Raw genomic sequence first — 115,343 nt, forward strand, 5'->3', positions numbered from 1 at the left:
CGTGTATTCCATGAAGAAGTATCCTTTCCAGTGACCTGGACGGCGCGCCATTCGAGGCGCCCCGCCGTCCGAGCCGGGTGAACTTTGGCCCCGTTCGACTTCAAGGAGAAGACCCGAATGCTGCAAGCATCGTTAAGGCGTCCTTCAAGGCGAAACGAATTGAGCTTGCAGGAAATCTTTCGCGGCCGCAGAACGTACATACTGCGGGCGCACGTGCACCCCAGAGAGAAACCGTGAAGAAACTCGGAAGGACCTTCGGAGGCTGGCCATGACCGCGAGACAAAAGATCGAGGCGCTTACGAACAGCTGGTATGGCTTTACAGCGTTCTCGGCCTTGTTCGCCATTCTGGAAAAAGGGCTCGGGTTCTTCACCCTGGCGTGGGGGTTCATCTGCTTTCTCGCCTCCCTGACCTTCGTGTTCTTCATCGGCCGCCGCCTCCTGGCCAAGGGCGCCGTCACCCGCTTCATCCTCTTGATCTGGTCGGGCTGCGGCACCCTGTTCGGAACGATCGCAGCCGGAAAGCTCGTGCTCTCGTTCTTCGGCGAGCTCTCGTTCGCGGCGCTGCTCGCCGCCGGCATGGCCGTGGCCACCGCCTACATGCATGTGCGCTCCTTCCGCGTCCTCACCGACAGCTCGGTGCGCGCTTATTTCAATTCCTGATTCGCGCGCGGATTGGCTTCGAACGACGAAGCCGTGATTCGCTCGAGCTACTCGAAACGCTCGCGCTCCAAAATGCGGGACGCCGCCGGGTGTGATCCTTGACACCCCATCGGCTGTCCCGCATATCTATTTCCATTGACCGGGACAGTGTCCCGTTAATCGGGACAGCGCCCGTTCACCCAAAAACAAGCCGTCCGCCAAAAGCATCTCCTCGCGTGCGGGGTTCGGAGAAGGCCATGGATCTGAATTTCACAGCCGAAGAGCAGGCATTTCGCGACGAGGTGCGCGCGTTCGTGCGCGCGAATCTGCCGCCCGCGTTGTCGGAGAAGGTGCTTCACGCCAAGCACCTCACCAAGGACGACACCCTCGAATGGCACCGCATCCTCCACCGCAAAGGCTGGATTGGTTACAGCTGGCCGCGCGAGTTCGGCGGCACCGGGTGGAGCCCCGTGGAGCGCCATATCTTCGAGGAGGAGTGTGCCCTCGCGGGCGCGCCCACGCTCTTGCCCTTTGGCCTGCACATGGTCGGCCCGGTCATCATGGCCTTTGGCAGCCCCGCCCAACACCAGCGATTCTTACCGCGCATTCTGTCGGGTGACGATTGGTGGTGCCAGGGCTACTCGGAGCCCGGCTCCGGCTCGGATCTCGCGTCGCTCCAAACGCGCGCCGAGCGCAGAGGCGATCGCTACGTGGTCAACGGCGTCAAGACGTGGAACACCTTGGGCCAATATGCCAATTGGATCTTCTGCCTGGTGCGCACCGATCCTCAGGCGCGGCCGCAGGCGGGGATCTCGTTCTTGCTCATGGAGATGAGCTCACCCGGGATCGAAGTGCGCCCCATCCGCATGCTCGACGGCGCCCACGAGGTGAACGAGGTGTGGCTGGAGAACGTGGAGGTGCCGGTGGAGAACCTCGTCGGCGAGGAGAACAAAGGCTGGACGTACGCCAAATACCTCCTCGGCCACGAGCGCACCGGCATCGCCGCCGTGGGCCGCTCCAAGCGCGAGCTGCTCCGGCTCAAACGCATCGCCAACGAGCAGCGCCAAGGCGGCCGCCCGCTCCTCGAAGATCCGCGCTTCCGCGATCGCATCGCGCAGATCGAGATCGAGCTGATGGCGCTGGAGATCACCTGCCTCCGCGTGCTGGCCGCCGAATCGGAGCGGCGCCATCGGCCGGCGCCCGAGGCGTCGCTGCTCAAGATTCGGGGCTCGGAGATTCAGCAATCCATCTCGGAGCTGATGCTCCTGGCCGTGGGGCACCATGCGATGCCGTATTTGCCGGACGCCCTGGAGGCCGGGTGGGAGCCCGATCCCTTGTTGGACGACTCCCATGCATCCCTCGCCGGGCGCTATTTCAACGAGCGCAAGGTGACCATTTACGGCGGCTCCAATGAAATTCAACGAAACATCATCGCCCAGATGATCCTCGGGCTCTAGGCGCGGCGCCCAGGGAGATCCACCGACCATGGACTTTCAATTCACCGAAGAGCAAAAGCAGCTGCGCGATGTCCTCGATCGCTTCATCGCCAAAGAATACGGCTTCGAGACGCGCCGTCAGATCGTGAAAGAGCCGCTGGGGTTCCGGCGCGCGACCTGGGAGAAGTTCGCGGAGCTGGGCCTGCTCGGGCTCACCATCCCCGAGGCCCACGGAGGGTTCGGCGGCGGCGCGGTGGACACGCTCCTCGTCATGGAGGCCTTCGGCCGCGGGCTGGTGGTCGAGCCGTACCTGTCCTCCGTCGTCCTCTCGGGCGGGCTCTTGCGCGAATTGGGGAACGAGGCGCAAAAGAGCGAGCTCTTGCCGGCCATCGCCGCGGGGCAAAAGCTCTTTGCGTTTGCCCACTACGAGCAAGGCAGCCGCTACGAGCTGGAGCACGTGTCCGCGCGCGCCGCACGCAAAGGCCCCGCCCAGTACGCGCTCACCGGCAAGAAGACGGTGGTCCTGCACGGCGGGAGCGCCGATCGCTTCATCGTCTCCGCGCGCACCTCGGGCGAGGCGGGCGACGCGGAGGGGATATCGCTGTTCCTCGTCGATGCCCGCGCGCCCGGGGTGAGCCTTCGCGACTACCCCACGCAAGACGGACAGCGCGCGGCCGAGGTGGCGCTGGACGCGGTGACCGTCGCGGACGAGGCGCGCCTCGGCGAGGAGGGGCGGGCGCTCCCGGGCATCGAGCGGGTCGTCGATTTTGCCATCGCGGCGCTGTGCGCGGAGGCGGTGGGGTGTATGGGCGCGCTCAACGCGCAGACCCTCGAGTACGTAAAGACGCGCAAGCAGTTCGGCGTGCCGATCGGCAAGTTCCAGGTCCTGCAGCACCGCATGGCCGACATGTTCATCCACACCGAGCAAGCGCGCTCCATGTCGTATCTGGCCGCGGTCAAGGTCCACGCTTCGGATCCGGCGGAGCGGCGCCGCGCCCTCTCGGCGGCCAAAGCTCTGGTCGGACAATCGAGCCGCTTCGTGGGCCAACAGGCGATCCAATTGCACGGCGGCATGGGGGTCACCGACGAGCTGGAGGTCAGCCACCATTTCAAGCGGCTCACGGCCATCAATTTGACCTTCGGTGACGCCGAGCACCACCTGGCTCGCTTCAGCGACCAAATGGAACGCCGGGGGCGGGTCGATGGATAAGATCATCGACCGGCGCGATCTCGACTTCGTCCTCTACGATCTCTTGCAGGTCGAAGAGCTCACGCGCTACCCGCGCTTCGCCGAGCACTCGCGCCAGACCTTCGCCAGCGCCATCGGCACCGCCCTCGCGATCGCCGAGCAGAAGTTCGCCCCGTGCAACCGCAAATGCGACGCCAACGAGCCGCACTTCGACGGGGAGCGGGTCCACGTCATCCCCGAGGTGAAGGAGGCGATCGACGCCTTCGCCCAGGCTGGCTTCATCGCCGCCATGTACGATGAAGCGCAAGGCGGCATGCAGCTGCCGTATTGCGTCACCCTGGCGTGCTACGCCATCTTCCGCGGCGCCAATGTGGCGGTCGACGCGTACGCCACCCTCACCGCCGGCGCCGCCGATTTGATCCACGAGTTCGGCTCGCCCGAGCAGAAAGCGCGCTACCTCGCGCCCATGCTCACCGGCCGCTATTTCGGCACCATGGTGCTCACCGAGCCGCAGGCCGGATCGTCCTTGGCCGACGTGGAGACCTCCGCCACCCCGCGGCCCGACGGCACCTACGCCATCAAGGGGAACAAGATCTTCATCTCCGGCGGCGATCACGAGCTCTCGGACAACATCGTGCACATGGTGCTCGCCCGCATCCCGGGCGCGCCGCCCGGGGTCAAAGGCATCTCGTTGTTCATCGTCCCCAAGTATCGGGTCGACTCCGAAGGGCGCCTCGGCGCCAAGAACGACGTGGCGCTCGCGGGGCTCATTCACAAAATGGGCTACCGCGGCACCACCTCCACGATGCTCAACTTCGGTGAGAACGACGGGTGCGCGGGCGAGCTGGTGGGCGAGCCCCATCGCGGCCTCACGTACATGTTCCAGATGATGAACGCCGCGCGGGTCGGCGTGGGCCTCGGCGCCGCCATGCTCGGCTACACGGGCTACCTTCACGCGCTCGATTATGCGCGCGAGCGTCTCCAAGGAAGGTCCGGCAAGGATCCGCACGCGCCGCCGGTGCCCATCATCCGCCACGCCGACGTGCGGCGCATGCTGCTCGCGCAAAAGGCGTACGTGGAGGGCGCGCTCGCGTTGTGCCTCTACGCCGGGCTCCTGGTCGACCGGCAAAAGTACGCGGCCACCGACGAGGAGCGCCGCGAGGCGCGGCTCTTGCTCGATCTGCTGACGCCCATCGTGAAGACATGGCCCTCGCGCTACGGCGTGGAGGCCAACAGCCTGGCGATTCAGGTGCACGGCGGCTACGGGTACACGCGCGAGTACGCCGTCGAGCAGTTTTTCCGCGACAACCGCCTCAACGAGATCCACGAGGGCACCAGCGGAATCCAAGCGCTCGACCTCCTGGGCCGCAAAGTGATCGCCGAGAACGGCGCGCCCCTGCGGCTCTTCGGGCGCGCCCTCGCCGAGACGGTCCTCGCCGCGCGCGGCTGCGAGGACGCGGAGCTCGCGCAGCACGCCGCGCACCTGTCCGATGCGTGGGAGCGCCTCGTGGAGACCACGCGGGTCCTCGGCGGCGCCATGGCCAAGAACCCGGAGCTGGGGCTGGCCAATGCGAGCGTCTACCTCGATATGTTCGGTCATACGGTGATGGCTTGGATTTGGCTGAAGCAGGCCCTCGTGGCGTGGCCAAAGCGGTCGGCGGACGGGGCGGAGGGCGACTTTTACCGCGGTAAGCTCGGGGCAGCGCGGTACTTCTTCCATTGGGAGCTCCCCAAGACGGGACCCCAACACACGCTCTTGCGCAGCCTGGACACGAGCTGCCTCGAGATGCAGGAGGGTTGGTTCTGATGAATACGCACGACATGTCCCATATCGTCACCGAGGTCGCCGACGGGGTGCAGCGCATCGAGATTCGCCGCCCCGAGAAGAAGAACGCGCTCACCCAGGCCATGTACGCGGGCATGGCCAAGGCGCTGGCGGAGGCCGAGCGCGATCGCGCCGTGCGCGTCATCCTCATCCACGGCCAGCCGCAGATCTTCACCAGCGGCAACGACATCGCCGACTTCCTGCAGCACCCGGAGGCGGCCACCGAGGACGCGCCCGTCTTTCAGTTTTTGCGAAACTTGATGTACGCCAAGAAACCCGTTTTGGCGGCGGTGACCGGGGCGGCCATTGGGATCGGCACCACCCTGCTCCTTCATTGCGACTACGTCATCGCGGGCCAAGGCGCGGAGTTCGCGATGCCCTTCGTCAACTTGGCGCTGTGCCCGGAGGCCGGATCCAGCCTCCTGCTCCCGCTGTTGGTCGGGCAGAAGCGGGCCAGCGAGCTGCTCCTCTTCGGCGACAAATTTTCGGCCGAGGAGGCGCTCTCCATGGGCTTGATCAACAGCGTGGTGGCCGACGTGGACGTGGGCACGCACGCCATGGCCAAGGCCCGCACCCTGGCCCAAAAGCCGCGCGCCGCGCTGCTCGCCACCAAGTCGCTGCTCAAGGCCAAGCTCGTTCCGCAGATCGAAAAGGCGATGATCGAGGAGGCCCACGAGTTCGGCGACCGGCTGGCCTCGGCCGAATCCAAAGAGGCGCTCACCGCCTTCCTCGAGAAACGCCGCCCCGACTATTCGCGTTTTCAATGAAGGAGGCATTCCATGCTCGTTCAGCAATATCTCCCCAAGGATCTCTTCCGAGGTAAGACCGTCTTCGTGACCGGGGGTGGCAGCGGGATCAACCTCGGCGTCGCCCGCAACTTCGCGGCCCTGGGCGCGAGCTTGGCCATCTGCGGGCGCACCCAGGAGAAGCTCGATCGCGCGGCCGCCGAGCTCGCGGCGCTGAGCGCGCACCTCGGCGGCAAGGTGCTCCCGGTGGCCGCCGACGTGCGCGACTACGCGGCGCTGGAAAAGGCGCTGGGCCGCACGGAGGCGGAGGTGGGGCCGGTGGACGTCCTGGTGTGCGGCGCCGCCGGCAATTTCCTCTGCCCCGCGGAGGACTTGAGCCCCAACGGGTTCAAGGCGGTCATCGACATCGATTTGCTCGGCTCCTTCAACGCGTCGCGCGCCGCCTTCGAGCAATTGAAGAAGACGCGCGGCTCCATCCTGTTCATCTCGGCCGGCCAGTCGTTCATGCCGCACGCCTTCCAGGTGCACGTGGGGGCCGCCAAGGCGGGCATCGATAATTTGATGAAGAACCTGGCGCTCGAGTGGGGCCGCTACGGAATCCGTAGCAACACCATCGTGCCCGGGCCCATCGAGGACACAGAGGGCATGCGCCGTCTCTCGTCGCCCGAGCACGATACGCGCGCCAAGGGCGCGATCCCCCTCGGGCGGTATGGCACGGTGGACGAGATCGGTCACGCGGCGGTGTTCCTGGCGTCGCCGTTCGCCGCGTACATCACCGGCACGGTGCTCTCGGTCGACGGCGGCTCCAACTTGATCGGCTCCGCGCTGTGGAACCAAGCGGTGGAGTCCCTGGTACCGCGCAAAGGGTCGGGCAAGGCCCCGCCCGGATCCTGACGGCGTCATGGGCGACATTCTTCTGATCCGGCACGCGCAAGCGTCGTTCGGCAGCGCGAACTACGATTGCCTCTCCGAGCTGGGGCTCGAGCAATCGCGCCTGCTCGGGCGCTGGCTCGCGCGCCGCGGACGCACCATCGATAGGGTGGCGATGGGCCATATGCAGCGCCATCGCCAGACCGCCGAGGCGGCCCTGGCCGAGCTGCCCACGGAGCTTCGAGGGACGGAGGCGCCCATCGTCGACGCGGGCTTCGACGAGTTCGACGGCGACCATGTCCTCACACGCTACCGGCCCGAGCTCGCCGAGCGAAGCGCGCTCGCGCAGCACCTGGCCCAGAGCTCGCACCCGTACCGCGCCTTTCAGGAGCTGTTCGAGGGCGCGGTGGAGCGCTGGGTGGCCGGCCAGCACGACGGCGAGTACCGCGAATCGTGGAACGCCTTCCGCGCCCGCTGCGTGTTGGGGCTCGAGCGCCTGGTGCAGGGCGCGGGGCCCTCGCGCACCCTCGCCGTCTTTACGTCGGGCGGCCCGATCACGGCCATCTGCCAGCACTTGCTGGAGCTGCCCGATCGGCGCGCGTTCGATCTCAATTGGCCCATGGCCAACAGCGCGGTCACCGCCCTGCGCTATCGCCCCGATCGAATCAGCCTCAATTACCTCAACAACTTTTCGCACTTGGAACGCGCGGGGCAGCCGCCGATCGTCACCTACCGATAGTGGCATCGGGTGGACCCTTTGGCCCGCGCACCCATGGAGCGCCCGGGAAGGAAACCGATCGAATGAAAGATTTCCATGGAAGGATCGCCGTCGTGACCGGGGCCGCCAGCGGTATCGGGCGGGAGCTCGCGCTCTCGTGCGCGCGCGCCGGAATGTCGGTGGTGTTGGCCGACGTGGACGAAGAGGGGACCGCGGCCACCGGCGAGCTGCTCGCGCCTCTCCTCGCGCCCTCGGGTGCCGCAGCGCTCTCCGTGCGCTGCGACGTCTCCAAAGACGAGCAGGTTCGGGAGCTCTCGGAGCGCGCGTTCGAGCGGTTCGGCGCCGTGCATTTGCTCTTCAACAACGCCGGCGTGGGGGTGCTGGGCCCCGCGTGGACCACCACGGCGGAGGATTGGCAGTGGGTGCTCGGCATCAATGTGATGGGCGTGGTGCACGGCATCCGCCACTTCGTGCCGCGCATGATCGCGCAAAACGGGGAGGGGCACGTGGTGAACACCGCGTCGGTGGCCGGCCTGGTCTCGGTGCCCGGCAGCAGCGTCTATTGCGTGAGCAAGCACGCGGTCGTCACCCTCTCGGAGTGCCTCCACCACGATCTGCGCGTGGCCGGCTCCACCCTCGGCGTCTCCGTGCTCTGCCCGGCTTACGTCAACACGGGCATCGCCGACTCCGACCGCAATCGCCCCCAGGAGCTGCGCGCCACCAACCCGCACGCCTCCGAATACGACATCATCTTGCGCAGGGCCCTGCTCGCCGGGAAGCTCACCGCGGCCGACGTCGCCGCCGTCACCCTGGAGGCCATCGCCCAGGAGCGCTTCTACGTGCTGCCCCACGGCAAGATCAAGGCGGCCATCGAGACCCGCATGCGCGACATTTTGGATGACCGCAACCCCACGAACACCGTCCCCGTCGGCGCGAAAGGAGAGCCCCGGTGAACTTCGAATACTCGGCCAAGACCCAGGAGCTACGCGGCCGCCTCCACGCCTTCATGGAGCGCCATATCTACCCCAACGAGAGGCCCTTCTACGAAGAGGTGGCGCGCGGCGATCGATGGCAGCCCGTCTCGATCCTGGAGGCGCTCAAAGAAGAGGCGCGCGCGGAGGGCCTCTGGAACCTCTTCCTGCCCGACTCCAAGCGCGGCGCGGGGCTCACCAACCTGGAGTACGCGCCGCTGTGCGAGATCATGGGCCGCGTGATTTGGGCGCCCGAGGTCTTCAACTGTTCGGCGCCCGACACGGGCAACATGGAGACGATCGAGCGCTATGGCACCCCCGAGCAGAAGGAGCAATGGCTCGCGCCGCTGCTCGATGGAAAGATTCGTTCCGCCTTTGCGATGACCGAGCCCCTGGTGGCCTCCAGCGACGCCACCAACATCGAGAGCCGCATCGTGCCCGATGGTGACCACTACATCATCAACGGACGGAAATGGTGGTCTTCGGGGGCCAGCGATCCGCGGTGCAAGCTGTTCATCGTGATGGGGCAGACGGAGCCCGAGCACCCCAACCGGCACCTGCGTCAATCGATGATCCTCGTGCCGCGCGACGCGGCGGGTCTGACCGTCGTGCGCAACCTCACCGTGTTCGGCTACGACGACGCACCGCACGGACACGCCGAGGTCCTGTTCGAGAACGTGCGCGTTCCGGCCGAAAACCTGCTTTTGGGCGAGGGCCGCGGCTTCGAGATCGCGCAGGGGAGGCTGGGACCGGGACGAATCCACCATTGCATGCGGCTCATCGGTTTGGCCGAGCGGGCGCTCGAGGACATGTGCAAGCGCACTTTGTCGCGTGTTGCCTTTGGCAAGCCGATTGCCGAGCAGACCGTGACCCTAGAACGGATCGCCGAGTCGCGTATTCTTATCGACCAAGCGCGTCTTTTGGTGCTGAATGCCGCTTACATGATGGATACGGTGGGGAACAAAGTCGCGCGGAAGGAAATCGCGATGATCAAGGTGGCCGCCCCCAATATGGCGTGCCAGGTGATCGATTGGGCCATCCAGGCCCATGGTGCAGCAGGTCTATCCGGCGATTTTACACTCGCCTACAATTACGCGCAGGCGCGGACCCTTCGCTTTGCCGATGGGCCGGACGAGGTGCATCGCAACGCCATCGGTAAAATGGAGTTGGCCAAGTACCAAATGTAGCCGCTGCCACCAGGAAATCCCGAGAGCCGCCGAAACCCACCCGGAACCCGGAAGAGGAGGCGAACGATGTCCGAATTACCTTGGATCCCATCGTACCCGGCCGGATTGAGCCATGACCACGAGATTGTACGTACAACCGTTTGGCAGATCCTGGAGGACGCGGTGGCGCGCTGGCCCGACCACCCCGCCCTCGACTTCATGGGAAAGAAGCGCACGTACCGGGAGCTCTCGGCCATGGTGCGGCGCGCCGCCAACGGCTTTCGCGCGCTGGGCGTAAAGCCCGGGGTGAACGTGGGTCTGTATCTGCCAAATACGCCGCACTACGTGGTGGCATTCTTCGGCATCCTCCAGGCGGGCGGCACGGTGGTGAACTACTCGCCGCTCGACACCGAGAAGGTGCTCGCGCACAAAATCGAGGACAGCGAGACCGACATCATGGTCACGCTCGACGTGAAATCCCTGTATCCGCAGATGGTGCAGCTTCTGCAGAGCACGCGGCTGCGAAAGCTGGTCGTCGGCGCCCTCTCGGAGATGGCCGAAGCCCCCAATGCCGTGCGCGAAAAGCTGGAGGCCGCGGGGCACCTGGCCGAAATCGCATGGGATGATCGGCACATGACGTTCGAGGCTTTGTTGGCCAATGATGGCCATGGCGAGCCAACGCCGCTGGCTGATGCGGAGCTCTCGGAGCGGGTGGCCGTCATCCAGTACACGGGGGGAACGAGCGGGCAGCCCAAGGGCGCGATGCTCACCCACGCCAATTTGTCGGTGGCGTGCAATCAATATTGGACGACGGCGCGCGCGGAGCCGAGAATCCTCCAGGAGGGGCAGGAGCGGTTTCTGGCGGTGCTACCCTTGTTTCATATTTACGCGCTGACCGTCGATATGCTGTTTGGCATTCGCATGGGGGCCGAGATCGTCCTGCACGCGCGCTTCGAGGTGGAGGCGGCGGTGCGCGACATCGCCGCCAAGAAGATCACCGTCTTTCCCGGCGTGCCCACCATGTTCGCGGCCATTTTGCACCACCCCGGGATCGAGCACCACGATCTGAGCTCGCTGAAATTCTGCGGCTCGGGGGGAGCGCCCTTGCCGCGCGAGGTGCAGCAGCGCTTCCGTGGCTTGACGGGCTGTCTCTTGTGCGAGGGCTGGGGCATGACGGAGACCTCGCCCACGGGCACCTTCACCCCCATGGATCGCGAGCCGCGCCTGGGGTCGTGCGGGCTGCCGATGCCGGGCATTTCGTTCGAGTTCGCCAATGTGGAAAATCCGAACGAGACGGTGCCCTTGGGGCAGCGGGGCGAGATTTGCGTCAAAGGCCCCAACGTGATGTTGGGCTATTGGAAGAACCCCGCGGCCACCGCCACCTCCCGCACCAAAAACGGATTCTTTCGCACGGGGGATGTCGGCTACATGGACCGCGACGGCTTCGTGTACATCGTCGACCGCACCAAGGACATGCTCCTCTGCGGCGGCTTCAACGTGTACCCGCGCACCATCGAGGACGCCATCTACGAGCACCCCGCGGTGGCCGAGGTCACCGTCATCGGCGTTCACGACGATCGGCGCGGGCAAGTGCCCAAGGCGTTCATCAAGCTGAAGCCGGGGGCCAAGGAGCCGACCCTGGAGGAGCTCCAGGCCTTTCTCGAGGGCCGGGTGGGCAAGCACGAGATGGTCAAGGCGATGGCCATCCGCGCGGAGCTGCCGAAGACGTTGGTGGGCAAGCTCTCCAAAAAGGAACTCTACGAGGAAGAAGCGAAAGCGAGGCTTTGACGATGCCGGCTACACACTACGAGCGACGCGGCACGGTCGCCGTGATCACCCTGGATAACCCGCCCGTGAACGGCCTGGGTCACGCCGTTCGCCTGGGGATCTGCGAAGGCCTGGAGCGCGCGGAGGCCGATCCCGAGGTGTCGGCGGTGGTCCTCACGGGCGCGGGGAAGGCGTTCTCGGGCGGCGCCGACATCACCGAGTTCAAAAGCGGAAAGCAGCTCGCGGAGCCCATGTTGCGGTCCGTGATCCGGGCGCTGGAGGCGAGCACCAAGCCGGTGATCGCCGCCATTCACGCGGTGGCCATGGGCGGCGGGTTGGAGCTGGCGCTGGGTGCCCATTTTCGGGTGGCGGCCGCTGGGGCCAAAATTGCGCTGCCGGAGGTGAAGCTCGGCCTCCTCCCCGGCGCCGGCGGCACCCAGCGCTTGCCGCGCGCCATCGGGCTGGAGGCGGCGCTGAACATGATCGCCTCCGGGGAGCCGGTGCTCTCGGAGAAGCTCGCGGGCACCGCGCTGTTCGATCGGCTGATCGACGGCGACTTGGTGACCGGCGCCGTGGCGTTCGCCGAGGAAATCGTGCGCGAGAAGCGGCCCTTGAAGAAGCTGCGCGACGCGGCGGTGGAGCACCCCAACCCCGAAGGATTCGTGCAGTTTGCACGCAATACCGTCGCGGCCATGGCCAAGAACTTTCCGGCGCCGCTCGGGTGTGTGGACGCGGTGGCGGCGTCCACCGAGCCGTTCGAGGTGGGGCTGCGCAAAGAAGGGGAGCTCTTTCAGCGGCTGATGGCGACCCCCGAGTCGCGCGCCCTGCGGCACCTCTTCTTCGCGGAGCGGGCGGCGAGCAAGATCGCCGATGTTCCCCCGGAGACCAAGGGGCGGCCGATCCAGCGCGTGGCGATCGTGGGCGCGGGGACCATGGGCGGCGGCATCGCCATGTGCTTTGCCAATGCGGGCATCCCCGTCACCGTGCTGGAGGCCAAGGAAGAGGCGCTCGGAAAGGGCCTTGGCGTCATTCGCAAGAATTATGAGAGCACGGTGAAAAAGGGAAAGCTCCCGGCCGATAAGGCGGAGGAGCGGATCGCCCGAATCCAGGGTACGCTCGCGTACGAGGATCTGGCGAATGCCGACTTGGTGATCGAGGCCGTGTTCGAGGACTTGGCGGTCAAACAAGGCGTGTTTACCAAGCTGGATGCGGTGATGAAGCCGGGGGCCATCCTGGCGAGCAACACATCGACCCTCGATCTCGATAAGATTGCCGCCTTTACCAAGCGGCCGGCCGACATCGTTGGAATGCACTTCTTCAGCCCAGCCCATGTGATGAAGCTCTTGGAGGTGGTGCGCGGCAAGGCCACGGGCAAGGACGTGCTGGCCACGGTGATGGATGTGGCCAAGAAGATTGGAAAGACGGCGGTCGTGTCCGGGGTGTGCGATGGTTTCATCGGCAATCGCATGATCGAGCGCTATGGGCTGCAGGCCGCGCTTCTGCTGGAGGAAGGGGCGCTGCCCGCGCAGGTGGATCGGGCGCTGGAGCGATGGGGCATGGCGATGGGGCCATTCCGCATGAACGATCTCGCTGGAAATGACATCGGCTGGGCCATCCGCAAACGGCGCTACGTCGAATATCCGGAGATCGTGTACTCGAAAATTGGCGATCGGATTTGCGAGCTGGGTCGTTTCGGGCAGAAGACCGGAAAGGGGTGGTATCGGTACGAGCCCGGGCAGCGCGATGCGATCCCCGATCCGGCGGTGGACGAGTTGGTGATCGCGTATTCGAACGAGATCGGCGCCGCGCGTCGGGCCATATCGGACGAGGAGATCGTCGCGCGCTGCATCTTTGCGCTCGTGAACGAAGGGGCCCAGATCGTCGAGGAGGGCATTGCGCAGCGTGCGTCCGATATCGACGTCGTGTATGTCTCTGGTTACGGCTTTCCGCTGTACCGTGGCGGGCCGATGCTCTATGCGGATGAGCAAGGGCTACCGAATGTGCTCTCCGCCATGCGACGCTTCGGGCGCACGGCGCGGGGTGACCGGAGCTTCTGGGAACCGGCGCCGCTCTTGGCGCGTCTTGCGGCCGAGGGGAGGACTTTCCATGGTTGACGCCGTCATCGCATCCACCGCCCGCACGGGGCTCACCAAATCCTGGCGGGGTGCGTTCAACATGACCCATGGCGCTACCTTGGGGGCGCACGTGGTGAAGGCGGCCATCTCCCGCGCAGGGGTCGAGGGCCCCGAGATCGAAGATGTGGTTATGGGTTGCGCGAACCCCGAAGGCGCCACGGGGGTGAACATCGGGCGTCAGGTGGTGCTGCGCGCGGGCTTGCCGGTGACCGTGCCCGGCATGACCGTCAATCGCTTTTGCTCGTCGGGGTTGCAGAGCATCGCGCTGGCCGCGCAGCGGATTCAAAGCGGCGAGGGCGAGATCATCGTGGCGGGCGGCGTGGAGTCCATCTCCTGCGTCCAGAACGAGGCAAACCGGCACATGATCCACGAGCGCTGGCTTTTGGACAACAAGCCGGAAATCTACTGGCCCATGCTGCAGACGGCGGAGACGGTTTCCAAGCGATATGGCATTTCGCGCGAGCGGCAGGACGAATACGGCGTGCAGAGTCAAAGGCGCGCGGCCGCGGCCGCCGCCTCGGGCAAGTTCGATGACGAGATCGTGCCCATCACCACCTTGGCCGCCCTGGCCGACAAGGCCACCGGGCGCCTCTTCACGAAAGAGGTGACCACGGCGGCCGACGAGGGCATCCGGCCGGACACCACGTTCGAGGGCGTCTCCAAGATCCGGCCGGCCCTCCCCGGCGGGGTGATCGCGGCCGGCAACGCCAGCCAATTTTCCGACGGCGCCTCGGCGTGCGTGGTCATGAGCTCGGCCTTGGCCGAAAAGCGCGGGCTGCGGCCGCTCGGGATCTTCCGCGGCTTTGCCGTGAGCGGGTGCGAGCCCGACGAGATGGGCATCGGGCCTGTCTTTGCCGTGCCCAAGCTGCTCGCGCGCGCCGGCCTCTCGGCCTCGGATATCGGCCTTTGGGAGCTCAACGAAGCTTTCGCCGTACAAGTGATTTATTGCCGCGATCGACTGGGGATCCCCGACGATCGCCTCAACGTCAATGGTGGTGCGATTGCCGTGGGGCATCCCTACGGCGTCACCGGCTCGCGATTGGTTGGCCACGCGCTGATCGAGGGCCGGCGCAGGGGGGTGAAGTACGTCGTGGTAACCATGTGCATCGGCGGCGGACAAGGCGCGGCCGGTCTTTTCGAAGTGGCATGACAAGGAGCCCCCCATGATCGCAAAAGCTACTCGACTGGGGACGACGGCCGCCGACGCGCTGGCCGCCGATGACAGCCCCGATTTCATTACCGCGGTCGCGCGCGCGTTCGCCGTCCTCCGCAGCTTCAAGCCCCGTGAACGGTACCTCGGTGTTCGGGAGATCGCCCGCCGCACGGGGCTCCCCAAATCGACCATCGGGCGAATTTGCTATACGCTGACGCAACTGGGTTATCTGGAATTTCTGCCGGCCGAGGAGAAATACTCCTTGGGCATCGGCGTGCTTTCCCTGGCCCAGCATTTCCTCGCCGGCCTCGATGTTCGAGGCATAGCGCGGCCGTTGATGCAGGAGCTCGCCGAGCAGGTGCACTCCACCGTGGCGCTGGCGGCGCGCGACAGCGATCAAATGGTGTTCATCGAGATCTGCCATGGGCACCAGCTCTTTCGTCTCAGCCTGGAGGTGGGCGAGCGGGTGCCGCGGGGCACCACGGCGCTGGGGCGGGCCGGGCATGTGGCTCTGTCGGAGGAGGAGCGCGCGCGCGTCCTCGCCTCGTACCTGAAAAACGTGCCGCAGGAGGAGTGGCCGCCGATTCAGAAGGGCCTGCGGCGCGCGGTGGAGGACTACGACAAATACGGCTTCTGCTTCTCGGTCGGGGAGTGGAACAAAGGGGTCTCGGCGGTGGGGGTGCCGCTGGTGCTCCCGAGCGACGGCAAGCTGCTCGCCATCAGCTGCTTCGGGCCCGCCCAAGAGATGACGCGCGAGCGCATGATCCAGGAGATCGGGCCGAAGATCGTCGAGCTGCGCGATCGCATCAAGGCCAAAATGGGCGGCTGACGACTCGAGGAGTTGCAAACCTACCCACGATGTCGTGATCTGCAGGACGCGGAGGTGCGCGGCCTTGCCGCGCTCCGATGTTCATGCGGAGGTGCGGCGCCTTGCAACCGTTCATCATCTACAGCCAGGATTCCCCCGAGCACGTCGAGCAAGTCCGGCGTCTGGCCCACGATCTCGCGCAGGCGGGCATCCCGTGCGACATCGATCTGCTCGCAAAAACCCCCGCCGAAGGCTGGCGGCTTTGGGCGGAGGAGCGGGCGCGCACCGCAGAGATCACGCTCATCGTCGTCACGGCCCCCTTTGCGCGCCGCATCGAGGCGGCGGTGGTGGCCGACGGCACGCCACGCCACGATGCCAAGCTCGCCGCCGGATTGCTGGCGCCACGCCATCTTCCGGGCTCGGACGGAAAATCCGTCTTCGTGATTGTCCCGGACGATGTCTCCCCGGCGGTGGCGTTCACGGTGGCGCGTTGGGCACCGAGCTTTCGTTATCCCTCGGACATCGCACGGATCCGAGCGACCCTTGCCGTCAGGGCTGCGAGCCAATCCGGCGGCGGTGCACGGACCTTGTCCGCCACCATGCAAACCGCGCCACGGAAGACCCCGAGCAGCGGGCGGGGGACGAGCGCGTCATGGTACGGTCCCGAGGCGGCCGCGCGCCTGGCCAACGAGACCTTGGTGTCCGTGTACGAGAGGAGCGGCGCCTCCGATGTGTTCGTGCGCCCCTCGGGCGATACGGACACGGGCACGGTGGACGATCTGGTCGCCTATGCGAAGCAGGCGATCCTCCACGATCCTTCCGCGCTGGTGCTCTTGCTCGGCAACTACGGGAGCGGCAAAAGCTACGCGGCCCAGCGTCTGGCCTACGAGCTGGCCAAGGACTACCTGGCCGGGCACCCCGGGGTCCCCGCCACATTTTATTTGAACCTGTCGTTTGCGCGCGCGCAGATGACGGGGCCGGACGCCGCCTCCCCCGGCGCGGCCCTGGCGAAGGCCATTTCGCTCTTTGCGGCGCGCTACAACATGGCGCTCTCCGAGCGGGAGCTTTTGGAGATCCTGACCGCGGGGCCCGCCACGGCGCTGGTGCTCGATGGTCTCGACGAGATGGGCGAGCGCATCAAGCGCGAGGAGACGCCCAAGTTTGCTGCCGCCTTGGAGGAGCTCCGGAAGATTCCGGGCCTGCGCGTGTTCTTGACGTGCAGGACCACGTTCTACAAGGAGAGCGTCGACGACGACCAAATCCCCGCCACCCGCAAGATCACCCTGCTGCCCTTCGACGATCGGCAGATCGAAACGTACCTCGCGCGTGCGTCGTCGGCCGTTCGCGCGCGCCTCATCGGCATGCTGGATCGCGTGCCGCGGCTGCGGGATCTGTGCCGCACGCCCATCCATCTTTTCCTCTCGCAGGAGTACGTGGCCGAGCGCTCGGACGTCAGCGCCGACTTCCGCTTGATCGATTTGTACGACGCCTTCGTGCGAAAGAACCTGGCCGTTCACGCCACCACCAACCCCGGGTGGTCGCCCCGCGCGCGCCGCGCGTTCGTGCGCAGCCTCGCGTACCATATGTTCGACGAGGGGCTGATCGAGATGAGCACCGACGAGCTGGTCCGGGTGCTCTCGGAGGAGCTCCCCGATGCCACCCCGGCCGAGCGCGCGGAGACCGCCACGCAGATCAAGAACTGCAGCTTCTTCGTGCGCGCGGGCGCGACCTTTCGACCTTTGCACCTTTCGTTCCTCGAGTACTTCGTGGCGGAGGTGCTGGTGGAGGAGCTCTACGAAGGGAACATCGAAAAGTGGAACCGGCGGCCGCTCTACGCCGAGGTGTTCGACTTCATGATCCAGATGATCCAGCGGCGGGGCCGGGTCGATTTGCTCCCCGTGCAGGCCATCGTCAACTCGGAGACGCAGGAGGCGCCGAGCAATTTCATTGCCACCATGTACCGCTGGGCGGTACCCGAGGTTCGTCCTTCGTTCGAGAAGCTTTTGCTCGAGGGCAAATGGGGGCTGGTGCGCTGCACGGCCTCCTCCGGCATCGGCATGTACAATTCGCCCGACGTCGTTCCGTGCTTGCTGGCCTCGTTCGACACCGAGAAAAATACGATCCTGCGCGCGGTGGTGCAGCGCCTTCTGCAGCGCCTGCGCGATTTGCCCCAGTGCGAGGCCGAGCGCGAGGACATCGATGCGCGGCTGGCCATCGCGCTTCCGCTCGTCCACGAAGACGCCGAGGACGTGCTCCACACGAAAAAGTCGGTGTTTCCGCTGCAGGCGTACCGAAAAGCGCTGCTCTTCGGCGATGGGCGCCCAAGCTCCACGATTGCTGCCGTGTATCTCTTGGCAGGGGTGAACGACACGGAATCGTTTCCCGATATCGAACGCATTGGGCACGCGAGCCGGATCCCCGCCATCCGCAGCGCGTATGAGCACGCGCGCGCCCTCGCCCCGCTCTCCGAGCTGCCCGAGCTCCCTCCGGTTCCTCCTCCTCCTCCTCCTCAAAACGAATCAACCGCCAGGGTGCAAGGATCGCCAGGCGTTACGATATGAATTTTCTTTTTTGGATCTTCTCTCTCTTGGCGGTCCTTGCGCCCTGGCGGTTGATCCTCTGAATTTTCATGATCAACATGATGAGATGAATGCCGTACGTCCCGGTGTCTTCTTCAAAATTGCTCTCATCGACATCGATCCGCGGGTGCCGAACATCACCACGCCCTATGCCATGCCACGGCACGGGGTCTTGGAGGTGGGCACGGCCGCGAGCCTCGCAGGACACGATGTTTCGGTGTTCTGCGAGAGCGTTAATGGAATCCCCTGGGGCGATCTGGCGAGCTTCGATGTGGTGGGGGCGGCGGTCACCGGATCGAACTTGTCGCGGGTCGAGGAGCTGTTCGTCAGGCTGCGGCGGGTGGCTCCGCATGTGCGTTTGGTGGCCGGCGGCCCCCATGCCACCCTGAGCCCCACCGAGGTGGCAAGGTTTTGCGACGTGGTGGTCCGCGACGAGGGCGAGCTGGCCTTTCCGGAGGTGCTCCTTGCCTTTTCGAACGGCGCGGGGCTCCAGGGCATCGAGGGCATCTCGTATGCGAAGGACGGGTACGTGCATCACAACCCGCGGCGCGCGTTCAAATCGTCGTTTGGTCGGGTCGATGATTTGAGCTTGGTGAAAGGCTTCGCCAAGCGCCCGGTTTGGGCCGACGTGCTCCTTCGCAAAAAGTACCCCGTTGGCTATGCGACCACCTCGCGCGGCTGTCCATTCCCGTGCACGTTTTGTTACGAAAATATGATTGGCGGCACCGGCTTTCGAAGGCAGCCCGCCGATGTGTTCATCGAGAACGTGCGCCGCCGGCGCGACTTTTTTGGCATCACGCACTTCTGGCTCGCCGATAGCAACTTCACCACCAACCCCAAACACTGCGAGGAGATCGCCCAAGCGCTGGTGCGCGCGGATCTCGGGTGCACCTTCTCGGCCCTCTGCCGGGTCGACGCGGGAAAGCGCCCGCGGCTCCTGGAGCTGCTTCGCCGCGCGGGCTTCGTGAACGTGACCCTCGGCATGGAGGCGACCACCGACGATCGGCTCCTCGACTTGAAGAAGAAGCAAAGCGTGGACGAAATTGGGGCCGCGGTGCGGGCGATGCATAACGCGGGGCTCAGCGTCATGGGGCTCTTCATGGTCGGCTTCGACGAGGACGACGAGACCACGGCCGACCGCATCGTCGACTTCTGCGAGGCGCACGAGGTCGACAACATGAGCATCTATTGCCTCACCGAGTACCCGGAGCTCCCCGGCCGGACCTTGCCGCGGTACCGCGTGTGCGAGACCGATCTCGACTACTACACGGGCCATCACGTCACCACGTTTCCGCTGCTCCTTCCGCCGAGCGCGCTGGAGCGCTCGGTGTTTCGCGCACTGCAGCGTTTCTACCGTCCGCAGAAAATTTGGTCGAACCTGCGCCGCGGGCAGCTCGCCGAGGCCTTTGCGGGGTTTGGCATCCGCACCATCTTGCGCGAGCTTGCTGCGGTGTCGAAAGCGCACTGCGCCAAGCTCGAGGCGCTGGAGGAGCCGTACTACAAGGCGTATGGCGGCTCGTCCGACATGAAGCACGGCAGGCTCGATCTCGAGCACCTGCGCAAGCATCCGATCGTCAGGCACCCGCTGCGCGCGGACACGCTCGCAGGTTGGGACGATCCCGAGCCTGCACCACGCCTCGTGCAACTTCGACAGCGGCCCGTTCGGATTGCATCGGGGGCGTGACAGCGGGCTTTCGTGAGCGCGGCGCGGCGTGTATGATCGGCCAGACGTTCTTCGGGGGGCGATCCTGCTCCGAACGGTGGGTCTGGTGGCGTCTAGAGAACAGCTTCGCACGCGGTGGGAAGGGCAGGGCGACCTGCTCGGCGCGATCGTGCAGCGATGCGTTCGGGGTGAGCCATGGGCGTCGCTCCTTCATGAGCGCGATTTTCCGTTCGTGAACGAGGTCTCGCGGGGGCGCGATCTTCGCGGCGCACCGCTGGCCGGGGTGCAGCTGGTGGGCGTCGATCTTTCGGGTGCGGACCTTTCGGACGCGGATCTTCGCGCCGCCGATCTTTGCGAGGCCACGCTCATCGACGCCATCTTGCGCGACGTGCGCGCGGCCGAGGCCACCCTCTGGCGCGCCGATCTTTGCGGCGCCGATCTGCGCGACGCCGATCTGACGAAGGTCAATGGCTACCAAGTGAACCTGCGCGGCGCGTGCCTCGATGGCGCGCGCCTGATCGAGGCGTACTTCGAGCAAGCGAACATCTACGGCGCGAGCCTCCTCGGCGCCAACGTGTTCGGCTCCCGCTTTCCGCGCGCGAACCTGGCGCGTTCGCGCATGGGCAACGCGCGCGCCGAGGGGGCGGACTTCACCGAGGCGGATCTCTCGGAGGCCGACCTCGAGGGCGCGCAGCTCTCGGGCGCCCTCTGCGCCGGCGCCACCCTCTCGGCCGCCGTCTTGCGCATGGCCAAGCTCGCGTCGGTGGATCTGTCGCGGGCCGATCTGGAGGGCGCCAGGCTCCTTGGCGCCGATCTCCGGAGCGCGAACCTTTCGCACGCCAACTGTCGGCATGTGCTCTGGGCCGAGGCCAACTTGGAGGGCGCCAATCTCTCCGGGGCGGCGCTCTACAACAGCACCATCTTTCTCGCCCAAGGCTTGGACAGCGTGTCCGCCCTGAACGTGGATGTGGGCTCCGCGCCCGACCGTCCCAGCTTGCAATCGTGGACCGACTTCGTGGGCCGGCTGCGCGGCCTCTACGGCGAGGACGGCGTGACCACCCGCAACGGCGCCGAAGCCTTCGACCTCGCCCAGGCATCTCCGGCCGCGCAAGCCGCGGACGGAAACGCCGACGCGGGCAAGCCGGACGCGAACGGCGCCGGAAATGGCGACGGCGCCAACGGCAGCACCCCGCTCTTTTCGCAGGGGAGCTTGTTCGGCCGGTACGTCATCGACGAGCTCCTGGGCGAAGGCGGCATGGGGCGCGTTTACCGCGCGCTCGACACCCGCCTTGGCCGGCGGATCGCGCTCAAGGTGCTCCCCTCGAGCGATCGCACGGGCGACGGCGCAAACCGCGCGAGCCGCCTCGAGCGCGAGGCGCGCACCACCGCGCTCATCGACTCGCCGTATGCGGTGGCTATTTTCGATGTGGGCGACGTCGATGGCCATCCATTCATCGCCATGGAGCTGGTGTCGGGGCACACCTTATCGCACTACACGCACGCCCCGCAGCCGGGCTGGGCCAAGCGCGTGCGCTGGCTGGTTCAAATGGCGAGCGCGCTCGAAGCTGCCCACCGTGTGGGCATCGTGCACCGCGACGTGAAGCCCGAGAACGTGATGATCCGGGAGGACGGCATCGCCAAGGTGCTCGACTTCGGCGTGGCCCGCCGTCTCTTGGGGACGCACGGCCAGATGCTGCCTTCGCCGGAGCTCCTGGCCACGGTCACCGTCGAGGGAGCGCCCATCGGCACCCCGCTGTACATGGCCCCCGAACAAATCCGCGGCGAGCTGGCCGATGGCCGCACGGATCAATTCGCGTGGGGCGTGACGGCGTACGAGCTCTTGGCCAATCGCTCCCCGTGGATCGGGAACTCGTATTCCATCTTGGCCAAGATCCTCACCGAGTCGCCGGCGCCACTTCGCTCGCTCGCGCCCTCGGTGCCGGAGGGCGTGGAGCGCGCGGTGACCCGCGCCATGTCGAAGACCCGCGACGCGCGCTATCCGACGATGGCCGCGCTGGTGGCCGAGCTGGCCCCGTTCGCCGAATCGTTCGACGAGCCGGGCCAGCACGTGCTGCCGCTCGCCGCCGACCCGCCCTGAACGATGCCGATTCACGGCCGCCGTTCTCCGAAATGGGCCGACCATCCCGTCCATCACGTAAGGAGCACGAAGTCATGCAGATCAATGGGATTGCCCATATCCAATTGTCCGTCAGCGACCTGCCGAGGAGCCGGGAATTCTACCGAAAGCTCTTTGCTTTCTTCGAAATGAGCATCGTCTTCGACGACGCCACGACGTTTTACGGCGTCGGCGGCAAAACCGGCATCGTGATTACCCGGGCGGATCCTGCGCTCGGACCGTTCAACCAACGCCATGTCGGTCTTCACCATGTCTGTTTTCGCCTGCGCAGCCGCGAAGACATCGACCAGCTCCACGCCTTCCTCGTCGACATCGGCGCCCCCATCGTGCACGCGCCCGAGGACGGTCCTTGGGCAAAGGGCTATTACTCGGTCCTCTTCGAGGATCCCGATGGCATCCGGCTCGAGGCGAACTACGTGCCCGGCAAAGGGAACCTGGATCCCGACGTCAAGCTGCCGCTCGGCGTGCCGTAACGGGGTTTGGGGCTAACCGAAACAGAGCGCTCTATCGAACACGCGCCCATTCCAAGCCTAGCCGAAAGCAAGGGGCCGTGACGGGCGATGCGGCTCGATCGGGACGGGGCGTGGCCCCACGTTCTCGAAGCCCTTCACGCCAAACGCGAGGGGACCCGGCCCACCGACACTCCGCCGCGCTATCGTTTCCTTTCGATGAGCCGTCGAAAACGCTACACGCGGAACCTTGGACGGACTTCCACTGAAAGCATTCCGAAGCGAGGCGTTGGCTCGTGCTACGTCCGATTTTGCCATGAATACGAACCCTACGGTGTGTTCTCCTACTTGAGCGACGCGCGCCGCTGTCTTCCCGAGCTCGATCGCGCGGAGCTGGAGGACATCGTGCAGTGGTTTCGTGACCACCTCGACGAACCGGCTTGTATGGTGCCGGCTCGCGTCGCCCGAGATTCGACCGGTGATGACGAGCCATCCGCCGTGTGCTGGTTTCGCGCCCGTGCTCTGCAGCACATCGCACGCGCACGACGCCTCAGCGTCCTGGTACGTCGCGCACGAATCGCCATCATCGAGCGATGGAGCGACGAGGTACCGGGGGAAATCTGCTCCGAGGACGCCGAGCAAGTGGCCGTGGCATCGTTCTGGGATTGAACGCGTGGCTGTCGCATGCCGCGCTCGAACCGACTTTCCCCAGGCCGCGGTCACCGATTGGAAGACGTCCGTGAGATGGCCGGCGCGCGCACCGAGGGTCGTGGTTCGTTCATGGAGCTGCGTTCAGCAAGCTCCGGACCATGGGGAGAAGCTACCGGCGAAGCCCGAGGCGGCCCATCTGCATCGTCATGGGATGGACCTACACCGACTGCCTTCTGCCGAACCGCCATGACGCGAGCAGCCCCATGACCGCGGCGACCGCCAGAAGCTGTGCAATCTTGAACCATGCATCGGCCCGCACGGTGGCCGCGTTCTCTTCCTGCCACGACCAGCGCGGGAAACGCTCGAAATCCGTCTCGACGATGGCGATGCCGTCGAGGACGCGCGGTACGAAATAGCTCTTCCAGCTTTCGTGATAGGCGATGACCTGCTGCTTGAAGCGTTCGTAGCGCCGGGTCCCGTTGCCGGCGAGTGAGGCCATTCCCTCGTTGGCGACGATCGCCGGCGAGATGAAGCCGAAACGATCGACCAGCGCCTGCTGCGCGCCAAGCTGGCGATCGAAACGTGACAGCACGTCGGTGAGCTGCTGATCGACGAAGGCGTCCATGAGATAAAAGGCGCGCAAACGGGAGGCCACCTCCAGGCGGCCGTCCTTGGGCAGGAGCGTTTCGGGCCGATCGACATAGTCGTAGTCCGTGCTCCAAAGGTGCTTGTAGCGATTGAGCCCGTCGATCGTGACGAGCCGGGTCTGCGTGGCCAGATCGGTCCGCGACGGTGCGGGATGAGCCCTCGATACCGCGAGGTTCATCGCCACCGGCACCACGAGGACGAGGAGCACCCAGGTGCCGATCAGCAGCAGCGCATTGGTCGCCGAGGCTCGTCCGAGCGAGGCGACGAGGGCGCTCAGGGCAAACCAGAATAGCCCGTAAGCGATCACCAGCGCCATCCAGAGGGCGAGAGTCCCCAGCGCCGCACCGTCCAGGAGCGCCTGCCGCGTTGCGATCACCGCGAGCGCGGGTACGAGCACCGCCAGGCCGAGGATGACGCCCGCGCGCACCACGATTTTTGCCAGCACCAAGAGCGGTAAGGTCAACGGCTGCGAGAGAAGCATGCGCAAGGTGCCCTGGTCGCGCTCGACGGACAACATGTTGAAGCTGATCGCGAAAATGAACAGCGGGAACATGTAGATTAGAACGAACGCGAGATCGAACTGGCCGCTCAGCAGCTTCCACGGGCTTTCGACCTCGCTCTCTTCCAAAAAGGCCGTCCGGCTTTGGATGGTCACGCGGTAATAGTCGGCCAGCATGTCCGACTGCCCGGCCGCCACGGGGGATAGCGCCAAGGTCGGGAGGATCGCATATTGCGCGCCCATCTTGCCGCCGATCGACGAGGGATCGACCGGGTTGGCGAAGGGGGCGGGCCGTTGCTGCCGTGCCATCACCCGATGCCATTGCGCGATGTTGTCGGCGTTGGTCTTGGCCTGGCCCGCCACGAGCGCCTTCACCACCTCTTCGCGCCGCCGGGTCTCGTGAAGACCGGTGAAGAAGCCGTAGAGCAGAAGGATCGAGAACAGCACGGCGATGGCTGGGAGCGTCCGGTCCGCGATCATCACGCGCAATTCGTGCCGCATGATCCGCGCGAGGGTCGATTTTCGGGAAGTAGCCATGATCAGAGTGGCCTTCGCGGTGCCACGGCGAGGGCGGCAGCGGCGGACAGAACGAGCGTCACGAACAGCACCGCAGCGCTGAGCCAGGCGGCTCGCCAGGCAAAGCCCACCGTAGGTGTTCGGTAGTCGAACGGTGGAATTTCAGCCCAGAGGCTCTTGTCCGCCTCGTAAGCGAAGTGCCGGCCACCGAGCGGATCGGCGTGCTCGACGAGATCATCGCTCACCATGTCCTGGATCTTGCGGCGGTGCCTCTCTGCGGCGCTGGCGAAGTCCCGATGCTGGGCGAAATCGGTCCCGGCCATCGCCATCGAGAACGACCGCAGGGCCAAGGTCGGCGCGACGAAGCCCGACAGTTCCTGCGCGGTGCGCTGGCGTTCGAAGTTGTCCCAGAGCGCCCCGAAATGCCGATCGAAAACGGTATAGCCTGCCTGATCGTTCTTCTCGAGCGCAATGCCCCATTTGTTGAGCGGGAGGTCCGGGCTCCAGGCTCGGTCGACGCCGAACTGCTCGCTCCACACGCGGCCTTGGGTTTTATCGAGGTCGTCATCGAGTGCCCGGTTGAACTCCGTGCGCGATGGCGAAGGGAAAGATGCGTCCGAAAGATCGGAGATCGCGCGCGGCAGGAGCACGGCGCTGGCGATCCAGATGCCGAGGAGAGCGATCAGCGCCATTCGCGACGTTCGCATCCGGGCAGACACCGCCAAGGCGACGAAGATCCATATACCGAGATAGGCCGCATAGCCGACGGCGAGGCTCGCCAGGCGGGCGATCGTATCGGCCAGTCGCGAGGGGGGCGACTGGATCAGCGCGGCGGCAGCGCCGACCGCACCGCCCGACAGCAGCAGGATCGCGATCGACCCGCCGAGCGCCAGCGCCTTGCCCGCGAGCAGCGACCGGGCAGGCACGCCGAGGCTCATCACTTGCCGGAGCGTTCCCTGTTCGCGTTCGCCGGCGAAGGCGTTGAAGCCCAAAATGATGACGAGCAGGGGCCCCAGCACCTGGATCACCCAGGCCCCCGAGAGCGTGCCGAAGCGCTGCAGGCCGGTCGCATCCTGCGCCGGCCGGAACCTCGTCTCGCTCTGCCGATGCGACTGCAGCCACAGCGTCGATCCGACATAAGGCCCGATCCCGGGGTCGATGATCGACAGCGGCGGCTCGGGCTTGAAGACGTGCATGCCTTGATGTGCCGCATCGTGCGGGTGCCGCGCGCCCTGGGCGAGCCAGTCGTCATAGTCGAGCGCCTGCGCGGTCACGCGCTCGGCCTGCAGCGCGGCCTGGCGTTGCCAGCCGACCGCGAGCGCCGTGAGGAGCAGCACCACCATCAGAGCGCCCGTCCACGGCAAGCGCCCATCGCGCACGAACTCGCGAAAGTCCCGCGCGGCAATCCGAACGATCGCACTCATGCGCTCATGTGCCGCAGGTAGAGCGCCTCGAGATCGCTGTGCGAGATGTCCTCGCTGCTCAGGCTTTCGACCAGGCAGCCCTGCTTCATGATCCCGATGCGGGTGCCCGTCTGCTTGGCATGGAAAAGGTCGTGCGTCGTGGTCAGCACGGCGACGCCGCGGTCGCGCGCGCGCTGCATCAATCGCGAGAACTCGTGGGCCGCGCTCGGATCGAGCCCCGAGGTGGGTTCATCGAGCAGCAGCGCCTTCGCGTTCTTGGCGAGCGCGATGGCGATGCCGACCTTCTGCCGCATGCCCTTGGAATAGGTCGAGACCCGGCGATCGGCGGCGGCGGGATCGAGCCCCGCCTCCTCGAGTAGACCGATCAACGTTTCGCGCGAGTGGTCTTCGCCGGTCGCCAGTGACGCGAAGTATTCGAGGTTCTCGTAGCCCGACAGCACGCCATAGAGCATGACGGTTTCGGGGATGTAGGCGACATCGCGCTTGCACGCGATCGGGTGCTCGGAGACCGATCGGCCATTGATCCGAACCTCGCCCGACGTGGGGTCGAGAAAATCGAGGAACAGATTGACGAGCGTCGTCTTTCCCGCGCCGTTCGCGCCGAGCAGGCAATAGATTTCGCCGGGCTCGACGCGCAGGCTGACTGCGTCGAGCGCGCGCTTGTCGACAAAAATTTTCGATACTTCCAATGCCTCGAGCATCGTCTACTCCTCGCGGTGGGGAATCGCGACTATGCCGAAGCAATAGCAGCACGAACGCGTGACGGCGACGTATTCGAGCGCGACACATTGACGCAGCGAGGGATCTCGTGATCGAGTATCCAACAATCGAACGAATATGCAACTATGGATTTTACGTAAGGTTGCCGCCGAAGCTCCAAGAGCCAATCCGTATCGAATATTCAACAGTCGAACGAATATGCAATTATGGATTTTACGTAAGGTTACCGCCGAAGCTCCAAGAGCCAATCCGCAAATTCGCGGAAGGCTCCGTATCCGCCGTTCGCCTTGCAGCGATGATGCGCCAAGGGCAGCACGGAGGGGTGCGCGTCGTTCGGCGCCGCGGTGAGCCCGCGCTCGGCGACGGCCTCGAGGACCCCGAGATCGTTGACATCGTCGCCGATGTACGCGAGCTCCGACAGGGAAAACCCCGTATCGCGCGCGATTTGTGGCAGGTGCGCGCGCTTGTCGTGGATGCCCATGTAATAGAGGTGCATGCGCAGCTTTTCCGCGCGATGCGCGACGATGGGGGAGCGCTCGCGCGTGAGGAATGCGGTGATGATTCCCCGCTCGCGGAGGAGCTCCACGCCCATTCCATCGCGCACGTTGAAGCGCTTCATGGCCTCGCCCTCGGCGGAGTAGTATACGCCGGCGTCGGTGAGCACGCCGTCGACGTCGGTGAGCACCAGCCGAAGGGCGCTCGCCCGGCGTTGGAGCTCCTGCCGCGTGAGGCGCGCCGGAGGTGTGAGGAGGCTGGCTACTTCGCGGTCCATCCACCGTCCACGATCAGGTTGGTGCCGGTCACATAGGCCGATGCATCGCTGGCGAGGAACAGCAGCGCCCCGCGGTAGTCGTCGGGGCGGGCCATGCGACCGAGCAAGGTGCGGCTCGAATAGCTGGCGACGAAGTGCGCGTCCTGGCCGTTCTGCACGCCGCCCGGCGAGAGCGCGTTGACCCGCACCCCCGCGTCGCCCCAATACGCGGCCAAGTAGCGCGTAAAGGAGAGCACCGCGCCCTTGGACGTGGGGTAAACGGGCGACTTGAAGAACGTCTGCTCGCCTTGCGGGGTGCGGTAGAGCGCTTGATCCGGCGCCACCACGCCATACGTGGAGGCTACGTTCACGATGGAGCCGCGCCCGGCTTTGGCCATCTCGGTGCCCAGGATCTGCGACGCCAGGAACACCCCCGTGACATTCACGTCCAGCGCGCGCCGCCAGCGCCGCAGGGCATACTGCTCGAAGCGGGACTCCTCGAGCGCGGTCGCCGGGAGCTCCACTTTGTCGTCGATGGCCGCGTTGTTCACCAGCACGTCGAGGGCGCCGAACTGCTCGAGCGCCGCGTCGCGAAGGGCGAGCAGGCTCTCGGGGCTCGTCACGTCGGCGTCCATCATCAGGACGCCGGAGGCGCCCCGCGCGCGCAGCTCCTCGGCGAAGGACAGCGCGGAGCCCGTGTCGAGATCCGTCGCCACGATGCGGGCGCCCGCGCTGGCGAGCGCGCGGCAATGTTCTTTGCCGAGCAGGCCCATGGCGCCGGTGACCACGGCGGTGCGGTCGTGAAGGTCGAAGAGCGACGAGGCGGACATGGCAGACGGCGCGTTCATCGGAGCTGCGCTCCATTCTCGGCGCCGCCTGCGCCCGCAGGAGGGTGCGTGCGCGGCCGCGGGGCAGGGCGGGTGTCGAAGTTGGAGGTGCGGCGGAACATGGGCTCGATGGGCTCGCCGAGGATCGCTTCGCGCAAGCGCCCGTCCTGGACCGCCTGCTCGAGCGCCTTCAGCGCCATCCGGTAGCCCGTGAGCACGCGCTCGATCTCGTAGTCCTGGTGGGCATACGTCACATTGTGAAAGCCGCCCCACAGGATGCCGTGCCGGACGAGCTCCTGCTGCACGAACGACTTCATGAGCAGCGCGCGCTCCCCGTCGAAGAGCACCATGCTGCGCGGATCGGGCCCCACCGCGCGGGTGTACCCCAGGCCCAGCTCGCGGGCGATGGCGTTGTACCCATCGCGCAGCTTGCGCCCTTGCGACGCGAGGTGCGCGAGCACGTTGCGCGCGCGCATCTCGCCGAGGGTCGCCTTGGCGGCTGCCAAGGACAGCGCCTCGCCGCCGAAGGTGGTGAAGAAGAAGACGTCGCGCTCGAGCAAGCTCATGACGTCGCGCCGGCCCGTGAGCACCGACAGCGGCATTCCATTGGCGATGGCCTTGGAGAAGCACGCCAAATCGGCCTGCACGCCGAAGTGCTCCTGCGCGCCGCCGAGCGCCAGCCGAAAGCCCGTCCACATCTCGTCGAACACCAGCAGAACCCCGCGACGCGTGCAGAGTGCACGCAATTCCTCGAGGAACCCCGGCTTGGGCATCTCGAAGACCACCGGCTCCAGGATCACGCACGCGGTGTCGTCGTCGATGGCCCGCTCGACCGACCCGAGATCGTTGTACTCGAAGGTGTAGGTCAGGGCGGCCACGTCCTCCGGGATGCCGCGGCGCCGATCGGTGACCGCGATGTACCAGTCGTGCCAGCCGTGGTAGCCGCACGAGAGCACCTTGTTCTTGCCCGTAAAGGCGCGCGCGAGCCGCACGGCGGCGCTGGTCACGTCGCAGCCCGTCTTGCTGAAACGCACCATCTCCGCGCCCGGTACGCACTCCCGTACCAGCTCGGCCACCTCCACCTCCAGCGGGTGCATCAGCGAAAAGGTGATGCCATCCTCCAGCTGGGCGCGGATGGCGTCGTCCACCGCCGGGTTGCAGTACCCGAGCGACAGCGGACCAATGGCCATCTGAAGATCGATGTACTCGTTTCCATCCACGTCCCACACGCGCGCGCCGCGCCCGCGCTGCAAATACTTCGGCGCCACGCCGCGAACGTACTGCCCCGGGCCCTTGGCGAGGGTCTGCGTGCAGGCGGGGATGAGCCCCTTGGCGCGCTGGTGCAGCTCGTTCGACTGGGCGATGTTCGGCAAATGCGACTCGGGCCGGTTCGGCAGGGGATCGCGAAACCGCGGGCGACCGAGCTCGTTCGAGATGCGCTTGGCGATCGATTCGCCATCGAAGCCCTCGTGGGCCAGAACATCGGCCAGGAGGGCAGGGCGGAACCATCGCGACAGGGCAATGGGCAGCACGCGCGCCGTGAGTTGCTCCGCGAGGAGCGTCTCGGCCACGATGGAGTAGAGGCCCCCCGTGATCAGGTGGTCCTCGAGCACCACCAAGAGCTCCGTCTCCTTGGCCGCGCGAACGATGGCCCGCGTATCGACCGGCACCAAGGAGCGCATGTTCAAGAGCCGCACGCGCACCCCGGCCTCTTCGAGCAGCTCCCGCGCCCGAACCGCCTCGCGGAGCATGAAGCCGTAGGTCAGCAGGGTCACGTCGTGCCCTTCGGAGAGCTGCTCGGCCTTGCCCAGCGCAAAGGGCAGCGCGTGGTTCACCACGGCCGGGGTCGCGCAGAAGCGGAGGTACGTGGGCTCGCGCGACGCGATCACCACCGGCAGCGCGCTCACCAGCTCGACCTCGTCGGCCGGGCAAACGATCTGCATGCCCGGCACCGCGCGCAGCACCGCGACGTCCTCGATGGCCTGGTGCGTGGGGCCGTTGGCCTCGGACAAGAAGCCGGGAACGGCGCCCACCAGGGTCAGGGGCAGCTCGGCGATGCCGATGTCCGTGCGCACGAACTCGAAGGCCCGGAGCACCAGGAAGGTCGAGAGGGCGTGCGCCACCACCCGGCGGCCGCGCAGCGCGAGCCCGGCAGCGGCGCCGATCATGGTCTGCTCGGCGATGCCGACGTCGATGAAGCGGCCCTCGAGCTCCTTGGGCACATTGCGGATGGCGGCGCGATTTTCGGCCGTCATCACGATGAGATCGGGGTTTTGCCGCGCGATGGCGAGCAGGGTCTGTTCGTAGGTCATCGCACCACGAGTCCTTCCGATTCGATGCGGGCCCGCTCACCGTGGTGAAGCTCGGCCAGGAGTTGTTCGACTTCGTTCTCGGTGAAGTTGCAGAACCAACGATCCGCGCGCTCCTCGATGCTGGGCAGCCCTTTGCCGCGCACCGTGTCGCAGACGATGACCGTGGGGCGGCCGCTCGCGCGTGGGATGCGCGCGAAGGCCGGGGCCAGCGCGTCGTGATCGTGCCCGTCGACGCGGACCACCTCGGCGCCAAAGGCCCGGAATTTGGGCTCCAGCGGCTCCAGCGGGATCAACTCCTCGGTGCGGACATTGGCTTGGAACTGGTTGCGGTCGACGATCGCCACCAAGTTGTCGAGTTTCTTGGCGCCCGCCACCAAGAACGCCTCCCACACCGAGCCCTCGTCGAGCTCCCCATCGCCCAAGACCACGAAGATGCGGTTCGAGCCCCCGCGCAGCTTGACGTCGAGCGCGATGCCCACGCCGACCGAGAGCAGATGACCGAGGGAGCCCGAGTGAAACTCGATGCCGGGCACCGCCCGATTGGGGTGCCAATAGAGGTAGTCGTCCGGCCGCAGGTGATTGCGCAGCCGCTCCTTGGGAAAATAACCCAGCTCGGCCAAGGTGCCGTAGAGTGCGGGCACGTCGTGGCCCTTGGACAAAAGCAGGTAGTCGCGCCCGGGATCGTCCATGGCCTCGGGGCGCACGCGCAGCACCCGCGAATAGAGGTGCACGAGCAAATCCGCGCACGAGAGCGAGGCGCCGATGAAGCACCCCCCGCGGGTCGACATGCGGATGACGTGCTCGCGCACGCGGAGGGCGAGCGCCTCGAGCGCGCGGCGCTCCTCGTCGGGGAGCCCCGCGCGGCGCTCGTCGTCGCGTTGTCCAAGTCGTTCTCCGTGCTGCGGCGGTGTCTGCTCAGGCGATGCGAGCATGCTCGTCCTCCCGTGGTTCGACCGCACGCGTGTCGGCGAGGGTCTTGGTGCGAAGCTCTCCCAAGTGATGCCGGTACCAATTGACCCCGGCGTAGCGTTCGTGGATCTGCAGGAGCTCCGGCTTCTGCTCGAGCAGCGCCAGGATCGCGTCCAGGGTAAAGGGCGCTTGCGAGGTCTGGAGCTCGTCGTAGACGCGCGCCACGAACGCGTAGTCCTCCTCGTAGTCCACCGTGAAGCGGTGCGAGCGCGAATAGTCCATGCCCGTCTCCCACGCCACGTTGAGCAGCATGAAGCGCTCCGGGTGATCCCAGAGAAAGGGCGTGGTGTGCTCGCGCTCGAAGTCGCGCACCGCCCGCTCGTGCGCGATGGCCAGGGCATCCATGGTCATCACCTCCACGTCGTTTCCATCGGGCCACGAGGGCGGGTGCAGGTTGCTCGCGTAGTCGACGCCGGACGCGTGGAGGAAGGTGCCGATGACCCGATCGATGGCCGCGGGATCGATGAGCGGGCAATCCGAGGGGATCTTCACCACCACGTCGGCGTTCTTCTCCCGCGCCAGGCGGTAGTGCCGATCGAGCAAGTCGGTCGGGTGCCCGCGGAAGACGTCGAAGCCGGCGCGGCGCGTGGTCTCGACGATCGGATCGTCGGCCGGATCGGTGGTGGTGGCGACCACCAGATCGAACACGGCCTGGGCCGAGTCGATCCGTTCGAGCTGGCGGATCAACATGGGCCGGCCCGCGAGCGGGCGCAGGACCTTGCCCGGCAGCCGGGTGGAGCTCACCCGGGCTTGAACGACGACCAACGTCCTCATGCGACCCCCTTCGACGAGCGCCATGGCGACGAGTGCAGCGGCCCCTTGACCCGTCGCAGCGGCACCACGCGCGAGCGCCCGGCGAGCTCCCGGCAAATGGCGGCGATGCGTTTGCCCGATGTGCCGCCGTTCTGCACGGGCGAGAGGGCGCGCAGCTGCTCGGTCGGAAAATTGGAATACAGCTCTTTGCCCAGCGCCAGACCGACGAACGCCGTCGACGACCATTGGGTGATGAGCACCTCGCAGTTGGCGATCATGGCCTCCGCGCTGCCGTGCGCGTACACCCGCGCGTTCGGCGCCCATCTGCGGATCTCCGCCGTGGAGCGCGCGGCGTTCTCGTTCGGGTGGAGCTTGAAGACCAAGGGCCTGCCGGCCGCGATGCGCAGCGCGCGCGTCACCAGCTCCCGGCGGTCATCGCGTTTGAAGGTCTCGCGGGTGTCGGAGGTGCAGACCAGCACATAGCCATGGAGGGGAAAGTCGTTGTCGCGGTATCGCTCGCAGTCGTCGAAGTTGGGGATCCCGGTGACCACCACCCGCGCGGGATCGGCGCCCTCGCGGATGAAGTGTTGCCTGTAGCCTTCGCTGGCCACGCAGAAGCGATCGAAGAGGCCGCTGGTGCCGGTGAGGGTGGTGCCGGCGAGCCAGCGGGGGAGAAAATCGACCCGCCGGCAGATGGCCGCGAAGATGCCCGAGGGATCGAGGATGCCCTCTTGCACCACCACCAGGGGCGCGCGGCGCGCGACCCGCGGGAGGACGAGATCGGTGCAGCTTACGACCAAATCGTAGCCGCCCCGCTCGCCGTGCATGTCGATGTCGAGATCGTGATCGCGGAGGTACTCGAGGCACAGCTTGCGCAGCTTGTCGCCGCAGATGGTGCGCTCGGCCAGGCCGAGGTGCCGGAGCACCTCGATGGCGTGGTCGCCGAAGAACGGCGTGAACGTGGCCTTCCATCCGCGCAGCTCGCGCGCGACGGCGTGAACTTGCTTCGTTTGATTCACCGATCCCCCGATGAACAGCGCGCGCCTCATATGGCGTTCTCCTATCTTTCCCCTGCGTCGAGGCTGCCAGCGGCGCGCGTACTTCGCGTCCTCCGCGCCGAAAGTGCGAGGGTCACGAGCCCCATGGCGATGGTGAGGGCCTCGCGACCGCGTTTGACGATGACGAACCCGGTGGCCACGGCGGCCGTCCGAGGATCGCCGCCGCTCAGCAGGGCCAAGTAGCCCATGTCCTGCACGCCGATCCCCGCGGGCGCGAAGAACGCGATGGCGCGGAGGATGGACGCGCTGGCCTCGATGGCCATGACGTGAACGAACGGCGTGCTCCCGCCGAGCAGGTGGATGATCAGGTACGCCTCGCACGACTCGGCGACCCACACGCCGCCGAAGAGCAGGGCAGGGACGAGGAGCGCGCGCACACCGCTGCGCAAGAGGCTCTTGGCCGAGCCATCCACGACCAACGCCTGCGCCTCCCCTTTGCGGAGATAGGCCTTGATCTTCGCCGGCACGATCCGGGTCAAGCCGCCCAGCACCTTGCCGGCCAGCGATCCCGACGCAAAGGCTAGGTCGACGCCGGTGGCGGCCATCAGCGGCAGCAGCGCCGACGCGAGGATCAGCCACGGCAGCCACCGCGAGCCCAAGAGGTCGTGCGATCGCGCGGCGAGCAAGCTCCACCCGGCGAGCGCGCCCGACACGATCCAGGCCGCGTGCACGCGCATCAGCAGCACCCTTCGCGCGGCGGCGACCGCGACGCTCTCGCCCGGCGGGATGTTTCCCCGGCGCGCCAGGACCAGCGCGGCCACCGGCTCGCCGAGCACGCCGCCGCCCGGGGTGCTGAGCGCGATGGCCTCCGACGCGAGGCGCGCTTGGGCGGCGACGTGGATGGCGGCCTTGCGGCCGAGGCGGGAAAAGAGGACGGCTTGCGCCGCGGAGTCGAAGAGGACGGCCACCGCGAAGGGGAGGAGGACGAGGGCGAGCCGGGGGCCGGTGGCGCGCACCAGGTGCAGCGCATCGATCAGCGCGCCGCGCGGGACCATGGTGACGAAGAGGGCCACGGCGGCGGCCGCGAGCACGAGCTGCGCGATCCGATCGAGGCGGACGCGTGAGCGCGGTGCATCCATGGGAATATCCATCAGGCGCCTCCTCCTCCGTGGGCGGTCTTCTGCGATGCCGGCGGCAGCGGCGCGGGCGGCATGGACGCGCGGGGCGACGTCTTCGTGCTGCGCGCGCGCCACATCAGCGCGCCGGGCAAGACGAGCATGGCCGCGGCGAGGCAGCAGATCTCGCCCAGCACCGCCAGGGCGCCCAAGCCGCGGATGGCTTGGTTGATCGAGCCGACGAGCGCAAGGTAGCCGAGGGTGGTGGTGGCGCTGCAGAGGACCACGGCGCCTCCGACGCTGCGCATGGCCGCCACGATGCCGGCCTTGGGATCGAAGGCGTAGCGCTGGACGACGTTCACCGCATAGTCGGCGGCGATGCCGAAGGTGATGGGCAGCGCGATGAAGTTGAAGAAGTGAATCTTGATGCCCGACACGGCCATGCACCCGAGGAACCACACGACCCCGAGCGCCAAGCTGGCCAGCGCCAGCAGCACCAGGCTCCCGCGCCGGAACATGATCACCACGGCCGCGATGGTCAGCGTGAGCGAGAGCGCTACGGCGCGCGGTTCGTCGCGCAGAACGGCGCCCAGCATGTCGGCGAAGATCACCGGGCGGCCCGTGCCGCGGATGGTCTCGCCGGTGGGCAAGGTGGTTTCGCGCACGGCCTGCGCGAGCTCGAGCAAGTAGTGCAAGTCCGAGTCGCTGCGGTTCTTGGCGGTCTCCACCAGCACCAACGGGCCGACCTTGCCGTCGCGCAAGGTGAAGGGGCGGGTGACGGCGTCGGGGAGCGAGTCGAGCGCGATGGGGGCGAGATCTTCGGGTGGCAGCATGGGCGCGAGCGCGTTCCAATCCGTGTCCGAGATGGCGCCCTTGGCGCGCACGCGCAGAATGAGCTCGCGAAGATCGTCGAGCACGGGGATCTTTTCGGCTTGGCCCTGGGGAACGAAGTCGAACAAGGTGTGGACGGCGTCGAAGGGGCGCGCGTCCGGCGGGGCCGCGTCCCGCCGCGCTTCCAGCGCGCGGGCCAAGGCCTGCACCTGGTCCATGCTGTCGCACAGGACCACCAACCCCGATTCGAGGCCGGTGCCGAGGACATCGCGCGCCAGGGCGGCCACCCGGTACATCTCCGAGCCCTTGCCCAGATCGTTCTGCAGGCGGCGCATGTCGTACTCGATGGGATCGCGCGCGAGGTACGGCGGGAACACGATCGCCGCGCCGGCGACGAGCAAAAGGCCGGCGATGGTCACCAGCCGCGGCGCCTTGGTCACCGCCGCGACGAAGGGTGCCTCGAAGGCGAGGCCGTGCGCGCGAAGGTAGCCCCAGAGCCCCCGCCCGGGCGCCATCCGCAGCGGGCGCGCCCGCTCGATCACGACCAGCAGCGGCGGCACCACGATGTACGTGGCGAACCAGCACGCCACCATGCCGGCGGCGCCGATGAAGCCGAAGTGCTTGAACGCGCGAAACTGCGTGGCGCCGAGCGAGCCATAGGCGGCCGCCGCGGCCATGGCCACCGTGAGGGTGGCGGGCCACGTGGTGCGGTGGGCATCGGCGATGGCCGCGGGGAGGGTGGCCTTCGCGCGCCGCATTTCGAAGTAGCGGGCCAGGTATAGGACGGAAAAGTTGAGCCCATTGCCCGCGACGATGCTCACCAAGAAACCCGTCGCCACGTTCAAGTGGCCAATCGCGAGCTCGGTGACGCCAAAGGTCCACGCCAGGCCGATGCCAATGGCGATGCCGGTGGCCACCAGGGCGCGAAGGCGCAAAAAGAAGAGGGCCACCACCGCCAGCACCAGCCCTACGCCGAGCACCCCGACGTGCGCGAGGTCCTCCTTGACCGCGCTGTACTCGGCCAGGCCCGTGACCAGATCGCCCGCATAGCCGATGCGAAGCTCGCCCGTGGAATCGGCGCCCGCGGGGCCGGCGCTCGCAGAGTCGGCGCTCGCGGGGACGCCCGCAGAGTCGGCGCCCGCGGAATCAACGGCGGCCCGAACCCGGTCGAGCGCGGCCTGGGCGCGACCGAGATCGCCCGACGCGATCGACGTTCGCACCACCACCACCAGGGTGCGCCGATCGCGCGATTGGAAATAGCCGTCGGGCCGAACGTCGTCCGTGCCGCCGAGCCGTTGTTGAATCGATTCGGCAGTGATGGGCGGCGGCGCCTCGTCGGCCACATTTTGCCCGAGGGCTTCGTTGACCTCCCAATCCCAGCGGGCCTGCACGTCCTCGCGCAGCTTGACCAGCTCGCGCAGCGGCGCAAACAGCCCCGCGCGCGGCAAGAGATAGCGCCGCGCCTCGTGCACACCGTCGTCGGCGCCGAGCAGCCACGGCTCGCGAAGCGCGCGCACCCGCGCCACGATGGCATCGCCGCGCGCCCGAACGCGCTCCGAGCTCGGGCCCTCGATCACCACGAAGATATTGCTCCCGACGGCGACGTGCTGCTCCAACCTGCGAAGCTCGACCACGCTCGGCTGTCCGTCGGGGAGCAGTTGATCGAAGCGCGTCTTGAGCTCGAGCCGCGAGGCCAGGACCATCCCGACGAGGGCCGTCACCAGGCTCACCGCCAGCACGGTCAGGGGGCGGCGAAGTTGTAGCGCAATCCACTTCCTGCTGTACGCGCGGGCGAGCCGCGAGGCGGCGCGTGTTACGCGATTACGCCACACGGGAATCCTCGCGCGCCTCGGTCACCGCGTGCAATTCGGGCGAATCGGTCCGCTCGGTCCCCTGGCGCTCGTCCTCGAACAGACGAAACGAATGCACATGTTGGGCGATGTATCCGTCGGGAAAGGTGGCGCCGTCGCCGAGCCCGTAGCCCACCGGCTTTTCGCCCTTTGGAAAGTGCGCGGTGCCAAAGAGCCAATCCCAGATGGCGATCTTGGTCGCAAAATTGAATCCGGTCCCGTGATAAATGCGCGAATGATGCCAGCGGTGCATCTCGGGCCCGTTGATCACGTATTGGAGCCATCCGCTCCGTACATCGATGTTGGAGTGGATGTACATGCCCCAGGTCGCATCGAGGACCCCTTTCATCAACGCCACATCGGGGTGCGCGCCGAGCAAGACGATGGGCGCATATTCGATGGTCTGGTTGATGAGGATTTCGAGCGCGTGCGAGCGGGAGCCCGCGAGCCAGTCGATGTCATGGCCCGAGTGGTGCGCCTCGTGGATGCGCCACAGGTAGCGGTTGTTGTGCTGCAGACGGTGAAACCAATAAATGTAAAAGTCGTGGGTGACCCAAAAAAACGCGAGCTGCGCCACCACCGGCCAGCTCGAAACCAATTGGAGCCGGGTGAGCCCCGTCTCCTCGTCGACGAAGCGGATGATCAGGCTGATGATCCAGCCCAGCGCATAGCTTTGAACGAGCGTGTACCAGAAGAAGTCCAGAAAGAACCCCTCCCGAAAGAGCTTCTGGCCGCGATCGTAAGGGCGAAGTCGTTCGAGGACGATGATCCCCACCGCCCAGAGGACGATGAGGATCGGTGACGCGATTTCCCAAGTGAAGCTGTGCACGTCGTGAATCTCACACGTGGCTGACGCCGTTGATCTCCGTCGGGGATGCAGCCCCGTTGTCGCGCTTTTCGGTGAGCGCCAAGCCCGTCACGGCGGCGTTGGTCTCGTCCGTGCGCACGCGGCGGAGCTTGGTGCGCGCCGCATGCTCCAGCGGGTAAACGTGCTTGACGCCGTCGCCCAGGGAGCGCTCGATGTCGCGGATGTTGGTGAGGAGCCGCACCAAGCCGCCGATCTCGACGGACGCCGCTTGATCGGTGCCCCACATGGCGCGATCCAGGGTGATGTGGCGCTCGACGAAGCGGGCGCCCATGGCCACGGCGGCGCAGCTCGGGGCCAGCCCGACCTCGTGCCCCGAGTAGCCAATCGGGCACGTGGGGAATCGCTCTCCCAACGTATCGATCATCCGGAGGTTGAGGAGTTCGGGCGGACACGGGTAGAGCGACGTGGAGTGCGCGATGAGGAGCTCGTCCAGCCCGGCGGCGGTCACCGCGGCGTCGATCTCCTCCATGGTCGACATGCCCGTGGAGAGCATGAGCGGCCGGCCGGTTCGCTTCATCTTTCGAATGAGCGCATGATCGGTCAACGAGGCCGACGCCGCCTTGTAACAAGGTGGCTCGAACTGCTCCATGAAGTCGACCGAGGGCTCGTCCCAGCACGACGCGAACCAGAGGATGCCGCGCCCGCGGCAATAGCGATCGATCTCGGCGTATTCGCGCTCGCCGAACTCGATCTTACGTCGATAATCAATATACGTAAGGCGCCCCCAGGGGGTGTCGCGCTCGATGTGCCACTGCGCCTTGGGAACGCAAAGCTCGGGGGTCCGCTTCTGAAACTTGACCGCGTCGCACCCCGCGGCGAGCGCGCCATCGATGAGCTGTTTCGCCAGCTCGACCGAACCGTTGTGGTTAATGCCGATTTCCGCGACGAAGAACACCGGACAACCGGGGCCGACATCGCGATCTCCGATACGTACGATAGAGCTCACGCGATAACGCTATAGGCTCGTCATTGTGTCAATGCCGCATCGGTTTCAAAAAGATCCGACGGCGTCCGCGACGATTGCGTGTCCGTCGCGCGACGGACCTCGAAAATTGGAATTTATGTGCGATTCGAGAGCGGATCGCGCAAGACATTCAGCACGGGGCGCGCGTGGGTCAAGGACGCGTCGAACAGCGACAACTGCTCCGGATCGGCGAACGCCGCGGCGAAATCTTCGGGCGAGAGCGCGCGCGAAAGGCGGGCGGCGAAGGTGTCGCGCAGGAGGCGGACGTAATAGTCCACGTCGTAGTCGCGTGGATCGTCGATGCGGCTCGCGCCATCGCGCTCCGGATTCTCCTCGGCGTCCGGATCGGGGAGCAGCGCCGCGCGCCCGCCGGTGGCGCGGTAGACGCGCACGTGCTCGCCGGAGGTCCATGCGGTGCGCCCGCTGGAGAGTACGGCCTCGTAGGAGAGCTCCCGTCGCTGTAGGCGAGTGGAGGCATATTGGGCGGATGATTTGGTGAGGCGCACGCGGGCCGCCACGTCGTAGGTGGAAATGCCCCGCCGTCGCAGCGCGCCCACGGTGGCCACGTACGCTTCGCGCACGCCGGCGACATGACCGGCGAGGAGCGCGCGCAGGGCACGGCGCAGGAAATCTTCGCCGAAGGGCTCCGCGCGGCTCGATCGAAAGGCCACGCCGCGCAGGACGAGCGCGCCGTCGTACGGCTGCAGCGCGTAGTTCTTCGGCTCGTGGGAGAGCATGGCCGCATAACGGCCGTCGAACTCCAAATGGACCTTCGATGGCAACAAGGTGGCCACCTCGGCGACGATGCGCCGCTCGTCCGTCTCGGTGAAGGACTCGGGCACGGCGAAGTAAACACCGTCGGTGTCGGCCTCCAGCAAGGTGACCCCGCGCGCCGCGAGCTCGCGGCAGAGGAGATCGAGCACCTCGCGCCCTCGCCGGGTGACCTCATTGGCGGCATGCACATCGGCGAAGCGGGTGAGCGATGCCGCGCCCAAATAGCCGTAGGCCGAGTTCACCACGATTTTCATCGCCGCCGACAGCGCCTCGTGCGTGTAACGCTCCGCGGATCCCGGCGGGCACGCGCGCGCCTTCGCTTTGGCGCCGAGGCGCTGCTCGACGAGCCGGTCGACCAGCGCCAGCAAGACGCCGAGCCGATCGCGCTCCGGTCCGATGGCGTATTGGCGCATCAAGGATGGATAGAGGCTCGCCACGTCGGCTTTGACGATGCGCCGCGCGACCCCGGTGGCGAAGAGGTGAAGCGCGGCGCCCTGGTGCGGCGTGCCATCGCTCGACTGGTGGACGGGGAGGGCCGCGCCCGCGCGCAAGTAGGCGCGCACCAGCAGAGGATCGAGCACCCCGGTGGCCGGGCCCGCGTCGGCGAGCCGTTCGTAGCGGCGCGGGGCCATGCGCGCCAGCGCAAAGGCGGCCCCGCCGAGCAGGCGCGCGACACCAGCGGCCTCCGTCACGTCGTCGCGCGCATAGCGCAAGACCCGCTCCGGATCGCGCCGGAACACCTCGTACACGTGCGCGCCGGAGATGTGCTCGCGCGAAGGACCGGCGAGCCCGAAGTGGCGCGCCACCGCCTTGAGCCCGTGGCCCGGCAGATCGCGGGCCGAAAAGTCGTGCCTCCGCACCGCATCCATGCTGTCGATCATCTCGCGCCCGGGCACCGTGTAGCGCATGCGGCGAAGCGCATCGCGCCCTTCGGCGCCGCCGCGCCCGAGCGAAGCTCCGCGCGCCGCGGGCCGCTTTCGCAACCCCGGACCGCCGCCGCGCCCCAAGGTGAGCGGCACCTCCAGCGCCTGCGCGCGGGCGGCGAGGAAGGGCAAATCGAAGCCGTGCAAATTGTGATTCTCGATCACGTCCGGATCGCACGCGTGCACGAAGGCCATGAAGCGGCGAACGAGATCCGCCTCGCCGGAGGCGCCCTCATCGTGCGCCTGCAGCACCTCCGTGCGCCCCTCGGGATCGCGGAGGGCGATCAGGAAGATCCGATCGCGGTCGGGATCGAGCCCGGTGGTCTCCAAGTCGAACTGCATGCGGCGCAGCTGGTCGAAGGCGAGATCCCGAAAATAGGTGCGCCCGGAGGCCATCAAATATTGCTCCTCGGGCGGCAGCACGAACACCCGGTCCGGCCCCAGCTCGCGAAGGTGCTCGAGCGCCCGCCCCACGCGGCGGCCCGCGCCATGGAGCACCGCCCGCGCCAGCGCGCGTCCATCGTCGGCGCGCACGATGTATCGAAGGGTGCCCGGGCCATCGAGCTCTTGGTACGTGACCAGCGGGCTCGTCCCCATCCGTCGCGCGTCGGGGGCCCGTCGCTCGTCGGATGCCTCGTGCTTCGCGAGCCTCTCGGGCGTCTCGGGCCTCTCGGGCCTCTCGGGTGCGAGCCTTGGCCCGAGGTGCGCCAGATCCTCCAGCGAGGCGAGGAGTATCCAAGGCCGGAATCGCAGATCGTCGCGCACGAGCTCGCCCGACTCGGGCAGCCGCCGCCACACGAAGGCGCGGCCATCGGGTTCGGCCCACACCGATACGATTCCCGGGGTCGGGTCCCATCCCCAGAGCCACTCTTCCTCGATCGTCCTCACTGTCGCAGCGGGCGAATATAGGGCACTATCGGCGCATGGTTGCTCTTTCCGCCGGCGGGGCCCGCGCGCCGCGGTATGCGTTTCCCCAGCTCCCGGCCCCGCTGCTGTTCGTCCTCGGCGGCTTGTCCCTCTACATGGGCGCCGCGCTGGCCGTGAACCTCTTCAAAGAGCTCTCGCCGTCGGCCGTGGCCTGGCTCCGCATCTTCGGCTCGGCGGTGGTCCTGCTCGCGTGGCGCCGCCCGCGCATCTCCACGTGGAGCAAGAGGCGCCTGGTGCTGGCGGGCGTATTCGGCCTGATCACCACGGTGATGAACGTGACCTTCTACGAAGCGATGTCGCGCATGCCGCTCGGCAACGCGGTGGCCATCGAGTTCGCGGGGCCCGTCGCCGTCGCCGCCTTTGGCTCGCGCACCCGCCGTGACATCCTGGCGCTGCTTATGGTGACCCTCGGCGTGGTGCTCATCGCCCAAGTCGAATGGAAATCGAGCCCGCTCGGTTTGCTGCTGGTCGGCGCCGCCGCCGTCCTCTGGGCCGGCTACATCGTGCTCGGCAAAATGGTGGCCACCGGCGGCAACGGCATCGACGATCTCGCCGTCGGCACGGCCATCGGCGCGCTGGTCCTCTCGCCGCTCGCGTGGACCACCGGCTCGGTGTGGACCTCGGGCCGCCTCTTGGTCCTCGGCGTCGGCGTGGGCGTTCTATCCAGCGTCATCCCGTACGGCATCGACCAAGTCGTGCTCGCGCGGGTCGGCCGGGCCAGGTTCGCGGTGCTCCTGGCCCTCTTGCCGCTCACGGCGAGCGTCATCGGCGTCGTCGTCCTCCGTCAGATCCCTCACCTCACCGAGGCCTTGGGCGCGCTGGCCGTCATCCTCGGCGTGGCCTTGCGCTCCGCGGACAGCGCTTCGTAGCTCGGTCATGGGGCTCCGCGCAGGTCACCCACGAGATGAACGTCCCCGATGCGGGCCGGCGCACGCTTCGGTAAGGCGGGGACGAAGAGCGCGCGAACGATCTCGGCCTTGCTCGTTCGCAAGGGCTCGGGCAAGGGGCGCGATGCGAGCTCCCCGGCGTCTCGCTCGAGACTTCGGAGCGATGGGAGCGCGTCGTGGAAACGCGCTTCTCCGACGATGGCGCTCGCGCCGTCGAGGGACTCGGCGACCACGTCTAGCATGATTCTGTCGAAAGATCGGCGCTCCCCGCCTGCGCTACCAGTAGCCGTTCATCTCCGAAAGGAGCGACCCGGTGCCGCCGTTTCCCTCGGGCTTCTGAAAAAAGTCGACCGCCACGTAGTTCGGCTTTCTCCGCGCCGCGGGGCCGCAGTAGCGCTGCACCCGATCGCGCAGCTTGTTGCCGTTGTCGGCGGCGGCGTTGCCCTCGGTGGGGATATCGCGGTAGTGGTTCATCACGTGCAGCCGCACGAAGCCCGGTTCTTCTTTGCTCAGGGGAACCTCGTCCCAGCGGCTGTAGCAGGCCATATCGTTGCCCGCGGTGCCGAGGCTCCAGTAGTTCTCGACCGTCCAATCGCGGTCGTGCATCACCCCGAACCCCTCGCGCCCCCCGCGCTGCGAAAAGACCAGCAGCCGCCGGTTGCTCGCCACGAGCTCGGACACCCTCGGCCAGCCGCGCTCCCGCACGCCCGCTTGATCGGGCCGGAAGAGCACGGCGGAGAGCCCGGACACCTGGCCGACCGCCGCCCCGAGCTCCTCCACGCTCGTGTAGTCCTCCAGGAACAAGGTGACGATGGCGCTGGGCGTCGCCGCGAGGAAGCCCACCACGTCGGTGAGCCCCGACGCGAACGTGCGTTCGTTGCCCCAGCAGCTTCCATGGCACATGAGCACCTTGCCGCCCTTCGGATAGATATCCAACTGGAGCCCGCGGATGCCCTGATCCAACTGCGAGCGAAGCCCGTACGACTGATTCGGAAATCGCCCCCAGAACCCTTCGTCGGTGTTGGCGAAGGCGTTGTGGGTGGTCAAGAAGGTCACCTGGTCGAGCCGCGGATCCGCCGGCATGGGCCGCCGCTTCACGTCGAGCCCCGTGAGGAACCATTGGGAGCCGACGGCGTCGTTGGCGCGGGTGACCAGCTCGCGCCCGCTGGCCTCTGTCTCGTTCCAGACGTGGAGGTAATACGCGCCGTTCGGATCCTTGATGCGGTATTTCTCGCCGCCCAGGACCTGGAAATCCCACTCCGCCAAATACGTCGTGCAACTGCCCAGGACGACCTTGGCCAAATCCCCATCACCCGCGCGGGTCATGCACCAAGCGCCATCGACGTTGCTCTTGATGCGATAATGCGCGCCGCTGCGCTCGAGCCACCATTGCTGGTTTTTCCCATCGTTGTAGCGGTACTCCAAAATGGTTTGCCCCTGCTTCATCTGACCGCCCGAGACATCGGCGACCAACCCATTGGGCACGCTCTGGATGGTGAGCGCCGTGCCCTCCGGCGGATCCCCCGCCGCCTGGGCCAGCGGCAAGGCCTGCGCTCCCATCGCACCCATCGCCCCCAGAACCAACGCCGAAATCGTGAGACGTCTCGCGAGTCGTTGCATGGCCGCGCCGTCAGCAACACGTGTGCCGTTGACGTCCGCGCGCTCACGCCTCGAATCGCGACCGAATGGCGTCATTCATCGGATCACTGCAACGCACAAAACCCCGATCCGATCGATCACCCCTGATCGTTTCGATCAGGGGTACGCTCTTTACGTTCTTCCCAGCTCCACAACATGAGCGACGGCACGGAACTTGGATGAAGAGCGCCCCCCAGGAGGGATACGCGCATGCTCAAACATCGGATGTTGAGGGCGGTCACAGGGTTGGGGCTCATCTCGGCTTTTGTGAGTGTGAAGCCTCATTCGGCGGTGGCCGCGAACGATGGTCTCGCGCCGGCGCCGCCCATGGGGTGGAACAGCTGGAACAAGTTTGCCTGCAAAGGGATCAACGAGACCTTGATCAAGCAGACGGCGGATGCGCTGGTCGCGAGCGGGCTGGCCGCGGTCGGCTATGTCAACCTCACCCTCGACGACTGTTGGTCGGCCGCCGCGCGCGACGCCTCGGGCAACCTGCAAGCCGATCCGGTCAAGTTTCCCGGTGGGATGAAGGCCATTGGCGATTACATCCATGGCAAAGGGCTCAAATACGGTATTTACGCGTCCATCGGCACCGCCACGTGCACCGGCAAGACCCCAGGGAGCCTGGATCACGAGACCCAGGACGTGGCCAAGTTCGCGTCGTGGGGGGTCGACTACATCAAGGCCGATCGGTGCAACGTTCCGAGCGGCGAGGTGCTCCACGAGCTGTTCAACCGCTGGCTGCCCGCCATCCACGCGACCGGCCGCCCCATGATCCTGAGCGCCAGCGACAACGGCGGCCCCGACGAGCCTTGGTCCTGGGGGCCGCGCGCCGCGCACCAATGGCGCACCACCGGGGATATCCGCGACGACTGGGCGCGCGTCCTCAGCGTCTTCGATGGCAACGCGCGATTTCCCGGGGCCACCACGCCGGGCAGCTTCAACGATCCGGACATGTTGGAGGTGGGCAACGGCGGCCTGACCGACACCGAATACCGCACGCACATGGGCCTATGGGCGCTCGCCGCCGCCCCGCTCATCGCCGGCAACGACGTGCGCACCATGACCGCGGCCACCAAAGCCATCCTCACGCACCCCGAGGTGCTCGCCCTCGACCAAGATCCGCTGACCGTTCAAGCCATCAAGGTGGCCGACGACGGCGCCGGTCGCCAGGTGTGGTCCAAGCCCGTGCAAAGCCGCGGCGCACGCGCCGTGGGCCTCCTCAACCGCGGCGATTCGACCGCCACCATCGCCGTCGCGTGGAGCCAAATCGGCCTCGCGCCCGGGGCCGCGACCGTCCGCGATCTCTGGGCCCGCGCCGATCGCGGGACCTTCACCAACCGCTACAGCGTCGACGTCCCGGCACATGGGCTCGCGCTCCTTCGAATCACCGGCACCGATCCCCCGCTCGCCACCGGGTACCTGGGCGATCAACCGTGGGCGTACGCATCCAACGGCTGGGGACCGGTCGAGCGCAACACCAGCAACGGCGAGAAGGGGAGCGGCGATGGAAAGACCATCACCTTGAACGGCACCACCTACGGCAAGGGCTTGGGCGTGCACGCCCCGTCGGCCATCGTCTTTCGTCCCAATGGGGCGTGCTCCACCTTCACCGCCGACATCGGCCTCGATGACGAGGTGGCGGCGGGCAAGGGGGGCGCCGTGTTCCAAGTCTGGGGCGACGGGCGGCTTTTGTATGACAGCGGTGTCATGAACGGAAGTTCTGCCACCAAGAGCGTCCAGGTGAACATCGCAGGCCGCACCGATCTTCGTCTGCAGGTCGCCGGCGGCACCGATACCACCAACAGCGATCACGCCGACTGGGCCAACGCCCGTGTGACTTGCACCTCCAGCATAACCGATGACCCCGTGCCGGCGAATCCCGGTTCAACGCCTACGGAATAGGCAGCAATACCGCATCTCTTCGAAGCGCGATGAGGTGCATTGGCGTAAAGTGCGTCATCCCATGTCGGCCCAAGAGCATTCGACGTCGCATATCCTGCAGTCGCTGGTCGTCAACTTGACCATTGCCGCCACCAAAGCGGTGGCGGCGGTGTTCACCGGATCGGGGGCGATGCTCGCCGAAGCGCTCCACTCCGCGGCCGACTGCTTGAACCAGCTTTTTCTCCTCATCGGCGTCAAGCAAGCCAAGCGCAAGCCCGACGCCTCGCACCCCCTCGGCTATGGCCGCGCGACGTACTTCTGGTCGTTCTTGGTCGCCTTGATGCTCTTCACCGGCGGCGGTGTCTTCTCCATTTACGAGGGCCTGCATAAAATCGGAGAGCCGGAGCCGGTCACCCGGGTCTGGTTGGGAATTGCCATTCTCGGGTTCTCCCTGGCGCTCGAGGGGTATTCCACGTACTCGAACATCCGCGAGCTCCACCAACGCCGCGGCAGCACGCCCTTCTGGCAATACCTGCGCACCACCAAGGACGCGGATCTCGTGGTCGTCTTCGGCGAGAACTCCGCCGCCGTGCTGGGCCTGGCCTTTGCGCTGGCCGCGCTGGTGCTCGCGGCGGTCACGGGCGATGGGCGATGGGACGGCATCGGGAGCCTCCTCATCGGCTTGGTGCTGGTGGCGGTGGCCATTTTTCTCGCGACCGAGGTCAAATCGCTTTTGCTGGGCGAGTCCGCCGATCCGGTGGTGGCGGAGGCCGTGCAGCGGGTGGTGGCCGAGACGCACGAGCTCGATCGGGTGCTCTCGCTGATCACGTTGCAGCAGGGGCCCGGCGAGGTGCTGGTCGCCGTCAAGTTGGCATTTGCGTACAAGCTCGATATCGACGCGGCGTGCGCCACGATCAATGCGTTCGAATCGCGGCTTCGCCAGCTCCGCCCGGAGGTTCGGTGGTGCTTCGTGGAGCCCGATATACCGCGCATCTCGTCGTCGCGGGCGGTGGAGAGCGGCGCCGTTCACGAGACGGCATCGGGGAATCGGCCATAGCGGCGCGGATCGTTGCGCGGGCGCGAACCTTCGATTTGCCGCGCCGCATCTCGTGGGTGCACGGGGGGCCGCCTATTCATCCCGGCATGCCGCTCGGTACCCTCGACAGGTCGAATCGTGCGCGGCGTCTTGGACCGGTGCTCGAGACGATGACGGGCGGCGAGCCCGCGGCATCGGCGACGAGACGAAGCGCCGATCCCGATTCACGGTAGCCGCTTGCGTGCGACGCATCCTCTGAATCCATGGCATCGGCCGTTCGCGCGAGCGCGTCGGCGGCGATCCCCCGATCGCCGTCGATGACGGCGCAGACGTGCCCGTACCCGAGGCACGCAGCGTTGCGTTGTTCGCTCCGCCGCCGAGATCGTGCGCGCCTGGGTGGCAAAGTGGGCGTAGATCGTAGTCGCGTCGCTCGCGCTGCCCACTTGGTTGCCATACCGTGATGTATGCGAGGTAACAAATACAAGTGGCGGTGAAGGTCTTTATTTTCGCGCCGCGTTGTCATTTTCGCTACGTCGCGACGGGTGGGAAGAATGGGGGACGATTTTCCGTAGTCCGAAGATATTCAGCGAATGGGGACGAGGACGAAGCGTGACAGTTAAAATGTATTGAATTTGAATGATGATTTGTGTAGACCGCACTTGATATCATAAGAAGCGAACGCCGTTGCTCGAATTCGTCCGTCTGCCACCGCGTGAGTCAGCATGAGGGGAGAGCCTATGAGCCGTTCTCGAATTGTTTTTCGCTCGGGACCACACCGACGTCTCGGACTATCCATCGTGGTCGCCGTCGTCGGCCTCGGATGCAGTGCTCGGAGCGGTGGCAATGGCGATGACCGCGAGCTCGTGCCCGATTGCGCCGCGTACGTCGCTCGTCTCAACCAGTGCATGAACGGCGTTAGCCCGGAGGTGATCGCTCAACGGACGGCCGCAGCTCGCCAAGCGCTCACTCTCGGTGCGAAGGACGACGCCGCACGCGAAAGACGCGCAGTGCAGTGCCGCGCCGCCAATGAACAGCTATCCCACGCGTGCCGCTAAAAGCGCGCGCCTCGTTCGAATAAGCCCTTTCGCCGGAACTCATCGTCGTGAGCCCATCATGAAGATCCTACGCCCTTCCCACTCGCTCGTTTCGATGTTCGCGGTCACGTTGGTCACGACGCTTCTCCTTGGCTCGGTGCCGGTCCACGCGCTCGCGCAGGAGGTTCCCGCGCCCATGTCCACGCAAGAGGAAACCGCACCCGCGCCTGCGATGGCCACCCCCGCCGGAGCGCTCGCGAGCTTTCCGTCGGAAGGACCCCTCAACGGGAACCAGCCCCCCACCACGCTCGATCCTCCCGAGGGTAGCGGTTTCGGCCGAGGCGTGGTCACCGCCGATCCTGCGACGGGAACCGCCCACGCGTCGATTGGGTTCCGACTCCCGAAAGCTCGAGGAAACGCGCAACCGCAACTCGGTCTCTCCTACAGTTCGGACGGCAATGTGGGCGAAGCGGGGTACGGATGGACGTTGGGGCTTCCCCGGATCGAACGTCGAAATCCAGCCAATGGGCCACGATATGCGGATCCCCTGCCAGGAGAACCGATTGATCCGAATGCGGCGGACGAGTTCGACTTTTCAGGGGTGCATATCGTTCCTATTTGCCTCGTTCGCAATGGCCAGTGCACCAACAACGCCGTGCTGCAGCCGGGAGAAACCTTCCCAGCCTGGGCAAATGGGTGGATGTACTATCGGCCGCGGGTCGAAACGAGCTTTGCCAGGCTTTTCTGGTCCGACACCCACCGGACCTGGATATTCCAGGGCCAGGGGATCACGATGGAGTTCGGGGTTCCGCTCGACAGCCCATCCGATGAGCTGGCGGTCGATCGCGATCCAGCCGCCGACGCGGACAACCCTCCCATCTTTCGTTGGAATCTCGTGCGAATGCGAGACGCTCACGGCGCCGCCAACCAAATTCGATATCTTTGGCAAAGGTTTCCCGCACCGGACGAGAGTACCTCCACGGACGGGTTAGGATATCTAACAGATGTATACGATACATCGAAACAAGCAGAAGGCGGCTCCGCGACATTCGCGCATCACACGCGGCTGGCGTATGTTCGTGATCCCTCTCGCGGGACCTTCTCGGAGGTTGCAGTTTGGCGTCGAAGGCCCGTGTGGAGGCTCGACCACCTCGATGTAACCAGCGCTGAGTTTTCGGGAAGTGGACCACGGCGCCTCGTTCGCCGGTATAGTCTTTCCTATCTCTGGCGGGCGCATATGTTCCAAGCGCGATCCATGCTCATGTCCGTGGACGTCTCGCCGTCGTGCGCCATCGAAGAGGACCAGGCCTTCAGGATCCCCGACGACATCGGTGTGTGCGGTGGCGACAAGCGACCCGTTGCGCAAATGACGTACGCGGGCCAAGGGCAAATGGAGCCCGGCATCATTGGCCCGCTACGCGTGGAGCGTGAAATCGAGGATGAAATCTCCTTTTTGGACGTCGACCACAATGGAAGCGCGGATCTGATTCGCAGGCGCCCGAACGGAGAAATGTCGGTAAGAATTCTCGATAAACCGGGGTCGGCAGTGCCCATGACCATCAAGAGCAACGCCATCGAACCAGGGCCTGACTTGCTCTTCAAGAACAACAAGCTGGGCGACTGGCTGCGCATCGGTCAAGTCGATGCGCTTCAGTTGGTGATCGACTCTTACAAGGAGGATCCGAAGTGGGCAGCCTTCTTGGTTCTTCATCAAAACAACAGTTGGAACTGGCGAGGAGGAACTCTTTCGGCAAGAGGGATCCCTGGGTGGTGGGACGGAGTCACCCAGCGCCCGGACGGTAAATACCAAGCTACCTACCTCCCGCTGAGTCAATTCCACGACCTGGACGCCGACGGCTACCTCGATCGCTTCGTCCTCGTGCCCGATGTGATCATTCTGGACACCGGCGGCGGAGGCCACGGTGTCCCGGTGCTCCTCGGCTACAAAGAGCAACACGCATTTTTGACGACTCTGGTACGCGAAGGTGTCGAGCCGTTTGCGCGGGCTACTCCAAGAAAGCCGTTTCAGGAGCCGCCGGGGCTCAATCGCGAGCAGGGCTACGATATCGATGCGAGCCTCATGTTCGATCTCACCAACGACCGCGTACCCGACCTCGTGCTCCACTACTCGAGCGGCGAGGTGGGCAGCGGCGGTTGGCATCTTTGGCGCGGTCTGGGTAATGGCTACGTCGAAAAAGACAGCATTCCCCTGCAAGACTCGGCGATCAACCCCAAAGAGTACCGGCAAGATGTCAACGGAGATCAGGTGGATGATGTCATCGAAGTGCACGACACCGGATTGCCCTCCGAGCGTAGGCTCAGCGTTTACTTCGGCGGTGGAGCTGTTCACCATCAATCGTTTCCGCTGGAGGACGAGACGTATCTTCAGTTCGCCGACCTCGATGGTTCGGGGGTCAACAGCATCATCATGCTGTCGAAGAAGTCGAAGAATACGTACTTCGTGCGGTACAACCATTGGCGCAACGATACGCGTCCGGGATTGTTGCTCAGCCTTTCGAATGGTTTCGGCGCGACGACGAAGCTCTCCTACCGCTCGACCTCGGTCCCCGGCACCTTCATGCCGTTGGCTCATCACTACGTGACGCGAATCGAAACGAGCAGCAATGCCGATGCATCGAGTACGGGCGGACCGTACATCACGGAGTACGACTACACGGATCCCGTGTACGAGAACCTGGAGCGGAGATTCCGAGGGTTCCGCGTTCTCAAGACGATCCAGCACGGAACGGCCGGAGACGAGGTTACGAAGACGGCGTTCTTGATGGGCGACTGCAACGAGCTACACCCTGGCGAATGTTTTCCAGGAGCATCTTATTTTCGCGACAACCCCACGGAGGCGCTCAGCCGCCAGCCGGTGTTGGTCGAGCGGTTCGATGGCACGGGGCGGGCGCTCTCGACAACGCACGCCCAATACCGGCTTCGAACTTTGTATAAGGGCATGGACGGCCGGAGCGTGCGAACCGCCTACGTCGAGCGAAGCGATACGTGGCTCTACGATACGGCGGCACCCGGAGCGCCCGAACATGTGACGCTTCGCGAGGTGGTTGCCGAGAGCCCCGATCACGAGCCGCCAAAGCGTGTCGTCACCTTGGCAGGCGGCCACACAACGCGCATGGCGCACCTCGTTCAAGAGATGGAACGCGACGGATTCGGGCACGTCACCAAGCATACGGACTTCGGCACGGTCGATGGTGGGCCCGACGTGAGCACGGACTCGGCGATCGTTCGGAGCACGGTGTGGGCGCTGCCATCTGGAGACGCGTCACGGTGGAATTGGCGTGCAACCGATGGCTACGCAGGCGATGTCGCGGACCAGCGGCACACACATGTCGATTACGACCAATATGGCAGCACGATTCGCGTTTCGGCAGATCTGAAAGGTACGCTGCAGCTGGTTCGATTTCACGAGGATCCCTCGGCGGAGCTCGCGTCGGATCCCCTGGATGCGTCGCGGGATCGCGTGGGCGTGGTGCTGAGCGAGCTCGAATACGATGCTTACGGCAACCCCGTGCGGGTGAAGGGCGCGAACAACCGGTGCGCCAGCACCGCGTATGACGAGGCTTTTCATCAAATGGCCGTCGCGCAAACCGTCCACACGAATGGATGTGGCAGCACCGGGCTCACCACGATCACGAGCTTCGATCGTGGTCTGGAGGTTCCGACCATGACCATTGCGCCGACCGGGGCGGTGAGCACCCTTTCATACGATGGCTATGGCCGGCCCATCCGCGTATTCCAACCAAATGCAGCGACGAGCATCCTACCGGAGGCTGAGCCCTCGGTAAGGATGACGTATTTCGATGCCGTCGGGGGGCCGTATCGACGGATTCAAGTGGAGATGCGCGACGATGCAGGCGGCGCCGCGCGGTATCGTTCGGCGTGGAGCTACGTCGATCCCTATGGGCTCACCGTCGCGACGGTGGGTGAAGCCGATACGTCGGCGGGCGACCCGGCCCCGCATGTCGTGAGCGGTCAAGCTTTGCGCGATGCTCGCGGGCTCGTGACGGCACGGCTGGAGCCGAGGTTCGACACCGTGGACCCTGCGAGCCCGCTACCTCCTACCGTGAAGCCAGACACGCCGCGCACGCGCGCGACATATGATACGTTCGGACGGCTCGAGCAGTCTTTCGGCCTGGACGGTGCGGCGACGTCGAAGAGCGTGTATCATGCGCTCTCTGTGGACACGTTCGACGCTTCGGATCTCGCAGCGGGAGCGACGCCGCACCCGGCCACGAGCGTCCACGATGGTCACGGACGAACGACTCGCCTGCAGCGGGCGACGTCCTCTAGCGGAATGGCGGACACACTCGTCACGCAGATGATCTATTCGAGCACGGGCGATCTCACGAGCGTGATCCGATCGCACGCCGCGTCGGGCGAAGTGTACGCGCGCCACATGACGTATGACTCGTTTGGACGGTTGGTCCAAAATGACGAGCCAAACACGTCGAAGGATTTTGCCGATCCCACCAAGGTCAAGTCCTGGCGCTATGCCTACAACGATGCCGGCGACGTGGTGGGGACGAGCGACGCGCGCGGATGCGGGCAAAATGCGCAGTTCGACGGGATCGGGCGCTTGCTCGCGAAAATTTATTCACCGTGCTCGAAAACGCATGGCAAGTACGCGAATCGACCTGCGGCGCGCTGGATTTACGATGCGCCGGAAGATGGACAAGCGAGTGATACTGCGAGCTATGCCGGCAAGCTCGCCGCCGTTTACGATCGAGCGCAGCACGTCCAGTACTTCTACGATGGCCGCGGTCGCGCGACGCGGACTCGGAAGCAGATCGCCGTTCCGAACGACGAGCTCGACCCTGTCGTCGCGTACGCGGGGCCTTGGTTCGAAAAGGGATTCGGCTTCGACGATGCCGATCGCGTGATTGCAGAGACGACGGGCGCCAGTATCGACGCCTTGCTCGGCAAGCCCGTGACGGTCGGATCCCTCACGGGACGAAGTGTGGTCACGACGTCCTATTCGGCGCGCGGGCTCCCGGTTCGGGTTGGCGGGAGCTATGGTGAGCTGGTGACGAGCACGGTGGCCGATGCGGATGGTCGAATCAGGTCACGGGCGTTCGGTGACGTGGCGGGGACGATCGCAACGTACGACTACGACGACAAGCGGCTGCTCGCGCAAGCTCGGATTGCGCGGTCGTCGAAGCTGCCTACCGTGCTGCAGGATTTGCAGATCGATCGCTATGATCCCGTAAACAATCCGCTGCGGGTGGGTGACGGGAGGCTCGCCGACGAGTGGCCCGACGGGGCAAAGCCGGTGAGCCGCGTTCTGCAGTATGACGATTTGTATCAGCTCCGCAGAGTGGACTACGCATTCCCGACGACGAGTGGAACTGACAAGCAAGTATCCGTGTTCGCCGCCGAGGCGAAGGCAGGAAACCGGACACCGGTGCCCGAGCAGACGATCCCGGATCGTGTGAAGTGGCAGGTGTTCGACTACGATTGGCAGGGGAATTTGCGCACGTCCGACGACGATGCCCATGCGTTCTTCGACCGGTCGATGGGAAGTGCGAGCTACGGCAGCGCGACGCAGGGCCCGAATCGGATCGTTTCGGCGTCGCTGGGCGAGGGGCGTGCGGACACCATCCATGATGCGGCGGGGAACCTGTCGCGCATGCTAGTGCGGAAGAAGGACGCGCACGGAGATTATATAAGCTTGTTGTTCGCGTACGATTGGGACGAGGTGGGGAGGCTGGTGCGTGCGCGAAGGTTGTCGAAAGCCGAGATTCCGCGTATCGATGTCTTGGGAACGCAAGTCTTGCAGATGGACTTGAGCCGGATCGATCAGGCAGGGGCTGACCTCGGGTACGTGTACGATGCGGGCGGGCAGCGGGTGATCAAGATACACAAGAACCGTTCGACGCAGGCGAGGAGGTATTCTATCGAGGTGTTCGGCTCGTTGCGGCTGAATCGCGCCGTGTATGATGGAGAGGAATACGGTCGAACGGACGAGACCGAGGTGCCGTACTTGGTCTCGAATGGGGTTGCGCTGGGGCGAGTGATTTACAACGTCGATCTGCCAAAGGGAGCGGATGGGAAGATGCAGCACGTCTTCTTCACGCTGACGGATCCGCTGGGCTCGACGAGTGTCGTGATTGACAAGGCGACCGGGGAGCTGGTCGAGCGGGCGACATACTTGGCCTATGGGCAAGCGGAGAGCGATCACCGGCCGGAGCGTTGGGAGTCATTCCGCGAAGATTATCGATTTACGGGTAAGGAAGACGACGTTGGGGTTGGGCTGGCGTACTTCGGCGCACGATTTTATGTGGCCGCGCTGGGGCAGTGGGCGAGCGCCGATCCTCTGACGGTGCATGATCTGGGGAGCGATCTGAATCCGTATGCATTCGTGGCGGGATCGCCGCTACGATACGTGGATCCGAATGGCCTCGACTATTGCGAGGTATGCTGGATCGCAGGTAGCGGATGGAATGGTGGATTGTGGGGATGGGATCCGTTTGGAAGCCCATTGGGGGATGCAATGAAGGCTTTCTGGAACCGAGTCGGGAGTGCCGGTGGCCCGAAGTTCATCGAATTGGGACCGCGGATCCCGCAGATCGAATGGAATGGTGGATACTGGGACTACTCGCAGAAGAAGTCCGTAGAACCTCCGCCACCCGAGCATCCGTTCGCCGCGGATACCGTCGTGGTCACCGTGAGCGCGATCTGGATCACGTTGAAGGAGAGCATTGGCTGCGGTGAATTCACGAGATGCGGGCACCTCCGACGGTTCCAACCCAAAATGTACGAGAAGGCGGAGATGCTGTTGGCGGCGGGCCTCGCCGCGTTGGAGGCGTTCAGTCGAGCGCCGACGGTGCTGCCACCGGGCTCCGGCGGTCTCGTGCCCGCGGGCGCTCCCGGAGTCGTACCCGGAGCTGTTCCGGGTGCCGCTCCGGGTGTGATACCATTGGTTCCACCTGCGGATTTTGCTGCAAAGGGGGCCTCCACGCCGACGGGGGCGAAAGGTCAGAACATGAACGTTCCTGCTCCCGCAGGTCAGAAAGCCGCCAACTCACCCACAACTATCGGCGGCCGAGAGTTTTCAGCTCATGCACTTGACCGAATGCAGGGTCAAGGAATAACCCCAAGCGCGGTAGAGAGCGCGATCAGCTACGGGGGCTCACCTGGTAAGATGCCGGGCACCACGGCATCCTACGACCCCGTCAACAATATTAGCGTGATCACCAATACTGCAAGCGGCCGCGTAGTAACGGTCGATTACGGACTCATCAGACAATGAGGTCTTGCATGCCTTCCGAACGTGAAATTCGACAATATGCGCTAATGAAAGACAAGCTGCTGGAGTTTAATGATGGCAAATTGCCGCTGTCTAATTTGATAGACAGTCTTCGAGCCCTTCTTGATAATGTCGAAGAGGTGTCCTCTCAATGGAGAGAGAGCTTCGGCCAACACTGGTGGACTCTTGAACAGGTTTACGCGGTCGCGCTTGATCGAGGCAATCTGGAAGCTCTGCCAATAGAGAGCAAAGTTCTAGTAGCCGAAGCAGTTACTGAACTGAGAAGGCTGGTCGATGAGGTTTTGCCGCAGTCGTAACTGATCTTTGCTGGAAAGGGGGCGAATCGGCTTGCCCCGGATCCTAATGCATCCGGCGCGCATTCGACATTCAAACGCGGTCCGGATGGAAAGGTAAGCAACCACGCTGAGTACGAGCCGAACCCGAGGAATCCGTCCGGCTTTCAAGAAGTAAAGCGCGTCGATGTCACCGGCGGGGCACATCGAAACCCTGACGGAACAGTCATCGACACCCCCCACGTGCACGAGGCTGGCGGCCGCGGAGTTCGACCGGCGACGCCAGAGGAGATCCCGCGATGAAGACGCATGAGCCGAGTGAGACGGATTTACTGACGCGGCTGGAAAAATGGTACTTGAACGAGTGCAATGAAGATTGGGAGCACTCGTTCGGAGTGAAAATCGATACTCTCGACAATCCTGGATGGAGAGTGACGATCGATTTGTCGGATACGCGTTGGGCTGACTTGGAAATTGTGAAGCAGATCGACGAGCGTACGGAACGGGACTGGATCCAGATCGAGGTTACCAAGGCTCAATTCGTTGGTTGCGGAGGTCCCCGCAACCTTCGCGAGATCCTCTCGCGATTTTTTTCCATTGTTGAATCTGGTGAGCACGAGGTGAATTCTTAGGCCTTTCGGGCGAGACATGGATTTTTCGCTGGAAAGGGGCTATCGGGGCAAACGCGGGCGCAGCAGCAAAAGAGTCTCGACTCTCTCCGCGGGAGACTGGCAGAGCACGAACAGAAGCTCGAAGCATACAAGCAGAACCCGGACGCGTTCGACAACCAGGGCTTCTTGAAGAACGCGCCGTCGGATGCTGTGCGGCAACAGATCATTCAAGGTCGAAAAACGCATCTAGAAAATGAGATTCGGAATTTTCAAAACCAAATCAGTGAACTCGAAGGGCTGCTGCGATGAAAGTTGAAATATCGAAATTGCGAGTGGCTGTCGAGAAACTCCTGGAGCATCTGGAGCAGACGGGCCATGAGGTTGCTGAGATTCCGGTAGACTTTTATTGGAACGTTCCTTCTGAAAATATGTATGATGCATACGAAAAACCAAGCGAGCTGACCCTGGGCCAACTTTCCGATGACTGGAACGAGATCCAGAAAATCGCGGATGGCCGGTCGGAGCCGGTCAATTATGCGCTTGTTTGGGCGGCGGCGGTGCTGCGGAGGCTCGGCGAGCAGTCGAAGGGTTAGCGAAGCACGGAGTCCACACACCGATCGGTGTGTGGACAGCCGTTGGTCTGGTGCGGGCGCGGGGGTTGCCCGCGCGGTGTGGCGCGTGCAGTAAGCCCCTTGCAGGTTGCATGGCTGCGTGAGGTCGTTGCGGATGCACGATGGCGAGCCTCGGTCACGACCCGCTCGAGGGGCATCTGTACGTGTGTAACCGTACGGGCAAAGACGCCGTGCGGGGCGGTCGCGTTTGATGTTCATTGCGCGCATGGCGAGACATGATGCGAACTGGTGGGCTGAGCGGATCAAGGAGCTGGCGCAAAGCGGCGACGCGGCGGGGATCGCCCGCCGACACAGCGTCAGGGAGCGGACGTTGATCTGGTGGCGATCCGAGCTTGAGCGGCGCGCGCGCACAGCAGGCCCCACGCGCCTGCTGCCCGTCGTCGTGACACGACCTGCGACGGTGGAGCGCGATATCGAGCTTGTCGTCGAAGCCGGACCGGCACGCATCACGATGCGTGGAGCGATTACGGCCGAGCATCTTGCGGCGCTGGTGGCCGCCGCGGCGCGCGCGTGTTGAGTCTCGGGCCCGGCATCGAGATCGTCCTCGCGAGTGCGCCCGTCGACCTTCGGCGCGGACACGATGGCCTCGTGACGCTCGTGCAGTCTTTGTGGAAGACCGACCCGTACAGTGGCACCCTCTTCGTGTTTCTTGGTCGCCGCATGGATCGCGTGAAGATCCTCTTCTTCAGCGCGGGCGGCTTCGTTGTCTATTACAAAAGGCTCGAATCTGGGCGCTTCACGCTGCCGCGGATCCCTGAAGGGGCCTCATGCATCGACCTCGACGCGACGTCGCTCACCATGCTGCTCGATGGTGTCGATCTTCGTCTCGTTCGACGCACACCGATGTGGAAACCCGCGAAGACGACCGCCGAAGCGAAAAAGGGGATCGACATTCGGCGGAGTGCATGATCAAAGCTGTTTATTGGTCCCTCCTCCCGACAACGACGAACACGGTTCCTGCGCTTGGCGCGAGTACGCGCAGTACCTCGAACAGGAGGGTGCGCGGGCGCAAGCTCGAATGGATATCATGCAGGCCGAGCTCGAGGTGCTCAAACGCGCCTTCGCCAGGCGTACCGAGAAGATGGGCAAGATGCCCAAGATCGCGCGGCCACCGAGGACGCCAGCGGAGATCGCCGAGCGCCGCACGGAGCAGGCTTTGCTTCGCGCGGAACACATCGTCACAGAAGAGAAGACGGAGCCCGTGCCCGAGACGCTGAAGAAGTGTCATCTTTGCGGCGGCACGAATTTTCGCAGCGTCGGCACCGGCAAGCCATCCGAGGTTTACTCGTACGTCCCGGGCTACTTCCGACGTGTTGTGCACACGCGCGAGGTCGTCGCGTGTCGATGCGGTGGATGCGTCATTACCGCGCCGCCGCCGGAGCGTTGGTCGGACAAGACGCGGTACGATTCGAGCTTCGTTGCGCACCTCGTCGTCTCGAAGTGCCTTGTCGTCACGCCGCTTTATCGTCTCGAGCAGTCGTTCGCGCGGCTCGGTATGCCCATCGCACGAAGCACGATGAATGACTTGTTCCGGCGTGCGGCGCAAAAGCTCGAGCCCCGCCGAGCCCCGCTCTTCGACGTCATCAAGAAGGACTTCCTCGTCCATGTCGACGAGACGTCGTTTACGCTGACGAAGCAAACCTCGAAGGCGTTTATCTGGGCCTTTGTTGGCAAGCGCCTCACGGGATATCGCTTTGAGCTCACGCGTGGTGGCGATGCTCCACTCGAGGTCCTCGGTGATTCGCCTGGCGCATTTCTGTGCGACGATTATCGTGGATATGACCCGCTCGAGAAGCGAGGACTCCGTCAGCGATGTGGCTGTCTCGCTCACGTTCGTCGGAAATTTTTCGAGGCCGGGGAGGTGCCCGAAGCGAAGGAAGCACTCGACCTCATCGCCGGAATGTACGGTGTCGAGCACGAGGCAGAGCATCGCGCGTTTCTTGGCACGGCCGAGCATCTCGCGCTGCGGCGCACCTATGCACGGCCTCTATTTGTGCGATTACTTCTGCTTTCTCGCGAACTTCGTCGTGCACACGGACCGAAGACGTTGCTCGGTCGTGCCGCGCACTATGTATGGCGCAACCTGCGCCCGCTCGGCCGTTTTCTCCGCGATCCGCGCATCCGCCTGGACAATAACTTGGCAGAAAATGCCCTTAGGCTCGTCGCTCTTGGCCGGAAAAATTTTCTATTTGTCCACAGCGAGGACGCCGGTAAGGAACTCGCACTGCTCTACTCACTGGTCGTCTCGTGCACACGCGTTGCCATCAATCCCGTTGAGTACATCGCGGACGTTCTCGAACGCATCGACAAGACCGCCGACGACAATCTCTCGAACCTCCTGCCCGATCGCTGGAAACCACACGCGATCGCATCACCCTCGACGTTTTTCGACGCTTAGACCATCGCGGATCGAACGGAACCCCGTTCAGGCCGTTCGCCGTACGGTTACGTACGTGTTTCTGAATCGACGCGGTCATCAGGTCCAAATGACCTTTTGGGACCGCAGCGGATACTGCATCGTCAAAAAGCGTTTGGAGGCTGGCACATTTCGCCTTGTTCGGGCGGCGTCCGGCGAAGCGACTCATGTCGAGATCGATGCGGCGGAGCTTGCGCTCATGCTCGAGGGGATCGAGCTTCGTGGTGCAACACGGCGTAAGCGCTTTCGTTGCCAAGCGAAGGAAGACAAAAAGAAGAACAAGAGGAGACGCCAGGATCGCACGACCGTGGCCAACGGCGTCGAGCGGATCGTGCATCCCCCACGGTGTGTCGAAGGCGAAGAGCGCATGTGTCCCGAGTGCGGTGGGGAGAAAGACACCTTTGGGTTTGTCGAGCACCAGCGCATCGAAATCGTGCCCGCGAAGGCCCGCGGCGGGGCGGTGGTTGCGCGATGACGAACGAGGGGCCGCGAGCTCGAGGACGCGATACCCGTCCGGTTTTCAAGAGGTAAAGCGCGTCGACGTCACCGGCGGGGCACATCGAAACCCGGATGGAACAGTCGTCGACACCCCCACGTACACGAGGCTGGCGGCCGCGGAGTTCGACCGGCAACGCCAGAGGAGATCCCGCGATGAAGACGCATCAACCGAGTGAGACGGATTTACTGGCACGACTGGAAGACTGGTACTTGAACGAGTGCAATGGAGACTGGGAGCACTCGTTCGGAGTGAAGCTCGATACTCTTGACAATCCTGGATGGCGGGTAACGGTCGACCTGTCGGATACGCGTTGGGCTCACCTGGAAATTGCGAAGCAGATCGACGGGCGTACAGAACGTGACTGGATCCAGTTCGAGGTTACCAAGGCTCAGTTCGTTGGTTGCGGTGGTCCCCGGAACCTTCGCGAGATCCTATCGAGATTTTTTTCCATTGTTGATTCTGTTGGGCGCGAGGTGAATTCTTAGCACTACTGCGCCGAAAAGTTGGCCGTCGCCAAGGAACCGTGCGGGCGGGATAGTATGGGGTACGAAATGGATGCCGGTGCGCAGGAGCGACTGGAGGGATACTTCGCTTCAGTCGGTGAGGCCCTGAGCAACAAAACACGGCGTTCGTCGTTCGCCGTGTATGCGCTGGGACTGCTCAGCAGTGCGGAACGCAAAAGTGCGGAACCGATCGCGGCGACGACGGGTGCGCCAAAGCGCTCCAGGTGCTCGAGACGACGGACTCCGAAGGCGTCGACGACGACGAGTAGGGCGACGACGAGCCGACATCGCCGCGCAACAATCGTCGCCCTTGCACAGGTGCCCCCGCCAGCTGGCCGGCGTGACCTCCGGGCGAGCGCCCGCGCGAACGGCGGGATCCCATCGAACATCCGCGCAGCGCGACCTTGCGATCACGGCGTTGAAAGACGAAGACACCGAATCTGGGCGCATCGGCATCGGTCCATGAATTGCTTCCCAAGAGAGCGTGAGGCTTGTCCGTACGCTTATCTTTCTTCCCAGTATCCTACTTTGCATCGCGCTGGGATGCTCGAAGGATGACTGCAAGATGGTCCATGAGGAAATGCCCGTTCACCCTTCGCGGCTCGGTGAGCCATGCGCGGTCGATGCCGATTGCGCTTCGGGCTCGTCGTGCTCCGAGGCCTTCCCGGGGATCGGATCCGCGCTGCAGACGCACGCCTGCACCCTCGATTGCGCGCGCGCCCCGTGCCCGGAAGGATCGACCTGCGTCGACCTGAGCTTCGTGCGCCGCGATCCCCCAGGCTCGCCCCGGCAGATGGCCTGCCTCCCGTCCTGTACGACGGACGCCGATTGCCTCGGCTCCGCGCGAGCAGGCAAGTGCCGTAACGTGGGACACGACGTCGACGGTGGGTACGTGCCCGGCTCGATCTGCGATCCGCTCGAGTGCCATCGCCGCGGGGAGTGCCCCTCGGGCTATGCGTGCACGAAATATTTCGCCGATGCGTGCACGGTCGACGATACGGGCGATATCGTGCCCGGCGGCTGGTGCCAAAAGCGCCCTTGAAGAGCAAACGCCGGCGCCGTTATTCAATGGGTTTGCGCGTCACCCAAATTTGAATGCGCGCCACGAACACCTCTTTGCCCTCGGGATCGGTCACATGAACGGGGACCACGATGTCTTGCTTCTCGAGGAGCGGATTGGGAAGATCCAAGGTCGCGGTGGCCTGCATACGGCCTTTGGCCTTGGCGAGGTATTCGGTCTGCATGCCCTTGGGGATCCAGCGGTGTGTGGATGGGACGGTCACCTCGGCCACCGCGCCCATGGATAGCTCGGCCAGGTTGCAGAGGGCGATGGCGTGGACGGTGCCGAGGTGGTTTCGGACCCTGCGGCGATCGTCCATGTGCACGCGGACCTCGCCCGGGCGGACGGAGTCGACGACGGCCGGGATGCTTCGAAAATAGGGCGCGGCGATTTTGAAGCTCTCCGAGAAGATGCGCTTGCCGAGCGGCAATGGCTCGAGCATGCGATAGAAACGAAGAATGCGCGGGACGTCGGTTGCAGTGGACATCCCCCGAGCTTACCAGGAAGCTGTCGTCATGACGGAAGCCTCCCTGCTCAACGTGTTCAAGTCGGCTGTCGGCTCCAACATCGACGGCTTTTCGACCGTGCGCGTGTCCGAAGAGGGCGAGCTCGCCCATGTCACCTTGTCACGACCGGAGAAGCACAACGGCATCGATTTTCGCATGCTGAAGGAGCTCATCGCGGTGGCCGAGTCGCTCCGGCACAAGCGTGGAATCCGCGCGGTCATCCTTCGCGGCGAGGGGCCCTCGTTCTGTGCGGGGCTCGATTTCAAATCGGTTCTCGCCGATCCGGTGCAGGCGGCTTTGGGCTTTGCGCGATTGTGGTCGCCGACCACCAATGTGTTTCAGCGCATGAGCCTCGCATGGCGCGACATCCCGGTCCCCGTGCTGGCCGTGGTGCATGGATCGTGTTTCGGCGGCGGGCTGCAATTGGCGCTCGGCGCCGATTTTCGGTTCGCGACCCCCGACGCCAAGCTCTCGGTGATGGAGGCGAAGTGGGGGCTCATTCCAGACATGGGCGGGACGGTCACCCTGCGCGAGCTCGTCCCCATCGACGTGGCCAAGGAGCTGGCGATGACCGGTCGAATCGTGAGCGGCATCGAGGCCAAGGCCCTCGGCCTCGTCACCCACATCAGCGACGACCCACTCGAGGACGCCAAGAAGCTCGCGGCCGAAATTGCCACCCGCTCGCCCGACTCCGTCGCCGCCGCGAAATCTTTGTTGCATCGTGCATGGAGCGGCGCCCAAGACGTGGCGCTCTCCTGGGAGCGCCGGTTTCAGCGCCGCTTGCTGGGCTCCAAGAACCAGCGCATCGCCCTGAAGGCCAGCTTGGAGAAGCAGACCATCGCCTTCTCACCCCGAAAATGGCGGGGGTGACCGAGCCCGTGCGCGGAAGGCTCTACACTTTTGACCCATCCGGCACCAGATTCGACGGTTCAGGATGGATGAGCGCCGCAAGGGGGTTTTGTTCGGTCTTTCCGCTTACTTCATGTGGGGCTTTTTTCCGCTCTACTGGCCGCTTCTAAAGCCGGCCGGGGCGGTGGAAATCCTCGCCCATCGGATCTCGTGGTCCCTGGTGGTGATGGCGCTCTTGGTGATGCGCGCTCACAAGGGGAGCTTCCGATGGCTCCGCGAGCTCGGCGGCCGCCGCTTTGGTCTGCTCGTCCTTGCGGCCGGTTTGATCTCGGCCAATTGGGCCATTTACATCTGGGCGGTGAACCACCAGCACGTGGTCGAAACCTCGCTGGGCTATTTCATGACCCCCTTGCTCTCCGTGATCCTGGGCACCCTCTTTCTGGGGGAGCGCCTGCGGCGGGTGCAGTGGCTGGCGATTGGAATCGCCGCGTGTGCGGTGGTCGTCCTAACGGTCGCGTACGGGCAGCTGCCTTGGATCGCGCTCGGGCTCGCGCTCTCGTTCGGGCTCTACGGCTTCATCAAGAAGAAGGCCGGTGTAGGCGCGCTCGAGAGCCTGGCGGTGGAGACGGGGCTGCTCGTGTTGCCCGCGGTCGCGTACCTGCTCGTCCTTCAAGGGCAGGGGACGGCGATGTTTGGACATGTCTCGCGCGGCAAGGATTTGCTCCTCGCGGCCAGCGGGGTGCTCACCGCCATTCCGCTCCTCTGCTTCGGGGCCGCCGCCAACCGGATCCCGCTGGCGACCATCGGGCTCCTTCAATACTCGTCGCCCATCCTCCAGTTCCTTTGCGGAGTGCTCATCTTCCGCGAAGATATGCCCGCATCGCGATGGGCCGGCTTTGCGCTGGTGTGGATTGGGCTGGGCGTGTTCACCCTCGACTCGGTCCTCGCGCGCCGCCGTGCGTCGCGCTGCACGGGCGCGGCGTTGTCGGGCAGCGCGGCAAAAGCCTGAAGACCGAAGTCCCTCGACTTTCATCCTCGGAGGGGCGAAAGTCGAAGGCCGAGGTCGACCATGTTCGTGCAGCCGCTTACGCCGGTCGCTGACTCGCTCGCGCTGTCGGCGCTGATCGCGCTCTTGCCGCTGGTGCTCCTGTTCATTCTCTTGGGCGGCATCCGCGTGGCCGCCCATCGCGCCGCGCTCGTGGCGCTCGGTCTGGCGCTGGTGGTGGCCATTGCCTTCTTCCACATGCCGGCCGCGCAGGCGCTTTCGAGCGCGGCGCAAGGCGTGGTGTTCGGGTTGTTCCCGATCCTCTGGATCGTGATCAACGCGCTCTGGATCTACCACATGACCGTGCACACGGGTCACTTCGACGTGCTGCGTCGTTCGTTCAGCCGCATCTCGGACGATCCGCGCATTCAAGGTGTGATCGTCGCGTTCTGTTTCGGCGGCCTGATCGAAGCGCTCGCCGGCTTCGGCGCGCCGGTGGCCATTTCGTCCATCATGCTGGTGGCGCTGGGGTTTCCACCCGTGCGCGCCGCCGTGGTGGCGCTGGTGGCCAACACCGCGCCGGTTGCATTTGGCGCCATGGGGGTGCCGGTGATCACCTTGGCCAAGGTCACCGCGCTGCCCCTCGCGCCGCTCTCGGCCACCGTCGGACGGCAAACGCCGCTCTTGGCGGTGGTGGTTCCGCTGGTGCTGGTGGCGCTCATCGATGGAAAGCGCGGCGTGCGCGAGACCTGGTTTCCCGCGCTGCTCTCGGGGATCGCCTTTGCCGTGGGGCAGTTCTTTACGTCCAACTATCTGTCGACCGAGCTGACGGACATCGTGGCCTCGTTGGCCGGCGCGCTGGTGCTGATCGCCCTGCCGCGCAAGAAGATCGATCCCGCGATTCGAAGCGAGGTGCTCTCCGGCGCCTCGGACGACAGTATGGGTGACACCTCGCGCGACGACGACGAGGTCGACGCCACCGCCGACGTCGTGCGCGCCTATGCGCCGTATGCGGTGATCATCCTCGTCTTTGCGCTCGCGCAGCTCCCTGCGCTCAAGGCGGTTCTTTCCCAGGGCACCGTGAGCTTTCCATGGCCGCTCCTCGATGTGATCACCGCCAGCGGCAAGCGCGCGTCGGGGAACGTCTTCAGCGTGCCGCTGATCGCAACGGGGGGAACGCTGGTGGCGCTGTCGGGCATCGCCACCGCGGTCATTCTTCGCATCCCCGCGGGCAAGGCGCTCGCCGAGTGGGGATCGACCGTTCATAAAATTCGCTTTCCCATCCTGACCGTGACGAGTGTGTTGGCACTTGCATACGTGATGAACCTCTCAGGTCAGACGACCACGATTGGCTCGTGGGTGGCGGGGACCGGCCGAGGGCTCGCGTTTTTGTCGCCCGTGCTCGGGTGGTTCGGCGTTGCGGTATCGGGCTCCGACACCTCGTCGAACGCGCTGTTCGGCGCCCTTCAAGCGACGGCGGCGCAGCAGGCGGGGCTCTCGCCGGTCCTGCTCTCGGCGGCCAACAGCTCCGGCGGTGTGCTCGGAAAAATGATCTCGCCGCAGAACCTCACCATCGCCTGTGCCTCCGCCAAAATGGTCGGGCAAGAAGGTGCGCTCTTGCGCAAGGTGCTGCCGTGGAGCCTCGGCTTGCTCGCGATCATGTGCGTGATCGTCGTCTTGCAGAGCACGCCCGTGCTGGGGTGGATGCTCCCTTGAGCCGAGTCGGTCGGGTGGCCGAGAACGGGTGTCGATCGTAGCGAGGGGGACGGGGTCGATGGAGGTAAAAGAGATCGATATTTCGCGACCTTCGTCGAACACCGCATGACCCACGTTTTGGAGAACTCCGCTATGCGTCTTGCTTGCCGTCTCGCATTTTTGGGCCTCGCTGCATCGGTTGCACACTGCAACAATTCGACCCCGCCGCCGCCCGAGCCCCAAACGCCTTCACCCAGCAGCAGCACCGGCAGCGCCTCCGAGACCGTTCAAACGACCCCACCTGCCAACGCGAGCGCCATGCCCCCAACGGATCCCACGCCCGGCACCCACGACCCGGCGCCCGCCGCCACCGGCGATGCGCTCGCCCGCCTGGCCAAGGACAGCAACGCCTTCGGCTTCGATTTGTACCAGCGGGTGCGCGCGCAGAAGGGCAACCTGGTCGTCTCGCCGGCGAGCATCACCACCGCGCTTTCCATGGCGTGGGGCGGCGCCAAAGGGGACACGGCGGACCAGATGAAGAAGGCGCTGCACTTCGATGGAACGCAGACCGAGGTGATGCAGGCCGCCGGCAAGCTCTCGAGCAGCCTCACCGATCCGAGCCGCCCCATCAAGTTCCGCATCGCCAACCGCCTCTTCGGCGAGAAGACGTACAAGTTCGAGCCCGCGTACCTCGAGACCACCAAGGTGAATTACGGCGCGCCGCTCGAGGCGGTCGACTTCATCAAGGGCTTCGAGCCCGCGCGGGCGCGCATCAACGGGTGGGTCGAGGATCAGACCGAGAAGCGCATCAAGAATTTGATCCCGCCCAACGCGCTCACCAAAGATACGCGGCTGGTGCTGGTCAATGCCATTTACTTCCTCGGTGATTGGCAATCCCCGTTCGACAAAGAGTCGACCAAGCCGGGGCCGTTTCAGCTCACCGCCACCTCGAAGAAAGACGTGCCCACCATGCACAACGAGCTGCATGTGCGCTACGCCGAGCAGAACGGCGTGAAGGCGGTGGAGCTCCCGTACAAGGGAAACAACATGTCGATGCTGGTCGTCGTGCCCGACAAGGTGGATGGCCTCGAGCCGGTGGAGAAGTCGCTCGACAACGCCAAGCTCGATGGGCTGGTCTCCGCGCTCAAGTCGGAGACCGTGAACGTGTCGCTCCCGAAGTTCGAAATCAACCCGGCCGAGTCGCTCTCGCTGGGCGATCGCCTGAAGGAAATGGGCATGGTGCTCGCCTTCGATCGCACGCGCGCCGACTTCACCGGCATGGCCAACCCGCCGAGCCCCGAGGATCGTCTTTACATCTCCAAGGTCTTCCACAAGGCCTTTATCCGCGTGGACGAGAAGGGCACCGAGGCCGCCGCCGCCACCGCGACCGTGATGATGCGCGCCACCTCGATGCCGCTGAAGGTGGTCTCGTTCAAGGCCGATCATCCGTTCTTGTTCTTCATTCGCGACAACGCGACGGGGATGATCCTCTTCAGCGGCCGCGTAGCCGATCCGTCCGCGAAGTGAGCCGTGAAACGCGCTGCCGGAACGAAGGTTCGGTAGCGCGTAGCCTCGCGCGAAGGGGCGAGGGGAGAAAGTTGGCGCGCCCCGCGTACCAGGATTCGCGTGGCATCGAATTCCGATAATTCCCGTTCCATCAACCCGCACATGCACCCCCACAGGAACCTGGTGGGCTCGGTGGTCGGGAGTTATCGTCTGACCCGTCTTTTGGGCGAGGGGGGCGTGGGGGTCGTTTACCTGGGCGAGCACCCTCTGGTGGGCGCGCGGGTGGCCATCAAGGTCTTGCACGAGCACTGCGCGGGCGCGCCGGAGATCGTGGAGCGCTTCGTCAACGAGGCGAAGGCCGCCAACCTGATTCAGAGCCCCCACATCGTTCGCGTGAGCGATTTCGGCTGCCTCGACGACGGCAGCCACTACGCGGTCATGGAGTACCTCGAGGGGCAGACCCTCGAGCACATCCTGAGCCGCATCGGCCCCATGGAGTACCGGCGGGTGGTGGAGCTTTGCCGCCAGATGGCCGTGGGCATGAGCGCGGCGCACGCGGCGGGCATCATCCATCGCGATTTGAAGCCGGCCAACGTGTTCGTGCAGTTCGGGGTCGAGGGCGGGCCCTTCGTGCGCATCCTGGACTTTGGGATTGCCAAGTTGCTCGAGTCGAATTGGCAAAACCAGGAGCCGGCCGTCAAGAGCACCTTGGCGGGTCAAGTCCTGGGCACGCCGCTCTATTGCTCGCCGGAGCAAGCGGCCGGGGAGCCGGTGACCAAGGCCAGCGATGTGTATGCGCTGGGCGCGATCGCCTACGAGCTGCTCTCGGGGGTGGCGCCCATCGAGGGGGAGAACCTGATGCAGATCCTGGTGCGCAAGGCCACCTTGGACGCCGTGCCCATCGCGAGCCTGTGCCCGCAGCTCCCCGTGGAGCTCGCGGAGCTCGTCATGGAGATGCTCGCGCGCAAGCCCGCATCGCGCCCCGGGTCGATGGACGAGGTGGTCCGTCGCCTCGACGCGATCGTCCCGCCCGCGCCCTCGCGGCCCTCGCGCCCTTCGGGGCGCATGTCGCTGCAATCGACCTTGGTGTCGCCCGTTTCACCGCTCGCGGCGCTCAAGGCCGTTCCGCGCTTGAACACGCCGACGGTCACCGAGGTGTCGGCCGTCGGCATCGCGCCGCCGCCGTCTTCGCGCGCGCCCACCTTGCGGCGAGGGGCGAGGTCCGCGAGCCTGCTCCGCCGTCTCTTTGCCGGTGCGATGATCGCGGTGGTCGTGCTGGGCGCGGCCTCGTTCATGGTCCGATCGCGGAACGGCGCCGAGTCCGAGACGGGGTCTGGACACGCGGCGGCGGGATCGCGCCCGGCCGCGATCGCGTCGCTGCCATCGCCCGACACGCCGCCGCGGAGCGCGGTCGCGGCGTCGGCACCCGCCGCGCCGGCGTTGGCGACCGTCGCTCCGGAGCCCGTCGCGTCGGCGCCGTCGGTGCTCGGATCGGTACCATCGCCCGCGTCGGCCGCCGTGTCGCGACCTCCTTCGGTCCGGCGCCCGGCGATGGCAGGGGCGAGCAGCGCGCGCACCGCCGCGTCGGCGCCTCCTCCGGCGGCCAAACTCGTCAATCCATTCGACTGATTCGAATTCCACGATGGAGCCAAGCGGATGATGAAGTCGCTCTTCTCGGCGTGCTCGGTGTGGCTCGCGTGTGTGGTCCTGATCCTCGCGCCCGCCACCGCCTCGGCGCAGACCCCCGCGCAATCCGAGGCGCGCGCCCGGCAATATTACGCGGAAGGAACGGGGCATTTTCAGGGCGGTCGCTACTTGGAGGCCGAAGCCGCCTTCGCGGCCGGCTTCGAGCTGTCGCACAAGCCCGGGTTCCTCTGGAACATGGCGGAGTGCGCGCGCCTTTTGGGCAACCGCGAGCGCGCCCTCGAGCTGTATCGCCGTTACGTGCGCGAGGCCCCCAGCGGCGCCCAGCGCGCCGAGGCCGAGATGCACGTTCGCGAGCTCGAGCCCTCCGACGATACCGCCGCAAAGGCCCACGCACCCGATCGCCCCAGCGCCGATCCTCCGGCCACGCCGCCGCCGCAAGGGCCGCCGCTGGTCCTCCGGCTCGACGGGGCGTCGGCCCCAAAGGCCGATTCGCGGCATACGGCGAGCGACGTGCTCAAACCTGCGCCCGAGCGCGCCTCGGCGCCCGTTTACCAGCGATGGTGGTTCTGGACGGGCGCCGCCGCCGTGGTCGCAGGCGCCGTGGTCACCGCCGTGGTGATCTCGTCCTCGAGCGGCGGAGGCGGCGGCGGCGGCAATCCCGTGCCGGCCGGCACTACCATCGATTGGAGAACGCCATGAGGCGCCGCACGCCGGTCGCGACCGCCGCGCTCGCGCGGATGGCGCTGGCGGCGCTGACGGCGCTAGCGGCCGCCTGCGCGAGCTCGTCGCCGGACGGCGAGGTGCCCACGTCGATCCGCGTGCACGCCAAGCTCGATCCCTCGGCGCAGATCACGCAGCTGGAGCTCGAGGGCAGCGGGCGCAAGGCGACGGTGCCCGAGGCCGCGGCCGCCGTCCTCGGCGCGGACGAGACGGTGACGATCTTGCTCGACGACACCTTGGCCGGCAAGCCGCTGCACGTCGATGTCTGGGGCCTGGCCCGCAGCGCCCGCGTCGCGCACACGGCCTTCGACACGGTGCCGGAGCTGCATCGCACCGTCGACGTCGCGGCGACCTTGGCCACGGGCGCATCCTGCCGCGACGAGTGCCGACCGAGCGCCACCCAGTGCACCGAGCAGGGCCTCGCCCCCTGCGGCCAGTTCGACGCCGACTCCTGCCTGGAGTGGGGGCCGCCGGTGCCTTGCCCTTCCGGCCAATCCTGCGCCAGCGGCGCGTGCACGGCGTGCGCATGGACCCTCGCCACCGTCGATGCCACCACCGACGTCGGCCCCTCCTCCTCGCTCCAAGTCGACAGCGCCCGCGGCGTCCACGTGAGCTACTGGGACCGCACCGGCCACGCGCTGCGGTACGCGCATCGCCCGCTCGGCGGCACCTGGAGCTTCAACAAGGTGGACGACGAGGCCGCCGGCCGGCACTCGTCCTTGGCGCTGGACGGCAACGGCGGTGTTCACATCGCATACGCGGTCGACGGCGGTCTCCGCGTGTTGCGCATGGCGGATCGACCCCGCGCCATCGCCACCTGGACCCGCTCGGACATCGACACCATCGAGACCAACGGCCCCTATCCCTCGCTCGCGATCACCCCATCGGGGACGGCTTGGGTCAGCTACCTGCGCGGCAATGTCAGCACCGCGGGCGAGAGGCTCTATCTCCGCTACGGCCAGCGCCCGAGCGGCAGCGCCGCCTGGGATCTGCGAACCCTGGACGAGCCGAACAACATTGGAAGCGCCACATCCATCCTCACCGACGCCGCCGGCCACGTGGCCATCGGCTACCACGAGATCCCCAACCACGATCTCAAGTTCGTCGAGCTGAGCAACCTGGCCGAGAAGGTCACCGTCGACGCCACCGACAACGTCGGCCAACACGCCTCGTTCGCCCTCGATGGCTCCGGCGGCGTCCACGCCAGCTACTACGACAACACCGCCTCCGCCCTCAAATACGCCCGCCGCTCCCAGACCGGCACCTGGGAGACGGCCGTCGTCGACACGAGCCCCAACGTGGGCCAATTCACCTCCCTCGCCGTCGACCCCTCCGGCGATCCCCACATCGCCTATTACGACCTCTCCCGCCGCGCCCTCAAATACGCCCGCCGCAAAGGCGAGAGCTGGTTCACCACCACCCTCGACCAAAACGTCCACCGCGACGGCGGCATCGCCCTCGCCGCCGACCCCACCGGGGGTATCCACATCAGCTACGTCGGCGAAAAACAGCCCGCGAGCGAGCTAAAATACGCCTATCTCTGCAAATAGAGAGGCGCGCCGCTCACGCCTCCACAATCCGCTCCCCGGTGCGCCTCGAAAACCGATGCACCTCCTCCTCCCGCACCGCGAGCCGCACCCGCTCCCCCCGCCGCGGCGGACCCCGCCCATCCACGCGCGCCACCACGTCGTGCGTCTCGCCCCCCAGCTCGACCATCCCATACACGTACGCATCGGCGCCCAGCTCCTCGACCACATTGACGGTCACCGCCAACCCTGCCGCCTCGGCCCCCACCACCCGAAACGACTCCGGCCGAACCCCCACCGTCACGTCCTCCGCGCCCCGCATCGCCTCATCGCCCCCGGCGACCCCCGCCGCGCCAAGCGCCGCCGCCGGGAAGAAATTCATCGCCGGCGACCCAATGAACCCCGCCACGAACATGTTCGCCGGCCGCTCGTACATGGCCCGCGGCGTATCGCACTGTTGAAGCACCCCATCGCGCAGCACCGCGACCCGATCCCCCATGGTCATCGCCTCCACCTGATCGTGCGTCACATAGACGGTGGTCACCCCCAGCCGCCGCTGCAGCGACGCGATCTGCGTCCGCGTCTGCACCCGGAGCTTCGCGTCCAGGTTGCTGAGCGGCTCGTCCATCAAGAACACCTTCGGCTGCCGCACGATCGCGCGCCCCATCGCCACCCGCTGCCGCTGCCCGCCCGAGAGCGCCTTGGGCTTGCGATCGAGGTACTCCTCGAGGCTCAAGATCGCCGCCGCCTCCCGCACCCGCCGCTGGATCTCGTCCTTGGAGGTGCCGGCGATCTTCAGCGCAAAGCCCATGTTCTCCGCCACCGTCATATGCGGGTAGAGCGCATAGTTCTGAAACACCATGGCGATGTCCCGGTCCTTCGGCGGGAGGTGGGTCACGTCGCGGTCGCCGATGTGAATCGAGCCCGCGTCCACGTCCTCGAGCCCCGCCAGCATCCGCAGCGCCGTGGATTTTCCGCAGCCCGAGGGCCCCACCAGCACCAGAAATTCCCCCGCGCCAATCTCCAGATCCAGCGCGTTCACCGCCGGCCGCGTTCCACCCGGATACGTGCGCGTCGCCTTTCGATAGCCAACCTTGGACATGTGCTTTACCCCTTGGTGCCGCCCGCCGTGAGCCCCGCCACCAGATGCTTTTGCGCCACGAAGAAGACGATCCCCGCCGGCAAGGTGACCAGGATCGACGCCGCCGCCAGGTATCCCCACTCTTGTTTGTGCTGCGTCACGAACGTTTGCAGCCCCAGCGCCAAGGTCTTCTTGTCGTCGCTGGTGATGAACGCCGTCGCATAGCAAACCTCGCCCCACGCCTGGAGAAATGTGTAGAATGCAGTTACTGCCAGCCCCGGCCGCGCCAGCGGAAAGATCAGGCGCCAGAAGGTGCCGATGGGGGTGAGCCCGTCGACCCGGCCCGCCTCGTCGATCTCGATGGGGATGGCGTCGAAGTACCCTTTGAGCATCCACGTGCAGAAGGGGACGGCTACCGTCGCGCACGCGAAGACCAGGCTCGTGTGCGTATCGATCAGGCCGAGCCCGTTCAGGATGTTGTAGAGCGGCACCAGCAGAATGGCGGCCGGGAACATCTGCGTGATCAAGAACGTCCACATCAGCGGGCGATGGCCCGGGAAGCGAAAGCGCGAGAGCGCGTACCCCGCGGTGGCCGAGAGAAAAATGCCGATGACCGTGGTGAAGAAGGCCACGCGCACCGAGTTCCAGAGCCAGACGAGCAGCTTGGTCTCCGAGAGCACATACCCGTAGTTGGCGAGCGACGACGCCTCGAAGAGCCGCACCTCGCTGCTGCCCGCAAACCCCGGCCGCAGCGAGATGGCGAGCACCCAGAGGATGGGGAAGATCGCCACCGCGCTCGCCGCCACCAGCGCGGCATGCAAGAGCACCGACATGGCCAAAGGCCGCTCGCCGCGACGTCTCGTGCCCATGTCACCACACCTCGCCGCTGGCGCGGAGCGCGCGCCGGTAGAAGGTCGAAAAGACCACCAGGATGCTGACGATGAGCACCCCGTAGGTGGCCGCCAGCGCATAATCGCGCACGCCCTCGAAGGCCGATACGAACGCGTAGGTCACCAAGATTTGCGTGGCGTCGCCGGGCCCGCCCCCCGTCATGAGAAAGATGATGGGGAACATGTTGAAGCTCCAGATCGTCCCCAGCAGGATCACCGCCGCGCTCACCGTGCGAAGGCCGGGCAGGGTGACGTGCCAGAATCGCTGCCAGGACGAGGCCCCGTCGACCTCCGCCGCCTCGTAGAGCTCGGACGGGATCGACTGCAGCCCGCCCAGGATGGCGACCATCATGAACGGGACGCCCACCCATACGTTGACGGCGATGACCGAGACCAGCGCCAGCGCGTCGGTCCCCAGCCAATCGAGAGGACCTACGCCCACCCCGCCGAGCGCGTAGTTGAGAATGCCGTTGTCGCGCGCCAGGATCAGCTTCCAGGCAAAGGCGCTGATGAACGTGGGGACGGCCCACGGCAAGATGAGCAGCACCCGGTAGATGGCCCGGCCGCGCAGCGGGCGATTGAGCAAAACCGCGAGCCCCAGACCCAACGTGTAGTGCAGAAAGGTGCACGCGAAGGTCCAGATCCCCGTTCGGGCCAGCACCGACCAAAACTTGGAGCTCGGGCCGAACAAAACGTCGGTGTAGTTGCGCAAGCCGATGACCTGAAACGAATCGGGCAAGCGCAACTGCCCGATGGTCGCGGCCACGTTGCGCTCGTTGGCGTCGGTGAAGGAGAGGTAAATACCGCGCACGAGCGGGATCACCACCAGCGCGCCGAGCACCAGGGTGACCGGGATGACCATCGCCCACGCGTACCAGTATTTGTCCCAGGAGCGCCGCAAGCGCCCGGCAGCCGTTGCCATGCCGGCTCTAATTCCAATCCTTGAGGAATTGCCTGTAGTCGCTGGCCACCGAATCGAGCGCCGCCTGCGGGCTCTTGTCGCCCCCGATGGCCCGCGCGTAGTTCTGATCGAGCGGCACGAGCAGCTGCCCGCCTTGCGCGATGGCCGGGCGCGGCACCGCCTTGTCGATCACCGCCTTGAACTTGGGCACCACCGGGTTCGCCGACGCATCGGGCAGCTGGTAGGCCGATGCGCGCGTGGGCAAGAGCCCGAGCTCCTTGGCCAGGTACGCCTGGTTCTCCGCGCTGTTCATGAATTGAACGAATTGGTACGAGGCGGGGAGGTTCTTCGAGCCCGCGTACACCACGTAGTTGTGCCCCCCCAGCGGTGCGCCCGGCTTGCCCGAGCTGCCCGCCGGCACCGGCGCGATGCCCAGGTTGGCCTTGTCCGCGAACGCCTTTCCGGTGAAGTCGTCGGCCACCGACCAGGGGCCGTTGAGGACCATGGCCACCTTGCCGTCCTTGAAGCCGGCCTGCATCTGATTGTACCCCGAGTTGAGATCCGGCTTCGGCGCCGCGCCCGACTTGATCAGATCGAGCGCCACCTCCAGGCCTTTGACCGCCTCCGCCCCGTTCACCACGATCTTCTTTTGCTCCACCCGCACGAGATCGCCCCCCGCACCATAAATGAAGGGCAAGAGAAAGTACCCTTGCGGGTTGAGGTAAAGCCCGTCCGCGCCCGCCTTGGCCTTCACCGCCAGCGCGGTCTGTTTGAGCTGCTCCATGGTCGCGGGCGGCTCCGATACGCCGGCCTTCTGCAGCAGCGCTTTGTTGTAGAGGAGCGCCAGCGCGTCGGTCACCTGCGGCACGCCATAGAGCTTACCGTCGTATTTGTTGCTGGAGAGCGGGGCAGGGAGGTAATCGCCGAGATCCGCGCTCGCCGCCGTACCCTCGAGGGGCGCGAGATAACGTAAGGAGGCGAATTCCGCCGTCCACGCCACCTCGGCGCGCATCACGTCGGGGGCGGTGCTGGCCTGCGCGGCGGTCTTGAATTTGTCGCGCGCTTGGTCGAAGGCGATGTTTTGATAATCGACTTTGATGTTGGGATACTTGCTTTGGAATTTGACGATGAGGTCCTTGAACTTCGGCGCCTCGTTCGTCGAATCCGACGTATCCCACCACGTAATCGTGACGGGCTTCTCCTGCGCGCCCGCGCCCTCGTGGTTCGAGCTCCCCGAGCCCGAGCCCGAGCCCGAGCTGGAGCTAGAGCTGGAGCTCCCGCGACACCCCGCGAGCAACCCCGCGGACAATCCCATCGTTGCGGCCAAAACCCACGCTACCTCGACCCTCTCCCGCATGAAACGCTCCTTGGTTCTTCGCGCTGCCGCATCCGGGCGGCGCGCAGGTGATCCGAGGCGCGCCGTCCGAGGGCCGACTGTAAACAGTTCGAGCCCCGACTCCAACAGTTCGAGCGCCGAGCCGGGGCGGCCCCGCAGAGGACCATGCACGCCAAGCGCGCGGGAAGGCGCAGAATACCCTGGGATTCCAGTGGGATTTCTCTTTTACGCGCCGCGTGCGCCTGACGCATGCCATAGTGACGCGCTTGGACCCCGACCTCGTTCCTGGGGTCTGCTCTAGTGTATACGCTTTGGACAACTCCCTGCTCGTAAGGAGGCTCCCTTGTTTACCTATACGAAATGCCTCGTTTTCGGTGTCGCTGCCGTCGTCTCTGCGTTGGTTGCAGGATGCAGCAAAGACAAGACGGGAACGGGGGCCGGCGGCGTGCCCTTGGTCAAAGCGGGGGCCCTGGTCACGTGCACACACCTGCCGTATCCGCCGTTTCAGATCGAAAAAGACGGAAAAATCGTCGGATTCGACGTGGACGTCATCGACTTGGTCGCCAAGAAGCTCGGCGTGAAGCAGGAGTTCGTCGACACGCAGTTCGAGAACATGAAGACCGGCGCCTTCCTCAACTCGGGCCAATGCGATCTGGTCGCCGCCGGCATGACCATCACCGAGCCTCGCAAGAAGAACCTCGACTTCTCGGACCCCTACTTCGACGCCAACCAAGCGCTCATCGTGAAGAAGGGCGCGGGGGTGACCAACCTCGAGAACCTCAAGACCTCGGGCAAGAAGGTGGGGACCCAGTCGCAGACCACCGGCGAGGACTTCACCAAGTCCAAGGGCTTCAACCCCGTCTCCTTCGACAGCTCCGACGCGCTGCTCAGCGGGCTCAAATCTGGACAGGTGGATAGCGTGATCGAAGATCACCCTGTGGTGCAGTCGTGGATGAAGGACTCGGGCAACGCGGCCTCCTTCGACATCGTGGCGTACTTGGATACGGGGGAGCAGCTGGGCTTCGCCGTGAAGAAGGGCAACGCCAAGCTCGTGGCCGCCATCAACGAGGTGCTGAAGGAGGCCCGCGCCGATGGCACGTACAAGCGCCTCTACGAACAGTGGTTCGGCCCCCAGCCGACGAACGTGACCAAGCCCTAGAGCCGCGCGCATGACGTCGAACCGTCGAGCGAGGCGCCGCGCGTCCGCTTCTCAAACGATCCAGTATGCTCTGCTCGCGATCGTCATCGGGATCGTGGGGTGGTTGGCCGACTGGAAGACCCTGGCGAGCCAGTTCGTGCGGCTCGATGTGGCGGCTCGGCTCTTTCCGGGGCTGCTCACCATCGCCCTGAAAAATACCGTCGTCTACACCCTGTCGGGCTTCCTTTTGGGGCTCTTGCTGGGCCTCGTCATCGCGCTGATGCGGCTCTCGCACGTCCTGCCGTATCGGTGGTTCGCGGGGCTCTACATCGAATTTTTCCGCGGGCTGCCGGCGCTCCTCATCTTCATGTTCGTGGGGGTCGGCATCCCGCTGGCGTTCCCCGGCACCGAGCTCCCGGGCGGCACCTACGGGAAGGTGGCGCTGGGCCTCGGCCTCGTCTCCGCCGCGTACATGGCGGAGACGATCCGCGCGGGCATCCAAGCGGTCCCCAAGGGGCAGATGGAGGCCGCGCGCTCCTTGGGCTTCTCCCATCGGCGCGCGATGCTCTCCATCATCTTGCCGCAGGCGTTTCGGATCATCATCCCGCCGCTCACCAACGAGCTGGTCTTGCTGTTCAAGGACTCGTCCTTGGTGCTCTTCCTCGGAGTGAGCTTGGAGGAGCGCGAGCTCACCAAGTTCGGGCGCGATCTGGCCAGCGAGACCGCGAACACCACGCCCATCTTCGTGGCGGGCCTCTGCTATCTCATCGTCACCATTCCGCTCGGATACCTGGTCCGCCGCCTGGAGGCGCGCGCCAACGCGAGCCAGGGGAGAACATGAAGAGCGTCACCAACGCCAACGCGGTGGAAATTCGCGGGGTGCACAAGTCGTTCGGCGCCCTTTCGGTCCTCAAGGGCATCGATCTCTCGATCGGGAGCGGCGAGGTGGTGTGCGTGATCGGGCCCTCGGGCTCGGGCAAATCCACCTTGCTCCGCTGCGTGAACCTGCTCGAGGAGCCGGAGGCGGGGCAGATCTTCGTCGGCGGGGTCGAGATCACCGATCCCGACGTCGACATCGACGCCCAGCGCCGGCGAATCGGCATGGTCTTCCAGCAGTTCAACCTCTTTCCCCACCTCACGGTGACGGAGAACCTCACCCTCCCGCAGCGCCGGGTCCTCGGCCGAGCCCCCGACGAGGCCGCGCGCGTGGCCGTGGAAAACCTCGAGCGGGTCGGCCTCGCCGCCAAGTCGAAGTCCTACCCGGCCCAGCTCTCCGGCGGGCAGCAACAGCGCGTGGCCATCGCCCGCGCGCTGGCCATGAACCCCGAGCTGATGCTCTTCGACGAGCCCACGTCGGCCCTCGATCCCGAGCTGGTCGGCGATGTGCTGGCGGTCATGCGCATGCTCGCGCGCGAGGGCATGACCATGATGGTCGTCACCCACGAAATGAGCTTTGCCCGCGAGGTCGCCGACCGGGTCGTCTTCATGGACGGTGGCGTCATCGTCGAACAGGGGCCCGGCGCCCAAGTCATCGGCAACCCGACCCAAGAGCGAACGCGCACGTTCTTGTCGCGCGTGCTGGATCCGGCGGCCGTCTCCCTTCCGGGGTGAAAATCCGCGCTCGCCGCGCGCCCCGGGCTGAAATTCGCGTTGCCGTCGCGCGCCCGGGCTAAAAATCCTGGCGCGTCTTTGCGCCCGTGCCCGACCACGGCGTAAAAAAGCGCACATTCACCCTTGTGTTCGTAATAATAGACACTATTCTCGCGGAGCGAAAATCGCGATCCCTGCGATTTGTTCGCGTTCTTTCGAGGAGGCTTCGTTGCAAACCCGATTCATCGTCAAAATCACCACGGCATGGCTGCTCTCCCTCTCCGCCCTTTTCGTGCTCGCGTTCGCGCTCGCGGGTTGTTCGAAGGAGGAAAAGAAGGATGAGAACAAGGCCGAGAAGAAGGCCGAGGTGGCACCCAGTGCCGCAGACGCACCCCTCAAGGTCGGAGCCTCACCCATCCCGCACGCGGACATCCTGCGCTTCGTTCAGGAGAACCTGGCCGCGAAGGAAGGCTTGAAGCTTCAGATCGTCGAGTTCACCGACTATGTGCAGCCCAACATGGCGCTGAACGACAAGCAAATCGACGCCAATTTCTTCCAGCACGTTCCGTACATGGAGGACTTCGGCAAGCAGCACAACATCGCCATGAGCTCAGTGGCCAAGGTCCACATCGAGCCGCTCGGCCTCTACTCGAAGAAGCTCAAGGCCGTCGCCGATGCCCCCAAGGGCGCCGTCGTCGCCATCCCCAACGACCCCACCAACGCCGGACGCGCCCTCCGTCTCCTCGCCGACAACGGCCTGCTCACCCTCAAAGACGGCGCCGGCGTGAGCGCCACGGTGGCCGACATCGCGTCGAACCCCAAGTCCCTGAAAATCAAAGAGCTCGAGGCCGCCCAGCTCCCGCGCTCCCTCGACGACACCGCCCTCTCCGTCGTCAACGGCAACTACGCCATCCAAGTCGGCTTGAAGCCCTCCAAGGACTCCCTGGCCCTGGAGAAGGGCGAAAACAACCCCTACGCCAATGTCCTCAGCGTCCTCAAAGGCAACGAAAACGAGCCCCGCGTGCAAAAGCTCGCCAAGCTCCTCACGTCGCAAGAAGTGAAGGCCTTCATCGCCAAGAAGTACGACGGCGCCGTCATCGCGGCGTTCTGAGGGCCCCGATCCGCACGTCCTCGCCCGCTTTCGGGGCTGCGGGCGGTCGACCACCCCCGAGTCGTGCGCCCAAGCGTGCACTCCGGGGGTGGTCGTTTTTTGTAGGTCGGAGTTCGGATATGCGGCCGGCGGGGGCTCGGGTTGTCCACGCGTGAAGAGGGTCGCTTCGGGTGACCGTTGCGCCGGCGCGTTCCCGCGACCATGCGCGAACCATGGCGCGTCGGACATGCCGCGCGCGATCACGGCGCTTAAACGAAGCGACCGCCAAGAGCCCTCGGGCTCCGGCGGTCGCATGCTTTTGGAGACGAGGAGCTATTCGCCCAGGTACGCCTTGCGGACCTCGGGCGAGTTGAGCAGCTCTTGCCCCGTACCGGACATCACGACCTCGCCGGTCTCGAGCACATACGCACGCTCGGCGATCTGGAGCGCCTTGTGCGCGTTCTGCTCGACCAGGAGCAGCGCAACGCCCGCCTGCGAGACATCGCGGAGCACGCTGAAGATCTTGTCCACCACCTGCGGCGCCAAGCCCAAGGACGGCTCGTCGAGGAGGAGCAGCTTGGGACGGCACATGAGCGCGCGCGCCACGGCCAGCATTTGCTGCTCGCCGCCCGAGAGCGTGCCCGACACTTGGTGCTCGCGCTCTTTCAGGATGGGAAAGAGCTTGAACATCTTGTCCATGTCCTTGGCGATCTCGTCGCTATCATTGCGCAGGAAGGCGCCGAGATCGAGGTTTTCACGGACGGAGAGGTTCAGGAAGATGCCGCGGCCCTCGGGCGCATGCGCCAGGCCGCGCGCCACGATTTCATGTGCCTGCAAGGTCGTGATTTCCTCGCCGCGGAATTTGACGGAGCCCGCGATGGGGCGGAGCATGCGCGAAATGGCGCGCAGGGTGGTGGTCTTGCCGGCGCCGTTGCTGCCGATGAGCGCGACGACCTTGCCCTCGGGCACCTCCAGCGAGATACCGCGCAGCGCCTCGATGGCGCCGTAGTTGACCTTCAGATCTTTGACGCTGAGGATGGGGTTCGCCACCGCGGCAAGGCGCGACGAGTTTCGGCTCACCGCGGAGACCGACGGGCTGCTCGTGCTCACGCCTGCACCTCTTTGACGGAGGGCTCGTCGGCCGGTGTTCCGTCGTCGACCATGAGCTCGCCCGAGTGCGCGGGCACCGCGATGTGCTTCTCCTCGAGGTACGAGTCGCCCAGGTAGGCCTCGATGACCTTGGGGTTCTTGCGGACGACCTCGGGCGCGCCCTTGGCGATGGTCACCCCGTGATCGAGCACCACCAGGCGCTCCGAGATGCCCATGACCAGGCGCATGTCGTGCTCGATGACCAGGATGGCCAGCTTGAAGTCGTCTCGGATCTTCCGGATCAACTCCATGAGCGCGACCTTCTCGGACGCGTTCATGCCGGCGGCGGGCTCGTCGAGGCAGAGGATCTTCGGGCCGGTGGCCAGCGCGCGCGCGATCTCCAGACGGCGCTGCTCGCCGTAGGGGAGGTTCTTGGCGCGCTCGTCGCGAAGGCGGCCGAGGCCCATCACGTCCAGGAACTCGAGGGCTCGCTTGGTGATGCGCGCTTCGTCGTCGAGAAAGCCCTTCGTGCGAAAGAACGAGGCGGCGAACCCGGCGTTGCGCCCGTGGTGACAGGCGACGCGCACGTTGTCGAGCGCGGTGAGCTCCTTGAAGAGCCGGATGTTCTGGAAGGTGCGGGCGATGCCGTGGCCGCAAATCTGATGAGGACGCAGGCCATTCACGCGCTTGCCGCAGATGTGCACGTCGCCCGAGGTGGGCGTGTACACGCCGGTGATGGCGTTGAAGGCCGTGGTCTTTCCCGCGCCGTTGGGGCCGATGAGTCCGACCAATTCACCGGGTTCGAGCGTCAAGCTGAACTCGGAGAGGGCCTTGAGGCCACCGAACTGCATGGTGACCTGTTTGGCCTCGAGGCAGGTCTCACCCCAATTGCGCCGCGACGTTGCGCTGGTATCGCGCTGTCCTGCATCGTTGACCGCTACGCTCATGTACTTGTCCTCTTGCGGAGCTTCGGAAGCCAGTCCCAGATTTCGCGTGTGCCGAAGAGACCCTCGGGGCGGGTGAGCATCAGCACGATGAGAAGGATTGAATACATGACCATGCGGTACTGCTGCGCGTCACGCAGTCCTTCGAGCGCGAAGGTTAGCACCAGCGCGGCCACGATCGAGCCCGTGACGGACCCCATTCCGCCGAGCACGACCATCACGACCACCTCGATCGATTTGACGAAGGTGAAGCTGCGCGGTGTGCAGAGCTGAATCAGGTGGACCAACAATCCGCCCGCGAGGCCGGCGAACGCGGACGAAATCACGAATGCGCGGACTTTGTAGCCAGTGGTGTCGACGCCCATGGCCTCTGCGGCCACTTCGTCCTCGCGAATCGCCAGAAGCGCGCGGCCGTGGGTCGAGCCGACGAGGCGGCGCGCCATGGTGATGGTAGCAATCACGCCAATGCCGACCCAAATCAGATTGCTGCGGCGCGGCAAACCCGAGATGCCGGTGGCTTGTCCGAGGAACTCCGTGTTCTCGATGATGACGCGGATGATCTCGTTGAAGCCGAGGGTCACGATGGCGAGGTAGTCGCCGCGCAGCCGGAGCGAGGGCATGCCAACGAGAAGACCCATGAGCGCGGCCATCACCATGCCGGCGACGAGCGCAAGGAAGAAGATCAGCTGGTTCGAGACGTCCGTGGGGAGGCCCACGATCTCGAGCGAGTTGGTGGCGACCGTGATCTTGGACGCCGTGTAGGCGCCCACGGCCATGAAACCCGCGTGACCAATGGAGAATTGGCCCGTGAACCCATTCACGACATTCAGCGACACCGCCAGGATGACGTTGATGCCCGCCACCATCAAGATGATGTCCGCGGAGCTGGACAGCTCACCGTTGAACGCCCACAGGATGGGTATACCGATGAGGAAGGGAAGGACCGAACGCAGCAGAATGGTGAGGGTGCGAGGCATATCCACGGCTACACCTTCTCCGCGCGCACGCGACCGAAGAGACCTTCGGGCCGCAGAAGTAGAATGATGATGAGGAGCGCGAACGCGATCCCATCACGATAAGAGGAGAGCAGGTAGCCTGCGACGTACTCTTCCGCGAGCCCCAGAACGAGACCGCCGACCATGGCACCCTGCACGTTGCCGATGCCCCCGAACACCGCGGCGACGAAGGCTTTGATGCCGGGGAGAAGGCCGAGCAGGGGGTTGATGCTGGGGCGGGAGCCGGCGACCAGGATGGCCGCTGCAGCCGCCAAGCCGCTGCCGAGCGCGAACGTCCACACGATGACCCGGTTCACGTTGACACCCATGAGCCCCGCGACACCCGCGTCGAACGACACCGCGCGCATCGCCGTGCCAAACTTGGTCCGGTACACGATGTACTGCAGCGCAAACATGAAGCCCACGGCCACGATCAGCGACACCAAGTCGTAGTTGCTGATGTGGACGCCGAGCGGCTCGAAGTCCACGCGGGCGAACGGCTCCGGGAAGAAGCGCGGCGTCGGCCCGGGCGGGAAGGGGACCTCCCCGTTGATGATCGGCGGAAGCTGGAACCCGTACTCGAGCAAAAACGAGACGCCGATGGCGGTGATCAACGCGGTGAGGCGGGCGCGCTGCCGCAGCGGGCGGTACGCAAACCGCTCGATGAGGACACCGAGGGCCGCACAGATGAGAATCGACCCGACAAAGACGATTCCGGCTTTGAAGATCGATGGTTCTGCGTCGACCCCGATTCCGCGGGCCACGTAGAGCCCCGCGAACGCGCCCACCATGTACACGTCACCGTGAGCAAAGTTGATGAGCTTGAGAACGCCGTAAACCATCGTGTAGCCAAGCGCGATGAGGGCATAAATCGTCCCTACCGAGAGGCCGTTGACGAGGTGCTGTAGAAATTCGGTCATGCGTGGACATCCCGATGGGTAGCGAGTCTCAAGTTCATTTGGAACGACCTATTTGAAGAAAGTGGAGCCAGTGGATTGGCGCACTGCGTTGAAGGTCGGACACGGCTCCCGGGGAGAACCAGGTAGAGGGCTCGTTCGAGAGCCGTGAGGTGAATCGAATACGGAAACTGCGGAACTGCTGCTCAGGGGCTCAGGGGCTGATGGTGGCGGCGAATTTGCCGACGTTCTTCTCGACGCCGATGACGACGGCCGACTTGACCGCGTTGTGATCCTTGTCGAGCGTGATCGTACCGCTCACACCCTTGTAGCCTTTCGTCTCCTCGATGGCGTCGCGAACGGCCTGGCCCGTGAGCTCCTTGGCCTTGTCGATCGCGGCGAACGCAACGTTGGCGGCATCGTAACCGAGAACGCCGTACGCGTCCGGGACAGAATTGTAGGCGCCCTTGTATTTGGTGATGAACTCCTGAACGATAGGCGAGGTGTCCTCCGCGCTGTAGTGCGTCGAGAAGTAAGCGCCATCGAGCGCGCCCTTCGCGATCTCGTACAGTTTGGCCGAGTCCCACCCATCGCCGCCCAGGAACGGCGCCTTGATGCCGAGCTCGCGAGCCTGACGCGCAATGAGCGCCACCTCGGTGTAGTAGCCCGGAACGAAGAAGGCTTCGGCGTTCTTGCTCTTGAGCTTCGTCAATTGCGCCTTGAAGTCTTGGTCGCCGGCTTTGTAGCTCACGTCGTCGACGATCTCGCCACCGAGCTCCTTGAATTTGTTCGTGAAGAACGTTGCAAGGCCCACGGAGTAGTCGTTTCCGACATCACGCAGGATCGCCACCTTCTTGAATTTTTTGTTCTCCGCGGCGAACTTCGCCATGACCGTGCCCTGGAACGGGTCGATGAAGCAAACACGGAAGACGAACGGGCGCGTCTTATCGCCGTCTTTCGTGACCTTCGGGTTGGTCGACGCGTTCGAGATCATGGGGATCTTGTTCGAGTCGGCGATGGGGCCCATCGCGATCGAGCGGCTCGACGCGACCTCGCCCAAGTAGACGAGGACCTTGTCCTGCGTGACGAGGCGCGTCGAAGCGACCGCCGCCTCTTCCGGCTTACCCTGATCGTCGTACGTCTTGAGGACGACCTTCTTACCTTTGATGCCGTTCTTCTTGTTTATCTCATCGACGGCAAGCTTGATTCCGTTGTCGGTCGACTGGCCGAATGTTGCCTCGTTTCCAGTCATCGAGCCAACGTGACCGATCGTGATCGTGTCACCGACAGCGGAGGGTGCCGCTGAGGTCTTCGTTTCCGCGGCTGTCGGGGCGGGAGCTTTCTCGGGCTCCTTGTCCTTGCAAGCCACCGCGCCGATCGCCAACATCGCCATACTCAATGCACGTGCGTAGCGCATCAAAACCTCCCATCCCCGTATTGAGAAAAACGTTTAGAGAGCCCAGTTTTCGAGTGTCGCTGCACCTTTAGCACGTTGACTCCTTCTCTTACAACGGGCGCGGGCCACGCCCAGTGAATGCTGTCGTCGGGTGGCTCGGACACGACCGCTCACCCGCCCGCGCACCCGCAAACACACGACCCGCGGATGACCAAACGCCGAACGGGAGCACACGAGCGAGACGACGAAAGAGGTGGGGAAAGAAGGTAACGAGATGCACGTGCGGCGCGAACAACGCGAGCGCGGTGCGGGAGATGCTTGGGAAAGAGAGCGCGGGAGAGGCGAAAGAGAACGAAAGAGGGTGACCGAGAACGAGGAGACGAGCGAGACGAGAGAGGGGAGCGAGAGCGAGAGCGATGGCGCGGTGCGCGAGTGATGCTCGTCAGACGCGATCGCGCGAAGGCCCGCAGAGTGCATTCGAAGGCAACCCATGGCGGCCGCTAAGCCGGAGTGCCACCTTCGTCATCCCGAAAGCGGGCCCATTCGCAAAACGAATTACGGGTTCACGGTGGTGGCGTACTTGCCGACGTTCTTCTCGATCCCGATCACGACGGCGGACTTGGTCGCGTTGTGCTCCTTGTCGAAGGTGATGCTTCCGCTGACGCCCTTGAAGCCCTTCGTCTCCTCGAGCGCCTCGCGGATGCTCGGACCGGTGAGCTCTTTGGCCTTCTCCATGGCGTCGAAGGCGACCTTCGCGGCGTCGTAGGAGAGAACGGCCAACGCATCGGGCACGGCGCCGTAGGCGGCCTTGTACTTGGTGATGAAGTCCTGCACGACGGGCGAGGTGTCCTCGGGGCTGTAGTGGTTCGAGAAGTACGAACCATCGAGCGCGCCCTTGGAGATCTCGTACAGCTTGGCCGAGTCCCAGCCGTCGCCGCCCATGAGGATTTGCTTCAAGCCGAGCTCCCGGGCCTGGCGCGCGATCAGCGCCACGTCGGTGTAGTAGCCGGGGACATAGAGCGCGTCGGGGTTCTTGCTCTTGAACTTCGTCAGCTGCGCCTTGAAGTCCTGATCGCCCGCCTTGTAGCTCACGTCGTCGACGATCTCGCCGCCGAGCTCCTTGAACTTCGCCGTGAAGAAGTTGGCGAGGCCCACGGAGTAGTCGTTTCCGACATCACGCAGAACAGCCACCTTCTTGTACTTCTTGTTCTCGGCGGCGAACTTCGCCATGACCGTTCCCTGGAACGGGTCGATGTAACAGACGCGGAAGACGAAGGGACGAACCTTGTCGCCGTCCTTCGTGACCTTCACGTTGGTCGACGCGGGCGAGATCATCGGGACCTTGTTGTTGTCCGCGATGGGCGCCATGGCGAGCGAGCGGCTCGAGGCGATTTCGCCCAGGAGCACCGTGGCATGGTCCTGCGTGGTGAGGCGCGTGGCCGCGACGGCTGCTTCTTCGGGCTTGCCCTGATCGTCGAGCGTCTTCAGAACGAGCTTCTTGCCTTTGATACCGTTCTTCTGGTTTTGCTCCTCGATAGCGAGCTTGATGCCGTTGTCCCCAGACTGGCCGAAGGTCGCTTCATTGCCCGTGAGCGAGGCAATGTGTCCAATCGTGATCGTATCGCTCGCCGGTGCGGCGGAAACTTTGGTTTCCGCAGTCGGCGGAGCGGCTTTCTCGGGCTCTTTGTCCTTGCAACCCAAGCCCACCGCGCCGAACGCCAACACCGACATCACCAACGCACGTGCATAGAGCATCGCGACCTCCCATCCCCGTTATCTGAAAAAATGTTTTGATACGCCCAGTTTACGACCCTTTACCACGGCCGTACCTCGGTTTGTCAACGGCCCGTTATACGCCTCGTTGATATGTTTTCCATGTTTCGTGTGCCGGCACAGGCAACGCCCTGTGTACCAGCACACCTTTGTCCCAGTGCGTCGTAGTGCGTTATCTGTGTACCGTCGGATCATGTGCGCCGATGTCAGTTGGACACGGAGGTGTGACCCGGCGCGTTGTCGCTCCGTGTCGAAGCTGAGCAGCGAAGGAACCGACGCATCCGTATTGTGAATCCCTTTGAAATTTCAGGATTCAAAGGTTGCGCTTTCCCGTGGTAAGAGCGCAAGACCGGCCTCGTCCGCTCACGTCTTCCGTTTTCTTGGTCGTCCGCCGGCTTACCTACGACACTGCGAAACTTCCGAAACTTTCAGTTGGTCCGCGCACTCGCCATTTCGAGGGCGTGGCTTTTCAGCAAAACCAAAAGGGGAGACCGCCTATGACTCGTCTCAAGTGGCTTCAACTTACGCCGGTCGTGGCTGCGATGACGTCTTTCGCTGCCACTGCGGTTGCCGCCGACGAACCGAAAACGCAGCCGAAACAAGTCGCCCAGGCGACGCCGCAGCCGACTTCTCCGCCTACCGCGCCTGCGGCCGAAACCACCCAACCGGGAACCCCCGAGGCGGCGCCCCCGCCCCAGACCCCGGTCACCACCCAAGTGCAGCAACCCGCCGCGCCGCCGGCCCCCGAGCCCGCGCCTGCGCCCGCGGCCGAAGAGGAGAAGCTGCCCCCTGGAACCTTTCGAATTCCAGGTACGAAGACGACCCTGACCCTGTCCGGCTACGCGCAGCTCGACATCGGTTACGACGTCCGGGGCCGCGATCCCAACGTCGAGGGCAACGACTGGGCTTCGCACGCGGCGAACATTCCGCTCAACGACTCCTACGAGTCGAAGGAAAAACGCAATCAGCTTTATCTCACCGCGCGCACCAGCCGTATTGGCTTTTCGACCAACACGCCCACCGATTTTGCGGACATCGGCGTAAAGATCGAAGGTGACTTCAACGCCGGCAACCTTCTGTCGGGGCAAACGTTTACCAACTCGGTACTCTTCCGCCTGCGCCACGCCTATGGCACGTTGAGCGGCAAGTACGGAACTTTCCTCGCGGGTCAGAGCTGGTCGGCCTTCCTCGACCTCCCGTCGTACTCCGAGACGGTGGACTTCAACGGGCCAGGCTCCATCGCCCTCATCCGCCAGCCGCAAGTGCGCTACACGATCCCGCTCGGCGGAGGCTTGACCGCCGCGGTCGCGGCCGAGAACGCGCCCGGCACGGACTTCAACGGCATTACCGACGCGGGCAGCAGCACCGGCGGCCGCCCCAACGGGCGCCGCAGAATCCAGACCATCCCCGACTTCATCGCCGTGATCGGCGCGTCGGGCGACTGGGGCTCGGCCTCCATCGCCGGCGTCACCATGAACTACCGGAACGCGAGCCGCGATGCTGCTCCGGCGGTGCCCCCCGCGCCGGCCGTGCCTGCGGCGGACGCCTACAACAAGCAAGCGTGGGGCGTTCGCGCGTCCACCGCCCTCAAATTGCCGTGGGGCGATACCCTGCGCGGGCACGTCACGGGCGGCGACGGCATCGGCCGTTACCTCTTCAACGCCGGCCTGGCCGGGCAAGGCGCGACCGCCAAGGACACGGAGTTCGTCCTCTGGAAGGCCTTGGCGTACCACGTCAACTACACGCGCGTCTGGAGCCCGGTGCTGCGCTCCAACGTGGTGTGGAGCCAGACGTTCTTCAAGAACAACGGGGAAGGCCCGTACGAGCCGACCGCCGATAGCCCGGATCCGGGCGTGAACGCGCGCATCAACCAGCTGTTCATCAACACGTTCATCACCGTGAACAAGCAGGTGGAGTTCGGCGTCGAGTACAACTGGAACGAGCGCCGCACCTTCGGCAACGACACCAACCCCGAGAAGATCGGCACGAACCACCGCGTCAACGCGTCGGCGCACTTCAACTTCTTCTGATCGCGGCTTCGGGTGCTCGCGGGATCCATGCGATCCATGCGATCCCCATCTCGCCGGCACTCCACCCGACGGGCGGCGGGGGGGACGGTCTTTGCTGGCCAGCTAAAAGGCAACCGAGAACGCGACAGAAAACGCGACCAAAAACGCGAAAAAGACCGAGCAAAAGAACAAGACCGGGAACAAAAACAGGAGCAAAAACAAGACAGTGAGCGACATCGAGATGGTCCCCGGGCTTGCCGCGTTGTTCGACATACGCCGAGGGCATTTCGAGTTGGAATCGGGCCATCACGGCGACCTGTGGCTCGAGTTGGGGGCGCTGTTTTTACATCCAAGGCGCATCGCGCGCCTGGCGCAAGAATTGGCCAGGCGGATCGCTCCAAGTGGCGTTGACGCCATCTGCGGGCCTCTGGAGGGGGGAGCATTTTTAGCGCAGAGCGTCGCCTCGGAGCTGGACATCGAATTTCATTATTCGGAGCGGGAGAAACATTCGGAGCGCGGCGGGCTCTATTCCGTGGCGTATCGCATCCCACGGGCTTTGCATGCCGCGCTCTCCGGAAAACGGGTGGCCGTCGTCGACGACGTGATCAACGCCGGTTCGGCGATTCGCGCCACGTGGACTGCGCTCGAGGCGTGTGGCGCAAAACCGTCCGCGCTTGGAGCGCTGCTGGTGCTCGGCTCGGCGGCCGAGCACTATGCGCGAGACAAGGGGGTGCCGTTGGTGAGCCTCGGCGCGCTCACCAACTCCCTGTGGTCGCCCGCCGAGTGCCCGTTGTGCAAGGCGGCCGTACCACTCGATCCGACGTGATAGGCCGCCGAGGCCGAGGAACCGGCCTGGATCAGAAGAAGTTGAAGTGCGCGGAGGCGCCGATGCGGTGGTTGGTGCCGACCTTCTGGCAACCGACGCCCGTTCCGCACGACTGGCCCGCGGCGTCTTGCTCGAGGCCGAAGGTGCGGCGCTCGCCGAAGATGTACTCGAGGCCGAACTCGACCTGCTTGTTCACCGTGATGAACGTGTTGATGAAGAGCTCGTCGATGCGCTGGTTGACCCCCGGATCGGGGCTCGCGGCGCTGGGCTCATAGGGGCCCTGGCCGTTGTTCTTGAAGTACGTTTGCGCCCACGTGACGTTGGAGCGGAACATCGGGCTCCACACGCGCGTGTAGTTCACGTGGTAGCCGAGCGCCTGCCAGAGCACGAAGCTCGTGTCGGTGGCGGTGGCGCCTTGCCCGGCCAGGCCCGCGTTGAAGAGGTAACGGCCGATGCCGTTTCCGCCGGCCACGTTGCCGCGCAGGGTGTCGCCCCACGGCAGCTTGAGCGCGCCCGAGGCGCGAGCGCCCCAGCCTTGCTTGTTGTACCCATCGGCCGCCGGCACCGCCGGGTTGGTCGGGGTTGCCGCCGTCGCCTCGCGGCTCGCGTTTCGGTAGTTCATGGTGACGCCGGCGATGGAGAACGAACCCCAATTGCCCGACGCGCCGACCACCGCGATGATGTCCGGGATCGTTTGGACGCGGCGGTTCGATGCGCTGCCTCGGCCGCCGTTGCTATGGCCCGCGTCGACCGTGCCGTTGTAGTCCGTGCCCGGCGCGTTCTCGGCCGCGATGGCGGCGGTGAACGGTCCGCCCAGCGGGATGGTGTAGCGCACCTGCGGCTGGCGGATGAGGGGAACGGTGGCCGGGCCGTTGAAGTCGACCGTATCGGCGACCGACGGCAGATCGAGGAACGTCGACCAGCTCTGACCGACGAGGAGGGTGCCGTACTTGCCGCTCAGGGTGCCGTACGCGTGGCGCAGACGGAAGAGCACCGAGTTGGTGAACGTCTGACCGGACAAGAGGTTGCCGGCGACGAAGTCCGCCTCGATCTTCACGCCGATGTCTGCGAAGTCGGTGGGCGTGTTGGTCGAAAAGCCAATACGGCTGGTGCGCGCGGTGAGATAAAGCTGATTGCGCTTTTCCTTCGACTCGTACGAGTCGTTGAGCGGAATGTTCGCCGCGTGCGCTGCATAGTCGTTGCCTTCGACGTTGGGATCGCGACCCCGGAAGTCGTACGTGATGTCGAGCTGCGCGTAGCCCGACAACGTCAACGTGGTCCTCGTGCCCGGGATCTTGAAGGTGCCGGGGGGGAGCTTCTCCTCTTCGGCGCCCGCTGCAGATGAAGATGCAGATGACGATGAAGACGACGTGGCGGGCGGCTGCTGCACCTGGGTGGTGACCGGGGTTTGGGCGGGCGGCACCGTCTCGGGAGTGGCCGGAGCTTCAGGCGCGGCGCCCGGCGTGCCAGTTGCCTGGGCAACCTGTTTGGATTGCGGCTGCGCATCCTGGGCAGACGCGGTGGACGCGACAGACGTCATCGACGTGACAGACGCAATCGCGACCACGAGCGGCAAGAGTGGAAGCCGGTCGACGAGTTTCATGAAGCTTCTCTCCTTCGTTTTGCTGAAAAGCGACGCCCTCGAATCGCTAGAGGGCGATCAAGCGACGTTGTGCACTGCGAGGGCAAGCCAAACCAGAATGACCAGAACGGGCAAAGATGAAGATAGCGCGGTCAGGACGGACTCTGCCCGTCTTGCGCTCTTACCACGTCAATCGCGTGATTGCCGAACTAAAATGTGTGTCACGCATAACGAAATACAAAGACGGCCGGCGCGCTTTGGCGCACTCAGCGAGCTCAGTGGATGCATCGAGGCATCGTCCACCGTTGCATGGAGTCGACAATGCGAAACCGCATACGCGCAAACGCGGTCGATACGCATTGCATCCAGCGCCTCTTTTCCGCATGGATGGGCGGCGCGACCGTTAGAAAAAAGTCGTTAGAAAACGAACATCTGTGTTTCCGATGGCGCTCCTTCGGGGGTGAGCGTGCGCTCGTCGAACGTCATGTGGCCGTCGCGGGCCACCGTGAGCACCGTCGATGTTCGCGTTCCATAGCCCGGCCCCACGATGAGCGGCGCGGAGAGACGCCGCTCCAGCTCCAGGCCCACGCCCGTATCGGGCAGCTGATCGTCTGGTGCAAGAGTGGCATCGGAGAGCATGGCGAAGAGCCGCGGCGCGGGATTGTCATCATCGAGCGCCCCGCCCATGGCTGCTCGGGCGCGCAGCACCTTGGGCCATGGCTCATTGAGCATATGATTGGAGAGCCCGTGAACGCCCGGCGCGACGGGCATCACATGAGGATCGCGGCTCCCGAGGTAGAAGAGGTTCTCGCGATCACCGGCGAGAAGGTTGAACCCGCTGTAGAGCGCGACGCGCGGCGTGAGCCTCGCGAGAAAGATCTCGGGCGGCGCATCGCCGAGGAGATAGTCGGTGACGAGCTCGCCGCGCGATCGCGCCGTGCTTCGCCGATCGGAGGGATCGCGAAAGTTGGTCACCGCGGCAAAGCGCCCGCCTTTGGTGATGCCCATCCATGTACCGCCCGCTTGCAGATCGCGCCCTGCCAATAGCTGAGGATGCTCGGTCCACCATCGGGCGGATTCGGTCGGTCGATCGCGCCATTCGTCGCGGTTCGCCGCGACCACCAAGGAAAAGGAAGGGTGCGCTTGCCAGGCGACGGCGATCAAACACATGGCGCGATTCTAGGGTGTCGATCGAGCGGGCGCCCTCATTTATCGGCGTATTGCGCTTCGCCGTTGCCGAAGGACCAATTTTCTTTTGCGACCTCGACGAGGCTGATCAAAACGTCCTCTTTCCGGAGGGACACGGCCTGCGCGAGGCGCTCGGCAATGCGGGCGAAGAGTTGCTTCCGGAGGTCGAGGGTGCGTCCCACGTTCATGGTGATTTGGATGATCACCAGGTCGTCGGTCCGGGTAATGCCGAGGTAACTGGGGTCGTAAATGAGCGACTCCGAATCATGCTCGGTGATGATTTGAAATCGGTCGGCGGGCGGAATCCGGATGGCTTCGACCAGCGCTTCGTGCACGGCATCGGCCACCGCGCGGCGATATTCGGATGATTTTCCCTGCCTGAGGGCAATTCGAACCAAGGGCATACAGAAGCCCTTAGGGGTGGCCTTGGGAAATGTCCAGGTGGGATGGGAGATCGATTCGAACCGTGGTCCCGGAGCCCAGCTCCGACGAAATGAAGAGCTTGCCCCCGTGCGCCTCGACGATGCCCCTGGCAATGGCCAGGCCGAGGCCACGCCCGCCCGTTCGCCGGTCGCGCGAGGCATCGGCGCGGTAAAAGAGCTCGCCCAAGTGCGCGAGGTGCTCCTTGGGGATGCCCGATCCCTGGTCGCGCACCTCGAGGCGCGCCCGCATGCGGGGGGTCGGAGGGGCTTCGGCCGATGGAGACGTCTCCGTGCGGACGGTGACCACCACATGGCTTCCTTCGGGCGAATGGCGGAGCGCGTTGCTCAAGAGGTTGCGCACGACTTGCGCGAGCCGCTGTCCATCGCCCATGGCCATGGCCGGCCCTTCGTGCTCCGAGCGAAGGCCGATGCCGCGCCGCTCGGCCTCGTGCACGAAACCTTGCACCTCCGTGCGCGCGATGAGCGCCAGATCGAGCACCCGCGTCTCCAGCCGCAGGCCCTCGAAGTCGAGCTGCGACATGGTGCGAAGATCGTCGGTGAGCGCCTTGAGGGCCAGGGCGCGCTCGTAGGCGGTGGCGAGGTAGCGATCGCGCGTGGGCGCATCGACGTCGTCCTCCATGCAGAGCGACTCCAGGTACCCGAGGACGCTGGTGAGCGGCGTGGCGATTTCATGCGTCCACGCCGCGAAGCTGCGGCGCCTCAGATCGCGCTCGCGCCGGAGCTCCTCGATGTGTTTGGCCACGCTGTCGGCCATGCGGTTGAAGTCCTTGGCCAGCCGGCCGATCTCGTCTTCACCGTACGAGGGGAGGCGCGTCTCCAGATCGCCGCTCGCCATGCGCCGCACCACGAGCTCGGCGTGGTGCAAGCTCTCGCGCAAGCGCCGGCCCAGGATGAGGGTGGCGGCGAACCACACGAGGCAGCTCGCGAGGAACCCCGAGAAGAGCGCCAGCGCCACCCCGAGGAGGATCCGGTGCGCGGCCCATCGATCGAAGATGCCGACATAGCGAACGGGCCCCGAGGGGCCGCGCGTGCGCAGGATGGCCATGTGCTCGGTCCACATGACCGAGGGGCCTGGGAAGACGGGCGAGTCGCCCTGCGCCTCGCGCAGCACGTACGGCGGGAGCTGCTCGAGAATGGGAATGTCGTCGCGGCTGCGCGCGACCGCACGGCCCTCCATGTCGTAGAGGACGATGGAGAAGCCGTGGATGTCGCCGAACTCGGCCGGCAGCCGGCCCGCGTCGAAGAGGCCACCTTCGGCCGAGACGCGGGCCATGCGAAGGCCGATGGTGAGGATCCACTCGCGGATGAGGAGATCCCTTTGGTGAAACACCAAGCCGACGGTCATCAGGTGCGCGACGATGCCCAAGAAGAGCACGATGAACACGACCCGTGACACCCGTCGCGAGAACCGCGCTTGCTGCATTGAATTGGATATTACTTTTCCAGGGCGTCGATCGAAAGCACATACCCCACGCCCGGCACCGTGCCGATGATCTCGGGCGCCAGCCCCGCGCTCGCGAGCTTGCGGCGCACCCGCGTCACGTGGCTATCGACGGTGAGCGCGTAGCTCGCGTCCGTGTAGCCCCATATATCCGAAAGGAGCTGCTCGCGGGTGAGCACCTCACCCGCACGCCGCGCGAAACAGATGAGCATATCGAACTCCATCGGCGTGAACGCGACCGAGCGCGTTCCAATTTGCGCATGCCTCCCTGCGGGATCGAGGCGCAGCGGCCCGAGGGTGAGCGCCTCCGCCGCGGTCTCCGCGCGCAGTTTTTCGGGCTCTTGCGGCTTTCGCTCGAAGCGCAGGAGGGCCTTGACCCGCGCCAAAAGCTCGCGAACGCCGAATGGCTTTCGCACGTAATCATCGGCCCCGACTTTGTAGCCGAGAATGGCATCTTCCTCGGTTACGCGTGCCGTCAACATCAGCACAATCGGTTGCCGGCCCGGCTCTGCCCGCAGCGCACGGCAAACGTCGTAGCCGTTGGCCCCGGGGATCATCACGTCCAGAATGACCAGATCCGCACGCTCGGTTCGATAGAGGGCAATCGCCTCCAGTCCGTTCCCCACAACCCGCACGGTATGGCCCGCCTTCCTCAAATGGTCGGCGAGCAAGATGGCGATGGGAGCGTCATCTTCCACAATCAGGATACGCGCCATGCTCAGATGGTAGCTGCCCCGCGCGCGTCATGGTCGCTCAACCGACAATTAATCCCGTAAAGGCAGGTCGACCTTTTGGTGGATCTCAGCGGAAGCGATGTAATTTGCGACATGCCATCGGCCCATCGACTCTTTAGCTTGTCGAAAAACGCGGATATTTCCCTTGAGCTTGCGCGCGCTCAGCTCGCGGAGGACAAGCGTCGCACCCGAACCATGCCGCAGCTCTTCGCGCGCAAAGTGCTTCGGATGCGCGCCTCGTCCGTAGGTTTTCTTCGGGGTGCGGCGCCACTTTTCTATTGGATCTGCGCCGAGGACGTGCGCGAGGGACCACCGGGCGAAGGATGGATCGCCGGCGATCTCCACGTGGAGAACTTCGGTGTGTACCGCACGGCGCCGGTGGATCTCTTGCAGCGCGGGCGCGCGGCCAATGTCACCTTCGATTTGAACGACTTCGACGAGGCCGTCCTCGGGCCTTGGCGGCTGGACGTGCTTCGATTGCTCACCAGCTTGATCCTGGCCGCGCGGGGCAACGGCGCCAGCGGCGGCCGCACGGTGACCTTGGCCGCGGCCATGCTGCAAGCGTACGTGGGCGGTGCGTTCGGATCGCCGGAGATCGGGCCTCGCCCTCCGCCCGTCGCCAAGCTGCTGGCCCGTGCGAGCGCGCGCACGCGCCGGGCGCTGCTCGATGCGCGCACCACCAAGACGTCGCGCGGGCGCCGCTTCGTGCGCGATGGAGGGCGCTACGTGGAGTTGCCGGCCTCCGTCGACCTCGCCGCGCGGGGTGCGTTCGCGGTGTACGCGCGCGAGGTGCAGGAGAAATACGGCTTATCGAAGGAGCACTTCGAGGTGGTCGATACGGCATTTCGCATCGCGGGCACCGGGAGCCTCGGGACCCTGCGCATCGCCGTGCTGGCGCGGGGCAAGGCCTCGGCCAGGGTCGATGATGGCCATTGGATCTTCGATATGAAGGCGCAGGGCGAGCCCGCCGCCGTGACCTTCGGCAACCTTCCCGTGCCCAAGAGTACGCGCGCGATGGTCCCGGCCGAGCGCGTGCTTCGCGCGATGGAGCGATGCTTGGATCAGCCGCCACACATGGCGAGCACCGTCCGCCTGGGCAACGCGTCGATGCTGGTGCGAAGGCTGGCGCCCCAGGAGGACAAGCTGAATCTCGCGCAGGTGCCCGACGCGGAGCTGGAGTCGCTGGCGCGCTATCTGGGCGCCCTCACCGGCGCGGCCCATCGCCGCGGAGCGCTTCGGCCGGCGCGCGCGTGGACGCGCGCGGCGTGCGAGAAGCTCTTGCATCGCGCGTTCGAGCTCGCGGGGGTGCACGAAGCCGTTTATCTGGCATACGTACGGCTGACGGAGAAGACGGGCTCGTTGCACGAGACGAGGCGGATGAGAACGTGAGCTACGCTTGCCCTTGTTGCCGATACCTGACCCTCACCGAGCCACCGCCCGGCACGTTCGTGATTTGCCCCGTGTGCTTCTGGGAAGACGACGATGCTCAGTTCGACGATCCCAATGCCGCCGGCGGTGCCAATGCCATCTCCCTTCGTGAGGCGCAGGCGAACTTTGCCGAGTTCAAAGCCTCGGAGCGGCAGTTCGTGGAGCAAGTGCGCGGGCCGCACGCGAATGAAATCCCCCCGGGAAGGGACGGTACCTCCGGTGACCAGGCGCGTGGACCGGCGCCGTCACGAAACGGACGGCGCACATGACCGCGCGCACGATTACAAACGCGTAGCAAAATCGAAAAATCATCGCGGAAGCGCGAGCACGGACCGGTCGCATGTTTTAGCTTAGGGTCGGGTCGTCGCCGAAGGGACATCGCGGGCAGTGCGGGTCGGGGCGAATCGGCGTCGCGCTTCGAAATGGGAAGGCACCACGAAGGGGGGCTCATGTCGGGTTTGCTCGATCGCGAGCGGAGTATGGCGACAGCGGGATACAGCCGTTGGTTGATTCCACCTGCGGCACTCGCCATTCATTTGAGCATTGGGCAGGTCTACGCGTTCAGCGTCTTCAAGCGCCCGCTGCAAGCGCACTTCGCCACGAGCCCCACCCCCATCGCGTGCATTTTCAGCCTGGCCATCGTGATCCTCGGTCTATCGGCCGCCTTCGGTGGAACGTGGGTGGAGCGGCAAGGGCCGCGCAAGGCCATGTTCGTGGCGGCTTGTTGCTGGGGCACCGGATTCGCCATTGGCGCGCTCGGCATCGCCACCCGGCAGCTCTGGCTGCTCTATCTCGGCTACGGGGTCGTCGGCGGCATCGGGCTGGGCATTGCTTACATCTCGCCGGTGCCCACCCTCATTAAGTGGTTTCCCGATCGGCCCGGGCTGGCCACCGGCATGGCCATCATGGGCTTTGGCGGCGGTGCGCTGATTGCATCGCCGGTATCGCTCAAGTTGATGCAGGCCTTCGAGACCTCGGAGGGCAACCCGGGCAGCGGTGTCATGAAGACGTTCCTCGTGCTCGGCGCCTGCTACTTCGCGGCCATGATGTTTGGCGCGTTCACCGTGCGGTTGCCGCCGCCGGGCTGGGCGCCGCCGGGGGCTGCGTCAGCCCCGTCGAATGCGCCGGGCACGTCGGGTGCGCCCTCGGGGGGCGCCGGTGAGGTCTCGCGGCGGGTGCGGATGTCGCGGCCTTCGTTTCCGGGGTTCGATCCGGATCGGCAGGTGCGCATTTCGGCGGCGAACGCGATTCGAACGCCGCAATTTTGGATGCTCTGGGTGACCTTGTTTTGCAATGTCACCGCCGGAATCGGCATTCTGGAGCAGGCGGCGCCGATGATTCAGGACTTCTTCCGCGACGGGCCGCGCAGCCATGTTTCGGCGGTGGTGGCGGGCGGCTTCGTCGGTGTTCTCTCGATCTGCAATATGGCCGGGCGGTTCGTGTGGTCCTCGACCTCGGACATCGTGGGGCGCAAACGGATCTATTCGCTGTACCTCGGGCTCGGTGTGATCCTTTATGCGCTGCTGGCCATGGTGGGCGGGCACTCGACGGTCGTCTTCGTGCTGCTCGCGGGGGCGATCCTCTCGCTGTACGGCGGCGGGTTCGCCACCATCCCGGCCTACATCCGCGATCTGTACGGTCCGTTCCAAGTGGGCGCCATTCACGGGCGACTTTTGACGGCGTGGTCGGCGGCCGGGGTGGCCGGTCCGCTCATCATCAATGCGATTTTGCAGCGCGAAGGCAAACCCGGCGCGCTCACGGCGGAGGCCTACCGCCCGGCATTTCTGGTGATGGCCTCCGTGCTGGCCGTTGGCTTCGTGGCCAACTGGCTGGTGCGCGCCGTCGACGAGCGCTTCGACGAGGCGTCGCGTTCGCCCGTCCCTCCGCATGCTCCATCCGAAGGAGAGGTCTCGCATGAATCGTGAAGCATCGGCGGCACCGGCCGTCATGCAGCTCGCCATGGCCTGGGTGCTGGTGAGCGTTCCGCTGGCGTATGGCCTCTACGAGACCGTTCTTCGGGCGGCCAAGCTATTTACGGGCTGATCCCGCCTGGTCTGGCTGGTGTGGCTGGTCGGGCTGGTCATGCCTTCGTCGCGGCGGCGTGGCGCGCGACCTCCTCCATGTAGAGGGCGCGCTCCTCGGTGAAGGCCTTGGCCACCATCGGACGCTTTCGCATGCGCGCCATGAAGGCCCCGAGGGCGGGGTACTTCGCGAGATCGATGGGCGCGACGGCCGTCCAATTCAAGATGGCGAACAGGTACGCGTCGGCCACCGAGAAGTGATCGAGGAGGAACTCGCGATCGCGCAGGTGCGCGTCCACATAGGTGAGGCGGGAGGTCTCCCGTTGCAGCGCATAGGCTTTGACCTCGGGGGGAGCCTTCGCATCCATGGTGGGGACGAAGAGCGCCTTGTGGAGCTCGGTGCCGATGAAACAAAGCCATTGGTGCAGCCGCGCCCGGCCGAGGCCGTTCTCCGGCGCGAGCTTCGCGTCCGGGTAGCAGGCGGCGATGTACTGCAGGATGGCGGCGTTCTCCGTGAGGAGCTCGCCATCGTCCGTTCGCACCAGCGGGACGAGCCCCAGCGGGTGCACCCCGCGGTAATCTTCGCGGAAGTCGTTTCCATCGCGTATGAGCTTGGTCTTGGGGTCGACCTCCACGTAGGTGGCGTCCGCGCCGGCTTCGTACAGGGCGATGCGCGAGGACAGCGAACAGGCCAAAGGCGAAAAGTACAGTTGCATGGGGTTCTCCGGGGGTGGGCGAGCGCCGAAGGGGCAGCGCCCGACGAACGAGAACCTATGGTTCGATAGCCGATGCGTCCAACGCATACTTGGAATAGGCTCGATGAATGGAACGCATTGCAGCCGTCCCGGGACCGAGCTTGGAGATCCGCGATTTGCGCGTGGTCATGGCGCTGGCGTCGACGGGGAGCACCGCGCGGGCCGCGTCGTTGCTCCACATCACCCAGTCGGCGGTGAGCCGCGCGCTCCTCTCGGCGGAGGAGAAGCTCGGCACGCGCCTCTTCGAGCGCACCCGGCGCGGGCTCACCCCGACGGCGCCCGGTGAGCGCCTCCTCGAGGGCGCGGCGCGCCTGCTCGTGGAGCTCGGGGATCTGGAGCATCGCGTCCGCGCACCCCAAGCCGCGCCCTTGTGCATCCGCCTCGTGTGCGAGTGCTACACGGCGTACCACTGGCTGCCGTCGGCCTTGATCGCGCTCCGGCAGAGCCTCCCCGATCTGCGGCTCGCGCTGGAGGTCGAGCACACGGACGATCCGGTGGCCGCGCTCGAGGCGGGCAAGATCGATATGGCCCTGCTCACGACCAAGGCCGTTCCGCGCGGCCTCGAGGAGCGCCCGCTCTTTTCGGACGAGATCGTGTTCATGATGGGCGCATCGCACCCGCTCGCGGGCCGCAAAGCCATCACGCCTCGGGATTTGCGCACGACCCCGCTCCTCACGGGGAACACGCCGCCCGAGGAGAAGCAATGGTTCTTGACCCGCGTCTTCGGCCGCGCCCGTCCGCAGCTTCGGTTCGAGCGCATTCCGCTCACCGAGGCCATCGTGGACGTCGCGCGCGCGGGGTTGGGCATCGCGGTGCTCTCCGAGTGGATCGCGAGCCCGCACCTGGTGAAGGGCGATTTGGTCACCAAGCGCTTGGCCTCGGGGCCTCTGCTCCGCCCTTGGCGTCTGGCCTGGCGGCGCGGGTTCGATGCGGCCGCGCAGCGCGTGTTTTCGGCCTTGACCGTGACCGCGCCCCAAGCCCGTCTGGCCGGGTGATCCGCCGGCATCCCCGTGACGCGCCCCGGTGATGCGGTTTCGGGCATCGCAAGGAGAGGACACCGACCGCGCAACGAAGAAGCAGAAGTAGACGTCTCGTCGGGAGACCACCTCCCGCACGACGACGTCTCGTCGGGAGACCACCTCCCGCACGACGACGCCGACGACGCCTCGTCGGGAGATCACCTCCCGCACGACGACGCCGAAGACGTCTCGTCGGGAGACCTCTCCCGCACGATGACGCCGAAGAAGACGAAGTAGAAGCGTTGACGAAAAGACGAAAGGAAGAGGTCTCGGGATGAGGTTATCGTCCGCTCTGACGGGTGCTGCTGTCGTGATTTTGTCGGCCATGGCGCTCGGCCCTCTGGGCTGCGCAGGCGACGAGTCGAGCGGACCTTCGGGCGGAACCGGCACCAGCAGCGACTCCCGCGATCCCGGCAAGGACGCTGGCGGCGGTGGCGGCGATTCGGATCGCCGCGACGCGGGCAGCGGCAGCCCTGGCACCGTCCTCGATAGCGGTGCGCCCGATACGGGCGCGGGAGGTGGCGGCGGCGGAGGCGGAGGTGGTGGCGGAGGCGGAGGAACGGACGCGGCGGCGCCTCCCGGCTGTCCGGTGAGCTCCGGCGACGCCACGTGCGATCCGTGCTTGGCCGAGAGCTGCTGCGCGGAGGCCGTGACGTGCCAGGCGAAGCCCGAGTGCGCCGCCATCGTGAACTGCATCCAGCAGTCGTGCCGCCGCGGCGATCAGCTCTGCGCGTACAATTGCTTCAAGGCCCACCCTTCGGGGCAGAGCGACGCCACCCGCCTCGGTGAATGCTTGAACGATCGTTGCTCGAGCGTTTGCAAGCTTTAGAGAAGTTGCTCGCGGCGCGTTTCGCGTCCAGCGTTTCGCGGCTTACGCGGTTCCGCATCCGCGAGCTGACCAACCCGCCCCCGCGCCGTCGTCGACATCCAGCAGTAATCTTCGGCGCCGGAGCGCGCGGCCCGCCCGGGCGGCGGGCGGTGCGTTTCGGTTGGCGCTCATTCGATCGTCAGGTGGTACGTGTACGTTTTGTCGTCGCCGCCCGTGTTGGTGCCGTGCACCCAGAGGGTGTGGCGGCCAGGCTTGAGGGGCTTGAACATCATGAAGAAGCCGTCGGAGACGGCGGGCTGCCCCCAGCCCGTGATGCGTGGATCGAAGCCAAGCAAGCTGGTGTCGCCGGTGAGGTGAAAATACGTTTCCGAGACGAAACGATATCCAAGGACGTCCTCGAGCGGTTTGTCGTCGAGTGAGACCTGGAGCAAATCGACGGTATCCATGACCCGCTTGGCGCGCGCCACCAAGTAATCGAACAGGTCCTGGCCCGGCGCCGGGCGGTAGTTGGGATCGGGGCGGGGGAATGGATTCACGAAGGCGCCGATATCCAATAAGACGGCCTTGCCGTGCGGGATGGTGCACGCGCGCGCGCCGCGGAAGACGGGGGCCTCGTTCTCGATGGGCGGGATGAACCACACCGGCCCGTGCTGGTCGACCGCGCAGTCTTTGCCCGTTTGATCGAGGATCGGGTTGCGGTCCTTCGGTTGCCGGTAAATCCACTGCGACACCCGCTCGCTCCACGTGACCATGCTCGTACCGTACGGGTGCGCACATTTTCGAAAGAGCACCGGGTTCGGGTTTTTGCGCGCGCGGCACCACACCTCGGCGTTCTCGGCCGCGCGATCGGCGCTTTGGGGTGCGTCTGCGCCCGCGCTCTCGTCGCCCGCCGCATCGGGATCCGTCTCTGCGGGATGCGCCGCCCCGGCGCGGGACGCCACCGTGGCGGGAGACGCCATCAGGGCGGGAGGCGCCACTGGGGCGCGAGACGCCGCCGCTGCGGGAGACGCCGCGAGCCCCGCCGCGGCGAGGCTCGACCCCTCGCGTCCCACACCGCCATCGTTGGCACCATTCGAACAGGCCACCACCGCGCCGCCTGCGATGATCCATGCGGCGGCCCTTCGCCAAACGTCATTCATATTCGCACCTCTCGTCGTCGTCGCGAGCGTGCAACCTAGGCGCGGCGGTGAATACGGGCTTCCAGAAACCTGCGCATCGAGGAGGCCGACGGATCCTTGTCGCGCTGGATCCAGGCGCGCACGTCGCGCGGTGGGATCCCGACCAAGTGCGCGAACGTATCGGTGAGGTGCGCGTGGCTTGCAAAGCCGAGTTCGGCCGCCAGGCCCGCCAGGTTGTCCTCGCCGGCCGCGATCCGGTGCAGCGCCGCGGCGAGCCGGAGCTGCAGGCGATAGCCGCGCAAGGTCGCGCCGATCTCCGCGCGAAACGCGTGCATCAAGTGGCTGGGCGAGCAGCCAATTTCCTCGGCCAGCGCCGAGACGGGGCGGTTTGCGGCCAGATCGTCGTTGAGCAGCTCGATGGCGGCCAGCGCCGTGGCGCGACGGCTCTTGGTGGCGGCCGGAATGCGCGGACGCGCGGAGTCCAGCGCCGAGAACATGAGCTCGAGCGCCGCCTCCTCGCACGCCAGCACGTCACCGTGCGCGCGCGCGAGCACCGTCCACAATGCAGCGTAGGCCGCCTGCACCTGCGGTGAAAGCTGCATGGCAAAATCGCGCCGCGGCTCGAGCCGGCCCAGGATCTCGTGCGCGAGCTCCGGCCCCAGCTCGAGGACGGTGCAATCGTCGCCGGCGTCGCCCGGGTGGCTGATTCGATATTCCGTCTCCTCCCACGCGATGAGCGCCGTGCAAGGATCCGCGATGTACTCGCGCGATCCGACATGCGACGCAAACGCGCCACGTCGCACGAACACCAAATGCGTCGCTTCGCCGCCGCGCAGCGGGCCGCGCCCCGATCGCGGGCTCTGGCAGTGGATCTCGTGGATGATGAGCTTCGAGCCGATGGGCAGCTGCCGGGCGTGCGAGGTCACCCCCGCACCATAACCCAGCAGGGAGCCCTACGCCGTTGGAAGTCCGTCGAGGGCTCGTTCGACATCGGCCAGCAAGTCCCCCGTGTTCTCGATGCCCGCCGCAAAGCGAATCAACCCCGGCGTGATGCCTTGCTCCTCGACGATGGCCTTCGAGAGCCGATCGCCGAACAAGACCGCCGGCTGCATGACCGTCGACGAGACGCCGCCGAGGCTGCCCGTAAACGACGCGAGCCGCAGCTTCCGAATGAACGCGCTCCCCGCCGTGGAGCCACCCTTCAAATCGAAGGTGAGCAGGCCGCCGAACCCGGACATCTGCGCGCGCGCGAGCGCGTGCTGCGGATGCGAGGGCAACCCCGGATAGAAGACCTGGCGGACGGCGGGGTGCTCCTCGAGGAGATGCGCGAGCGCGAGCCCGTTTTCGTTGTGTTGGCGGACGCGCAGCTCCAAGGTGCGAATACCGCGCAGCGCCAGCCATGCGTTGAAGGGCGCGGCGATGGCGCCGGTGACGAGGCTCGTATCCCAGATGCGCTCCGTGAGCGCGCGCGACGCGGTGATGCTGCCGGCCAGAAGATCGTGGTGGCCGCCGATGTACTTGGTGGCGCTGTGCATGACGATGTCCACCCCGTGCTCCATCGGCCGTTGGTTGATGGGGGTCGCAAAGGTGTTGTCGCAGAAGGTGAGGATGCCCCGCGCCTTTGCCAGCGCGCACACCGCCCGCAGATCGGTGATGTGCATCATGGGATTGACGGGCGACTCCAGGACGATCAGCTTCGTGTTGGGCCGGATGGCCCGCTCGAACGCCTCCACCGAGGTCTGGTCCACCCGGCTCGCTTCGACGCCGAAGCTCGGGAGCACTTTGTCGAGCATCTCGGTGATACCGATGTAGTGATTCCGCTGTCCGACGATATGATCGCCGCCTTTGGCGAAGGTCATCAGGGTGGTGGCGATGGCGCCCATGCCCGAGGCGAACATCATCCCCGCCTCGCCGCCCTCCAGATCGGCGATGACCTGGACGAGCCGTGCGGTGGTCGGATTGCCCCTTCGCGTGTAGTATTCGCTGCCGAGCGGCGCGGAGATCGCCTGCAGGTGCGCTTCGTCGCGCGCCGCGAAATTCACCGACTGATGAAGCGGCGGCGAGACGCTGAGCCCGTCCTCGGGATCGTCGTCGGCGGTGAGCAAGCGGGTGGTGAACGACAGCTGCCCATTGCGGTGCGCGTGCATGCAAGGGATAGTGAGCTCGGTGCAATATTGGAGCAATTCGATTATTGCTCTCGGAGCAATTTCAATCCAACACCCAGAACCCAAGGAACGAGGAGCCCGACGTGGAGAGCTACCAAACGATCGCCGACGCGATGGCGGCCGACATTCTGGCGGGCCGCTTGCGTCCGGGTGACCGCTTGCCCCCGCAGCGCGAGCTCGCCGATCGACGCGGCATCGCCGTCTCCACCGCCAGCCGCGTCTATGCGGAGCTCATTCGGCGCGGGCTGGCCGTGGGCGAGGTGGGGCGGGGGACATACGTTCGCGCCGCGGCCAAGCCGCCGGGGCCCACCTTGGTGGAGCCGCCCGATGCGCCCGTCGATCTCGAGCTGAATTACTGCATCTTGCCCGAGCAGATCGATGCGATGGCGCCCGTGCTCTCCGCGATCGCCGCGCCAACGGGCCGCGGCGCGCTGGCCGATGCGCTCCGCCCCGTGGGGGCTTCGGCGACGTCGGCTGCGCGCGAGGCGACCGCCGCGTTCCTTGCGCGCGGCGGCTGGACGCCCGATCCGGCCAATGTGCTCTTTGCCGGGGCCGGGCGGCAGGCGATCGCGGTGGCGATGGCCGCGCTCGCGCCGGTGGGTGGGCACATCGGGGTGGAGGCGCTCACGTACCCCATCGTGCGGGGCATCGCCGCGCGCATCGGTGTGACATTGGAGCCGCTCGCGCTCGACGCGGAGGGCCTGCGGCCCGAGGCGGTGGTGCACGCGCATCGCGCGAGGCCGTTATCGGCCATTTACGTTCAGCCGACCTTGCACAACCCGCTCGGAACGACCATGAGCCGCGCGCGGCGCGAGGAGCTCGCGGACGTGTTGAAGGACACCGGCATCGTGGCCATCGAGGACGCGATCTATTCCTTCCTGGCCGACGAGGAGCCGCTGGCCACCTTCGCCCCCGATCGCACCATCTTGGTCGATAGCCTCTCGAAGCGGCTCGCCCCGGGCTTGAACGTGGGCTTTCTGGTGGCGCCGGAGCGGCTCACGGAGAAGCTGGCCACCACCATTCGATCCGGCGGCTGGCTCGCCAACGGCTTCGCGCTCGCCGCCGGCCTGCGCTGGATGACCGATGGAACGGCCGCGCGCATCGCGGAGGCCAAGCGCCAGAAGGCCGCCCGCGGGCATCGGCTCGCCGTCGAGCTCTTGGACGGGCTCACCGTGCGGGGCGATCCGCGCGCCTTTCACGTGTGGGTGGAGCTGCCGAACACCTGGCGCGCCGACACCTTCGCGGCGGCCGCCGGGCGCTTGGGCATCGCGCTCACCCCCGCGAGCGCGTTCACCATCGGCGCCGGGCACGCCCCCAACGCCGTGCGCCTGGCTTTGGCGTCGCCGCCGCACGACGCCGCCGCGCGGGCGCTGCGCAAGCTGCGGCAGCTGGCGATGGCGAGCGACTACGAGGCGGATCTCGACGGGTTCGCCTTCAGCCAGGCGATGACCTCGTCGGCGTTCTTGTCCGGCGGAAAAACCGGGTAGAACACCTTTCGAATCACCCCGGCCCCGCACACCAAGGTCACGCGTTTCAGCACCGTCCTGCCCTGCACCTTCACCCCGATGTGGGGCAATCGCAGGGCGGTTGCAAACTGCAACAATTCGTCGCTCAAGAGCGGGAACGGCAGATGAAGGCGCGCGATCTCCGACATTTGATACGCCGTCGATTGGGTGCTGAGGCCGTACACGGAGGCATCGAGGCTCTCGAGCTCGCGGTGGTGGTCGCGGAAGGCGCAGGCTTGCGGCGTGCACCCGCGCGCGCCGGGGATGGCGTCCCACCCGTCGGGGAGATCGTCGTTGGTGGGGCCCGAGATCGGGTAAATGTAGAGGACGGTGGTCCGCGCGATCGCGGAGAGGTCGACGGTGCCGCCGGCGGTCGACGGGAGCAGCACGCGCGGAAGGGGCGCGCCCGGGAGGTGATCGCACGCGCCGTCGTCGGTGGGAATGGGGAGATTGCTCGGAAGGATCGATACGTCCGTGTCCATGCCATGCGACGTGACATGGGCGACGCCTCGGTTCAATCGCCGGATTGCTCTCGGTGCAATTTCGACGCCGGTTCGATTCACCAGTTCGATTCGCCGATGCCGTCGGCGGGCGGCGATTTCGAATCAGCGCTGCGCGAGGCGCTGCCAAATGACGTGGCTCATCGCCTTCGTTCCCACCTCGATGGCGCCTTCGTCCGCGTCGAAGTCGGGCATGTGCGGAAAGCCCGTGATCCCGCGCGCCCGATTGCCCACGCCCAAGAGGAACATGGCGCCCGGAACCCGTTTCAAAAAGAGCTCGAAGTCCTCGCTTGGAAAGACCGCGACCCCGCGCAAGGCGAGCGTGTTCGTCGCGCCGAGCACGGCGGAGAGGCTCGGCGCCGCGGCCGCGCTGACGGCGGGATCGCTCACCATGGCGGGGAAGGGCGCCTCGGGGAACGCGAGCACGTAGTTGCCGGCGCCGAGGTCGCGCAGGGCGATGGCCGCCACCGACTCGCGGGCCGCGGAGAACATGTCGTCGGACGAGACCTTCACCGTGCCGCGGACCTCGATGGGCGTGCGGTCGGCCACCACGCGCGGGCGCATGGAGAGGGCGCGCGCATAAGGGCCGTTCTCCTTTTGGAGATCGGCGAGCATGGTGTCGATCTGCTCGAGCGTGGCGGGCGGCGCGACGGTGGCGAGGGCGCCCAAGTCCTTTCGAAGCTGCTCGGCGAGCTCGCGCGTGGCGTTCGGGCCCGTCAGCTGGATACGGAAATTGTCGTTGCCGCCGAACGCCGCGCCGTAAGCCATTTGCCCCACGGGCGCCGGGAACGTGTGCAGGGCGTAGATCGCGTCGGGGCGAGGGCCGGCGAGGGCGCCGTCGCGGAGCATGGCCTCCGCCCCCTTCAAGGTCTCCTCCGCCGGCTGGAAGAGGAAGACCACGGTGCCCTGCATGTCCGCGCGCATGGACGCGAGCACCGAGGCCACGCCGAGGCCCACCGTCACGTGCAGATCGTGCCCGCAGATATGAAATTTACCGGGTACGGTGGAGCCATGAGGGCGGCCGGGCGGCTCCGGATCCGGCATGGCATCCATATCGGCGCGGTAGGCGATCACCGGGCCTGGTCGGGCGCCGCGCAAGAGGCCCACCACGCCGTGGCCGCCGACATCGGTGCGCACGTCGAGCCCGAGCGCGCGCAGGCGATCGGCGACGAGCTTCGCCGTTCGTGACTCCTCGCCGGAGAGCTCGGGGTGCATATGGATATCGCGGCGAATGCCAATGAGCTCCTCGCGCAACGACTCCGCTTTGGTGCGAATGGTATCGAGGGGCGGCGAGGCCTTTGGCGACTCGGAATCGTTGCTGCTGCAGGACAGAGCTCCGGCCAACAACGCCAGGCAGGCCGGCCGAACCGGCCACAGGGTCTTTTTCATGAACGCATGTGCCCGCACCCCATCCTTTCATTCGCGCCAAGGGTATGGCTCACGTCGATTTCGAGAATGTCGATTTCGGCGCGCACGGGATAGGACGCGCACGGGATCGGAGATGCAGCGGCCGCGGCGAATGTCGATTTCGACGATTGGCGCGCGCGCGAAAATCGTTGGCGTCCCTTGAAATTGCCGTGGAGCGTGTACCTTAACGGGATGAGACACGGAGCGCGCCACGGTCTTCATGCGGGCGGGGCGCTGGCCTCCGTCGCGTTCATTGCATGGTTCGTGTGGCTGCTCTCCTCGTGCAGCGACCCCGGATCGAACGCGCCAGCGGGCCGCACATCCAATCGCTCCACCGCGTGGGATGCGCCCGCCCTGCGAGGCGACTGCGAGCGCGCCGTGAACCCGAGCTCGTTCGCGAGCGCCGACGAGCTCTGGGCGCTGGAGGAGAAGCTCGACAGCTACGGCGTGCGCGCCACCGGCAATGCGCAGCACGCGGCATATGTCGATTGGCTCGAATCGCAGCTCGCCTTGCTTCCCGGCGCGCGCCTGCGAAGCGTTTCATACCCGATGGTGCGCTGGACGCAGCACGCCCTCGCGCTCGAGGCAGGCGTGGACGCCGCGCAGCTCCACCCCCTCGCGCCGAGCGGTGCGGTGCCGTACGCGCGGCCCACCCCGCCGGAGGGCGTCCAGGGCGCGCTGGTGTACGTGCCGCCGGGCGCCGCCATCGCCGATGCGCACGTGGCCGGCAAGATCGTGCTGCGCGACGTGGTCCCCGGCTCGCTGCCCAACGCCTTTTTCAGTGCGATGGCCTGGTGGTCGTACGATCCCGACGGGACGATCGCGCGCAACGTGGGCGGCACCTACGAGCGCGACTGGCTGTCGAGCCCCGTGCCGGACATCGCCGCGGCGGCCCAATCGGGCGCCGCCGGCATCGTGCTCATGCACGGGCTGCCGCGTTCGCAGGTCCAAGATCAGTACCGGCCGTACGAGGGCGTGGTGTGGCCGGTGCCCGCGCTCTACGTGGGGGCCGACGAGGCCAAGCCGCTGAAGGAGCTGGCGGCGGCGGGCGGCGTGGCGCGGCTCGGGTTATCGGCCACCGTCGAGCCTTCGAGCACGCGCATGCTGATCGCCACCCTCCCGGGGGTGAGCGACGAGCGCATCGCCATCGAGAGCCACACCGACGGGGTCAACGCGCTCTGGGACAACGGGCCGCTGGCGATGCTCGCCATGGCGCGCTACTTCGCGCAGTTCGACGTGCGCTGCCGCCCGCGCACCCTGGAGTTCGTGTTCACCACCGCGCATTTGCATCAACACCTGGTGCCCCCGTGGCGCGATGGCAGCGCCGAGCCCTATGCGCAGGAGCTGGATCGCGCGTACCAAGATGGACGCGCGGCGGCCGTGGTGGTGGTCGAGCACTTGGGCGCGCGCACGTACACGGCCGTCCCGCGCCGCGACGGCGGGCCGGGGCGCGAGCTGGTGCTCACCTCGGAGCACGAGACGAACGCCTTCTTCGTCACCGAGAGCCCGGGGCTGCAGGGCGCCCTCTTTCGGGCCGTGCTCGCGCACGATCTGCGGCAGACCAGCGCCATGCGCGGGGCGGACGTGCCGTCCTTGCATCTGCCGCCGCACCAAAGCTTCGGCGGCGAGGGCAATCCGTACCTGCTGCATTTGCTGCCGACGGTGGCCTTCATCACCGCGCCGTGGACATTGTTCACACCTGGTTATGGATTGGCGGGTATCGATAAAAATTTATTCTATAAGCAAACCTTGGTCTTTACGGATCTGATCCACGGCATCGGCACCCTGCCGCGGATCGCCATCGCCGGCGCCGCGCCCCTGCAGCGCGCCCAGCGCGATCTCCTCTGCCGGAGCGGCGCCGATGTCAGCGCCATGGTCCGCTGCGCGGGTACCCCTTCGGCGCCCTAACGCATTTGCCACTTGGCGCGCAGGTACCCTTCGATGCGCTGGCGATCCGAGTCGGGCAAGGCGGCCGTGTAGACGAGCACCTCGCCCACCAGCGCGGTCGCGAATTCGTCGAGGAGCCCGGCGCAGCCGATGGTGAGCGCGTCCAGCGATGGAAGCTCGGCGCCCGTCCACGACCTTTGCTCGGCCAGCACGCCATGGCGGTACGTTCGAAGGCCGCCGACCTCACGGGGCACCAGCCGCGCCGAGAGGAGCTCCCACGTGTTGGTGTCGCCCCCCAGCTGCGGCGTTTCACGCGCGCTCGGGCCGGTGGCCACCAGCAGATGAAGCAAAGGCTCGGCGGCGGGGCGGCCGTAGTTCGAGTCCCATGGAAAGGCGATGGTCCCGAGGGGGCCGAAGCGAAGCACGTTGGTCGCGTTTCCTCGGCTCACGACGAAGAACGTCAGCCCGGGGGGCACGCCGGCGCCGGTCCAGGTGTTCGCGAGGCACGTCTGCCGGGCGCGGTCGAACGCCAGCACCGGCAAGGGCGCGGCGTCGCGCAGGAGCAGCGGGCGCTTGGTCGGATCGGTCGCGAAGGCCGTGTGCGTACGGCCGGAGCGGTCCTCCCAAAGCGCCACGCCGTTGGCCGGTGCGATCTGCGCGTCGGGGTGGCCGCCCGCGTCGGGGCCCGTCTCGCTCACGCCAAAGTCCGCGGCGAGCCACAGCTCGAGGTGCTCCACCTTGCGCGGATCGACGTTGGACGCGTCGCCGCCGCCCGCCTCGGGCCCGGACGGTGCGTCCGTCGCGCCGCCCGCGTCGGGGCCGGCGGGGGTGGCGTCGTCGAATCGGGCGCCCAGGATATCCGCGCAGCCGATGGCCCCGGCGGCAACGAAGCCGGCGAGAACGGCGCCAATCGCGAGCGGGCGGGGGTTCATCGCGGGTCCTGGCTAGAACGTGTGCGAGAGCGAGAGCCCCGCCGATCCCGGCGCGAGCAGGGGCGCGATGGCCGTCGCCGTCGCCGGCCTGGTAAGGGGAGGGGGCGTCGCCGTCGCTGGCCGGAGTGGGGCCGGCAGCGCAGCGTCGGTGCGGAGCCCGCCGGACGCGCTCGCCCCGCCGGACGCGCTCGCCCCGCCGGAGGCGCTCACCCCGCCGGAGGCGCCCGATGCTGGCGCGGAAGGCGAAGGCCGATTCGTCAGGATCAGCGCGACCCCTCCGGCGACGGCCGCCGCGCCGGCCAAGAACCCGATGGTGCTGACCGTCGCAAAGGTGCTCCCGGAGCGCGCGGCGTCGTAGCCGGTGGGGTTGCAGACATTGTTCGCGTCGCAATTGTCGCGTCGCAGGTGCTCGCGGTCGAGCGCAAAGAGCCCCGCCACGCTGCCGACCCAGAGCCCCGCCACGCCGAGGCTCACGGCGCCGATGCCCAGGATGCGCCCCACCTGGGCGCGCCCTTCGCGGCCGCGCTTCTTCTCGGCGCTCTCGATCCCCGACGCACGCGCCGAGGTGTCGACGAAGGTGGGGACGGCCTCCTCGAGCGGGTCCCCCGGCCAGACGGTGAGGGTGCGCGCCTCGCCCGATCCCAAGCTGACCCCTTGGCGCGAGCCCCGGTAGCCCACGGCGGTCACCACCACCAAGTGGTTGCCGGCCGTGAGGAGCAGGGTACCGCCCAGCTCTTTGCCCTCGAGGACGCGGCCGTCGAGGGTCACCTTGGTCTCGGCCGGCGCACCGCTGCCGAGCCGCAGCTCCAGGCGCGCCGAGCGCTTTTCGAGCGAGGAGATGCGCTCGTGCACCAAGGTCATTCGCTCGTCTTTGATCGAGAGGCGCCCGAAGGCTTGCTCGTAGTAGGCGAGGGCCACGTCGGGGTGCCCTTGGTTCTCCTCGCAGTCGCCGAGGTTGATGAGCGTCCCCACCGCCGTGGGATCCAGCCGCAAGCTCTCGCGAAAGTACTGGCAGGCCAGCCCGAACTGCCCTTTGACGGACGCGTCGCGCCCCTGCTCGAACGCGCGATCGGCGGGGGTTTGCGGGCGCGCCGGCTGGGCGTGCGCCGGGATCACGGGGGTGATCCCGGCGCCGCACGTGACCGCGATCAGCCCGAGTAGCCCGAACAGCCATCGCACGCGTCGAGGGCGGGAGAGCATCACTTGCGGCGATCGAGCCAGGACTTCTCGCGCGGTGGTTCGGCGGGCGCCGCCTTCGAGTCCGAGGGCTTGCGCGTGCGCGCGCGCGGCGCCTTCGTCGCGGGCTTGCCCGGATCGTCCAGCCCGCCCGCCCCGGGCGCAGCCTCGGGCGAGGCGCTCGCGGGAGGGAGATCGGCGTTGGTGAGCTCCAGATCGGCCGGGTGCGGGCGCGGGGGCTCGGCCGCCGTGGGGCTGGGGACCGCCAGCGGCACCGACGAGGTCACCTTCGGCTGCGGGCCGGCCACCCTTCCCATGGCGAGAAACACCATCCCGCAGAGCGCCACCAGCACCAGAAACACCGCCCAGATGGCCGCGACCTTCGCCCGATGGAGGCCCGACCTCCTGCGCGCGGCTTCGTCGGGCGCCGCCTCGGGATCGATCGCCGCCTTGAACGAAGAGCTGTTGGCGGCGCTCGGGTGCGGCTTCTCGGTGGAGGGCGCCGTGGTGTCGGGGCTCGCGGGCCGGTTGGGCCCGGGGCGCAGGCCTCCCGCAGGGGTCGGGGGACGGAAGAGCGCAGCCGACTGCGGCACGATCTCCGTGGCCGATTCGCGCGGCATGAGCACGCGCGGGTGGCTGCCGCTCGCCTCCGCCGGCTCCACCAGCGAAATGCGTCCCCACGAGGACGCCAGCGAGTCGACGGCGTTGCGCAGGGCGTGCTGCATGGCCTTGGCGCTCGACCAGCGCCCCTTCTTCTCGTACGAGAGCGCGCGATCGACGATCTCGACGATCTCGGGCGGCACGTCGGGCGCGACGGTGCCGAGCGACGCGGCCGAGCGGGTGGCGGCGGCGATCAGCACCTCGTTGGCGGTGTCGTACTCGTGCACCAGATGACCCGACAGGAGCGTATACATCGTCGCACCTGTTGCCCATACGTCGGAGAGCGCATCGACCTTGTCCATGTGTCCGAGCGCTTGCTCGGGCGGCATGAAGGCCGGTGTCCCCATGGCCGATGCGGTATGCGATAGGTGCGATGCCGAACCACCGTCACGCAGGCGCGCGATTCCAAAGTCGAACAGCTTCACCCGGCGGTCGCGGGTAAAAAAGATGTTTTCCGGCTTGATGTCGCGGTGGACGATCCCGCCCGCGTGGGCGGTGTCGAGCACGTCGAGCACGCCATCGATGATGGGCATGACGTCTTGGATGGGCAGCCGACCGCCAAGTCGCTCCGCGCGATCGGCGGCGGTCTCGCCGTCGAGCAGCTCCATGACCAGGAAGGCCGCGCCGTCCTCGGTCACGTCGTCGTCGAGGACGCGCACCACGCCCGGGTGCTGCACGGAGTTGGCCGCGTACCCTTCGCGCTTGAACCTTTGGCAGAGCGACTGATCGATCGACAGCTGCAGGTGGAGCACCTTGAGCGCGACGCGGTTGCCGTTCCTATGCGTCGCAGCGTACACGGCCGCCATCCCGCCCGTTCCGAGCAGGGCATCGACACGCCATTTGTTTCGAATGACTGTGCCGACCCGCGCGTCGATGATGTCGAGCACAGTCTGATCGAGGTTTGCCTCGGCCTGCACTAAAGCTCAGGGTACCATGCCGATCCACCCTTGGCCCAGGGCTAGATGCGTCCTGGGCTTCGATAACCATCCCGATACGTGACCCGATATGTGCCTCATGTCCCTACGTTTAAAAAACTGCCCCGACTGTCGTTCGACACACCGAGCACCCGTGACCAAGACCCTGCGCCCGCGGCCCCACGCCGAAGTCGGAGGCCGGCAGCTTGCCGCGGCCGACTCTCCACGCAGAGGTGAGGGCCTTCGCACATCCCAACGGCATGCAGGAGGTGTGTGATGTCGGAAATTCGTGTGGGGATCGATCTTGGCGGGACCAAGGTCGAGGGCATCGCGCTCCAACGCCGGGAGCTCGGGGGTCAGGAGCGGCACGGGAGCCGTGAGGGGGACGGGGAGTATGTCACCTTGGCCCGCGTGCGGCGCGCGACCGAACGCGATCGGGGTTATGAACACATCCTCGATGTCACCGCGGAGGTGCTCGCGGAGACCGAGCGGCAAGCGGGGGTCAAGAATGTCGCGCGGGTGGGCATCGGCATGCCCGGGAGCTTGACCGAGGCGGGCATGGTCAAAAACGCGAACACCACGGCGCTCAACGGGCGGCCGTTTCGCAGCGACTTGGTCGCGCGCCTCGGCCGGCCCATCGTCTTCGCCAACGACGCCAATTGTTTTGCGCTGGCGGAGCGGGTGCTCGGCGCCGCACGCGGGGCGCGCGTGACCTTCGGCGTGATCATGGGCACGGGCGTGGGCGGCGGCATCGTGATCGCCGACGAGGGCGCGCCGCGGGTTTGGGACGGCGCCCAAGGCATCGCGGGCGAGTGGGGGCATGTCGCGCTCGAGCCCGAGCGCGGCCCCGCGTGCTACTGCGGCCGGCGCGGCTGCATCGAGACGTACCTCAGCGGTCCGTTCATCGAGAAGGACTACCTTGCGCGCGCGGGGGTGGCGCGCCGCTTGGTCGACGTCGCGGCTGCGCGCGCGACCGATCCCGCGGCCCGCGCGACCTTGGAGCACCTCACCGAGATGTTCGGCCGCGCCCTGGCCACGGTGGTCAATGTGCTCGATCCCGACGTGATCGTCCTCGGCGGCGGCGTCTCCAATGTCGATGTCCTCTACGACGCGGGCATCGAGGCGCTGCGCCGCTGGGCCTTCACCGACGTGCTTCGCACGCGCGTCGTGAAAAATGCCGTCGGCGATAGCGCGGGCGTGTTCGGCGCGGCGTTCCTTCCCAAGTAGAGGAAGTAGCCGAGATGGATCGGGGAGGGCCCCGGGATCATCGAACCACCACCCCCGCTCCCTCGTTACACCGATTTGTCCATCGCCCGCTTGCGGGCGTGTGATGAAACGGCTGCAAGCGGCCCTATTTCCAGGACAAACCCGCGTTCTCCCGGTCCTCGGGAGGACCTCCACCCCGATGGCCTGCACCTTGCGAGAGGGCCCGTCGTGAGCGCGCGGAGCCTTTTTCTCACGGGGGGCCGCGCCCGCTGGAGGTCCAGATGGGCAAACGAATCGGGCTACTTGGATTGGTATTCGTGGGATGCAGCAGCAACGCGGGCTCGGGCGACGGGGCAGACGCGGCAAATGCGGCAAATGCGGCAAACGCAGCAGACGTGACTGCGGTGCAAGCGCGCTCCGTGATGAGCCTCGCCGAGCGCATGTCCCTCGAGAGCGAAGCTTCCTGGGCGTGGTCCCGCGATCCGCAACGAGGGACACCGGAGCACGTCGTTGGCCGCTCATCACCGCTGCTCACGGGCGGCGCCTCCGCCCACGATGCCACCGTCGCGTTCCTGAATCGGTTTCGGGATGCCTACGCGATGCGCGATCCCGGAAATGAGTTCGTCGTCGCGCACGAGCATCGCGACGAGCTGGGGATGACCCATCTGCGCATGCAGCAGGTGGAGCGCGGCGTGGTGGTCAAGGGCGCCGAGATGATGGTGCACTACGACGCCGAAGGCGCGCTGCGCGTGCTCGACGCCAACTACGTGCCGGGTCTCGACAAGGTCGACGTCGGCCCCACGCTCACCGCCGATCAGGCGCTCGCGCGCGCCCGCGCCGAGCAGGCGACCTTCGTGAAGGCGGAGGCCAAGGGCTTCGCCGACGCGGCGAACGCGGCGAACGCAATGGACGCATGGGCGCTCGACGAGCCGCGCGTGACGGTCGGGCCGGAGCTGGTGATCCATGCGCTCGACCAGGGCCCCGCGGCGCTCGCGTACCACGTGGTGTTGCGCAGCGACGTGCCGGCGCCGCACAGGTTGGACTACCTGATCGACGCGCACTCGGGCGCGGTGCTCCGCAGCTTCGACGACATCGAGACGGTGGCCGGCACCGGATTGGGCGTGCTGGGCGACACGAAGAACATCCAAGTCACGCAGTCGGGCAACACGTATTCGCTCACCGACAGCACGCGCACCCCAAACGGCATCCGCACCTACTCGATCGCCAACCGCCAGACGCCGCTCCCGGGCACCTTGGTGACCTCGGCCTCCGCCACGGGCTGGGACCGCGTGGCCCAGGGCGCGGGGGCGGCCGTCGACGCGCACTTCTTCGCGGGCGTGGTCTACGACTACTACAAGACGGGCCACAACCGCCTCGGCATCGACGGCAAGAACGGCGCGATCATCTCCACCGCACACTACGGCAGCGGCGTCGTCAACGCCTTCTGGGACGGCCAGCAGATGGCCTACGGCGACGGCAACGGCAGCACCGCGCGCGCCCTGTCGGTGAGCCTCGACGTGGTGGGCCACGAGCTGACCCACGGCGTGACGCAATACACGTCGAACCTCGCGTACCAAGGGCAATCGGGCGCCCTCAACGAGTCGATATCCGACATCTTCGGTTCGATCATCGAGCACAGCTACAAGGCCGACGACACGAACAACTGGCTCTTGGGCGAGGGCATCTTCACGAACAACAAGCCGTTTCGCGATC

The 115,343-nt window shown here is 65.9% G+C and carries 94 protein-coding genes (2 of these 94 cut by a window edge); 52 read left to right on the top strand and 42 right to left on the bottom strand.

All coding sequences use genetic code 11. From position 1 onward, the window contains the following. Nucleotides 1–12, bottom strand: partial view of an aldo/keto reductase gene (locus LZC94_15200; GenBank protein ID WXB18574.1) — the 5' end (the start) only. 1,020 nt of this gene lie to the left of the window's left edge; 12 of the gene's 1,032 nt are visible here — the first part of the coding sequence; the start codon lies at nucleotides 10–12; the stop codon falls past the left edge of the window. Nucleotides 13–268: 256 nt separating this feature from the next. Here LZC94_15200 and LZC94_15205 point away from each other — a divergent pair, with 256 nt between their 5' ends. The 18 genes from LZC94_15205 (at nucleotide 269) to LZC94_15290 (ending at nucleotide 22,921) form a co-directional block, all read left to right on the top strand. Then, a complete protein-coding gene (locus LZC94_15205) occupies nucleotides 269–661 on the top strand; it encodes a hypothetical protein (GenBank protein WXB18575.1) in 393 nt (130 codons plus the stop codon). 236 nt (nucleotides 662–897) lie between these two features. Then, entirely contained in the window at nucleotides 898–2,097 is a 1,200-nt protein-coding gene (locus LZC94_15210; GenBank protein ID WXB18576.1) for an acyl-CoA dehydrogenase family protein, read from the top strand. A 28-nt stretch (nucleotides 2,098–2,125) separates the two neighbouring features. Beyond that, the gene (locus tag LZC94_15215) at nucleotides 2,126–3,286 is read left to right on the top strand and encodes an acyl-CoA dehydrogenase (GenBank protein ID WXB18577.1); all 1,161 of its coding nucleotides are present in this window, start codon (nucleotides 2,126–2,128) and stop codon (nucleotides 3,284–3,286) included. Then, entirely contained in the window at nucleotides 3,279–5,072 is a 1,794-nt protein-coding gene (locus LZC94_15220) for an acyl-CoA dehydrogenase (GenBank protein ID WXB18578.1), read from the top strand. The genes LZC94_15215 and LZC94_15220 overlap by 8 nt, the downstream gene beginning before the upstream one ends. After that, nucleotides 5,072–5,857 (top strand): enoyl-CoA hydratase, encoded by a 786-nt coding sequence (locus LZC94_15225; GenBank protein WXB18579.1) that lies wholly within the window; start codon nucleotides 5,072–5,074, stop codon nucleotides 5,855–5,857. Before LZC94_15220 ends, LZC94_15225 begins: the two co-directional genes overlap by 1 nt. A gap of 12 nt (nucleotides 5,858–5,869) precedes the next feature. Further along, nucleotides 5,870–6,730: an SDR family oxidoreductase gene (locus LZC94_15230; protein WXB18580.1), complete on the top strand. Its 861-nt coding sequence runs from the start codon at nucleotides 5,870–5,872 to the stop codon at nucleotides 6,728–6,730. Between the two features lie 7 nt (nucleotides 6,731–6,737). Further along, on the top strand, nucleotides 6,738–7,445 hold the full coding sequence (locus LZC94_15235) for a histidine phosphatase family protein (GenBank protein WXB18581.1): 708 nt from the start codon (nucleotides 6,738–6,740) through the stop codon (nucleotides 7,443–7,445). A 62-nt stretch (nucleotides 7,446–7,507) separates the two neighbouring features. Further along, entirely contained in the window at nucleotides 7,508–8,377 is an 870-nt protein-coding gene (locus LZC94_15240) for an SDR family NAD(P)-dependent oxidoreductase (GenBank protein ID WXB18582.1), read from the top strand. Beyond that, the gene (locus LZC94_15245) at nucleotides 8,374–9,582 is read left to right on the top strand and encodes an acyl-CoA dehydrogenase family protein (GenBank protein WXB18583.1); all 1,209 of its coding nucleotides are present in this window, start codon (nucleotides 8,374–8,376) and stop codon (nucleotides 9,580–9,582) included. The genes LZC94_15240 and LZC94_15245 overlap by 4 nt, the downstream gene beginning before the upstream one ends. Nucleotides 9,583–9,648: 66 nt before the next feature. Then, nucleotides 9,649–11,349 (top strand): long-chain fatty acid--CoA ligase, encoded by a 1,701-nt coding sequence (locus tag LZC94_15250; protein WXB18584.1) that lies wholly within the window; start codon nucleotides 9,649–9,651, stop codon nucleotides 11,347–11,349. 2 nt (nucleotides 11,350–11,351) lie between these two features. Then, nucleotides 11,352–13,442, top strand: a complete 2,091-nt coding sequence (locus LZC94_15255; GenBank protein ID WXB18585.1) for a 3-hydroxyacyl-CoA dehydrogenase NAD-binding domain-containing protein — start codon at nucleotides 11,352–11,354, stop codon at nucleotides 13,440–13,442. Next, entirely contained in the window at nucleotides 13,435–14,613 is a 1,179-nt protein-coding gene (locus LZC94_15260) for an acetyl-CoA C-acyltransferase (GenBank protein ID WXB18586.1), read from the top strand. The genes LZC94_15255 and LZC94_15260 overlap by 8 nt, the downstream gene beginning before the upstream one ends. Nucleotides 14,614–14,626: 13 nt before the next feature. Then, nucleotides 14,627–15,445 (top strand): IclR family transcriptional regulator, encoded by an 819-nt coding sequence (locus tag LZC94_15265; GenBank protein WXB18587.1) that lies wholly within the window; start codon nucleotides 14,627–14,629, stop codon nucleotides 15,443–15,445. A gap of 101 nt (nucleotides 15,446–15,546) precedes the next feature. After that, nucleotides 15,547–17,985 (top strand): NACHT domain-containing protein, encoded by a 2,439-nt coding sequence (locus tag LZC94_15270; protein WXB18588.1) that lies wholly within the window; start codon nucleotides 15,547–15,549, stop codon nucleotides 17,983–17,985. Nucleotides 17,986–18,070: 85 nt separating this feature from the next. Next, complete coding sequence (locus LZC94_15275) at nucleotides 18,071–19,687, top strand: radical SAM protein (protein WXB18589.1); 1,617 nt, start codon at nucleotides 18,071–18,073, stop codon at nucleotides 19,685–19,687. A gap of 85 nt (nucleotides 19,688–19,772) precedes the next feature. Further along, on the top strand, nucleotides 19,773–21,764 hold the full coding sequence (locus LZC94_15280) for a pentapeptide repeat-containing protein (protein ID WXB18590.1): 1,992 nt from the start codon (nucleotides 19,773–19,775) through the stop codon (nucleotides 21,762–21,764). 74 nt (nucleotides 21,765–21,838) lie between these two features. Continuing rightward, on the top strand, nucleotides 21,839–22,276 hold the full coding sequence (locus LZC94_15285) for a VOC family protein (protein WXB18591.1): 438 nt from the start codon (nucleotides 21,839–21,841) through the stop codon (nucleotides 22,274–22,276). A gap of 312 nt (nucleotides 22,277–22,588) precedes the next feature. Continuing rightward, entirely contained in the window at nucleotides 22,589–22,921 is a 333-nt protein-coding gene (locus tag LZC94_15290; GenBank protein ID WXB18592.1) for a hypothetical protein, read from the top strand. Between the two features lie 199 nt (nucleotides 22,922–23,120). On the opposite strand, the gene LZC94_15295 is transcribed toward LZC94_15290, so the two are convergent. The 14 genes from LZC94_15295 to LZC94_15360 form a co-directional block, all read right to left on the bottom strand. Next, nucleotides 23,121–24,587 (bottom strand): ABC transporter permease subunit, encoded by a 1,467-nt coding sequence (locus tag LZC94_15295; GenBank protein WXB18593.1) that lies wholly within the window; start codon nucleotides 24,585–24,587, stop codon nucleotides 23,121–23,123. A gap of 2 nt (nucleotides 24,588–24,589) precedes the next feature. Continuing rightward, on the bottom strand, nucleotides 24,590–25,990 hold the full coding sequence (locus tag LZC94_15300; GenBank protein WXB18594.1) for a DUF3526 domain-containing protein: 1,401 nt from the start codon (nucleotides 25,988–25,990) through the stop codon (nucleotides 24,590–24,592). Beyond that, a complete protein-coding gene (locus LZC94_15305; GenBank protein ID WXB18595.1) occupies nucleotides 25,987–26,691 on the bottom strand; it encodes an ABC transporter ATP-binding protein in 705 nt (234 codons plus the stop codon). Before LZC94_15305 ends, LZC94_15300 begins: the two co-directional genes overlap by 4 nt. A 242-nt stretch (nucleotides 26,692–26,933) precedes the next feature. After that, nucleotides 26,934–27,482: a 3-deoxy-D-manno-octulosonate 8-phosphate phosphatase gene (locus tag LZC94_15310; protein WXB18596.1), complete on the bottom strand. Its 549-nt coding sequence runs from the start codon at nucleotides 27,480–27,482 to the stop codon at nucleotides 26,934–26,936. Beyond that, nucleotides 27,467–28,309 (bottom strand): SDR family oxidoreductase, encoded by an 843-nt coding sequence (locus tag LZC94_15315; protein WXB18597.1) that lies wholly within the window; start codon nucleotides 28,307–28,309, stop codon nucleotides 27,467–27,469. Before LZC94_15315 ends, LZC94_15310 begins: the two co-directional genes overlap by 16 nt. Beyond that, complete coding sequence (locus LZC94_15320) at nucleotides 28,306–30,600, bottom strand: aminotransferase class III-fold pyridoxal phosphate-dependent enzyme (protein ID WXB18598.1); 2,295 nt, start codon at nucleotides 30,598–30,600, stop codon at nucleotides 28,306–28,308. The genes LZC94_15315 and LZC94_15320 overlap by 4 nt, the downstream gene beginning before the upstream one ends. Beyond that, on the bottom strand, nucleotides 30,597–31,532 hold the full coding sequence (locus tag LZC94_15325; protein ID WXB18599.1) for a transketolase: 936 nt from the start codon (nucleotides 31,530–31,532) through the stop codon (nucleotides 30,597–30,599). The genes LZC94_15320 and LZC94_15325 overlap by 4 nt, the downstream gene beginning before the upstream one ends. Further along, nucleotides 31,516–32,343, bottom strand: coding sequence for a glycosyltransferase family protein (locus LZC94_15330; GenBank protein WXB18600.1), 828 nt, complete (start codon nucleotides 32,341–32,343; stop codon nucleotides 31,516–31,518). Before LZC94_15330 ends, LZC94_15325 begins: the two co-directional genes overlap by 17 nt. Beyond that, the gene (locus LZC94_15335; GenBank protein ID WXB18601.1) at nucleotides 32,340–33,371 is read right to left on the bottom strand and encodes a hypothetical protein; all 1,032 of its coding nucleotides are present in this window, start codon (nucleotides 33,369–33,371) and stop codon (nucleotides 32,340–32,342) included. Before LZC94_15335 ends, LZC94_15330 begins: the two co-directional genes overlap by 4 nt. Nucleotides 33,372–33,382: 11 nt before the next feature. After that, nucleotides 33,383–34,471: a flippase-like domain-containing protein gene (locus LZC94_15340; GenBank protein WXB18602.1), complete on the bottom strand. Its 1,089-nt coding sequence runs from the start codon at nucleotides 34,469–34,471 to the stop codon at nucleotides 33,383–33,385. After that, nucleotides 34,471–37,098: an MMPL family transporter gene (locus tag LZC94_15345; protein ID WXB18603.1), complete on the bottom strand. Its 2,628-nt coding sequence runs from the start codon at nucleotides 37,096–37,098 to the stop codon at nucleotides 34,471–34,473. The genes LZC94_15340 and LZC94_15345 overlap by 1 nt, the downstream gene beginning before the upstream one ends. Further along, entirely contained in the window at nucleotides 37,088–37,945 is an 858-nt protein-coding gene (locus LZC94_15350; GenBank protein WXB18604.1) for a sterol desaturase family protein, read from the bottom strand. The genes LZC94_15345 and LZC94_15350 overlap by 11 nt, the downstream gene beginning before the upstream one ends. Nucleotides 37,946–37,955: 10 nt before the next feature. Then, nucleotides 37,956–38,930, bottom strand: a complete 975-nt coding sequence (locus LZC94_15355) for an N-acetylneuraminate synthase family protein (GenBank protein ID WXB18605.1) — start codon at nucleotides 38,928–38,930, stop codon at nucleotides 37,956–37,958. Nucleotides 38,931–39,043: 113 nt separating this feature from the next. After that, the gene (locus LZC94_15360) at nucleotides 39,044–41,524 is read right to left on the bottom strand and encodes a ribonuclease H-like domain-containing protein (protein WXB20196.1); all 2,481 of its coding nucleotides are present in this window, start codon (nucleotides 41,522–41,524) and stop codon (nucleotides 39,044–39,046) included. Between the two features lie 44 nt (nucleotides 41,525–41,568). Here LZC94_15360 and LZC94_15365 point away from each other — a divergent pair, with 44 nt between their 5' ends. Then, complete coding sequence (locus LZC94_15365) at nucleotides 41,569–42,441, top strand: EamA family transporter (GenBank protein WXB18606.1); 873 nt, start codon at nucleotides 41,569–41,571, stop codon at nucleotides 42,439–42,441. 5 nt (nucleotides 42,442–42,446) lie between these two features. Here LZC94_15365 and LZC94_15370 read toward each other — a convergent pair whose 3' ends face one another. Beyond that, nucleotides 42,447–42,701 (bottom strand): hypothetical protein, encoded by a 255-nt coding sequence (locus LZC94_15370; protein ID WXB18607.1) that lies wholly within the window; start codon nucleotides 42,699–42,701, stop codon nucleotides 42,447–42,449. 34 nt (nucleotides 42,702–42,735) lie between these two features. Beyond that, the gene (locus LZC94_15375) at nucleotides 42,736–44,028 is read right to left on the bottom strand and encodes an RICIN domain-containing protein (protein WXB18608.1); all 1,293 of its coding nucleotides are present in this window, start codon (nucleotides 44,026–44,028) and stop codon (nucleotides 42,736–42,738) included. 360 nt (nucleotides 44,029–44,388) lie between these two features. Here LZC94_15375 and LZC94_15380 point away from each other — a divergent pair, with 360 nt between their 5' ends. The 11 genes from LZC94_15380 (at nucleotide 44,389) to LZC94_15430 (ending at nucleotide 61,314) form a co-directional block, all read left to right on the top strand. After that, nucleotides 44,389–46,002 (top strand): NPCBM/NEW2 domain-containing protein, encoded by a 1,614-nt coding sequence (locus LZC94_15380; protein ID WXB18609.1) that lies wholly within the window; start codon nucleotides 44,389–44,391, stop codon nucleotides 46,000–46,002. A 61-nt stretch (nucleotides 46,003–46,063) separates the two neighbouring features. Further along, nucleotides 46,064–47,038, top strand: a complete 975-nt coding sequence (locus tag LZC94_15385) for a cation diffusion facilitator family transporter (GenBank protein WXB18610.1) — start codon at nucleotides 46,064–46,066, stop codon at nucleotides 47,036–47,038. A gap of 1,092 nt (nucleotides 47,039–48,130) precedes the next feature. Further along, nucleotides 48,131–55,321, top strand: a complete 7,191-nt coding sequence (locus tag LZC94_15390) for a hypothetical protein (protein ID WXB18611.1) — start codon at nucleotides 48,131–48,133, stop codon at nucleotides 55,319–55,321. Nucleotides 55,322–55,329: 8 nt separating this feature from the next. Then, nucleotides 55,330–55,635: a hypothetical protein gene (locus tag LZC94_15395; protein WXB18612.1), complete on the top strand. Its 306-nt coding sequence runs from the start codon at nucleotides 55,330–55,332 to the stop codon at nucleotides 55,633–55,635. A 275-nt stretch (nucleotides 55,636–55,910) separates the two neighbouring features. Further along, nucleotides 55,911–56,243: an immunity 53 family protein gene (locus tag LZC94_15400; protein WXB18613.1), complete on the top strand. Its 333-nt coding sequence runs from the start codon at nucleotides 55,911–55,913 to the stop codon at nucleotides 56,241–56,243. A 284-nt stretch (nucleotides 56,244–56,527) separates the two neighbouring features. Next, nucleotides 56,528–56,815 (top strand): hypothetical protein, encoded by a 288-nt coding sequence (locus LZC94_15405; GenBank protein WXB18614.1) that lies wholly within the window; start codon nucleotides 56,528–56,530, stop codon nucleotides 56,813–56,815. Nucleotides 56,816–57,041: 226 nt separating this feature from the next. Beyond that, nucleotides 57,042–57,371 (top strand): hypothetical protein, encoded by a 330-nt coding sequence (locus LZC94_15410; protein WXB18615.1) that lies wholly within the window; start codon nucleotides 57,042–57,044, stop codon nucleotides 57,369–57,371. Then, a complete protein-coding gene (gene tnpB, locus LZC94_15415) occupies nucleotides 57,365–57,763 on the top strand; it encodes an IS66 family insertion sequence element accessory protein TnpB (GenBank protein ID WXB18616.1) in 399 nt (132 codons plus the stop codon). The genes LZC94_15410 and tnpB overlap by 7 nt, the downstream gene beginning before the upstream one ends. A 118-nt stretch (nucleotides 57,764–57,881) precedes the next feature. Then, on the top strand, nucleotides 57,882–59,252 hold the full coding sequence (locus tag LZC94_15420) for an IS66 family transposase (GenBank protein ID WXB18617.1): 1,371 nt from the start codon (nucleotides 57,882–57,884) through the stop codon (nucleotides 59,250–59,252). A 669-nt stretch (nucleotides 59,253–59,921) separates the two neighbouring features. Further along, nucleotides 59,922–60,254 carry an immunity 53 family protein gene (locus tag LZC94_15425; GenBank protein WXB18618.1) on the top strand — a complete coding sequence of 111 codons (333 nt, stop codon included), beginning with the start codon at nucleotides 59,922–59,924 and terminating at the stop codon, nucleotides 60,252–60,254. 583 nt (nucleotides 60,255–60,837) lie between these two features. Further along, nucleotides 60,838–61,314 (top strand): hypothetical protein, encoded by a 477-nt coding sequence (locus LZC94_15430; protein ID WXB18619.1) that lies wholly within the window; start codon nucleotides 60,838–60,840, stop codon nucleotides 61,312–61,314. 19 nt (nucleotides 61,315–61,333) lie between these two features. Here the strand turns inward: LZC94_15430 and LZC94_15435 are convergent, their stop codons facing one another. Continuing rightward, nucleotides 61,334–61,819, bottom strand: a complete 486-nt coding sequence (locus LZC94_15435) for a DUF4442 domain-containing protein (protein WXB18620.1) — start codon at nucleotides 61,817–61,819, stop codon at nucleotides 61,334–61,336. Between the two features lie 28 nt (nucleotides 61,820–61,847). Here LZC94_15435 and LZC94_15440 point away from each other — a divergent pair, with 28 nt between their 5' ends. The 7 genes from LZC94_15440 (at nucleotide 61,848) to LZC94_15470 (ending at nucleotide 70,790) form a co-directional block, all read left to right on the top strand. Further along, nucleotides 61,848–62,708: a crotonase/enoyl-CoA hydratase family protein gene (locus LZC94_15440; protein WXB18621.1), complete on the top strand. Its 861-nt coding sequence runs from the start codon at nucleotides 61,848–61,850 to the stop codon at nucleotides 62,706–62,708. Nucleotides 62,709–62,772: 64 nt separating this feature from the next. Further along, a complete protein-coding gene (gene rarD / locus LZC94_15445) occupies nucleotides 62,773–63,696 on the top strand; it encodes an EamA family transporter RarD (GenBank protein ID WXB18622.1) in 924 nt (307 codons plus the stop codon). Between the two features lie 60 nt (nucleotides 63,697–63,756). After that, a complete protein-coding gene (locus LZC94_15450; protein ID WXB18623.1) occupies nucleotides 63,757–65,388 on the top strand; it encodes an L-lactate permease in 1,632 nt (543 codons plus the stop codon). 132 nt (nucleotides 65,389–65,520) lie between these two features. Then, nucleotides 65,521–66,894 (top strand): serpin family protein, encoded by a 1,374-nt coding sequence (locus LZC94_15455; protein WXB18624.1) that lies wholly within the window; start codon nucleotides 65,521–65,523, stop codon nucleotides 66,892–66,894. A 141-nt stretch (nucleotides 66,895–67,035) separates the two neighbouring features. Further along, nucleotides 67,036–68,502, top strand: coding sequence for a serine/threonine protein kinase (locus tag LZC94_15460; protein ID WXB18625.1), 1,467 nt, complete (start codon nucleotides 67,036–67,038; stop codon nucleotides 68,500–68,502). A gap of 27 nt (nucleotides 68,503–68,529) precedes the next feature. Beyond that, nucleotides 68,530–69,219: a hypothetical protein gene (locus tag LZC94_15465; protein WXB18626.1), complete on the top strand. Its 690-nt coding sequence runs from the start codon at nucleotides 68,530–68,532 to the stop codon at nucleotides 69,217–69,219. Further along, nucleotides 69,216–70,790 (top strand): hypothetical protein, encoded by a 1,575-nt coding sequence (locus LZC94_15470; GenBank protein ID WXB18627.1) that lies wholly within the window; start codon nucleotides 69,216–69,218, stop codon nucleotides 70,788–70,790. Before LZC94_15465 ends, LZC94_15470 begins: the two co-directional genes overlap by 4 nt. 13 nt (nucleotides 70,791–70,803) lie before the next feature. On the opposite strand, the gene ugpC is transcribed toward LZC94_15470, so the two are convergent. The 4 genes from ugpC to LZC94_15490 are packed head-to-tail and all read right to left on the bottom strand — an operon-like array spanning nucleotide 70,804 to nucleotide 74,995. Beyond that, entirely contained in the window at nucleotides 70,804–71,868 is a 1,065-nt protein-coding gene (gene ugpC, locus LZC94_15475) for a sn-glycerol-3-phosphate ABC transporter ATP-binding protein UgpC (protein ID WXB18628.1), read from the bottom strand. A 5-nt stretch (nucleotides 71,869–71,873) separates the two neighbouring features. Next, nucleotides 71,874–72,716 (bottom strand): ABC transporter permease subunit, encoded by an 843-nt coding sequence (locus tag LZC94_15480; GenBank protein ID WXB18629.1) that lies wholly within the window; start codon nucleotides 72,714–72,716, stop codon nucleotides 71,874–71,876. Between the two features lies 1 nt (nucleotide 72,717). Continuing rightward, complete coding sequence (locus tag LZC94_15485; GenBank protein WXB18630.1) at nucleotides 72,718–73,659, bottom strand: sugar ABC transporter permease; 942 nt, start codon at nucleotides 73,657–73,659, stop codon at nucleotides 72,718–72,720. Nucleotides 73,660–73,666: 7 nt separating this feature from the next. After that, nucleotides 73,667–74,995, bottom strand: coding sequence for an extracellular solute-binding protein (locus LZC94_15490; GenBank protein ID WXB18631.1), 1,329 nt, complete (start codon nucleotides 74,993–74,995; stop codon nucleotides 73,667–73,669). A 322-nt stretch (nucleotides 74,996–75,317) separates the two neighbouring features. On the opposite strand from LZC94_15490, the gene LZC94_15495 reads away from it, so the two are divergent. The 4 genes from LZC94_15495 (at nucleotide 75,318) to LZC94_15510 (ending at nucleotide 78,813) form a co-directional block, all read left to right on the top strand. Further along, complete coding sequence (locus LZC94_15495; GenBank protein WXB18632.1) at nucleotides 75,318–76,133, top strand: ABC transporter substrate-binding protein; 816 nt, start codon at nucleotides 75,318–75,320, stop codon at nucleotides 76,131–76,133. A gap of 10 nt (nucleotides 76,134–76,143) precedes the next feature. Next, nucleotides 76,144–76,953 carry an amino acid ABC transporter permease gene (locus LZC94_15500; GenBank protein WXB18633.1) on the top strand — a complete coding sequence of 270 codons (810 nt, stop codon included), beginning with the start codon at nucleotides 76,144–76,146 and terminating at the stop codon, nucleotides 76,951–76,953. Further along, nucleotides 76,950–77,723, top strand: a complete 774-nt coding sequence (locus tag LZC94_15505; GenBank protein WXB18634.1) for an amino acid ABC transporter ATP-binding protein — start codon at nucleotides 76,950–76,952, stop codon at nucleotides 77,721–77,723. The genes LZC94_15500 and LZC94_15505 overlap by 4 nt, the downstream gene beginning before the upstream one ends. Nucleotides 77,724–77,931: 208 nt before the next feature. Further along, entirely contained in the window at nucleotides 77,932–78,813 is an 882-nt protein-coding gene (locus LZC94_15510) for a MetQ/NlpA family ABC transporter substrate-binding protein (GenBank protein WXB18635.1), read from the top strand. A 312-nt stretch (nucleotides 78,814–79,125) separates the two neighbouring features. Here LZC94_15510 and LZC94_15515 read toward each other — a convergent pair whose 3' ends face one another. The 6 genes from LZC94_15515 to LZC94_15540 all read right to left on the bottom strand — a co-directional run bounded on the left by LZC94_15515 (nucleotide 79,126) and on the right by LZC94_15540 (nucleotide 85,867). Continuing rightward, nucleotides 79,126–79,842: an ABC transporter ATP-binding protein gene (locus tag LZC94_15515; GenBank protein ID WXB20197.1), complete on the bottom strand. Its 717-nt coding sequence runs from the start codon at nucleotides 79,840–79,842 to the stop codon at nucleotides 79,126–79,128. A 56-nt stretch (nucleotides 79,843–79,898) separates the two neighbouring features. Continuing rightward, nucleotides 79,899–80,732, bottom strand: a complete 834-nt coding sequence (locus LZC94_15520; protein ID WXB20198.1) for an ATP-binding cassette domain-containing protein — start codon at nucleotides 80,730–80,732, stop codon at nucleotides 79,899–79,901. Nucleotides 80,733–80,824: 92 nt separating this feature from the next. Continuing rightward, complete coding sequence (locus LZC94_15525; GenBank protein WXB20199.1) at nucleotides 80,825–81,802, bottom strand: branched-chain amino acid ABC transporter permease; 978 nt, start codon at nucleotides 81,800–81,802, stop codon at nucleotides 80,825–80,827. 8 nt (nucleotides 81,803–81,810) lie between these two features. Beyond that, on the bottom strand, nucleotides 81,811–82,740 hold the full coding sequence (locus LZC94_15530; protein WXB18636.1) for a branched-chain amino acid ABC transporter permease: 930 nt from the start codon (nucleotides 82,738–82,740) through the stop codon (nucleotides 81,811–81,813). 190 nt (nucleotides 82,741–82,930) lie between these two features. Further along, entirely contained in the window at nucleotides 82,931–84,133 is a 1,203-nt protein-coding gene (locus LZC94_15535) for an ABC transporter substrate-binding protein (GenBank protein ID WXB18637.1), read from the bottom strand. 534 nt (nucleotides 84,134–84,667) lie between these two features. Then, entirely contained in the window at nucleotides 84,668–85,867 is a 1,200-nt protein-coding gene (locus LZC94_15540) for an ABC transporter substrate-binding protein (protein WXB18638.1), read from the bottom strand. 560 nt (nucleotides 85,868–86,427) lie between these two features. Between LZC94_15540 and LZC94_15545 the strand changes: the two genes are divergently transcribed. Next, entirely contained in the window at nucleotides 86,428–87,915 is a 1,488-nt protein-coding gene (locus LZC94_15545; protein ID WXB18639.1) for a DcaP family trimeric outer membrane transporter, read from the top strand. Nucleotides 87,916–88,120: 205 nt separating this feature from the next. Continuing rightward, complete coding sequence (locus LZC94_15550; protein ID WXB18640.1) at nucleotides 88,121–88,720, top strand: hypothetical protein; 600 nt, start codon at nucleotides 88,121–88,123, stop codon at nucleotides 88,718–88,720. 31 nt (nucleotides 88,721–88,751) lie between these two features. Here LZC94_15550 and LZC94_15555 read toward each other — a convergent pair whose 3' ends face one another. The 5 genes from LZC94_15555 to LZC94_15575 form a co-directional block, all read right to left on the bottom strand. Further along, nucleotides 88,752–90,323: a DcaP family trimeric outer membrane transporter gene (locus LZC94_15555; protein WXB18641.1), complete on the bottom strand. Its 1,572-nt coding sequence runs from the start codon at nucleotides 90,321–90,323 to the stop codon at nucleotides 88,752–88,754. Nucleotides 90,324–90,719: 396 nt separating this feature from the next. Next, a complete protein-coding gene (locus tag LZC94_15560; protein ID WXB18642.1) occupies nucleotides 90,720–91,472 on the bottom strand; it encodes an NRDE family protein in 753 nt (250 codons plus the stop codon). A 35-nt stretch (nucleotides 91,473–91,507) separates the two neighbouring features. After that, nucleotides 91,508–91,894 carry a tautomerase family protein gene (locus tag LZC94_15565; protein ID WXB18643.1) on the bottom strand — a complete coding sequence of 129 codons (387 nt, stop codon included), beginning with the start codon at nucleotides 91,892–91,894 and terminating at the stop codon, nucleotides 91,508–91,510. A 10-nt stretch (nucleotides 91,895–91,904) separates the two neighbouring features. Continuing rightward, complete coding sequence (locus tag LZC94_15570) at nucleotides 91,905–93,356, bottom strand: HAMP domain-containing histidine kinase (protein WXB18644.1); 1,452 nt, start codon at nucleotides 93,354–93,356, stop codon at nucleotides 91,905–91,907. 11 nt (nucleotides 93,357–93,367) lie between these two features. Continuing rightward, nucleotides 93,368–94,090: a response regulator transcription factor gene (locus LZC94_15575; GenBank protein WXB18645.1), complete on the bottom strand. Its 723-nt coding sequence runs from the start codon at nucleotides 94,088–94,090 to the stop codon at nucleotides 93,368–93,370. 213 nt (nucleotides 94,091–94,303) lie between these two features. Here LZC94_15575 and LZC94_15580 point away from each other — a divergent pair, with 213 nt between their 5' ends. The 3 genes from LZC94_15580 (at nucleotide 94,304) to LZC94_15590 (ending at nucleotide 97,461) form a co-directional block, all read left to right on the top strand. Then, complete coding sequence (locus LZC94_15580; GenBank protein WXB18646.1) at nucleotides 94,304–95,497, top strand: DUF2252 domain-containing protein; 1,194 nt, start codon at nucleotides 94,304–94,306, stop codon at nucleotides 95,495–95,497. Continuing rightward, entirely contained in the window at nucleotides 95,494–95,805 is a 312-nt protein-coding gene (locus tag LZC94_15585) for a hypothetical protein (GenBank protein ID WXB18647.1), read from the top strand. The genes LZC94_15580 and LZC94_15585 overlap by 4 nt, the downstream gene beginning before the upstream one ends. A gap of 180 nt (nucleotides 95,806–95,985) precedes the next feature. Beyond that, nucleotides 95,986–97,461, top strand: coding sequence for an OFA family MFS transporter (locus LZC94_15590; protein ID WXB18648.1), 1,476 nt, complete (start codon nucleotides 95,986–95,988; stop codon nucleotides 97,459–97,461). Between the two features lie 155 nt (nucleotides 97,462–97,616). On the opposite strand, the gene LZC94_15595 is transcribed toward LZC94_15590, so the two are convergent. Then, nucleotides 97,617–98,273, bottom strand: a complete 657-nt coding sequence (locus LZC94_15595) for a glutathione binding-like protein (protein ID WXB18649.1) — start codon at nucleotides 98,271–98,273, stop codon at nucleotides 97,617–97,619. Between the two features lie 107 nt (nucleotides 98,274–98,380). Here LZC94_15595 and LZC94_15600 point away from each other — a divergent pair, with 107 nt between their 5' ends. Further along, the gene (locus LZC94_15600) at nucleotides 98,381–99,307 is read left to right on the top strand and encodes a LysR family transcriptional regulator (protein WXB18650.1); all 927 of its coding nucleotides are present in this window, start codon (nucleotides 98,381–98,383) and stop codon (nucleotides 99,305–99,307) included. A gap of 298 nt (nucleotides 99,308–99,605) precedes the next feature. Continuing rightward, complete coding sequence (locus LZC94_15605) at nucleotides 99,606–100,160, top strand: hypothetical protein (protein ID WXB18651.1); 555 nt, start codon at nucleotides 99,606–99,608, stop codon at nucleotides 100,158–100,160. A 167-nt stretch (nucleotides 100,161–100,327) separates the two neighbouring features. Here the strand turns inward: LZC94_15605 and LZC94_15610 are convergent, their stop codons facing one another. The 3 genes from LZC94_15610 to LZC94_15620 are packed head-to-tail and all read right to left on the bottom strand — an operon-like array spanning nucleotide 100,328 to nucleotide 103,425. Further along, a complete protein-coding gene (locus tag LZC94_15610; GenBank protein ID WXB18652.1) occupies nucleotides 100,328–101,299 on the bottom strand; it encodes a hypothetical protein in 972 nt (323 codons plus the stop codon). A gap of 35 nt (nucleotides 101,300–101,334) precedes the next feature. Next, a complete protein-coding gene (locus LZC94_15615) occupies nucleotides 101,335–102,204 on the bottom strand; it encodes an AraC family transcriptional regulator (GenBank protein WXB18653.1) in 870 nt (289 codons plus the stop codon). 27 nt (nucleotides 102,205–102,231) lie between these two features. After that, nucleotides 102,232–103,425, bottom strand: a complete 1,194-nt coding sequence (locus tag LZC94_15620; GenBank protein WXB18654.1) for an aminotransferase class I/II-fold pyridoxal phosphate-dependent enzyme — start codon at nucleotides 103,423–103,425, stop codon at nucleotides 102,232–102,234. Nucleotides 103,426–103,526: 101 nt separating this feature from the next. Here LZC94_15620 and LZC94_15625 point away from each other — a divergent pair, with 101 nt between their 5' ends. Continuing rightward, nucleotides 103,527–104,930: a PLP-dependent aminotransferase family protein gene (locus tag LZC94_15625; protein ID WXB18655.1), complete on the top strand. Its 1,404-nt coding sequence runs from the start codon at nucleotides 103,527–103,529 to the stop codon at nucleotides 104,928–104,930. Here LZC94_15625 and LZC94_15630 read toward each other — a convergent pair. Next, entirely contained in the window at nucleotides 104,849–105,466 is a 618-nt protein-coding gene (locus LZC94_15630; GenBank protein WXB18656.1) for a peroxiredoxin, read from the bottom strand. The two genes, LZC94_15625 and LZC94_15630, sit on opposite strands and share 82 nt — an antisense overlap. Nucleotides 105,467–105,553: 87 nt before the next feature. Further along, entirely contained in the window at nucleotides 105,554–106,837 is a 1,284-nt protein-coding gene (locus LZC94_15635; GenBank protein WXB18657.1) for an amidohydrolase, read from the bottom strand. A 210-nt stretch (nucleotides 106,838–107,047) separates the two neighbouring features. On the opposite strand from LZC94_15635, the gene LZC94_15640 reads away from it, so the two are divergent. Further along, complete coding sequence (locus LZC94_15640) at nucleotides 107,048–108,763, top strand: hypothetical protein (GenBank protein ID WXB18658.1); 1,716 nt, start codon at nucleotides 107,048–107,050, stop codon at nucleotides 108,761–108,763. Here LZC94_15640 and LZC94_15645 read toward each other — a convergent pair. From LZC94_15645 to LZC94_15655, 3 genes are read right to left on the bottom strand one after another with little or no spacing between them, the layout of a single operon-like run. Next, on the bottom strand, nucleotides 108,760–109,674 hold the full coding sequence (locus LZC94_15645; protein WXB18659.1) for a hypothetical protein: 915 nt from the start codon (nucleotides 109,672–109,674) through the stop codon (nucleotides 108,760–108,762). The two genes, LZC94_15640 and LZC94_15645, sit on opposite strands and share 4 nt — an antisense overlap. 12 nt (nucleotides 109,675–109,686) lie before the next feature. After that, the gene (locus LZC94_15650) at nucleotides 109,687–110,853 is read right to left on the bottom strand and encodes a hypothetical protein (GenBank protein ID WXB18660.1); all 1,167 of its coding nucleotides are present in this window, start codon (nucleotides 110,851–110,853) and stop codon (nucleotides 109,687–109,689) included. A 20-nt stretch (nucleotides 110,854–110,873) separates the two neighbouring features. Then, entirely contained in the window at nucleotides 110,874–112,427 is a 1,554-nt protein-coding gene (locus LZC94_15655) for a protein kinase (GenBank protein ID WXB18661.1), read from the bottom strand. Between the two features lie 273 nt (nucleotides 112,428–112,700). On the opposite strand from LZC94_15655, the gene LZC94_15660 reads away from it, so the two are divergent. After that, nucleotides 112,701–113,651, top strand: coding sequence for an ROK family protein (locus LZC94_15660; protein ID WXB18662.1), 951 nt, complete (start codon nucleotides 112,701–112,703; stop codon nucleotides 113,649–113,651). A gap of 260 nt (nucleotides 113,652–113,911) precedes the next feature. Beyond that, nucleotides 113,912–115,343 carry the 5' portion of a M4 family metallopeptidase gene (locus tag LZC94_15665; protein ID WXB18663.1) on the top strand. The gene runs 704 nt beyond the window's last position, so 1,432 of the gene's 2,136 nt are visible here — the first part of the coding sequence; its start codon is at nucleotides 113,912–113,914; its stop codon lies beyond the right edge, outside the window.

This window comes from Sorangiineae bacterium MSr11954, from assembly GCA_037157815.1.
GTDB lineage: Bacteria > Myxococcota_A > Polyangia > Polyangiales > Polyangiaceae > Pendulispora > Pendulispora albinea.

Coding starts and splice junctions, on each gene's coding strand:
- LZC94_15320 (WXB18598.1), bottom strand. CDS start 30,600: ATGACCTACGAACAGACCCTGCTCGCCATCGCGCGGCAAAACCCCGAT.
- LZC94_15500 (WXB18633.1), top strand. CDS start 76,144: ATGACGTCGAACCGTCGAGCGAGGCGCCGCGCGTCCGCTTCTCAAACG.
- LZC94_15230 (WXB18580.1), top strand. CDS start 5,870: ATGCTCGTTCAGCAATATCTCCCCAAGGATCTCTTCCGAGGTAAGACC.
- LZC94_15335 (WXB18601.1), bottom strand. CDS start 33,371: ATGAGGCGCGCGCTGTTCATCGGGGGATCGGTGAATCAAACGAAGCAA.
- LZC94_15260 (WXB18586.1), top strand. CDS start 13,435: ATGGTTGACGCCGTCATCGCATCCACCGCCCGCACGGGGCTCACCAAA.
- LZC94_15605 (WXB18651.1), top strand. CDS start 99,606: ATGAGGTTATCGTCCGCTCTGACGGGTGCTGCTGTCGTGATTTTGTCG.
- LZC94_15450 (WXB18623.1), top strand. CDS start 63,757: ATGTTCGTGCAGCCGCTTACGCCGGTCGCTGACTCGCTCGCGCTGTCG.
- LZC94_15565 (WXB18643.1), bottom strand. CDS start 91,894: ATGCCCTTGGTTCGAATTGCCCTCAGGCAGGGAAAATCATCCGAATAT.
- LZC94_15425 (WXB18618.1), top strand. CDS start 59,922: ATGAAGACGCATCAACCGAGTGAGACGGATTTACTGGCACGACTGGAA.
- LZC94_15225 (WXB18579.1), top strand. CDS start 5,072: ATGAATACGCACGACATGTCCCATATCGTCACCGAGGTCGCCGACGGG.
- LZC94_15580 (WXB18646.1), top strand. CDS start 94,304: ATGCCGCAGCTCTTCGCGCGCAAAGTGCTTCGGATGCGCGCCTCGTCC.
- LZC94_15635 (WXB18657.1), bottom strand. CDS start 106,837: ATGAAAAAGACCCTGTGGCCGGTTCGGCCGGCCTGCCTGGCGTTGTTG.
- LZC94_15240 (WXB18582.1), top strand. CDS start 7,508: ATGAAAGATTTCCATGGAAGGATCGCCGTCGTGACCGGGGCCGCCAGC.
- ugpC (WXB18628.1), bottom strand. CDS start 71,868: ATGTCCAAGGTTGGCTATCGAAAGGCGACGCGCACGTATCCGGGTGGA.
- LZC94_15505 (WXB18634.1), top strand. CDS start 76,950: ATGAAGAGCGTCACCAACGCCAACGCGGTGGAAATTCGCGGGGTGCAC.
- LZC94_15210 (WXB18576.1), top strand. CDS start 898: ATGGATCTGAATTTCACAGCCGAAGAGCAGGCATTTCGCGACGAGGTG.
- LZC94_15405 (WXB18614.1), top strand. CDS start 56,528: ATGAAAGTTGAAATATCGAAATTGCGAGTGGCTGTCGAGAAACTCCTG.
- LZC94_15325 (WXB18599.1), bottom strand. CDS start 31,532: ATGCTCGCATCGCCTGAGCAGACACCGCCGCAGCACGGAGAACGACTT.
- LZC94_15485 (WXB18630.1), bottom strand. CDS start 73,659: ATGGCAACGGCTGCCGGGCGCTTGCGGCGCTCCTGGGACAAATACTGG.
- LZC94_15545 (WXB18639.1), top strand. CDS start 86,428: ATGACGTCTTTCGCTGCCACTGCGGTTGCCGCCGACGAACCGAAAACG.
- rarD (WXB18622.1), top strand. CDS start 62,773: ATGGATGAGCGCCGCAAGGGGGTTTTGTTCGGTCTTTCCGCTTACTTC.
- LZC94_15275 (WXB18589.1), top strand. CDS start 18,071: ATGAATGCCGTACGTCCCGGTGTCTTCTTCAAAATTGCTCTCATCGAC.
- LZC94_15365 (WXB18606.1), top strand. CDS start 41,569: ATGGTTGCTCTTTCCGCCGGCGGGGCCCGCGCGCCGCGGTATGCGTTT.
- LZC94_15465 (WXB18626.1), top strand. CDS start 68,530: ATGATGAAGTCGCTCTTCTCGGCGTGCTCGGTGTGGCTCGCGTGTGTG.
- LZC94_15540 (WXB18638.1), bottom strand. CDS start 85,867: ATGCTCTATGCACGTGCGTTGGTGATGTCGGTGTTGGCGTTCGGCGCG.
- LZC94_15215 (WXB18577.1), top strand. CDS start 2,126: ATGGACTTTCAATTCACCGAAGAGCAAAAGCAGCTGCGCGATGTCCTC.
- LZC94_15205 (WXB18575.1), top strand. CDS start 269: ATGACCGCGAGACAAAAGATCGAGGCGCTTACGAACAGCTGGTATGGC.
- LZC94_15600 (WXB18650.1), top strand. CDS start 98,381: ATGGAACGCATTGCAGCCGTCCCGGGACCGAGCTTGGAGATCCGCGAT.
- LZC94_15640 (WXB18658.1), top strand. CDS start 107,048: ATGAGACACGGAGCGCGCCACGGTCTTCATGCGGGCGGGGCGCTGGCC.
- LZC94_15315 (WXB18597.1), bottom strand. CDS start 28,309: ATGAACGCGCCGTCTGCCATGTCCGCCTCGTCGCTCTTCGACCTTCAC.
- LZC94_15570 (WXB18644.1), bottom strand. CDS start 93,356: ATGCAGCAAGCGCGGTTCTCGCGACGGGTGTCACGGGTCGTGTTCATC.
- LZC94_15370 (WXB18607.1), bottom strand. CDS start 42,701: ATGCTAGACGTGGTCGCCGAGTCCCTCGACGGCGCGAGCGCCATCGTC.
- LZC94_15310 (WXB18596.1), bottom strand. CDS start 27,482: ATGGACCGCGAAGTAGCCAGCCTCCTCACACCTCCGGCGCGCCTCACG.
- LZC94_15575 (WXB18645.1), bottom strand. CDS start 94,090: ATGGCGCGTATCCTGATTGTGGAAGATGACGCTCCCATCGCCATCTTG.
- LZC94_15560 (WXB18642.1), bottom strand. CDS start 91,472: ATGTGTTTGATCGCCGTCGCCTGGCAAGCGCACCCTTCCTTTTCCTTG.
- LZC94_15555 (WXB18641.1), bottom strand. CDS start 90,323: ATGAAACTCGTCGACCGGCTTCCACTCTTGCCGCTCGTGGTCGCGATT.
- LZC94_15295 (WXB18593.1), bottom strand. CDS start 24,587: ATGGCTACTTCCCGAAAATCGACCCTCGCGCGGATCATGCGGCACGAA.
- LZC94_15285 (WXB18591.1), top strand. CDS start 21,839: ATGCAGATCAATGGGATTGCCCATATCCAATTGTCCGTCAGCGACCTG.
- LZC94_15430 (WXB18619.1), top strand. CDS start 60,838: ATGGTCCATGAGGAAATGCCCGTTCACCCTTCGCGGCTCGGTGAGCCA.
- LZC94_15385 (WXB18610.1), top strand. CDS start 46,064: ATGTCGGCCCAAGAGCATTCGACGTCGCATATCCTGCAGTCGCTGGTC.
- LZC94_15440 (WXB18621.1), top strand. CDS start 61,848: ATGACGGAAGCCTCCCTGCTCAACGTGTTCAAGTCGGCTGTCGGCTCC.
- LZC94_15265 (WXB18587.1), top strand. CDS start 14,627: ATGATCGCAAAAGCTACTCGACTGGGGACGACGGCCGCCGACGCGCTG.
- LZC94_15590 (WXB18648.1), top strand. CDS start 95,986: ATGTCGGGTTTGCTCGATCGCGAGCGGAGTATGGCGACAGCGGGATAC.
- LZC94_15340 (WXB18602.1), bottom strand. CDS start 34,471: ATGGATATTCCCATGGATGCACCGCGCTCACGCGTCCGCCTCGATCGG.
- LZC94_15480 (WXB18629.1), bottom strand. CDS start 72,716: ATGGGCACGAGACGTCGCGGCGAGCGGCCTTTGGCCATGTCGGTGCTC.
- LZC94_15520 (WXB20198.1), bottom strand. CDS start 80,732: ATGCAGTTCGGTGGCCTCAAGGCCCTCTCCGAGTTCAGCTTGACGCTC.
- LZC94_15250 (WXB18584.1), top strand. CDS start 9,649: ATGTCCGAATTACCTTGGATCCCATCGTACCCGGCCGGATTGAGCCAT.
- LZC94_15300 (WXB18594.1), bottom strand. CDS start 25,990: ATGAGTGCGATCGTTCGGATTGCCGCGCGGGACTTTCGCGAGTTCGTG.
- LZC94_15255 (WXB18585.1), top strand. CDS start 11,352: ATGCCGGCTACACACTACGAGCGACGCGGCACGGTCGCCGTGATCACC.
- LZC94_15460 (WXB18625.1), top strand. CDS start 67,036: ATGCACCCCCACAGGAACCTGGTGGGCTCGGTGGTCGGGAGTTATCGT.
- LZC94_15235 (WXB18581.1), top strand. CDS start 6,738: ATGGGCGACATTCTTCTGATCCGGCACGCGCAAGCGTCGTTCGGCAGC.
- LZC94_15220 (WXB18578.1), top strand. CDS start 3,279: ATGGATAAGATCATCGACCGGCGCGATCTCGACTTCGTCCTCTACGAT.
- LZC94_15455 (WXB18624.1), top strand. CDS start 65,521: ATGCGTCTTGCTTGCCGTCTCGCATTTTTGGGCCTCGCTGCATCGGTT.
- LZC94_15490 (WXB18631.1), bottom strand. CDS start 74,995: ATGCGGGAGAGGGTCGAGGTAGCGTGGGTTTTGGCCGCAACGATGGGA.
- LZC94_15530 (WXB18636.1), bottom strand. CDS start 82,740: ATGACCGAATTTCTACAGCACCTCGTCAACGGCCTCTCGGTAGGGACG.
- LZC94_15595 (WXB18649.1), bottom strand. CDS start 98,273: ATGCAACTGTACTTTTCGCCTTTGGCCTGTTCGCTGTCCTCGCGCATC.
- LZC94_15400 (WXB18613.1), top strand. CDS start 55,911: ATGAAGACGCATGAGCCGAGTGAGACGGATTTACTGACGCGGCTGGAA.
- LZC94_15420 (WXB18617.1), top strand. CDS start 57,882: ATGCAGGCCGAGCTCGAGGTGCTCAAACGCGCCTTCGCCAGGCGTACC.
- LZC94_15305 (WXB18595.1), bottom strand. CDS start 26,691: ATGCTCGAGGCATTGGAAGTATCGAAAATTTTTGTCGACAAGCGCGCG.
- LZC94_15435 (WXB18620.1), bottom strand. CDS start 61,819: ATGTCCACTGCAACCGACGTCCCGCGCATTCTTCGTTTCTATCGCATG.
- LZC94_15535 (WXB18637.1), bottom strand. CDS start 84,133: ATGCGCTACGCACGTGCATTGAGTATGGCGATGTTGGCGATCGGCGCG.
- LZC94_15660 (WXB18662.1), top strand. CDS start 112,701: ATGTCGGAAATTCGTGTGGGGATCGATCTTGGCGGGACCAAGGTCGAG.
- LZC94_15390 (WXB18611.1), top strand. CDS start 48,131: ATGAAGATCCTACGCCCTTCCCACTCGCTCGTTTCGATGTTCGCGGTC.
- LZC94_15395 (WXB18612.1), top strand. CDS start 55,330: ATGCCTTCCGAACGTGAAATTCGACAATATGCGCTAATGAAAGACAAG.
- LZC94_15645 (WXB18659.1), bottom strand. CDS start 109,674: ATGAACCCCCGCCCGCTCGCGATTGGCGCCGTTCTCGCCGGCTTCGTT.
- LZC94_15620 (WXB18654.1), bottom strand. CDS start 103,425: ATGCACGCGCACCGCAATGGGCAGCTGTCGTTCACCACCCGCTTGCTC.
- LZC94_15525 (WXB20199.1), bottom strand. CDS start 81,802: ATGCCTCGCACCCTCACCATTCTGCTGCGTTCGGTCCTTCCCTTCCTC.
- LZC94_15330 (WXB18600.1), bottom strand. CDS start 32,343: ATGAGGACGTTGGTCGTCGTTCAAGCCCGGGTGAGCTCCACCCGGCTG.
- LZC94_15610 (WXB18652.1), bottom strand. CDS start 101,299: ATGAATGACGTTTGGCGAAGGGCCGCCGCATGGATCATCGCAGGCGGC.
- LZC94_15470 (WXB18627.1), top strand. CDS start 69,216: ATGAGGCGCCGCACGCCGGTCGCGACCGCCGCGCTCGCGCGGATGGCG.
- LZC94_15375 (WXB18608.1), bottom strand. CDS start 44,028: ATGGGTGCGATGGGAGCGCAGGCCTTGCCGCTGGCCCAGGCGGCGGGG.